General features: G+C 39.3%; 118 protein-coding genes and 1 other annotated feature. Of the genes, 34 read left to right on the top strand and 84 right to left on the bottom strand.

What is annotated here, in order from left to right; genetic code table 11:
* Positions 1–172: 172 nt before the first annotated feature.
* Entirely contained in the window at positions 173–2,257 is a 2,085-nt protein-coding gene (locus J7E32_RS11900) for a peptidoglycan D,D-transpeptidase FtsI family protein (RefSeq protein ID WP_286183052.1), read from the top strand.
* A 97-nt stretch (positions 2,258–2,354) separates the two neighbouring features.
* On the opposite strand, the gene J7E32_RS11905 is transcribed toward J7E32_RS11900, so the two are convergent.
* Together J7E32_RS11905 and J7E32_RS11910 are read right to left on the bottom strand one after the other, a co-directional pair.
* Positions 2,355–2,858, bottom strand: coding sequence for a hypothetical protein (locus tag J7E32_RS11905; RefSeq protein ID WP_214907538.1), 504 nt, complete (start codon positions 2,856–2,858; stop codon positions 2,355–2,357).
* A gap of 157 nt (positions 2,859–3,015) precedes the next feature.
* Complete coding sequence (locus tag J7E32_RS11910) at positions 3,016–3,465, bottom strand: GNAT family N-acetyltransferase (protein WP_214907539.1); 450 nt, start codon at positions 3,463–3,465, stop codon at positions 3,016–3,018.
* Between the two features lie 483 nt (positions 3,466–3,948).
* On the opposite strand from J7E32_RS11910, the gene J7E32_RS11915 reads away from it, so the two are divergent.
* A complete protein-coding gene (locus J7E32_RS11915; RefSeq protein ID WP_214907541.1) occupies positions 3,949–4,512 on the top strand; it encodes a GNAT family N-acetyltransferase in 564 nt (187 codons plus the stop codon).
* 110 nt (positions 4,513–4,622) lie between these two features.
* Here the strand turns inward: J7E32_RS11915 and J7E32_RS11920 are convergent, their stop codons facing one another.
* The 5 genes from J7E32_RS11920 to J7E32_RS11940 form a co-directional block, all read right to left on the bottom strand.
* The gene (locus J7E32_RS11920) at positions 4,623–5,120 is read right to left on the bottom strand and encodes a GNAT family N-acetyltransferase (RefSeq protein ID WP_214907543.1); all 498 of its coding nucleotides are present in this window, start codon (positions 5,118–5,120) and stop codon (positions 4,623–4,625) included.
* A gap of 76 nt (positions 5,121–5,196) precedes the next feature.
* Entirely contained in the window at positions 5,197–6,117 is a 921-nt protein-coding gene (locus J7E32_RS11925) for a DUF1002 domain-containing protein (protein ID WP_214907545.1), read from the bottom strand.
* 199 nt (positions 6,118–6,316) lie between these two features.
* Entirely contained in the window at positions 6,317–7,045 is a 729-nt protein-coding gene (locus tag J7E32_RS11930; protein ID WP_214907547.1) for a hypothetical protein, read from the bottom strand.
* 16 nt (positions 7,046–7,061) lie between these two features.
* Positions 7,062–7,766 carry a hypothetical protein gene (locus tag J7E32_RS11935; protein ID WP_214907548.1) on the bottom strand — a complete coding sequence of 235 codons (705 nt, stop codon included), beginning with the start codon at positions 7,764–7,766 and terminating at the stop codon, positions 7,062–7,064.
* Positions 7,767–7,797: 31 nt separating this feature from the next.
* Positions 7,798–8,382, bottom strand: coding sequence for a YdcF family protein (locus tag J7E32_RS11940; RefSeq protein ID WP_214907550.1), 585 nt, complete (start codon positions 8,380–8,382; stop codon positions 7,798–7,800).
* Between the two features lie 451 nt (positions 8,383–8,833).
* Here J7E32_RS11940 and J7E32_RS11945 point away from each other — a divergent pair, with 451 nt between their 5' ends.
* Positions 8,834–9,355, top strand: coding sequence for a MerR family transcriptional regulator (locus tag J7E32_RS11945; RefSeq protein ID WP_214907732.1), 522 nt, complete (start codon positions 8,834–8,836; stop codon positions 9,353–9,355).
* 122 nt (positions 9,356–9,477) lie between these two features.
* Here J7E32_RS11945 and J7E32_RS11950 read toward each other — a convergent pair whose 3' ends face one another.
* The 7 genes from J7E32_RS11950 to J7E32_RS22895 all read right to left on the bottom strand — a co-directional run bounded on the left by J7E32_RS11950 (position 9,478) and on the right by J7E32_RS22895 (position 13,744).
* A complete protein-coding gene (locus J7E32_RS11950) occupies positions 9,478–9,678 on the bottom strand; it encodes a cold-shock protein (protein ID WP_204545079.1) in 201 nt (66 codons plus the stop codon).
* Between the two features lie 109 nt (positions 9,679–9,787).
* Positions 9,788–10,816 (bottom strand): ion channel, encoded by a 1,029-nt coding sequence (locus tag J7E32_RS11955; RefSeq protein ID WP_214907552.1) that lies wholly within the window; start codon positions 10,814–10,816, stop codon positions 9,788–9,790.
* Positions 10,817–10,834: 18 nt separating this feature from the next.
* A complete protein-coding gene (locus tag J7E32_RS11960; RefSeq protein ID WP_214907554.1) occupies positions 10,835–12,064 on the bottom strand; it encodes a glutathionylspermidine synthase family protein in 1,230 nt (409 codons plus the stop codon).
* Positions 12,065–12,074: 10 nt separating this feature from the next.
* Positions 12,075–12,539 carry an RNA helicase gene (locus J7E32_RS11965; RefSeq protein WP_214907556.1) on the bottom strand — a complete coding sequence of 155 codons (465 nt, stop codon included), beginning with the start codon at positions 12,537–12,539 and terminating at the stop codon, positions 12,075–12,077.
* A gap of 15 nt (positions 12,540–12,554) precedes the next feature.
* Entirely contained in the window at positions 12,555–12,953 is a 399-nt protein-coding gene (locus J7E32_RS11970; RefSeq protein WP_214907558.1) for a DUF350 domain-containing protein, read from the bottom strand.
* Positions 12,954–12,968: 15 nt separating this feature from the next.
* Entirely contained in the window at positions 12,969–13,412 is a 444-nt protein-coding gene (locus tag J7E32_RS11975) for an aminotransferase yhxA (RefSeq protein ID WP_214907560.1), read from the bottom strand.
* Positions 13,413–13,612: 200 nt separating this feature from the next.
* On the bottom strand, positions 13,613–13,744 hold the full coding sequence (locus J7E32_RS22895) for a hypothetical protein (protein ID WP_286183066.1): 132 nt from the start codon (positions 13,742–13,744) through the stop codon (positions 13,613–13,615).
* An 87-nt stretch (positions 13,745–13,831) separates the two neighbouring features.
* Here J7E32_RS22895 and J7E32_RS11980 point away from each other — a divergent pair, with 87 nt between their 5' ends.
* On the top strand, positions 13,832–14,806 hold the full coding sequence (locus tag J7E32_RS11980) for a LacI family DNA-binding transcriptional regulator (protein ID WP_214907562.1): 975 nt from the start codon (positions 13,832–13,834) through the stop codon (positions 14,804–14,806).
* A gap of 114 nt (positions 14,807–14,920) precedes the next feature.
* Complete coding sequence (locus J7E32_RS11985; RefSeq protein ID WP_214907564.1) at positions 14,921–15,088, top strand: hypothetical protein; 168 nt, start codon at positions 14,921–14,923, stop codon at positions 15,086–15,088.
* Positions 15,089–15,216: 128 nt separating this feature from the next.
* On the opposite strand, the gene J7E32_RS11990 is transcribed toward J7E32_RS11985, so the two are convergent.
* The 8 genes from J7E32_RS11990 to J7E32_RS12025 all read right to left on the bottom strand — a co-directional run bounded on the left by J7E32_RS11990 (position 15,217) and on the right by J7E32_RS12025 (position 21,539).
* Positions 15,217–15,786, bottom strand: a complete 570-nt coding sequence (locus J7E32_RS11990) for an MEDS domain-containing protein (protein ID WP_214907566.1) — start codon at positions 15,784–15,786, stop codon at positions 15,217–15,219.
* Between the two features lie 272 nt (positions 15,787–16,058).
* Positions 16,059–17,057 carry an NAD(P)H-dependent flavin oxidoreductase gene (locus tag J7E32_RS11995; protein WP_214907568.1) on the bottom strand — a complete coding sequence of 333 codons (999 nt, stop codon included), beginning with the start codon at positions 17,055–17,057 and terminating at the stop codon, positions 16,059–16,061.
* Between the two features lie 382 nt (positions 17,058–17,439).
* On the bottom strand, positions 17,440–17,706 hold the full coding sequence (locus tag J7E32_RS12000) for a phage holin (RefSeq protein WP_214907569.1): 267 nt from the start codon (positions 17,704–17,706) through the stop codon (positions 17,440–17,442).
* A gap of 83 nt (positions 17,707–17,789) precedes the next feature.
* Positions 17,790–18,365: a glycerol-3-phosphate acyltransferase gene (locus J7E32_RS12005; protein WP_214907571.1), complete on the bottom strand. Its 576-nt coding sequence runs from the start codon at positions 18,363–18,365 to the stop codon at positions 17,790–17,792.
* Between the two features lie 114 nt (positions 18,366–18,479).
* Complete coding sequence (locus tag J7E32_RS12010; protein WP_353654042.1) at positions 18,480–19,829, bottom strand: MFS transporter; 1,350 nt, start codon at positions 19,827–19,829, stop codon at positions 18,480–18,482.
* A 132-nt stretch (positions 19,830–19,961) separates the two neighbouring features.
* Positions 19,962–20,195, bottom strand: coding sequence for a group-specific protein (locus J7E32_RS12015; RefSeq protein WP_214907573.1), 234 nt, complete (start codon positions 20,193–20,195; stop codon positions 19,962–19,964).
* Positions 20,196–20,332: 137 nt separating this feature from the next.
* A complete protein-coding gene (locus J7E32_RS12020) occupies positions 20,333–21,064 on the bottom strand; it encodes a ZIP family metal transporter (RefSeq protein WP_214907575.1) in 732 nt (243 codons plus the stop codon).
* 88 nt (positions 21,065–21,152) lie between these two features.
* Positions 21,153–21,539 (bottom strand): VOC family protein, encoded by a 387-nt coding sequence (locus J7E32_RS12025; RefSeq protein ID WP_214907577.1) that lies wholly within the window; start codon positions 21,537–21,539, stop codon positions 21,153–21,155.
* A 308-nt stretch (positions 21,540–21,847) separates the two neighbouring features.
* Here J7E32_RS12025 and corA point away from each other — a divergent pair, with 308 nt between their 5' ends.
* Together corA and J7E32_RS12035 are read left to right on the top strand one after the other, a co-directional pair.
* Positions 21,848–22,798, top strand: coding sequence for a magnesium/cobalt transporter CorA (corA, locus tag J7E32_RS12030; RefSeq protein ID WP_214907579.1), 951 nt, complete (start codon positions 21,848–21,850; stop codon positions 22,796–22,798).
* A gap of 107 nt (positions 22,799–22,905) precedes the next feature.
* Positions 22,906–23,148: a hypothetical protein gene (locus tag J7E32_RS12035; RefSeq protein ID WP_214907581.1), complete on the top strand. Its 243-nt coding sequence runs from the start codon at positions 22,906–22,908 to the stop codon at positions 23,146–23,148.
* Positions 23,149–23,157: 9 nt separating this feature from the next.
* Here the strand turns inward: J7E32_RS12035 and J7E32_RS12040 are convergent, their stop codons facing one another.
* The 3 genes from J7E32_RS12040 to J7E32_RS12050 form a co-directional block, all read right to left on the bottom strand.
* The gene (locus tag J7E32_RS12040; protein WP_214907583.1) at positions 23,158–23,352 is read right to left on the bottom strand and encodes a hypothetical protein; all 195 of its coding nucleotides are present in this window, start codon (positions 23,350–23,352) and stop codon (positions 23,158–23,160) included.
* Complete coding sequence (gene spoIIP / locus J7E32_RS12045) at positions 23,345–24,475, bottom strand: stage II sporulation protein P (protein ID WP_214907585.1); 1,131 nt, start codon at positions 24,473–24,475, stop codon at positions 23,345–23,347. The genes J7E32_RS12040 and spoIIP overlap by 8 nt, the downstream gene beginning before the upstream one ends.
* A 112-nt stretch (positions 24,476–24,587) precedes the next feature.
* Positions 24,588–25,526 carry a magnesium transporter CorA family protein gene (locus J7E32_RS12050; RefSeq protein ID WP_214907587.1) on the bottom strand — a complete coding sequence of 313 codons (939 nt, stop codon included), beginning with the start codon at positions 25,524–25,526 and terminating at the stop codon, positions 24,588–24,590.
* 508 nt (positions 25,527–26,034) lie between these two features.
* Here J7E32_RS12050 and J7E32_RS12055 point away from each other — a divergent pair.
* Positions 26,035–27,420, top strand: coding sequence for an alkaline phosphatase (locus tag J7E32_RS12055; RefSeq protein ID WP_214907589.1), 1,386 nt, complete (start codon positions 26,035–26,037; stop codon positions 27,418–27,420).
* Positions 27,421–27,507: 87 nt separating this feature from the next.
* Complete coding sequence (locus J7E32_RS12060; protein ID WP_286183076.1) at positions 27,508–28,152, top strand: hypothetical protein; 645 nt, start codon at positions 27,508–27,510, stop codon at positions 28,150–28,152.
* 202 nt (positions 28,153–28,354) lie between these two features.
* On the opposite strand, the gene J7E32_RS12065 is transcribed toward J7E32_RS12060, so the two are convergent.
* A complete protein-coding gene (locus J7E32_RS12065; RefSeq protein WP_214907592.1) occupies positions 28,355–29,077 on the bottom strand; it encodes a DUF421 domain-containing protein in 723 nt (240 codons plus the stop codon).
* Positions 29,078–29,372: 295 nt separating this feature from the next.
* On the opposite strand from J7E32_RS12065, the gene J7E32_RS12070 reads away from it, so the two are divergent.
* A complete protein-coding gene (locus tag J7E32_RS12070; protein WP_214907594.1) occupies positions 29,373–31,490 on the top strand; it encodes a transglycosylase domain-containing protein in 2,118 nt (705 codons plus the stop codon).
* A gap of 902 nt (positions 31,491–32,392) precedes the next feature.
* Here the strand turns inward: J7E32_RS12070 and J7E32_RS12075 are convergent.
* The 3 genes from J7E32_RS12075 to J7E32_RS12085 form a co-directional block, all read right to left on the bottom strand.
* Complete coding sequence (locus J7E32_RS12075; protein WP_214907736.1) at positions 32,393–32,950, bottom strand: GNAT family N-acetyltransferase; 558 nt, start codon at positions 32,948–32,950, stop codon at positions 32,393–32,395.
* A 69-nt stretch (positions 32,951–33,019) separates the two neighbouring features.
* Positions 33,020–33,964, bottom strand: coding sequence for an ABC transporter permease (locus J7E32_RS12080; protein ID WP_214907595.1), 945 nt, complete (start codon positions 33,962–33,964; stop codon positions 33,020–33,022).
* On the bottom strand, positions 33,961–34,902 hold the full coding sequence (locus J7E32_RS12085) for an ABC transporter ATP-binding protein (protein WP_214907598.1): 942 nt from the start codon (positions 34,900–34,902) through the stop codon (positions 33,961–33,963). The genes J7E32_RS12080 and J7E32_RS12085 overlap by 4 nt, the downstream gene beginning before the upstream one ends.
* A gap of 213 nt (positions 34,903–35,115) precedes the next feature.
* Between J7E32_RS12085 and J7E32_RS12090 the strand changes: the two genes are divergently transcribed.
* Positions 35,116–35,268 (top strand): YpzG family protein, encoded by a 153-nt coding sequence (locus J7E32_RS12090; RefSeq protein ID WP_081742094.1) that lies wholly within the window; start codon positions 35,116–35,118, stop codon positions 35,266–35,268.
* A 53-nt stretch (positions 35,269–35,321) separates the two neighbouring features.
* Here the strand turns inward: J7E32_RS12090 and J7E32_RS12095 are convergent, their stop codons facing one another.
* The 5 genes from J7E32_RS12095 to J7E32_RS12115 form a co-directional block, all read right to left on the bottom strand.
* Positions 35,322–36,149 (bottom strand): undecaprenyl-diphosphate phosphatase, encoded by an 828-nt coding sequence (locus tag J7E32_RS12095; RefSeq protein ID WP_214907600.1) that lies wholly within the window; start codon positions 36,147–36,149, stop codon positions 35,322–35,324.
* Positions 36,150–36,284: 135 nt separating this feature from the next.
* A complete protein-coding gene (locus J7E32_RS12100) occupies positions 36,285–36,779 on the bottom strand; it encodes a GtrA family protein (protein ID WP_214907602.1) in 495 nt (164 codons plus the stop codon).
* Positions 36,736–37,770 (bottom strand): glycosyltransferase family 2 protein, encoded by a 1,035-nt coding sequence (locus J7E32_RS12105; RefSeq protein ID WP_214907603.1) that lies wholly within the window; start codon positions 37,768–37,770, stop codon positions 36,736–36,738. Before J7E32_RS12105 ends, J7E32_RS12100 begins: the two co-directional genes overlap by 44 nt.
* Positions 37,771–37,788: 18 nt before the next feature.
* Entirely contained in the window at positions 37,789–39,459 is a 1,671-nt protein-coding gene (locus J7E32_RS12110; protein WP_214907605.1) for a DUF6044 family protein, read from the bottom strand.
* 104 nt (positions 39,460–39,563) lie between these two features.
* Positions 39,564–40,067, bottom strand: coding sequence for a CBO0543 family protein (locus J7E32_RS12115; protein ID WP_214907607.1), 504 nt, complete (start codon positions 40,065–40,067; stop codon positions 39,564–39,566).
* 229 nt (positions 40,068–40,296) lie between these two features.
* Between J7E32_RS12115 and J7E32_RS12120 the strand changes: the two genes are divergently transcribed.
* Complete coding sequence (locus tag J7E32_RS12120; RefSeq protein WP_214907609.1) at positions 40,297–40,518, top strand: hypothetical protein; 222 nt, start codon at positions 40,297–40,299, stop codon at positions 40,516–40,518.
* 62 nt (positions 40,519–40,580) lie between these two features.
* Here J7E32_RS12120 and J7E32_RS12125 read toward each other — a convergent pair whose 3' ends face one another.
* Positions 40,581–41,825, bottom strand: coding sequence for an MFS transporter (locus J7E32_RS12125; protein WP_214907611.1), 1,245 nt, complete (start codon positions 41,823–41,825; stop codon positions 40,581–40,583).
* Positions 41,826–42,153: 328 nt separating this feature from the next.
* Here J7E32_RS12125 and J7E32_RS12130 point away from each other — a divergent pair, with 328 nt between their 5' ends.
* Positions 42,154–43,896, top strand: a complete 1,743-nt coding sequence (locus J7E32_RS12130) for an AAA family ATPase (protein WP_214907613.1) — start codon at positions 42,154–42,156, stop codon at positions 43,894–43,896.
* A gap of 35 nt (positions 43,897–43,931) precedes the next feature.
* On the opposite strand, the gene J7E32_RS12135 is transcribed toward J7E32_RS12130, so the two are convergent.
* The 3 genes from J7E32_RS12135 to J7E32_RS12145 all read right to left on the bottom strand — a co-directional run bounded on the left by J7E32_RS12135 (position 43,932) and on the right by J7E32_RS12145 (position 46,123).
* A complete protein-coding gene (locus J7E32_RS12135) occupies positions 43,932–44,759 on the bottom strand; it encodes an STAS domain-containing protein (protein ID WP_353654043.1) in 828 nt (275 codons plus the stop codon).
* A 148-nt stretch (positions 44,760–44,907) separates the two neighbouring features.
* A complete protein-coding gene (locus J7E32_RS12140) occupies positions 44,908–45,183 on the bottom strand; it encodes a YkvA family protein (RefSeq protein ID WP_214907617.1) in 276 nt (91 codons plus the stop codon).
* 178 nt (positions 45,184–45,361) lie between these two features.
* Positions 45,362–46,123, bottom strand: coding sequence for a MerR family transcriptional regulator (locus J7E32_RS12145; RefSeq protein ID WP_214907619.1), 762 nt, complete (start codon positions 46,121–46,123; stop codon positions 45,362–45,364).
* 121 nt (positions 46,124–46,244) lie between these two features.
* Here J7E32_RS12145 and J7E32_RS12150 point away from each other — a divergent pair, with 121 nt between their 5' ends.
* Both J7E32_RS12150 and J7E32_RS12155 read left to right on the top strand, forming a co-directional pair.
* Complete coding sequence (locus tag J7E32_RS12150) at positions 46,245–46,889, top strand: alpha/beta family hydrolase (RefSeq protein WP_214907621.1); 645 nt, start codon at positions 46,245–46,247, stop codon at positions 46,887–46,889.
* Positions 46,890–46,906: 17 nt separating this feature from the next.
* On the top strand, positions 46,907–47,644 hold the full coding sequence (locus tag J7E32_RS12155; RefSeq protein WP_214907623.1) for a uracil-DNA glycosylase family protein: 738 nt from the start codon (positions 46,907–46,909) through the stop codon (positions 47,642–47,644).
* Positions 47,645–47,671: 27 nt separating this feature from the next.
* Here J7E32_RS12155 and J7E32_RS12160 read toward each other — a convergent pair whose 3' ends face one another.
* The 7 genes from J7E32_RS12160 to J7E32_RS12185 all read right to left on the bottom strand — a co-directional run bounded on the left by J7E32_RS12160 (position 47,672) and on the right by J7E32_RS12185 (position 55,594).
* Positions 47,672–48,307, bottom strand: a complete 636-nt coding sequence (locus J7E32_RS12160) for a hypothetical protein (protein WP_214907625.1) — start codon at positions 48,305–48,307, stop codon at positions 47,672–47,674.
* Positions 48,297–48,830: a sigma-70 family RNA polymerase sigma factor gene (locus J7E32_RS12165; RefSeq protein ID WP_353654046.1), complete on the bottom strand. Its 534-nt coding sequence runs from the start codon at positions 48,828–48,830 to the stop codon at positions 48,297–48,299. The genes J7E32_RS12160 and J7E32_RS12165 overlap by 11 nt, the downstream gene beginning before the upstream one ends.
* Before the next feature lie 109 nt (positions 48,831–48,939).
* Positions 48,940–51,225 (bottom strand): ATP-dependent DNA helicase, encoded by a 2,286-nt coding sequence (locus J7E32_RS12170; RefSeq protein WP_214907629.1) that lies wholly within the window; start codon positions 51,223–51,225, stop codon positions 48,940–48,942.
* 115 nt (positions 51,226–51,340) lie between these two features.
* A complete protein-coding gene (locus J7E32_RS22900; RefSeq protein WP_264190894.1) occupies positions 51,341–51,469 on the bottom strand; it encodes a hypothetical protein in 129 nt (42 codons plus the stop codon).
* A 279-nt stretch (positions 51,470–51,748) separates the two neighbouring features.
* Positions 51,749–52,969: a helix-turn-helix domain-containing protein gene (locus tag J7E32_RS12175; protein ID WP_214907631.1), complete on the bottom strand. Its 1,221-nt coding sequence runs from the start codon at positions 52,967–52,969 to the stop codon at positions 51,749–51,751.
* Between the two features lie 181 nt (positions 52,970–53,150).
* Entirely contained in the window at positions 53,151–54,434 is a 1,284-nt protein-coding gene (locus tag J7E32_RS12180) for a S8 family peptidase (protein WP_214907633.1), read from the bottom strand.
* Between the two features lie 431 nt (positions 54,435–54,865).
* Positions 54,866–55,594 carry an STAS domain-containing protein gene (locus J7E32_RS12185; RefSeq protein WP_214907634.1) on the bottom strand — a complete coding sequence of 243 codons (729 nt, stop codon included), beginning with the start codon at positions 55,592–55,594 and terminating at the stop codon, positions 54,866–54,868.
* Positions 55,595–55,913: 319 nt separating this feature from the next.
* Here J7E32_RS12185 and J7E32_RS12190 point away from each other — a divergent pair, with 319 nt between their 5' ends.
* The gene (locus J7E32_RS12190) at positions 55,914–56,699 is read left to right on the top strand and encodes a GNAT family N-acetyltransferase (RefSeq protein ID WP_214907635.1); all 786 of its coding nucleotides are present in this window, start codon (positions 55,914–55,916) and stop codon (positions 56,697–56,699) included.
* 39 nt (positions 56,700–56,738) lie between these two features.
* Here the strand turns inward: J7E32_RS12190 and ltaE are convergent, their stop codons facing one another.
* A complete protein-coding gene (gene ltaE, locus J7E32_RS12195) occupies positions 56,739–57,764 on the bottom strand; it encodes a low-specificity L-threonine aldolase (protein WP_214907636.1) in 1,026 nt (341 codons plus the stop codon).
* A 135-nt stretch (positions 57,765–57,899) separates the two neighbouring features.
* Here ltaE and J7E32_RS12200 point away from each other — a divergent pair, with 135 nt between their 5' ends.
* Complete coding sequence (locus tag J7E32_RS12200) at positions 57,900–58,325, top strand: CBS domain-containing protein (protein WP_214907637.1); 426 nt, start codon at positions 57,900–57,902, stop codon at positions 58,323–58,325.
* Between the two features lie 44 nt (positions 58,326–58,369).
* Here J7E32_RS12200 and J7E32_RS12205 read toward each other — a convergent pair whose 3' ends face one another.
* Both J7E32_RS12205 and J7E32_RS12210 read right to left on the bottom strand, forming a co-directional pair.
* Entirely contained in the window at positions 58,370–58,834 is a 465-nt protein-coding gene (locus J7E32_RS12205) for an STAS domain-containing protein (protein ID WP_214907638.1), read from the bottom strand.
* A 129-nt stretch (positions 58,835–58,963) separates the two neighbouring features.
* A complete protein-coding gene (locus tag J7E32_RS12210) occupies positions 58,964–59,101 on the bottom strand; it encodes a hypothetical protein (protein ID WP_023614008.1) in 138 nt (45 codons plus the stop codon).
* 976 nt (positions 59,102–60,077) lie between these two features.
* Here J7E32_RS12210 and J7E32_RS12215 point away from each other — a divergent pair.
* Together J7E32_RS12215 and J7E32_RS12220 are read left to right on the top strand one after the other, a co-directional pair.
* A complete protein-coding gene (locus J7E32_RS12215; protein ID WP_214907640.1) occupies positions 60,078–60,965 on the top strand; it encodes an ABC transporter ATP-binding protein in 888 nt (295 codons plus the stop codon).
* Entirely contained in the window at positions 60,962–63,460 is a 2,499-nt protein-coding gene (locus J7E32_RS12220) for an ABC transporter permease subunit (RefSeq protein ID WP_214907642.1), read from the top strand. The genes J7E32_RS12215 and J7E32_RS12220 overlap by 4 nt, the downstream gene beginning before the upstream one ends.
* A 369-nt stretch (positions 63,461–63,829) precedes the next feature.
* Here J7E32_RS12220 and J7E32_RS12225 read toward each other — a convergent pair whose 3' ends face one another.
* The 4 genes from J7E32_RS12225 to J7E32_RS12240 form a co-directional block, all read right to left on the bottom strand.
* Complete coding sequence (locus J7E32_RS12225) at positions 63,830–65,599, bottom strand: insertion element protein (protein ID WP_286183092.1); 1,770 nt, start codon at positions 65,597–65,599, stop codon at positions 63,830–63,832.
* Position 65,600: 1 nt separating this feature from the next.
* Positions 65,601–65,909 (bottom strand): hypothetical protein, encoded by a 309-nt coding sequence (locus tag J7E32_RS12230; RefSeq protein ID WP_353654044.1) that lies wholly within the window; start codon positions 65,907–65,909, stop codon positions 65,601–65,603.
* A 238-nt stretch (positions 65,910–66,147) separates the two neighbouring features.
* Positions 66,148–66,756: a hypothetical protein gene (locus J7E32_RS12235; RefSeq protein WP_214907643.1), complete on the bottom strand. Its 609-nt coding sequence runs from the start codon at positions 66,754–66,756 to the stop codon at positions 66,148–66,150.
* A gap of 142 nt (positions 66,757–66,898) precedes the next feature.
* On the bottom strand, positions 66,899–67,048 hold the full coding sequence (locus tag J7E32_RS12240) for a hypothetical protein (RefSeq protein WP_214907645.1): 150 nt from the start codon (positions 67,046–67,048) through the stop codon (positions 66,899–66,901).
* Positions 67,049–67,349: 301 nt separating this feature from the next.
* Here J7E32_RS12240 and J7E32_RS12245 point away from each other — a divergent pair, with 301 nt between their 5' ends.
* Positions 67,350–67,484 (top strand): BA3454 family stress response protein, encoded by a 135-nt coding sequence (locus J7E32_RS12245; protein WP_214907647.1) that lies wholly within the window; start codon positions 67,350–67,352, stop codon positions 67,482–67,484.
* Positions 67,485–67,847: 363 nt separating this feature from the next.
* On the opposite strand, the gene gloA2 is transcribed toward J7E32_RS12245, so the two are convergent.
* From gloA2 to J7E32_RS12285, 8 genes are all read right to left on the bottom strand, one after another.
* A complete protein-coding gene (gloA2, locus tag J7E32_RS12250) occupies positions 67,848–68,234 on the bottom strand; it encodes an SMU1112c/YaeR family gloxylase I-like metalloprotein (protein ID WP_214907649.1) in 387 nt (128 codons plus the stop codon).
* Between the two features lie 11 nt (positions 68,235–68,245).
* Positions 68,246–68,647 carry an anti-sigma regulatory factor gene (locus tag J7E32_RS12255; RefSeq protein WP_214907651.1) on the bottom strand — a complete coding sequence of 134 codons (402 nt, stop codon included), beginning with the start codon at positions 68,645–68,647 and terminating at the stop codon, positions 68,246–68,248.
* Between the two features lie 4 nt (positions 68,648–68,651).
* Complete coding sequence (locus J7E32_RS12260; RefSeq protein ID WP_214907653.1) at positions 68,652–69,008, bottom strand: STAS domain-containing protein; 357 nt, start codon at positions 69,006–69,008, stop codon at positions 68,652–68,654.
* A 264-nt stretch (positions 69,009–69,272) separates the two neighbouring features.
* The gene (locus J7E32_RS12265; protein ID WP_214907655.1) at positions 69,273–70,298 is read right to left on the bottom strand and encodes a C40 family peptidase; all 1,026 of its coding nucleotides are present in this window, start codon (positions 70,296–70,298) and stop codon (positions 69,273–69,275) included.
* 391 nt (positions 70,299–70,689) lie between these two features.
* Positions 70,690–71,121 (bottom strand): hypothetical protein, encoded by a 432-nt coding sequence (locus tag J7E32_RS12270; RefSeq protein ID WP_214907657.1) that lies wholly within the window; start codon positions 71,119–71,121, stop codon positions 70,690–70,692.
* Positions 71,122–71,229: 108 nt separating this feature from the next.
* Positions 71,230–72,090: a DUF421 domain-containing protein gene (locus J7E32_RS12275; protein WP_214907659.1), complete on the bottom strand. Its 861-nt coding sequence runs from the start codon at positions 72,088–72,090 to the stop codon at positions 71,230–71,232.
* 11 nt (positions 72,091–72,101) lie between these two features.
* On the bottom strand, positions 72,102–72,305 hold the full coding sequence (locus J7E32_RS12280) for a DUF1657 domain-containing protein (RefSeq protein ID WP_214907661.1): 204 nt from the start codon (positions 72,303–72,305) through the stop codon (positions 72,102–72,104).
* 208 nt (positions 72,306–72,513) lie between these two features.
* Positions 72,514–72,987: a hypothetical protein gene (locus J7E32_RS12285; protein ID WP_214907663.1), complete on the bottom strand. Its 474-nt coding sequence runs from the start codon at positions 72,985–72,987 to the stop codon at positions 72,514–72,516.
* A 242-nt stretch (positions 72,988–73,229) separates the two neighbouring features.
* Here J7E32_RS12285 and J7E32_RS12290 point away from each other — a divergent pair, with 242 nt between their 5' ends.
* The gene (locus J7E32_RS12290) at positions 73,230–74,393 is read left to right on the top strand and encodes a TIGR04053 family radical SAM/SPASM domain-containing protein (RefSeq protein WP_214907737.1); all 1,164 of its coding nucleotides are present in this window, start codon (positions 73,230–73,232) and stop codon (positions 74,391–74,393) included.
* Between the two features lie 142 nt (positions 74,394–74,535).
* A complete protein-coding gene (locus J7E32_RS12295; protein ID WP_214907665.1) occupies positions 74,536–74,832 on the top strand; it encodes a HesB/YadR/YfhF family protein in 297 nt (98 codons plus the stop codon).
* Between the two features lie 36 nt (positions 74,833–74,868).
* On the opposite strand, the gene argS is transcribed toward J7E32_RS12295, so the two are convergent.
* From argS to J7E32_RS12325, 6 genes are all read right to left on the bottom strand, one after another.
* On the bottom strand, positions 74,869–76,566 hold the full coding sequence (gene argS, locus J7E32_RS12300; protein ID WP_214907667.1) for an arginine--tRNA ligase: 1,698 nt from the start codon (positions 76,564–76,566) through the stop codon (positions 74,869–74,871).
* 43 nt (positions 76,567–76,609) lie between these two features.
* Positions 76,610–76,823: a binding site (T-box leader), on the bottom strand.
* A 65-nt stretch (positions 76,824–76,888) separates the two neighbouring features.
* Positions 76,889–77,362: a GNAT family N-acetyltransferase gene (locus J7E32_RS12305; RefSeq protein WP_214907669.1), complete on the bottom strand. Its 474-nt coding sequence runs from the start codon at positions 77,360–77,362 to the stop codon at positions 76,889–76,891.
* 77 nt (positions 77,363–77,439) lie between these two features.
* Positions 77,440–78,276, bottom strand: a complete 837-nt coding sequence (locus tag J7E32_RS12310) for a hypothetical protein (RefSeq protein WP_214907671.1) — start codon at positions 78,274–78,276, stop codon at positions 77,440–77,442.
* A 55-nt stretch (positions 78,277–78,331) separates the two neighbouring features.
* Positions 78,332–78,877, bottom strand: a complete 546-nt coding sequence (locus tag J7E32_RS12315; protein WP_353654045.1) for an RNA polymerase sigma factor — start codon at positions 78,875–78,877, stop codon at positions 78,332–78,334.
* 124 nt (positions 78,878–79,001) lie between these two features.
* Entirely contained in the window at positions 79,002–79,271 is a 270-nt protein-coding gene (locus tag J7E32_RS12320) for an OsmC family protein (protein WP_214907739.1), read from the bottom strand.
* Entirely contained in the window at positions 79,272–79,472 is a 201-nt protein-coding gene (locus tag J7E32_RS12325) for a hypothetical protein (RefSeq protein WP_214907675.1), read from the bottom strand.
* A 201-nt stretch (positions 79,473–79,673) separates the two neighbouring features.
* Between J7E32_RS12325 and J7E32_RS12330 the strand changes: the two genes are divergently transcribed.
* A complete protein-coding gene (locus J7E32_RS12330) occupies positions 79,674–79,811 on the top strand; it encodes a hypothetical protein (protein WP_214907677.1) in 138 nt (45 codons plus the stop codon).
* A gap of 100 nt (positions 79,812–79,911) precedes the next feature.
* Positions 79,912–80,340, top strand: coding sequence for a hypothetical protein (locus J7E32_RS12335; protein WP_214907679.1), 429 nt, complete (start codon positions 79,912–79,914; stop codon positions 80,338–80,340).
* A gap of 99 nt (positions 80,341–80,439) precedes the next feature.
* Here the strand turns inward: J7E32_RS12335 and J7E32_RS12340 are convergent, their stop codons facing one another.
* On the bottom strand, positions 80,440–81,054 hold the full coding sequence (locus tag J7E32_RS12340; protein ID WP_214907681.1) for a LysE/ArgO family amino acid transporter: 615 nt from the start codon (positions 81,052–81,054) through the stop codon (positions 80,440–80,442).
* A 167-nt stretch (positions 81,055–81,221) separates the two neighbouring features.
* On the opposite strand from J7E32_RS12340, the gene J7E32_RS12345 reads away from it, so the two are divergent.
* Entirely contained in the window at positions 81,222–81,962 is a 741-nt protein-coding gene (locus tag J7E32_RS12345; RefSeq protein WP_214907683.1) for a class I SAM-dependent methyltransferase, read from the top strand.
* Between the two features lie 38 nt (positions 81,963–82,000).
* On the opposite strand, the gene J7E32_RS12350 is transcribed toward J7E32_RS12345, so the two are convergent.
* From J7E32_RS12350 to J7E32_RS12375, 6 genes are all read right to left on the bottom strand, one after another.
* Positions 82,001–82,174, bottom strand: coding sequence for a hypothetical protein (locus tag J7E32_RS12350; RefSeq protein ID WP_214907684.1), 174 nt, complete (start codon positions 82,172–82,174; stop codon positions 82,001–82,003).
* Positions 82,171–82,641, bottom strand: a complete 471-nt coding sequence (locus J7E32_RS12355; RefSeq protein WP_214907686.1) for an NUDIX domain-containing protein — start codon at positions 82,639–82,641, stop codon at positions 82,171–82,173. Before J7E32_RS12355 ends, J7E32_RS12350 begins: the two co-directional genes overlap by 4 nt.
* A gap of 86 nt (positions 82,642–82,727) precedes the next feature.
* Complete coding sequence (locus tag J7E32_RS12360; RefSeq protein WP_286183105.1) at positions 82,728–83,003, bottom strand: HIT family protein; 276 nt, start codon at positions 83,001–83,003, stop codon at positions 82,728–82,730.
* A 61-nt stretch (positions 83,004–83,064) separates the two neighbouring features.
* Entirely contained in the window at positions 83,065–83,520 is a 456-nt protein-coding gene (locus J7E32_RS12365; protein WP_214907688.1) for an NUDIX hydrolase, read from the bottom strand.
* Between the two features lie 5 nt (positions 83,521–83,525).
* Positions 83,526–84,242, bottom strand: coding sequence for a class I SAM-dependent methyltransferase (locus J7E32_RS12370; protein ID WP_214907690.1), 717 nt, complete (start codon positions 84,240–84,242; stop codon positions 83,526–83,528).
* A 165-nt stretch (positions 84,243–84,407) separates the two neighbouring features.
* Positions 84,408–85,004, bottom strand: coding sequence for a class I SAM-dependent methyltransferase (locus tag J7E32_RS12375; RefSeq protein WP_214907691.1), 597 nt, complete (start codon positions 85,002–85,004; stop codon positions 84,408–84,410).
* Positions 85,005–85,238: 234 nt separating this feature from the next.
* Between J7E32_RS12375 and J7E32_RS12380 the strand changes: the two genes are divergently transcribed.
* A complete protein-coding gene (locus tag J7E32_RS12380) occupies positions 85,239–85,442 on the top strand; it encodes a thioredoxin domain-containing protein (RefSeq protein WP_214907693.1) in 204 nt (67 codons plus the stop codon).
* Between the two features lie 29 nt (positions 85,443–85,471).
* On the opposite strand, the gene J7E32_RS12385 is transcribed toward J7E32_RS12380, so the two are convergent.
* Positions 85,472–86,212: a hypothetical protein gene (locus J7E32_RS12385; protein ID WP_214907695.1), complete on the bottom strand. Its 741-nt coding sequence runs from the start codon at positions 86,210–86,212 to the stop codon at positions 85,472–85,474.
* Between the two features lie 106 nt (positions 86,213–86,318).
* Between J7E32_RS12385 and J7E32_RS12390 the strand changes: the two genes are divergently transcribed.
* Entirely contained in the window at positions 86,319–86,828 is a 510-nt protein-coding gene (locus tag J7E32_RS12390; RefSeq protein ID WP_214907741.1) for a DUF3231 family protein, read from the top strand.
* A gap of 885 nt (positions 86,829–87,713) precedes the next feature.
* Here J7E32_RS12390 and selB read toward each other — a convergent pair.
* A complete protein-coding gene (gene selB / locus J7E32_RS12395; RefSeq protein WP_214907697.1) occupies positions 87,714–89,597 on the bottom strand; it encodes a selenocysteine-specific translation elongation factor in 1,884 nt (627 codons plus the stop codon).
* 195 nt (positions 89,598–89,792) lie between these two features.
* Here selB and J7E32_RS12400 point away from each other — a divergent pair, with 195 nt between their 5' ends.
* The 3 genes from J7E32_RS12400 to J7E32_RS12410 all read left to right on the top strand — a co-directional run bounded on the left by J7E32_RS12400 (position 89,793) and on the right by J7E32_RS12410 (position 91,037).
* Positions 89,793–90,011 (top strand): spore coat protein, encoded by a 219-nt coding sequence (locus J7E32_RS12400; RefSeq protein WP_214907699.1) that lies wholly within the window; start codon positions 89,793–89,795, stop codon positions 90,009–90,011.
* Between the two features lie 134 nt (positions 90,012–90,145).
* Positions 90,146–90,577, top strand: coding sequence for a spore coat protein (locus tag J7E32_RS12405; protein WP_214907701.1), 432 nt, complete (start codon positions 90,146–90,148; stop codon positions 90,575–90,577).
* A gap of 28 nt (positions 90,578–90,605) precedes the next feature.
* Positions 90,606–91,037 carry a spore coat protein gene (locus J7E32_RS12410; RefSeq protein ID WP_214907702.1) on the top strand — a complete coding sequence of 144 codons (432 nt, stop codon included), beginning with the start codon at positions 90,606–90,608 and terminating at the stop codon, positions 91,035–91,037.
* A gap of 69 nt (positions 91,038–91,106) precedes the next feature.
* On the opposite strand, the gene hutG is transcribed toward J7E32_RS12410, so the two are convergent.
* The 6 genes from hutG to J7E32_RS12440 all read right to left on the bottom strand — a co-directional run bounded on the left by hutG (position 91,107) and on the right by J7E32_RS12440 (position 97,891).
* Positions 91,107–92,048, bottom strand: a complete 942-nt coding sequence (hutG, locus tag J7E32_RS12415) for a formimidoylglutamase (RefSeq protein WP_214907704.1) — start codon at positions 92,046–92,048, stop codon at positions 91,107–91,109.
* Positions 92,017–93,297 carry an imidazolonepropionase gene (gene hutI, locus J7E32_RS12420; RefSeq protein WP_286183110.1) on the bottom strand — a complete coding sequence of 427 codons (1,281 nt, stop codon included), beginning with the start codon at positions 93,295–93,297 and terminating at the stop codon, positions 92,017–92,019. The genes hutG and hutI overlap by 32 nt, the downstream gene beginning before the upstream one ends.
* 98 nt (positions 93,298–93,395) lie before the next feature.
* On the bottom strand, positions 93,396–95,057 hold the full coding sequence (hutU, locus tag J7E32_RS12425) for a urocanate hydratase (RefSeq protein WP_214907708.1): 1,662 nt from the start codon (positions 95,055–95,057) through the stop codon (positions 93,396–93,398).
* Between the two features lie 29 nt (positions 95,058–95,086).
* On the bottom strand, positions 95,087–96,607 hold the full coding sequence (gene hutH / locus J7E32_RS12430) for a histidine ammonia-lyase (protein ID WP_214907710.1): 1,521 nt from the start codon (positions 96,605–96,607) through the stop codon (positions 95,087–95,089).
* Between the two features lie 104 nt (positions 96,608–96,711).
* Positions 96,712–97,146 carry a histidine utilization transcription antiterminator HutP gene (gene hutP / locus J7E32_RS12435; protein WP_214907712.1) on the bottom strand — a complete coding sequence of 145 codons (435 nt, stop codon included), beginning with the start codon at positions 97,144–97,146 and terminating at the stop codon, positions 96,712–96,714.
* 160 nt (positions 97,147–97,306) lie between these two features.
* Positions 97,307–97,891 carry a branched-chain amino acid aminotransferase gene (locus tag J7E32_RS12440; protein WP_214907714.1) on the bottom strand — a complete coding sequence of 195 codons (585 nt, stop codon included), beginning with the start codon at positions 97,889–97,891 and terminating at the stop codon, positions 97,307–97,309.
* A 195-nt stretch (positions 97,892–98,086) separates the two neighbouring features.
* Here J7E32_RS12440 and J7E32_RS12445 point away from each other — a divergent pair, with 195 nt between their 5' ends.
* Positions 98,087–98,776, top strand: coding sequence for a CotY/CotZ family spore coat protein (locus tag J7E32_RS12445; protein ID WP_214907716.1), 690 nt, complete (start codon positions 98,087–98,089; stop codon positions 98,774–98,776).
* 234 nt (positions 98,777–99,010) lie between these two features.
* Positions 99,011–99,826 (top strand): CsxC family protein, encoded by an 816-nt coding sequence (locus tag J7E32_RS12450; protein ID WP_214907718.1) that lies wholly within the window; start codon positions 99,011–99,013, stop codon positions 99,824–99,826.
* A gap of 40 nt (positions 99,827–99,866) precedes the next feature.
* On the opposite strand, the gene J7E32_RS12455 is transcribed toward J7E32_RS12450, so the two are convergent.
* The 3 genes from J7E32_RS12455 to J7E32_RS12465 form a co-directional block, all read right to left on the bottom strand.
* Positions 99,867–100,970 carry a hypothetical protein gene (locus J7E32_RS12455; RefSeq protein ID WP_214907720.1) on the bottom strand — a complete coding sequence of 368 codons (1,104 nt, stop codon included), beginning with the start codon at positions 100,968–100,970 and terminating at the stop codon, positions 99,867–99,869.
* Positions 100,971–101,093: 123 nt separating this feature from the next.
* Positions 101,094–101,873, bottom strand: a complete 780-nt coding sequence (locus tag J7E32_RS12460; protein WP_214907722.1) for a CsxC family protein — start codon at positions 101,871–101,873, stop codon at positions 101,094–101,096.
* Positions 101,874–102,201: 328 nt separating this feature from the next.
* Positions 102,202–102,969 (bottom strand): CsxC family protein, encoded by a 768-nt coding sequence (locus J7E32_RS12465; RefSeq protein ID WP_214907724.1) that lies wholly within the window; start codon positions 102,967–102,969, stop codon positions 102,202–102,204.
* Positions 102,970–103,171: 202 nt separating this feature from the next.
* On the opposite strand from J7E32_RS12465, the gene J7E32_RS12470 reads away from it, so the two are divergent.
* Positions 103,172–104,362 carry a ParM/StbA family protein gene (locus tag J7E32_RS12470; protein WP_214907725.1) on the top strand — a complete coding sequence of 397 codons (1,191 nt, stop codon included), beginning with the start codon at positions 103,172–103,174 and terminating at the stop codon, positions 104,360–104,362.
* 5 nt (positions 104,363–104,367) lie between these two features.
* On the top strand, positions 104,368–104,742 hold the full coding sequence (locus J7E32_RS12475; protein ID WP_286183115.1) for a hypothetical protein: 375 nt from the start codon (positions 104,368–104,370) through the stop codon (positions 104,740–104,742).
* Positions 104,743–104,769: the final 27 nt, after the last annotated feature.

A 104,769-nucleotide genomic window follows, 5' to 3' on the forward strand; every position in this document is an offset into this window, starting at 1 on the left:
AGTTATCCACACCTAAATAATTTTTTAATTTCCTGGTAAACATATTAAAAAGGAACCCTTGAATATTCAAGGGTTCCTTTTATTTTACAGGAAAACCTTTACAGAGTAGTAAATCTTTACGTACACTAATGGTAATAGATGGTTTTTATATTTTAATAGGATGTGAGAAAACTTGCCTAAAAAAAAGAATACAACACCAATAAGGGTCAATATTCTATTCTTTTCAGTCTTTATTCTCTTTTCATTGCTGGTCCTTCGCCTCGGTATTGTCCAAATCGTACATGGTGAAGATTATAAACGTGAAATTAATCGCAAGGAAGATGTGACAGTCAATAACCCTGTCCCGCGAGGAAAGATGCTGGATAGAAACCACAAAGTAATCGTCGACAACAAACCACTGAATGCAATTACATATACGAATGAAGGGGCTTCCCAGAAGGAAATGCTCCAAGTAGCTGCAAAGTTAGCCAGAATCATTGAGAAAGATACAGATAAAGTCCGTGAGAGAGATATGAAGGATTTCTGGATGATCAAGCATCCAGAAGAAGCAAAGAAACTTATAAAAGATAAAGAGATGGAGCTTTTCAGAAATAAAAAGCTGAAAAACAAAGATTTATATAAACTACAGCTTGAGAGAGTTACAAAAAAGCATCTTAGTCAACTAACTGAGCAGGATATAGAAGAGCTTGCTATTTTCAGAATCATGAACAGCGGCTATAAATTCGTGCCGCAAATCATCAAAAATGAAGACGTCACACAGGAAGAATATGCGCTAGTCAATGAAAATCTGTCACTGCTTCCTGGTGTTAATGCTACGACTGACTGGGACCGGGAATATACGTATGAAGAAGCCTTTAAACCTGTACTAGGAAGAATCACGACAAGCAGTGAAGGTCTTCCTGCCGAAAGACTTGATTATTTCATGTCACGTGGTTATACACGTAATGACCGTGTTGGGAAAAGCAATCTCGAACTTGAATATGAAGATGTACTTCAGGGTAAAAAAGAAAAAATTGTGAATGTGACCGATAAAGCCGGCGAACTTCTGGAAAAAGAAGTAGTTTCAGAAGGACAGCGCGGAAAAGATCTAGTCCTAAGTATTGATATGGATCTCCAGCTCGCTGTCGAGGAAATTGTCGAGAAGGAATTATGGGCTGCCAAACGGTCTCCAGGCACAGGATTACTTGACAGTGCCTACGTTGTTTTAATGGACCCGAACACTGGTGAGGTACTGACAATGGCAGGAAAAAAAATCGTAAAAGACGAGAAAACAAAAGAAATTTATATGGAAGATGACGCACTTGGCAACATACTTAAAACCTTTAACGTCGGCTCTGTCGTCAAAGGGGCAACGGTTTTTACCGGCTATAAAACAGGCGCAATCAGTTCAACTACCAGATTTGATGATAGAGCACTTGATATAAAAGGTACTCCTATTAAGAAATCCTATAGCTACCTCGGTGTCTTGAATGACATCGATGCCTTGAAGAGATCATCCAACGTCTATATGTTCCATACCGCAATCAGGATCGGGAATGGCGTCTACCGTTATCAGAAGCCGTTGAACCTTGAGCCAGAAGTATGGGATACGATCCGCAATTCCTTTGCCTCATTCGGACTTGGCATCCGTACAGGAATTGATCTGCCAAATGAACAAACAGGTGCTAAAGGAGCAAATTATCCGGTTGGTAAGGTACTTGATTTAGTTATCGGTCAATATGACACGTATTCGAATATGCAGCTTGCCCAGTATATCTCTACGATTGCCAACGGAGGATATCGCATGCAGCCAAAAATTGTAAAGGAAATTCGGGAACCAGCCATGAATGGCGAAGAACTGGGACCTATCTATAAGTCCTTTTCTCCGAATGTACTCAATGATATTGGCGGGAAAGAACAGTGGCTTGAAAGAGTCCATATTGGCTTTAAAAAAGTAATGCAGGAACCTGGTGGTACAGCATATTCCTATTTCAACACAGCAACCTATTCGCCTGCTGGGAAAACCGGTACTGCAGAGGCTTTCTACGATGGTCAATATCGAGTAAAAGGAGATGCCCTAATAGATACAATGAATCTTAGCCTTGTTGGCTATGCACCATCAGACAATCCAGAAATCGCCATGGCTGTGATAGTACCCTGGGCTTACCAGGGCAGTGTTGACCACGGTGCTAACAAAAAGATTGGCCGTGCTGTTATGGATGCATATTTCAACATGAAAAACGGTACTGAACAACCCAACGAAGAAACTGAAGAGTAAGAGACGCGTTCCTGCTCTCGGTTGCTATTAGCTCTGTTGGTAATTTGGAGGATTGATAAGAAAAGCAGTGCCTTTTGGCACTGCTTTTCAGCTTCTTTTACAATTCTTTCGCAAGAGAAGGCTTATTCATTTCAAGGCTTTCAAATGCGGCGCCAATTTTTTCTTCACCCTGTGTGAATTTTTCATCAGCAGCATCAAAAGCTGGAGCATCTTTCTTTAGCTCTTCTGATTTCATTTTATAAGATTCTGCAATATCTTTAAGAGCAGTCTCCAGATCCGCCTTTTGATCCTTCAAATCCGCAGGCACTTCAAGTCCTTCTACCTTAGTTGCAACAGCGGCTGCTGATTCACTCGCAGCTGCCTTTTCTTCAGGTGTCGGCTCCTCTGCTCCCTCATATGCATTTAGATCAGCATCAGCATCGTTGATCGTCCTAACAATGCTCATGTAGAATTTATACATAACACTCTTCGGGTTTGCAGCAGGTTTTGCAGCTTCCTCTGATTTCTTATTTTCAGGTTGTGCTTCTTCTTTTTCTCCTGAGCATGCAGTCAACCCGATTGCGAATGTGATCGCTGAAAGTAAAATCCAAAATTTCTTCATCTTTCTTCTCCCCTTCATACTATATATCGCTAAATGTGAAGCCTAAATTTCACACAGCTTTTTCATTATAAAGGGATTATTTAACAAATACAATTTTTTTATGACAAACTTTATAAAAAAGTCCCCACTTGCTAAAAAGCACTAACGAGTTACTTTTTCACCACTTTAGCATGATAATGAAATCGTTAGTGTCAGTTTTAAACTCATACGTCTTTTTAAACCCCAGGTTTTCATATAGCTTCATTGCCCTCTTATTAAATTCAGCAACAGTCAACCTCAAAATCGGTTCCGAATTTAAAGTTTTCAGTTCGTTTAATACAAACGAAACAAACATTGAGCCATTTCCCTTCCCAGTTAACTCAGGATGCATTCCTACTCCTACATCTATTGCCGGTTCGGAATATGCACCTGACCCTCTTCCAGCTGGAACCTGGGCTGTATGCCCACTGCAATAAAACCCAATTAATGCCCCACTCTCATCCTCTACGGCTATATAACCCTCATTCATTAATTCACTTATAGCATCATCGTTAACATCATTATTATATAAATCATACGGCGGGTCATACTTCCAACTTAAAATATCCATCGCAAGAACCTTCGTCATCTTTCTGCTATATAACCTCACGACTCTTCCCCCCATCTATTTATCAAAATATTATTTAATATTTATTTGACATTCAATACCAAAAAATTCTATTAGTTTTGTATACAGTATAATAAATAAAAACCCTTTTTACTATTTTGTCATTTTTTCGTAATAATTGGTTTAAGAGTTTCTACTGCGGGAATATAAGTAGTAACAAAACAAAAACAATTAATGACAGGAGCGATTACATAATGATTACTACATTCGCATTACTTGGAGGAGCTTTCGCAATCGCCGCTGGTTTAAATTTCTTTGCAGTTAATGAAAATGCCTTTATAGATGACGAAGCAACTAACTAAAGAGACGCTGTCCGCAGCGTCTCTTTTTCTGTGGATTTGAACATTTTTTGTATTTTTGTTTTGGCGCAGGAAATACTAGAATTGAAGAGAATTAGTTAAGCATAAGCGTCTAGCCTCATATCTATTAAGGAGGTACGGAAACATGCAGACACCAGATATATTATCAGGTGAACAAGTTATATTGTGCAAAGTCAAAGAACAGGATCTGGACACATGGTGGGGCCTGATCCACAATGACGAACATCCTGAATGGAAAAAATGGGATGCTCCTTACTATCCTCTAAGGCGAGAAAGCCTTGATAAGTTTAAAGAACAAATGACGAACCTCATCCGTCAGGGATATGACAGAAAGTACCTTATAAAAGTAGATGATGAAATTATCGGAATGGTAACATATTACTGGGAACACGAATCTTCACAATGGCTTGAAATTGGGATTGTTATTTATTTGCCAGAATATTGGAATGGCGGGTATGGGACAGAGGCATTAAAAGTATGGATTGCTCACCTATTTGAAACTTTCCCAATTCCAAGAGTCGGCTTTACTACCTGGTCCGGCAATTCCAGGATGCTTACAGTCGGTAAAAAACTGGGAATGGTCGAAGAGGCTCGAATCAGGAAATGCCGGCTCTATAACGGGAAATACTATGATTCAATAAAAATGGGATTATTAAGAGAAGAATGGGAAGCTCAGCAACACTCCTGAATCTGCGAAAGGCTATGACTACTGTGCTAGGCAATGTACTTTAAGCTGTTAAAAACAGGCTAAAACGGCTCGTTATCCGAGTGTTTTTAGCCTGTTTAATTTGATTAATTTCAAAGTATTCTTGACATATAAAACTCATCTTTATATTCACCATCGACAAGCAACGAATTCTTCTTGGTACCTTCTATTTCAAAACCCATCTTCTTGTACAAGGAGACTCCTGCCAGATTCTCTGTCATCACGGTTAATTCCAATCTGTGAATCCCAACTTGTTTTCCCCAGCTGAAAAGCTCTTCAAAAAGTCTTGTACCAATTCCGAAGCCGCGAAAACCTTCCTTTATCCCAATAACAAGATAAGCTGTATGCTTGGTACGGCATACGCTTCCTCCTTTAGCGATTAAATAGCCTGCGAGTCCACTGTCAGCCTCTGCCAGAAAAATATTAGAGTTTTCTTCAGCCCTAAGAGCCTGAATCATTTTTCTTTGAGCCTCCGGATTGAATTTTCTTTCACCAGGTCCATAAAGCATGAAATTCGTAGTATTTTCTACCTCTTGAATAAGTTTTGAAAAATTCTCTGTATCTCGTTCTTCAGCTTGACGAATTTTCATTGAAGATCTCCTCACTATCACTCATTATGTATTCTCTATTATTCGTTATAAAAAAACAGAGGGAAAAGCCTCTGTTTTAGGAAAAAATACTCTTTATGCTTTCAATTAGTTCTTTAAAAAAGTTCGAGACGGATTCCAGGAAGCCTTTGTCTCCTACTGCTTCCTCGATTCTCTTCTGGATATCAGTAGAAAGGTTTTCTAACTGAGTTTTAACATTGTCAAAATTGATGTTCAAATCGCGCATTTTATTGAATAAGTCAACGAGCAGCTGTCTGTCTTCAGGGCTAAGCTGAATCCCGAGAGACTTTAGCTTTTCATCGATAATTTTCTCGACTTCTTCTTTAGTGGCTGGATTTTGAGAAGCAATCTCTTTTTTAATTTCTGTCAGAAGCTCACTGACTTTATCCTGATCGAGCCCCTCTTTTTTAGCTAGTTTTGTTGCCAGGTTCAATTCTTGATTGGCAACTTCAGTACGATCCTTATCAAGGGCTGTGCCTTCTCCTTCGTCATATGCCTTATAGATTCCCACTAGAGCTGAGTGACCGGTTACTTTGACTGGTGAAACGACATCTACAATGGCATCCTCAATTCCTGCTGTCAACAGCGCGTTGGCGTACATTTCATCCGTTACTTCCGTTATATTTTCTGGAGTGACTTGGTTAATCACAAGCCCTTCTCCGGTATCCTTTCTGGTAATCTTGGCAGATGAATACATATTGGAATGTTCATCGCCGTCGATATAGGTTACTAGATCTTTTCCTGTTACAACAATTTCCTTAACTTTGGAAGGATCTTTGATTCCGAGGAGATTCCTGACTTCATCTTTCTGCTTATCTGAAAGTGCTTCACCATAAACTACAATTGGTGGTCCGTATTTCTCATTTATGACATCCTCATCATTGTCATTGGAAGCAAATGCAGGGACAGTATAAATACCCAAAGCAAAAACAAACAGGCTAAATAAAACTGAGATTTTCATCAAGTGCTTAACTTTCATAAATTGTTTCTCCTTTATCACTTTATTTTACCTACTTACCCTTCATACAACAGTTAGAACCTGGTGAATGATTTCCCATCAGTTGGGCTCTTTTCAAAGGGTCCCTTATTAGTACGAATATTTCTGACAAAAAGTTTCATTGACAAGCTCATGAAAAGGTATCAGGAATTACTTTCCATTAATGTTCCTCACAAGCATATTATCTTATAAAAATTTCATCTTCACTTAAAAATCTAAGATACTCTGTTGATGAACCTCCACTTCCAAAACCATTCGTGTTTGGATAAGAGGGATACTCATTGTTCCCGTCGGTAGATGTTGACTGCCAGCCGAAGTAATATTGAGCTGGCGGAAAAAAGTCAGCAAATAAACCATTTGGCTTCATTTCTTCCATTCGGTTAATTTCTGCTTGTATAAATTCTTGCCAATCTGAAGGAATTGAAGAATAACCATATGACTTTTCTCCAACCTTTTCTCGGTAATCCATTTGAATACCGGGATCATACTGATGCTTTCCATCAGAAACGGAAAATCCACGTTCTTTAATCAAGAAAAACGATAAGTATTTCAAATCATTCTCGGGATGGAAATTCCACAAAATATAATGTGATGAGGGGTCATTAGCATCAATCTTCCAGATTAGCGGCATGCTGCCGGTAGAAAAGCTTGATAATTGCCATTCATGCTTCTGCCACTCCCAAAAGCTTATACCATAACTTTCGTCTTCTGTAATGAAAGGAATATGCACATGCTTTTCATCAAGAAAAATCGTGTCTTGTATTTCCGCTATATCAACTTTGTTATACGAATCACTAAAGACTGCCTTTATTTCTTCCTGGTCTGGAAAGGTTGCTGGAGGAGCAAGAAAATACCAATAAAAAATTCCGCCACCAATTAGAATCAGGATAAGGAAAATAGGCACAAGCACCTTTATCCGCATTAAGTTACTCCCCCTTCTTCAGCAAAGATTTTTCGGCACGAAAGTAAACTTGCTTTTGGCCAGTTGAGATTAGGATCCCTTTTCCATCATGTTCAACAAAAATCATAGGCTCAATACCGCTCCCCCATTTTGCTTCAGTTCCTGCAAGCTGATATGGGAATCTTTCTTCGGCTTTTGAAAGTTCACCCGCGGACTCAAAGGCTTCGTAGTACCATTTCTCACTATATACAGCCTCTTCCTTGAAACTGTCCAATTGAACAAGAAGAGAATCCATGTCCAATATCTTATTTTCTGCAGAGGGATGTGTTTGAATGATCTTTCCTTTGTTGATATCCGAAAGATAGGTTGATATCTCATTGGCAGGGAATATAGCCGAATGGATTAGTGGATTGATTAGTGAAACTGCTAAAAAGATATAATTGGCAAAGAAACCTAACCAGGCATACTTCCGATACTTTTCCCAGCTCTTTCCTTCGTTTTTTCGAGAATAGATTCCATATAAAATCCATACACCAAGCGGAAGGATGGCTAATTTTATCAGTTGATCCATATATGGCAGGTTAATAGAAAAAGAGAATAAGCCGACAAAAATGACAATAGCCAGCTTCCATATGATTGGTTTTACATCCTGCCTACTATAGATACGCCTTGCAAGAATGAAAATAGCACTCCATGCCACTAGATTCAGAACAATCTCAGGAGCGTTCATAGCTTCACCTCATTTTTGTTACTGCTTATTCCTACCTGAAAACATTGATCATGAAATACTTGGTCAGCGCAAGATATTCTCTTATATATGATTTCAACACTGCCTGAATTGGTGTTTTTGCAGCCAATCCATTTATCTTTAGTTCTTCATTGTCTGCTATCATCTTGGCACGGAAGATATGGAAATCATTCGTCACCACTATGCCAATTTCAGCATTTTCAGGTATAACTTTTTTAGAAAATCCAATATTCTCGTACGTGTCAGTGGATTTATCTTCGAGGACAACCCTTGAATCCTCGATACCATGTTGAATTAGTTCCCTTTTAATACATTCGGCTTCAGATATGTCTTCCCCCGGGCCTTGACCACCGGAAGCGATCGCAATAGTATCAGGATTTTCCTTTAAATAATGTGCTGCGTGGTCAATACGGTATTTTAGTGCCAACGAAGGAACTGTTCCTTTGACCCGCGCTCCTAGAATTATCATATAATCAGCATTCTTCGGAACATCCATGTTAGCGTGCTGAATTATTTTGTAATGAAGGTAACCTACATAAACCAAGGAAATGAGAAGTCCTGCTATCACAATTTTTTTGATTATTGGTTTCTTTATCATGATTATTAACCCTCCAAATCGCTACTCTAATATTACCATCCTTTACCAAAGAAGGTTTGTAATTTTCTTTAAAAAAGGCTGTTTTCGTAAATAATGTTGTTAAAATCCTAAAGCCGATTTTAACGAATATATACCTTTTTCGGAGGTCGGTATAAAGTTTACATGCTCTTTCCTCATAAAAAGCGTCTTCTTTACATGGGTAAACAGCTTATTTAATGCAATTTTGTCTTCAATAGCAACAAAGTTTGAGAAAAGAGCCTTAAAAAATGGATAACTTGATAAAAAATAACATAACTCGACTGATTTTTATAATAAAGTCTTGGCAGTTTTAACTAAAAGTGTGTATGGTGGTGTTTCTCCACTTTCTTTGCCGAAAGTCAACTAGTTTTGTCAGCGACAAAGGAAACGAAGAATAAAAAGCGAAGTTTTAGTAAAACAAGGAGGGATTATGATGAATACTAGCGCAGTAGCTAAGCTGCTCGGCGTTTCACCGAGCACCATTCAACGCTGGGTGAAGCAGGCAAACCTTCAAATGGAGCGTACGGAGTTAGGACATTATCAATTTTCCGAGGAAAGTATAGAAATCCTTAAAGACATAAAAGAACAGCTTAATAATGGTGTACTTTTGCAGGATTTAAAAGTTAAAGGAAGAAAGCATAGAAAAGCGACAATTCCTTCTGTTAAACCAGATATGGCAATGGATAAGTTAATGAAACGCATGGAGGATTTTGAAAACAGGCTTAACCGAAAGGCTGATGAAGTTGTATCATATCAAATCCTTCAGCATCGCAGGGAAATTGAGGAACTACAAACTGAGGTAACCAGGCTGAAAGAAGTGATTACAAGCATGGAGGAAGCCGCAGCACAGCAGGATCACCTGGCCAAAGAGGAAAATCAACCTTCTTCAACACCTATATCTTCCTTAAGAAAATTAAGGAAACGAAATATAATCAGTTCCTTTTTTGGATTTTAATTTGGCACATCAAGGATGTGTTCTTTTTTTTGTAAATTTAAATCAAAATCAACAAGATTTACGAAAAAACTAAATCAAAAAAAACAGACCCATTAATCTGAGTCTGTTTTAGGCATCCTTAGTTAGGCTTTCTGTACGTTTGTCGCTTGAGGGCCACGCTGGCCTTGTTCAACATCAAATGTAACTTCTTGTCCTTCGTCTAAAGATTTGTAACCTTCGCCCTGGATTGCTGAGAAGTGTACAAATACATCTTCCCCGCCTTCACGCTCGATGAATCCAAAGCCTTTTTCACTGTTAAACCATTTTACTTTACCACGTTCCACAATTGTTGCCTCCTAGCGATTGAAAAAATTGCAATTTAACCTTGCGTGATTATTATATCCTCCTAAAAGGATTTTAAACCCAAAAGTGAAGAATATTTTTAACGCAAACTCAGCTGCATAACTTTTTATAGGTCGCCTCATCGCATATGACAAACATCTCCGTACCCTCAGGAATTTCTTCAGTATGTTTCCTGGCAATATCAAGGGAGTGTCCATCTGATATGAGTGTTGCGCCCAGATCAAAAAGCTCCATGGCCGCTTGCTTGTAAGTAGTCCAATGCGGCTTCTTTTCAATTTTATAGAGGTTTTCTCCTTCCATATTGCTGAGCAGTTGTTTAAACAATTTGCTCGAACCTGGAAAGATCGCTGCCTGAGCCATGAGTTTAGATACTGATTCATTGGATAAAATAAATTCATCAATGTTTGCATGTTCGAACAAGGCAATATGCTTTTCTTTCATTATTTCGGCAATCGTATATATATTTCTTTTTGACTGTTTCGAGATATGTTCTACCCTTGATGCTATAAGCAAAGTTTTCCCATCAGCATATTCAGGAAACTCAATGCGATCATCCGTAAAGACAGCTACGGATTTGGACTCGAGGATATTCGCTTGCATTAGAATTTCTTCTTCAGCAGGGTTTCCGCTGACAAAATGTACTCGGTCATGATGAACTGGCGATTCATTGCTATGGTCGACAATGACTATATCGCACTTTTTATTGGAGTTCAGGATTTCCTCAACAACATTACTAAGTTTGTCTTTGGAGGAGCCGATCAGAATATAGTGGTCCTTTCCTTTATATGCCAACTTCCCTTCCTCCTTCATTTTTTTATACAAGCTCAAACTATCAAAAATCTTGCCGATGATAATACCCATTGCCCCAATTCCGACTGTATATAACAGCAACATAGTAAAAATTCGCCCTAAATCACTGCTGGGGGAATAATCACCGTAACCAACCGTCACGACCGTGGTCATTGTCCACCAAACTGCATCAAGGTATCTTGGAAAAGTTTCTGGTTCTAGTGTCTTGATAATCAAGCTGCTTAACAGTATCACGCCCAGAACAATCAAGGTAATTTTCAAAAGACTGACTTTTAGCAGTTTTGTAAAAAACCTCTGTAAAATCCACATGTTGGACCTCCTTTCTTTTTAAGACAATCCCACTGGTAAAAAGCAAGAAAGGTTGTTTGTAATTTGTCCTCCGACACGGTAACCGAGCGCTGATGATTTTCCGTTAACAAGAAAACTCCCTGTCAAAATATGTCCTTTTTGCTTACCTTTTTCTGAATTATATAGAACAGTGGGCAGTTCGATATACTCTTGAAATATGGATGGAACATCGTTGTAATTCTTATGTTTTTCTTCCATTATCAGTTTACCAGTGGAACTGTATATCTCGACCGTGTCTCCTTCTCTCCCGAAGATAGGCTTTTTGACAAAAGGAACCTGTTTCGTTAAAAACGGCTCCGCTTCCAAATAAGTAGGAAGAAAATATTCGTTAATCCAGTCATGCTCTTCGGGTGTGAAAAACGGATCATTCTTTTCATGTAATCCCCATATTACTGCCTGCAAGGCTTTATTCTGCAATAAGAAGGCAGACGGAGGATTAATCATTGCCAATTTCTTTGTTTTTACAAGTTCAAGCAGCCACATGCCGATTTTATTTCCTGCTTCGTCTTCATCCATTATGAGGCTTTCTATAGGGAATGTTTGCCTGTAGAGGATGTCAATCTTCCTGCCAGTTTGATCATATAGGCCAGTCCCAGGTATGATCCTAAGTTTATCTAGTGCAATGAACCTGGATGGTAAACCATATAAATCCTGCAAATATAAAACTGTATTTCGATCTTCTATATTGTCTTCATGCGAAGTGAAAACAACATATGGTTCAATTTCTTCCAGCCATTTTGCAGATGCAGCGACAGCAATCCGGACAGCTCTGGCCAGTTGATCCTCCATTCCTTCATTTGGATTTCTGAAGCCAAATTGAGTCGCTACAGATCCATTTACGTTAAATAATTCCTTAACGAAGGTTGGAGTATCAGAATTGATCTCGATGCACTTATATGTATTTTCTGTTTTAATCAGATCCAGCCTTGCGATAACACTTTCCACATTTAATGTCTTGAGCTTTATAAAATCGAGAGTTTCAACCGGATAGCCAAGTTCACTCAAGGTATCCAGTTGAACATTTCTCAAGAGCTCACTAACTTTAAAAAATATTCTGCCGATTCTATTTGTACAAAGCCTGATGGCTTCAACTTCCCCTTCATCAATGGTGGAAATATCAAATAAGGCATATTCCTCCCCATACAAATCGGGCCAGAAATTCTGTATACCACTATAAAATCCTTCTCTATTTGCTTTGTAGTTTTTCATGGAATGCCTCCTATTCCATGTCGTTTTCACCAATATCTTTAAGATACAGGACGTAAACTCCCCGATCTTCATCCACTTCAGTGGAGGTAACAGCCATTTGCCCGAAACCAGGAACATCAATAATATCCTTTAAGAGATAGCGGATTACATCAAGGTGTGTCCGACAAGGAACAGCAGTTAGCAAATTATAATTTTCACTTTCCTTGAATCGCCGGAATTCCACGTGGATCCCCAATCCCCGGTAACTTTTCTCACCAAGTACATAATTGTTCCTGCCTCTGTCCTCAAGAACGAGTATTTCTTCATCCCCGACCATCTCATTGGATATCAATTCATACTGGCTTCCTTTAATAATGAAATAAGTGCAAAGCTGGCGGGCATAAAACTCATCTATTCCAACATTCGGGATCGTATATTCATATAATGGTTCATAGTTTTCATTTCCATCATGAACAAAGTAAGTTAGTTTTTTCATGGATGTTATCTCCTCCTAATAAGAAAGGCTTTTTGCAACAATCCAGCCTACTGAAAGGGAAAGTGAGAAGAGAATGACACCCACAGAACGGTTGTCTTCTTCAATCGCCTTTTGAAGGCTATATCTGACCGTAACAACCTCAGCGACAAAGAATACAATGATTTGCGTAAAAATACCAATGGAGCCCCAGATAGCCATATCAAGAAGAGATACCGAATATTCTGCTGCTGCTCCCAGCACGATTGCAAGTCCCAGCATTTTTCCTCCAAGTGAAAGAGCTGCTGTTGTATTTCTTTTGCCAATCAGTTCAAACTCCTTAATTTTTGGAGTAGCCAGCACGAATAAGCCGACACCTGCCGTAAGCATAAGCAATCCAAGTCCTAAATAAGCGGCAAAATTCAAATATAAATTCATTAATTTCCCTCTCCCTTAACCGCCAGTAGTACTTCTTGACCCGCTGCCGAATCCTGAACTTCCCTTTGGCGAAGTATTTTTATAATTGCTGTCCAGTCTTGCCCCTTTGAATGATGAACTGTTCTTGTACTTGTTATAGTCATTGCTCTTATAGAGTAATGATCGGTTCGCAAAGAACATACCAGCGAAAAAGTAATGTCCAAAATATGGTGAGTTATTATCATCACATTCCCAGACACCATCTTCATTGTCCCATTGCCAGTCTGAGCAATCGGTCCCTTCTGGTACGGGAGGGATATCCTGGTCCTGCTCAGAATTCCAATCCTGCCCTTCATCACCAGATACATCTGGTTCCCAATCCCGGTCCGGAATGGCCTGTGGATTGTTATTGCAACCAGCGAGCCCCATCATTAAAGCTGTAGCAGAAATACTCGCAATCACCTTTTTTGTTTTGCCCATTTATTTCACCTCTTTCTTATTGACGTAAATATTTACGGAAGACCTGAGAAAAAGTTTCAATATTCCTCTTACTTTCCAGATTACAACCTTCCTTTTATTGTAACACTTTCCACTCGCTGTGATGCTGAATTCTACAATTAGTTTGTTACTCCTTCCTGCACTTACATTAAAGCGTAAATAAAAAAGGTTCGTTTTTTCTATTACATTGAATCTTTCCCATAAAAAAATTCCTCGAAATTAAATTCCTCTATTTCCGCGTTTCCTAAAGCGATTTTTGCTAAAATAATTTCAAATAAGCATAGACCTGCTAACATAATAATTCCTGCAACCATAATGACAGCTCCTTTAAAATATGTTTGCATATACAATAGTTTATGGAACGCGTTTCAGGTCAAGAATATTCTTTGCGAGGTTTTTAAATGGCTAATATCCGAGAAATTGCCCGATTGGCAGGAGTGTCTGTTTCCACTGTGTCACGGGTGTTAAATCATCATCCATATGTTAGCCCAGATAAACGGGAATCAGTTCTGAAAACCATAAGAGAACTGAATTACAGCCCTAATATTAATGCTGTTCATTTATCCCGGGGAAAGACCAATATGGTCGGAGTCGTACTGCCAACAATTAATCACCCTTATTTTTCAGAACTCCTGGAAGGTATTGCTGAAGAAGCAATGAAGCATAATACCCAGCTGGTACTCTTCCAGACAGGGTATCACCAAGAAAAGGAATTCGAAGCGTTAGAACAACTTCGTGGCCACTTGATCGATGGGGTTATTTTTGCTTCACGTGCAATTCCGTTTGATTCACTTTTAAAGTATAAAAATGCGGGGCCGATTGTGTTATGTGAGGACTCTGATCAAGATGATTTTCCATCTATATCAATTAAACATGTTGCGGCATTCAACCTGGGGTTGGAATATTTAATATCAAAAGGACATAGACGGATTGGCATTTGTCTTGGAAGACTTGAAGGAACAAATAGCGAAAAACGCCAGAAGGCATACGAGGAAATGATGAAGATGATTGGTCAGAAGGTACAAGAAGAATGGATTCTTGGCAAGTGTTTAATGATTCAGGATGGACAAAGAGTGGTGAATCGGTTTTCCTTAATGAAAGAAAAACCGACAGCCTTTCTGGTGGGTAATGATCAAGTTGCAGCCGGAATTATTACCGAAAGTGTAAAACAAGGACTTGCTGTGCCTGACGATGTAGCCATTTTGAGCTTTGATAACCACCCAATTTCTGAAATACTGGGAATCACAACAATTGACATACCCACTAAACAATTAGGTGCAAACGCTTTTAATTCATTTATTAAGCGGTCTAGCAATAGTAAATATGCAGAGAAGATCGCTCTTCCATTTACCCTAATTCAACGCCAATCTGTTTAAAGAACAAAAAGCGAGAAAAGCGGAGGCGCAGCTAGACAATTGGAAAAGCGGAGGCGACTGCCCAACTCCGACAAGCGTTGGAGGGCCTGACGGTGAAGTCGCTCTTTGACTTCATTGGCAGGACCGAAACGTCTCGAGGAGTTAGGAGCCGCAGCTAGACAAGCACGAAAAGCGGAGGCGACTGCCCAACTCCGACAAGCGTTGGAGGGCCTGACGGTGAAGTCGCTCTTTGACTTCATTGGCAGGACCGAAACGTCTCGAGGAGTTAGGAGCTGCAGCTAGACAAGCGCTTCGAGGGGCTAGCCGCCGGAGCTGGATTAAGAAAACCACAGGCAGTTATCCATACCTAAATAATTTTATCATTTCCTTTAACAAACAAAAAACCTGCCATTCATTTGGCAGGTTCCTTATTATTTTATAATGCCTTTCCGATCTATAAGGTCAATATTATCATCTGTCATGTAATAGTCGTGGGAATCCAACAATATTTCTTTTAAAGATTCAGGGACCCTATTGGCATCATAACCACAAATGCTGATTAATTTTGTGTCCTGGAGAAATACGTCCACTTCTTTTTCGTAATCCCCAAGATTCTGGACGATTTCCTCTTGGTCTCTCCATTCAACATGAGCCCAAGTCTGAACAGGAATATTGTTTTCTATGAAAGGGGAAAGCATATTATCTAAATAACTAAGAATAGTATCCTTATTAAAGTTGCCGCGATAGCAGTAAAATTCATAATTATTGATTGTGTGAATCATTTCCTGTTGTTCCTCATCAAACTCAGCTTTGATTCTCTTTTGGAGTTCAGGCAAAATCCGGTCATTTTCTATTATCATCACGTGGTTGCCGAGTCCAATTGCCGCTGTAACATAGACTATAAGATTATCAACATATTTCTCTTCGTTTTCGAATGAATAAAAAATATGGGCACCATTTTCTTTAACGGTAGAGATCAGGGCCTGGATTTTTTTATGCATTGTATCAGTCTCCTCCTGAATTCAACGGAAACAAACAATGAATTCACATATTCAAAATACAGCCTTTATATTAACATACTTCTATCCATTAATCGATTAAACTTGTTTATGCAATCACTTCAAATATATATACGGATTATGGTTTTAACATCCCTTTATTTTCCCAATAAAGTTCTTTCCTTATAATTTTTTAATTTCTCAAAAAATCACCTTTTTTACAGGGATTATTTTTAAAAAAACACCGATCAATTGCATGATCGGTGAGTTTAGTATTACTCCATAATAAAAGTTTTGAGTTTGCCTGCCTTTGCGTTCACATTTGCTAAAGCTTCATGGTATTCAGATTCTAACTGGTTAATAATCTCCGATGCAGATTGTATATTATTAATAGCTCCAACTCCCTGCCCTGCTGACCAAATGTCTTTCCAAGCCTTGGCATTCGTCTCTCTTTGCATTGAATCAAAATTTACATGATCTTTTTTCTGGAGGGTTTCAGGGTCTAGCCCTGCCTTGACAATGCTTGGCTTTAGCATATTCGCTTTGACACCAGAAAAGGCATCGGTGAGAATAAGGTCTTCTTGAGTTGCATCTACTACCATTTGTCTGTACTCATCATTCGCCATACTTTCCTTTGCCACAATGAATCTTGTCCCCATGTAAGCAAGGTCTGCTCCTGCTGCCTGTGCAGCAAGTACGGCCTTTCCGGTGGTGATTGATCCTGCCAGAACAATGATTCCATCCCAAAAGGTCCTTACAGAATCAACGAAAGCAAAGCTATTCAGTTCCCCAGCATGGCCTCCTGCTCCGTTAGCGACCAAAATGAGACCGTCTACTCCTGTCTCTGCAGCTTTCTTGGCGAACTTTACATCACTGACATCAGAGAAAACAAGGCCACCGTATTCATGGACAATTTCTACCACTTTTTTAGGACTCCCGAGTGACGTGATCACAAGCTGAGGTTTATGCTTTTTTATTAAGGTAAGCTCTTCCTCAAGCCTGCTGTACGTACTATGTACCACCATATTCATAGCCCAGGGTGCTATTTTCCGTTCTGGCTCCTGTTTTTTTGCTTCTGCTAATTCGTCATTCAACCTGCCCATCCATTCATCTAGAACTTCAATTGGTCGGGCGTTTGGAGCTGGAAAGGATCCAATCACTCCATTTTTACAGCAGGAACTTACCAAATCAGGACCTGAGACTAGGAACATTGGGGCTGCTATTGCAGGAACAGATAGCTGTTCCCACCAGCTTTCTGGAACCACTTTACTCATCGTATCATCCCTTCTACATTTCTAAATTTTCTGAATATCTATATCATAGTTTAACTTAGCAGATTTTTCAATCTAGATGGATATATTATTATTTCAAAAAAAGAATCCCCCACCTTAATGTGAAGGATTCTTGCGGTATTTTTGCTGAATCTTTTTTATGCTGTTAAGAGTACGCACTAAAATTGTATCATTTCTTTCTTGTGGGTTTTTTAAATATCTGCGCCATATAAATTGACTTCCTTCTTCTATCAACAGCAAAACAGTGATTGGGAGCAGCAAGAGCCAAATCCAGGTCCACATATTTCAGGCTCCTTTCGAATGGATACATTATCCTATTCATTTCTTTACCTCAAAATGTGCGAATGCTAAACATAAACTTGTATTAGTTTGGGTCCTTGTATTCCATTGCCCTTTTACTGTCTCTGTATCCTTTAGTGGTTGGATCTTGTATGATCCCAAGCATGGCAAGAACCATGAAAACACCGTTTACCAACATCAAAACCTCATTCTGCAGTTCTTCTGTTAATCTGAAAGTGATCCAGCCAAATCGATTCATACCTTCCAGAACAATTTGGGCTACTATCATTAATTGAGATATGAAAGCAATAACCCATGCTTTATTTTTGAACCTAACACTCCAGTTAAACAATTACATCATTCCTTCCACTGCTTCCGTTCTATAAATAATATATTCAGCAGAAGGAATAGGTTGTCTGAATTGTTCCGCCCTTTTTATTTTTCCCCTCTTTTACCTAATCTTTCGGAAATATCCTCACGGTGAATGAATATTATAATCATTACGAGTACGCCTGTAATAAGGTTGACAAAAGGCTGGAACCCAAAGAAATAAAAGCTCAGAGGAATCAAAATAAAGGAACCTAGACCAGCAAAGGTAAAACTTTTCAAAATGGGATAGAGCAAAAGGAAACCAAAAATGATGACAAAAGCTGTTAACGGTTCAAAGGCGAGCATCCCTCCGATAAATGTAGAGATTCCCATACCCCCTTTAAATTTTAAGGTAATCGGCTTAACATGGCCAAGGATTGCAAATCCCAATCCACCTAATAGTAACTCAGGAGACAGTTTAAAATATTCACCGATAAAGATTACAATTGCACCTTTTAGCGCATCACCAAGAAAGGTCAAAATGAATGATCCTCTTCCATGTACCCGGCCGGCATTCCGCGCCCCTACGTTGCCGCTTCCCTCTACTCTTATATCCTTTCTCCCGAGTAACTTAACAACGAAATAGCCAGCCATTAAGCTGCCAAGAAGATATGAAATTAACAAATAACTGAAAATATTCATGTCAACACAACCTGTCTAACAATATTAGTAGAGTTTATTCGATATAAGGACGATAAATTCCTTTATAAGAATTCCCAAGGGTCAGTTGACATATACTTTTTTGTATTTGAGCAGTTATGGTCTTTGGATTTCGACCTTGTTCCTGCTAAAGTACAGTTTTTTCATATAAAAATAGAATAGTAAAAATACAGCTCCTGAGAACAATCGTAAAACAGCTGCAAGATTCATAGCTGTTTCAATTGAACTTAACTGAAGCAAATACACGCCAACCTGTGGTGCAATAAAGCCTATAATTGCTAAAAGTATGTTATATTGCGCGATAAAACTTCCCCGGTTTTCCTCCTTCGTCACTTCAAGAAGCTGATTAAACAACAAAAGAACGGTCCCAGAAACAAAAAGGCCGGAAGTAAAATTGACGAAGGTTAGGTAATACATATTTTTTGAAAGAATTGTCAGGAACGGCGCTGATGCCATCCCGACCGCAGTAACTGCCAGCATTTTTCCATTGCTGTGCTTATCAGCCATCCGTCCCCACCACTTGAAGCTTATAATCTGACCAACCTGATTCGCCACAGTTATAATGCTGATCCAGAAACCAGTCATATGAGCGACTTTGATGTTGTAAATATTGAACAGAGGCCAGGCTAGCTGCCAGGCAAAGTTGAAAAACAAACCGCAAATCAAGAAATAAATAAACGGTTTATGTTTATAAGCGTCCCAACCAAAATTGTACCTTCTCTTATCTGGTAGGATGTCTTTTTTCGGTTCTATATGTCTATTTAAATAAAACACTTCTGCAATACCAAATAGAAATGCTAAAATGAAGAGGATTTGATATGGCAGAGGATTGGTTTTGTCAAACCATTGAAGACCAATTCCAATCAATAATGTCGTAATCATACCAGCAATGGTCAGTATCCTGTTCCTTTCACTGAAGAAACCGCTTCTGCGGCTGTCTGAAATAAGATCACCGATAAATGACTGCCAGCTAAGCATTGCGAATGAACCGGGAAGATTCATGAGACCGATCAGTAATACAAAGGTCCAGGCCCTGTATTCTTCAGGAAGATAAACGACCAAAAACATCCCCAGCAAAAATAAACGAGTGAAAAAAATCGAGAGGCCAGTGAACCTCTTTTTTTCCTGCAGTCTGCTCATGATCACGGTACCAAGAATCATTGCGAACATACCAATTATTTGAGGCAGAGAACTAATTAATCCAACTTGATAATTCGTAGCACCGAGAACACCAATTGCAAATAAGGCAAAATAGTTGTTGCTCATACTCACAACAATAGTAGAAGCGACACCATTTATAATGCTATTCTTTTCATTCCTCTTAGTTATCTGTGAAGGACTTTCCATACATTCCTCTTCTTTCGAATCATTCAAATTATTTTGGATATCGAAATATCCACCTAATTTTACTCCTTCTGGTTTTTGCTGGCAATAAGATTTTTTCACAAGAAATAAACAAAGAATCTTCTGTAAATATCAGTTATTCGAAGGGCCGTTCTTCTTAGTTTCTTGAAGGTTGGCTTATTGAACAAGCTTTCTCGAATAAAAAAAAGGAGCACTTGGCCCCTTTGCATATTATTATACGTTCTTTAAAACTAATTTTAATTTGTTGTCACGTTCGCTTCTTTCTTCTTCTGCAGCAAGGTCATACTTCTTTAGCAAGTGAAATACTTCATTCAATATGTCCTGAGTATGTTCTTCCTCAAAAAAACGGGTGAATAACGGGTGAATGTCCTGCGGAAGAAATTCCTTCTGTGATTGGTATTTCTCCTGAACATCCTTTTTGCTGTGGTCAATATTGCATTCTCCCATACTGATCCCTCCTAACTATGTATACCTTTAGAATACCAGACTCTCTTTGTCTTTACCCAAGACTTTTTAATATATTCGTAACAAAATTAAACCTGAATGACGGCAAGGGAAAAGGCCAATAACCCTGGTCTTTATGTCTAACCGAAATGTATAGTAAGATAAAGCATTGAAATCAAGCCAAGTATAAAGGAGTACGTCGGGAATTTAACTTGATGATCTTCCTGGCTTTCTGGAATAAGTTCCTTATAGATGACAAAAAGCATTGCACCTGCCGCAAAACTCAATCCGTATGGGACAAGCCCTGCTACTTCTGCAGCTAGAAAATATCCAATTGCAGCTGTTATTATTTCTACTGCCCCTGTAAAAGTAGCAATCATTAGTGCCTTCACTTTAGACATTTTCTGATGGATTAAATAAAGCCCAACCAGGAATCCTTCTGGCGCATTCTGCAGGCCAATTGCAAAGGCAATTATAGCTCCAAGGTTTTCTTCATCCGCTCCATAACTCACCCCGACCGAGAGCCCCTCGGGTAAATTATGGAGAGTAATAGCTGTAATGATGACTAATGTTTTTCGATCAACACCTGATAAAAATTTAAAGTCACTTGTGTCGAGGTCCTCAGTCTTTGAATGAATGAAATTCAAGGCAAACGTCCCTAATAACATTCCGATGGATAGTACCCCAATATCTGATGATTTCAATGACTCTGGTATCAAGCTGAAGGTTGTTGCCGCCATCATAATTCCTGAAGCATAACCCAAAAGCAAAGACTTCAACCGGGGTGAGACATTATTTAGAAATAAAACTGGAATTGCTCCTAAACCTGTTGCCATCGCAGAGATGACAATTCCCAAAAAAGCTTCTGTCATAACTTTTTCCAGTGCCTCCTAATTTACAAAAGTAAAATACTTTTCCCCTTAAATCAGGAAGTTACACTTGGAAAAAAATTATCCGCTGTCAATCAGGTGCAACCAATTCAACTTTCAAACGATCCGGACCCTCGAAAAACACCGCATAGTGATGTTCCCCTCCAGCAAAAGGGTGTCTGTCTTGATAGAGGATAGGGATATCTCTTTCTCTTAGTTTCTCTGTCATTTGATCCACATGTTGCCGTGAATCTGCATAAAAAGCAAGATGATTCAAACCAACTTGCGAGCGGTGATATCCTGCTTGAAGGAACCTTTCTTCAGTTTGGACGAATACTATATAAGTCTTTTTAAATTTCCAACTGATGCCGCTGTCCCATTTTTGATATACTTCATATTTTAATTCGCTTAAAAACCAGCCCCAAAATTCTATTGCCTTATTTAAATCGGATACATTGATTTCAACATGATGCAGCATTCCTTCTCATCTCCTGATCAATCCTGTTTTTGTATTCTGAGCATAACTATTGGCAACGCTAGGATGAAATTTTGTGAAAATTGCTATTGAGCCTTATTATAGCAATACTGTTAATCACCCATCATTTTGTTCATTTGAAGCAGCTTTCTGACTCCCAAATACCATTCTCATGGGTTCTGCTTTGATTCCTGTCCATCTTTGCTAATATAATAATAATAGGTTATATAAATCATTGGAGGAATGTATTACTGAGAATACACCAATCGAATTAACTAAAATAGCCTAAAAAACGTTTTTTGGGAGAATTTATGATACGTACAATTTCTGTTAGTCCTTATGGGGATATCCAGACTGGTCGAGGTATAGACTCATTGGTGTCAGACAGTGGTCATTGGCATTGGATTGACTTCAATGAGCCGACAAATGAAGAGATCGAATTATTAAAAACACCCTTGGAATTTCACCCTTTATCTATTGAAGATTGTATCCATACTCTTCAAAGACCCAAACTCGATTATTATGATGATTATCATTTTTTTGTTTTCCAGGCTCTGAATGTAGATTCTATGCAAAAGGAGGAGGTTGACCTATTTCTTGGAGATAACTATATCGTTACCTACCATAGCGTCAGCATGCGTGAAATTGACGATGTGTGGAAGAGATTAGAACTTTCGAAGTCGCCAGGGGAATGGAACCCATCCATCGTCCTCTATCATGTTTTAGATAAGATAGTCGATAATTATTTCCCTCATGTATATCGAATTGAGGACATATTGAATGAAATTGATGAGAATTCAGCCGACCGCTCGATGGATGAACTGCTCGAAGATTTATTCGATACAAGGCATGAATTGCTCTCGTTAAGGCATACCATCACTCCGATGAGGGATTTGGTATACAGGATGATTAATTCCCATCGTCTTTCTGGAGTACTTGAACAAAAAGAATATTTCGCGGACATTCATGACCATTTATTACGGTTAGCTGAAAAGGTGGATGCGAGCCGTGAACTGACCACTGATATGCGTGACAGCTATTTGTCAATCAATTCACATGAAACGAATCGAGTAATGAAAGTACTTACCGTAATCACAACCATTTTCATGCCACTCACCTTCATAGCGGGAATTTACGGAATGAATTTTGAGAATATGCCTGAACTGTCCTGGAAATTTGGTTATTTTGGAGCATTGTTCGCCATGTTTGTCATAGGGATGACCATGTTCTTCTGGTTCAGGAAAAAAGGTTGGTTTAAATAAGAAAAGCGGAAGCGCCTTGGTCAGCCCCGACAAGCGCTGCCCGCCTAAAAACGCCACGTCCTGTGGCTGGCGGGTCTAGCACATCGGGTGCCTCGGAGGGCCGACCGGTGAAGTCGTTCTTTGACTTCATTGGCAGGCCTGAAATCGAAAAGTATAGCCGACTGTTCAGAAACGCAGAAACTGGAGACTCCGACAAAGAAGCGCTTTTTGCTTCTGCCGGCGGAGTTGAAGTTTCGGAGTTTCTAGGAGGCGAAACTGGACAAGCGACTCGAGGGGTTAGGCGCTGGAGCTGGACATTTCTCGAAGTAAAATTAATACTTGCTAATCCTCTGAAGCAAAAAAACCATTGAAGTCATGCATCAATGGTTTTTTTCGTTTTGCTTTTCATCATCTTCCTGATGGTTTATAAAGTCTTCAACCAGGCATTTACTGCTTATGATAATGCCTGACAAGAAAAAGGCAAACGCAAACGTCAACGGGAAATAAAAGTACGATAACATCGTAGTAGCAATTGTCCACATCAGCCAGAAATACTTTTCACGAGTTTCAGCCATTTACCTCTTCTGCCTCCCAATAAATCTGACTGATCGCGTCCGCTAACGCTTCTATTGTATTCTTTAATTCCTTCATATTGTTGTCGACACCGCCAACCTCAACTACCAATGTGTTTGCGTGCAAATCTTGATTATATATCCCATCAACGCCGATTCCTTTTTTAGGCAAAACTCCCTTACTGATCCCTGGATAATTTTTATTCAGGATCTTATGAAGTTCATTTGCAAACTTCAGGTTCTGCTGGAATTTCTTATTCTCCTCCCCAATGACAAAAACCAATCTGGCATAAGGCTCGTTATTAATGGTGGCTGTTGTTGAATCCTTTCTGACTGAATCCCGATGCAGGTCAATAAAGTACTCTAACTTCTTATTTCCTGCCATGGCATTTTTAACCAGTGACCGTGAAATCTCATAAGACTTGTGTGTGAGCCAGCCTTTTCTATCCAGCTCTTGGCCAATATTAGTCTTATCCACGCTTGCTCCAATTCCCCTTTTTTCCAACTCTTGACCTAACAAGTCACCTACAATGGTGATATTTGTTTTGCCATCAACAGCCTCATTTTCATTCTCTGCTCCCTCCAGTCCTAACAAGGGCAAGTACGATTCCCAGCTGTGAGTATGATAGATGAACACTGATTTTTCTGTTGGCGAAGAACCTGAATATACTTTTCCGCTGTTCAGCTCCTTTAGTTCATTCGCTGCCATATTTCTTTCCTGCAACAGAACTTCCATTGGAGGTGCAGATTCAATCGGGATATCCGTGAAATCAACACCTTCCTCTGCAATAAGGAAGTTTGAATCAAAAGCCATGAAACCTGGAATTTCACTTCGGATCAGACTCCTGATATCATTTATCTCAACATTTGTTAACAATTTGAATCCTGCAGAAAGAATCGGCAAATCAGCATTTGACCCTGTCAATGCATGTCCAATCAAGGGATTCTCGTAACTGATGATCCTTAAGAATACCTCTGCACCAATTTCTCCGTTTACTTTGAATTTAAAAAAGCTGATGTTCGAAGATGAAATGAATCCGGCTATCAGAAAAAAACTGAGTGTGCAAATTAATATAATAAAACCTGACAGCACCTTTTTATAAATATTGACCAATATTCCAGCCATTCAATCACCCTTTTGCATACCAATTTGCAAGTACAATCTCTGTTATTCCATAAATATGTATAAATGCAGAATTTAGACTAAAAAACGCCCGGACAGATGTCCAGACGTTCAGTTAGAAATATTTCTTTTTCCAGAAAATGAATGCAGTTAACCCAGCCAATAACACGGCCATACTCATTGCCAGAAAAAACGCAAAAGGATTGTGCTGAAATGGGAGATCCACGTTCATTCCATAGAAGCTTGCCACCATAGTCGGAAATGACAGAATGATTGTAATGGATGTGAGGAATTTCATTACCATATTAAGATTATTGGAAATGATAGAGGCGAAAGCGTCCATCATACCGCTTAAAATCGAACTATACGTCTCGGCCATTTCGATGGCCTGGGTATTTTCGATAATGACATCCTCCAGCAAATCCTTGTCTTCCTCATACATTTTCAAATAATTGAATCGCATGATCTTCGCAAGGACAACTTTATTGGATTTTAAAGAGGTCGTGAAGTAAACCAGGCTTTTCTCCAAAGCGAGAAATGCATATAACTCTTTGTTTTTCATCGATTGATGAAGCTCACGTTCAATCTCATTTGTCTTTTTATTGATTTGTTTCAGGTACCGCAAATAATAGATTGATATAACATAAAGAATTTGCAGGGCAAATCTCGTTTTCTTAAAAGTATAAAATTCCTTGACTCTGTTTGTCTTGAATTCATTCAATACAGGTGTCTCTTTTAGAGAAACCGTTATAATGCAATTCGGTGTCTGGATAATTCCTACTGGTATGGTTTCATAAATCGGAAAGCCAGATTCATCATGGGTGATGTATGGATAGTCAACGATTATATAGACAATACCGTCTTCCTTTTCAATTCTTGGTCTCTCTTCATCATCCAGGGCATCCTTTATGAAATCCAGTGCAATTCCTGTTTCACTTGCAACCTTTATAATTTCCTCTTCAGTAGGATGCACCATATTTACCCAGGTGCCTTTTGAGATTTCTTCTACACGTGTTAAATGTCTTTCTTCACTGCTTTTATAGATTTCCAGCATTTGACCAACCTCCTCTTCATTTATCGAGGAAGCCAACTACCTTTTTTCAGAGTTGATAGTCTTGCAGCATTCAATTGTATCAAATCTAATAGATGATCGACTTCCCCGCACCTATCGGGATCAGGTTCTTTTGAATAACCCAAAGATACCAACTCCTTTCAATCTTCACCTCTTACATCTTACTCCTGACAGGGTAAAACCACAATAGAATGCGAATCTTTTGTCCATCTATTTTTTCTTCCTTATACTTCCTGCCTAAAAACACATCTTTTGGCACGCTTTGTCTATATCTTTAAAGATAGTATGATTTCTTGATTCCTTCTAACTATATTTCCCCTTCTAGATCCTTCGTTATATAACCCAATAGTTATACCAATCCGATTCCTCCTGCTCCGAAGCTCACATTCTCGTTTTACTTGTGGGAATCCCACTATTTCTCAAAAGCAGAAATCTTCCAAAAATATAATTATAATAAGCTTGTATACTAGTAATTGGAGGGAAAATGGACATGAATACTAACTTTAAGAAAAAATTGATTCCATTTGCTGTCGTTTCATCTCTCGCTATTGGAGGTCTTTCGGGAGCTTTTACAGCTGACGCAAAAGAATCACCTAAACAGAATAATGCAAAAATCAAGAACGTCATTTTCATGATTGGAGATGGTATGGGTGTATCTTATACATCTGCTTACCGTTACCTAAAAGACGACCCAAATACTAAACTGGCAGAAGGAACCGAGTTCGATAAGTACCTTGTTGGCCAGCAGTCGACTTATGCGGAAGATCCTGATGAAAACATTACAGATTCTGCATCTTCAGCAACTGCAATGTCCTCAGGTATTAAAACTTATAACGCGGCAATTGGAGTCGATAACGATAAATCCGAAGTGAAAACCGTGTTGGAATCGGCCAAGGAAAAAGGTAAAGCCACCGGACTGGTCGCTACTTCTGAAATTACCCATGCTACTCCTGCTTCTTTTGGTGCGCATGATGAGAGCCGTAAAAACATGAATGCAATTGCAGAGGACTACTACGATGAGTTAATTAACGGTGAACACAAGGTCGACGTACTTTTAGGTGGTGGTACTGAACTATTCCATCGTAACGACCGTAACCTAATTGAAGAATTCCAAAAAGACGGCTATAGCTTCGCTTCTACTAAAGAACAGCTAAAAAGCGATAACAACGAGAAAATCCTGGGATTGTTCGCACCTCGTGGTCTTCCTAAGATGATAGACCGTACAGAAGATATCCCATCTCTTGAAGAAATGACCAAGTCGGCGATTGAAAGATTAAACAAAGATAAAGACGGCTTCTTCTTGATGGTCGAGGGAAGCCAGATTGACTGGGCAGGACACGATAATGATATAGTTGGTGCAATGAGTGAAATGGAAGACTATGAAAAAGCATTCAAGGCTGCGATTGATTTTGCGAAAAAGGATAAGCATACTCTTGTAATTGCGACTGCTGACCATTCTACTGGGGGTTATTCAATTGGGGCTGATGGAATTTATAACTGGTTCCCTGAACCAATTAAAGCAGCTAAGCGCACACCGGATTTCATGGCAGCTGAAATTGCAAACGGTGCTGTTGTCGAAGATACGCTATCTAACTTCATTGATTTAGAATTGACTACTGAAGAAATAAATTCAGTCAAAGCTGCAGCTGAAGGAGGAGATGTCACAGACATCGATAATGCTATTGAAGAAATCTTCAACCAGCGTTCACATACAGGCTGGACTACCAGCGGCCACACCGGTGAAGATGTAAACGTCTATGCGTTTGGTCCAACACGTGAAGCTCTAGCTGGAAAAATTGAAAACACAGACCTTGCGAAACATGTCTTCAGCCTTCTGCAAAATGGGAATAAAGAAATTATAATTGAAGATAAGTAAGAAAATTCACTCCATCCGCTGTCTCTCAGGCAGCGGTAAGTCTGTTTATCAACTGCTGGAAGGTGCAAAATGAGAAACTTAATTTTAATGATAGTACTAATTTCTTCACTAATTGGGTGCAGTGTCGAAGGAAGTTCTAATCCTTCAGCTGTAAAGGAAGAACCGGTCCTGAAAGAGAAAAAGGAAAACTCTCCCCCTCCTCGTAAATCAATGATTGAATATGTACCAAACCCACAGGTTACAGATGATCGAACATTGCTTAATGTTGGTGAAACTTTTAGAGATGAAAAAGGTTCCGCCGAATTAATCAGCTACAAAAAATTGAATCAAAAAGTTGCTGCAGGCCCTATTGAAATGGTTGTAAAGGAAGCCAAACTAATCAAGTATCACCCTGACTACAGCTTGATCGACTTTTTTCACAACTATACACATGAGGAACAATTTACTTTTGTTAAAATCTTTTTAGAATTAGAAAACAAGTCAGATCAAGTATTGAACCTTGCTCCAGTAGCCTTAATTGAGACTGACACTGGAGAAAAGATAACCTGGGAAGCAGATATTTATCTAGAGGAATTGAATGGAATGATTGTTCCGGGAGAAAAGAAAGCTGGAAATATCGGAGTTATTCTTGAGAATCCTGATATAAAGTCTATAAAGATTACGACAAGCAAAGTGTTCAACCAAAATGAAGCTGACGTCTTTAACGAGCAAACATTTAATATCGCGTTTTAAAATACAAAAGGCGCGGATCCACATCCACGTCTTTTGTATTCTAACAACACTATTTTTTATTGCAAATAATCACCAGTCCAGACTTTTTTTACATAGATCCTTTTCATCCCCGTTTCAACAGGTTCCATAGCTATTCGAGCTGACTTCCGATCAGGAATGCAATCTGGATGCTCAAACAAACAAATTAAGAATAGAGCTTGGTTTAATGATAAATTGGCGGTATGTTTCTGGCTGATTGTTTCCTCAAGGTGATTTGCAGGGATTTCCCTTCTGTGATCGAAGCAAAAAATACATCCTTCAAATTATGAACTGACTCCTCTGCTAATCTATCCATCAGCCACTTCTCATCTGTGTTCAGCAGGAAGAGAACTTTTTTGTACAATTTACCGTCAATAATTAATGGCATTGCCAAATCGTCGCCAGTCCTGGTTAAATTCATATCCTCAAGAGTGACTGTCGCTTTTTCTGTTCTTTTCATTACACTTAAATTTCCGTTACCTTCGAGGATTCCTATTCTTACATCCTGAACATTAAAAATATCTTTCTCTCTCAACATTAACAAAATATTATCGATTGAATACTGTGTTTTACGCAAGTTTTCCACAATGAATTTCCCCTCATGAATGACCGTGATTGGTTCGAAGGTGAGTATACGCCCTATTTTTCTGCTTTTTATCTTCAGGTAGGCTACCAGTTTCTGAAGCAGTGCTATTAAAATAATGGCAATTCCGGTATGTATATGAGGAATCTTCGGGTCGGCAATATCCGCCCCAACGACCGCACCAAAAGCCAATAATATTAAAAAGTCAAAAATAGGCAACTCTCCTATTGAGCGTCTCCCCATAAACAAAGTCGCAAACAACATCAACGGCAGAATTGTAACCACCCTGCCTAAGAGAATTAACGTTTCCTCTAAAAGTTTCATTAGTCTCCTCCAATTGTAAGAAATCCTTTAGTTAGTTTTGTTGTATTTATTTCATTTATACCAAGAGCATCAATTTATAGACGCACCACACTTGAACTCTCTAACCCTGTTAGCTAGAAAATTATCTCATCGACTTTTCAAGCTTAATCCAATCATATGCCGTCGGGCGCCAGGTGAATGGCTTCAACTTTCCTGAAATACAGCAAATCATATATAATGGAAGGTAAATTAGTGAAGACCTAATTTTAACAGCTTGGATATACACTGAAAAGATTCAATTAAAAGGAGAAATCATATGCAATTACTGCAACGATTTTGGGAGGCTGTTGTTCGATTTTGGAAACGGCGCCACCTGACTCAAATTCTGTTATTAATCTTATTGGTTTTCATATTGCTGTCAATTCTTTGGTTCGCTTTTATCGCCAGTAGGGCAAATGTCCAGACCCTGAAGGATGGATTGAGTCAGGCAACCACGATTTATGATCGCAACGGAGACGAAGCAAGCAAACTTGCTACCAACCGTACCGGTGGAGTATCAATAAAAGATATGCCAGAGCATGTCCCAAATGCCGTTATTGCGATTGAGGATGAACGATTTTATGAACATAACGGATTCGATATTAAAGGTATCGCGCGTGCTTTCTTTGGAAACCTTTTAGCTGGAGGCATTACCGGAGGCGGCAGTACCCTTACCCAGCAGCTGACTAAAAATGCTCTGTTATCTTCAGAACGGACTTACAAACGTAAAGCAGAAGAATTATTTTTAGCAGTCGAGCTTGAAAAGGTGTATGAAAAGGACGAAATCATAGAAATGTACCTGAATCAAGTGTATTTCGGCAGTGGTGCATTTGGTATAAACAACGCAAGTAAAAAGTATTTCGCAAAGGATATTCAGAATGTAACAATCAGTGAAGCTGCAATGCTTGCCGGTCTGCTGAAAGCACCTTCTGCCCTGGATCCTTATAATAATTACGATGCTGCCATCAAACGCAGAAATGTTGTTTTATCTAAAATGAACGAACTAGGGATGATATCGGATATTGAATATAAACAAGCAAAATCTCAAAAGATTGTATTGGAAGATGGAGGCGGATCTCTCGCCGATCGCAAATATCCTTCTTATGTCGATGCTGTTTTGGATGAAGCGACAAGTAAATACGGGCTTACCCAGGATGAAATCATGACAAGAGGCTATCGCATCTATACTGAACTGGACCAGGACATACAATCCGGCCTGGAAAAAGTGTACCGACAGGATTATCTATTCCCAGATCGAGCCAGTGATGTTTTAGTACAGAGTGGATCTGTACTGCTTGATCCGGAAAATGGTGGCGTCCGTGCATTGTCTGGTGGACGTGGCGAAAAAGTGTTCAGAGGATTCAACCGGGCAACCCACCTCAGGGCTCAGCCAGGATCAACCATGAAACCTCTGGCCGTTTACACACCGGCATTAGAAGAAGGCTATAAGTATGATTCCATGCTTGTTGATAAGAAGATTTCTTTTAAAAATTATAGTCCGAAAAACTTCTCTGATACTTATCAGGGAGAAGTTCCAATGTATGAGGCCGTTGAAAAATCAATTAATATTCCTGCAGTTTGGCTCTTAAATGAAATAGGCTTGAATAAAGGAATTGATGCTGTAAGAAGATTTGGAATCAAAGTAGAAAAAGAAGACCAGAATCTGGCACTTGCCCTGGGAGGAATGTACAACGGAATTTCTCCACTCAAGATGGCTGAAGCATATTCTGTATTCCCAAATGGCGGGAAGCGTCATGACGCCCATGTAATCACGAAAATTGTCGGTCCCACTGGCAAGGTGATTGCAGAGCATGACGGCTCAACAACACGCGTTACTTCCAAATCAGTGGCAAATGAAATGACGTCAATGTTATTGAATGTTGTTGAAACGGGTACAGGTAAAGGGACAAATATTGAGGGTGTCGAGATTGCAGGAAAGACTGGGTCCACTCAGCTGCCATTCGCAGATATCAATGGAACAAAAGACCAATGGTTTGTAGGATATACACCTAACATCGTCGGGGCAGTATGGCTTGGTTATGATAAAACTGACCGCAAACATTATTTATCCAGCAGCAGTTCAAAGGATGTAGTGCCGCTGTTCAGGGCGATCATGGAAGAAACAGTGCCCCACATCGAGCAGGAAGAATTCAAGGTCCAGTCAATCAACGAAAGGCAGTCTGGTGCCATTGTGGATTATGAAGAAACAGAAAAAGCAATCAGGGAAAAAGCAAATGAACTGGAGGTAGAATTAAAAGAGCGCGCTGGCCAGGTTGAGGAAAAACTGAAAGAAGAAGCGCCAAAATGGAAAAAAGTATTTGAACAAATGCAGGAAGACGCCGGTAAGGTCGGCGACAAAGTAATCGATAAACTTAGAGAGTGGCAAGGAGAATAAAAGTAGTGTGAGCAGCCTAATTGGCTGCTCACTTTTTGCTTGGAAAACAAAGGAGGCATGACTTCGGACAAATTCACAAAAGCACATTGCCACTTTGTCCGAACACGACAGGACTTCGGACAAATTCTCTAAAGCACACCGTCATTTTGTCCGAACACAGGATGACTTCGGACAAATTCTCTATAGCACATCGCCATTTTGTCCCAACAGACTTGACTTCGGACAAATTCACAAAAGCACACCGTCACTTTGTCCGAACTTAGCATGACTTCGGACAAATTCTCTATAGCACATCGCCATTTTGTCCGAACACGGCTTGACTTCGGACAAATTCACAGAAGCACACCGTCATTTTGTCCGAACACGGCATGACTTCGGACAAATTCTCTAAAGCACAAGGTCACTTTGTCCGAACACGGCAGGACTTCGGACAAATTCTCTAAATCACACCGTCACTTTGTCCGAACACAGCATGACTTCGGACAAATTCACAGAAGCACACCGTCACTTTGTCCGAACACGGCATGACTTCGGACAAATTCTCTAAAGCACACCGTCATTTTGTCCGAACACGGCATGACTTCGGACAAATTCACAGAAGCACATCGTCATTTTGTCCGAACACGGCAGGACTTCGGACAAATTCTCTAAATCACACCGTCACTTTGTCCGAACACAGCATGACTTCGGACAAATTCTCTAAATCACATCGCCATTTTGTCCGAACACGGCATAACTTCGGACAAATTCACAGAAGCACACCGTCATTTTGTCCGAACACGGCAGGACTTCGGACAAATTCTCTAAAGCACAAGGCCACTTTGTCCGAACACGGCAGGACTTGTTGTAATGCCCTTTGTAATCAACTACCAAAAGATATTGCCTATTAACAAATTGCATCTTTAGAATACTTTAGAATAAATACAAGTATCCCTTAGGTTACCGTCAACTGAAACTGAATCATTCTTTAGTATGCCATCGAGTGCAAAACCTAATTTTTCGGGAATCGCCTTGCTTTTAATATTTAGTGAATCACAGCGAATTTCAATCCTTCGGGCTTTGAGCTCCCTAACGGCAAAGTCCGTTATTCCCTGTACAGCTTCTGTCATATATCCCTGGCCACTGTATCGAGTGTCGATCCAATAACCGATTTCGAACTTGGGGACGTCCCAATTAATTCTATGTAAACCAGATGAGGCGACAAATTCCCCTGTGTCTTTCTTAAATACAAGTAATCTCAGGTCTGAACGATTTAAAAAATTTACATACCCCTGTCTGATCACAATTTCCGTTTCTTCAACAGATTGTTCTTTTTGAGCAAATGGCATCCACGGCTGAAGCTCCTTTAAAGATGCATTGATTGATTCACAGGTGACAGCGCCATCACCTGGCAGAGGCATCCTAATCAAAAGGCGGTCCGTTTCAAACTCAGTTGGAAACTCCAATAATAGAGGATTCACCATACCTTTCCCCTTCCTTTATTCAAATAAAATAGAACGGCCCGAGGACCGTTCTTACATTTATTCTGCTTAAATACTGATATCCCTCTTTTGGAAAAAGAAAAACGTGAGCATCATGAATATTGCGTAATATACGGCAAGTATTGAAAGTGATACTGGCAATGTTATATTTTCAAGAATCCTATCTTGAAGAGCATAGACTGTCAAATCTAAATGTGGGAATATCAAAAATTTCGCCCAAGTATATTTGTCAGCAAGCATCAGGATAATCCCACCTAGTGTCGACGAAAAGAAAAGGACAAAGATACCTATTCCGACTGCAAGAGCCTGGCTTTTAAACAATGTTGACAGCATAAAAGCAATCGTCATGATGATGAGAAGGCTTGGAATGAAATAAAGCATTTTCAAAAAGAATTGTGTTCCAACAATCGCGACTTTTCTTCCTTCCAGCGTGATTTCAAACATCTTCATATTGAAATCACCACTGCCAAATAGGAGCAATCCAATTATATAGCCAGATACAATCAATGTCAGTACCAGTAATAATGCATAAATTATGACAGCTATGTACTTTGACAGCAGGATTCGCCATCTTTGGTGCGGACGGATCAATAGCTGCTTGATCGTTCCGTCTGAGAATTCTGCTGCCACATTGGCACTGCCGACAACCACTACAAACAAGGTGACAAGTGAGCTTACACCTACAACGACATCATTCATAAAATGCCAGTTTGTTTTTGCATGAGGATTAATGTTTTGATCCAAAAACTCTTGTGTCTGCTCGATTTGGTTTTGAATCATTTTCTTTTCATCACCGGAAGCAGATGCCATCTGGTTTTCAAGCATGGTAATTTCATTTTGTGTATCCTGTTTCCAATTAGGGTTAGGATCTGCACTGAATTTGGAATAAATAATACCTGCGATTAAAACTGCCAGTACGATAACGACCATATATATCCAGCTGGCCATTTTGCCAAAAATTTTCATTAATTCATTTTGTATTAAAGGAATCATACCATTTGCTCCTTTTTATCTTTATTTGTGATTTCCAAGAAGCGGTCTTCCAGCGTTGCCTTTACATTTAATATTTCAAAAACATCTATTTCATGTTCAACGAATAGTTTATTGATTATTGGAATTTGTTCTTTTCTAACGGATAAGGTAAGACGCGTGCCTTTACTCGAAGTCACTTTCACATCCGTCAGGTGTTCTGTTAGAAGCTTGGAAGCGAGTGCGGGATTGGAAACTTCCACTTCTATCGTCTTAACCTGTTTAGCCTCTGATGTTTCATTATCATGCATGGAGGATATATGGATAAGTTTCCCTTTTTCAATAATCGCAAATCGATCGCACATAAGCTGCATTTCTGATAATAAGTGTGATGAGACTAACACAGATGTTCCCTGGCTTGCCAGCAAGCGTAAATAATCACGGAATTCACGAATTCCTTGAGGATCAAGTCCATTTGTTGGTTCATCAAGTATAAGAATAGAAGGCTTATGTAAGATAGCTTGTGCAACCCCCAGACGTTGGCGCATCCCTAACGAATATGTACGAACTTTATCATTGATTGCATTTTCAAGACCTACCAGCTCGGTCACTTCGTTAATCCGTTCTTCAGTAATATCGCTTAATGCCATACGAGCGTAATGTCTGAGATTTTTATATCCACTTAGGTATTTATAGAATTCCGGGTTTTCCACAATTGCTCCCAATTCATTCATTGCTTCTGTAAAGGACTCATCCAAATCATGTCCATTTATTAGCACAGTTCCTCCTGTACGATTAATCAGACTAACAATCATTCGGATAATTGTTGTTTTCCCTGCACCATTAGGGCCCAAGAGTCCGAATATTTCACCCCGTTCAACTTGAAAACTCACATCATCCACAATTGTTTTTTTGCCAATTGTCTTTGTTAACGCCTTTACCTCAAGGGCAAATTGCGACATAGAATCTCCTCATTTCATCAAAAAGTTTATATATCATTCCTTCACAAAGATTAATACGATGAAAATTGTAAAAAGTTACAAAAAAAGCAAAAAAAAGATTTAATTGTTTCATTCAATTTCTCTGATGTATATTGCTATTTGATAATACAAACGCTATTAGTGATGTTCTTACGAATATCAGACGTTTCAAAAATCCACTCCTGAGGTGATAGTATGAGTTACAAAGATCATTTGGATCCGCACTCAGAACTTTTCCACCACACTTGGACAAGGCGCAAGCGATTAAATTCTCAAGTGAATGGCCAGACGCAGGTCACGAAGAATACCATTCTCGCGAGAGGGAACGCGAAGGCCCACCGCTGGTAAAGGATATTTGTAAACGTAAAAAAGGAAAAGGCTCGGGCCTTTTCCTTTTCAAATTAAAGAAAAATAAAATAAATCACAGCTGCCAATATGATTCGATAAATCGCAAAAGGCACCAATTTAATTTTGTTGATTAACCTCAAAAAGAACTTAATGAATATCAAAGCAAAGACAAACGCGCTAATAAAGCCCACAGTGAAAAATGGCAAAACATCAACCGTGAAATAATCCCAATTTTTCAAGAGGGAAATGCTGCTGGCGCCAAGCATGATTGGAACCGACATAATGAACGTGAAATCGGCAGCTGCTCGGTGGCTCATTCCAAGTAGAACACCTCCGGCAATTGTGGAGCCGGATCTGGAAAATCCGGGCCATAAACCAAGACACTGGAACAAACCTACTCCTAATGCTTGTTTATAACTGATTTGATCAACATCTTCAGTCTTAAGTTGTTTTGGTTGTAAGCGGTCTGCGAGAATTAATAGAAATGCACCGACTACTAATCCGATTATGACTGTTTCTACCGAAAATAGATATTCGTCAATATAGTCCTCAAATAACACACCTGTCAACCCGGCGGGAATTAAGCCAACAATCACCTTAGGCAGACTTAGCCTCCCTTTGGAATCTTCGATCGAAACACCTTTTTTCAGACCTAATAGGTTAATGAATCTTTCCTTAAAAACAATGACCACTGCTAATATAGATCCTAATTGAATGACTACTTTGAAGGTGTTGGCAACAGGTTCTGTAAATAATTGTTTAGAGTGCAGTAACAAATCATCGACAATAATCATATGACCAGTAGACGAAACAGGCGCAAATTCAGTCAATCCCTCTACTAACCCTAGTATAAATGCAACAAATAATTCCCAAATGTTCATGAAGTGTTCTTGCTCCTTTTGAAGTTAAATTAATATGTTGGGTACTTGCCATGTTTCGAACGCCCTACTAAAAAAATAATCACACTCATTCATTTTTATCTTTAATTAGACATTTAGTCAATAAAAAAAGCAGCCTCAAGAGCTGCTTTGAATCTGATCCTTAAAAACAAAGGATTTTTGTCCTATATAGTTCATAATCGTGTATATGATGGACCCTAGAAGGATTGCAATATTCTCCGAATTCACATAGAAATGTAAAACTGTATTAGAATGCATTGTCCTGGTTATCACTCGGCTGACCGAGAAGGAAAGGAAATAACATGCCAAAACCACTAAAATAAATTTTGGTCCACCAACCTGAATGGGAACCCTGCTATTAAATGTAAGAGTTCGATTCAATAGATAGCTAACAGCAGCCCCTATAGCATTGCCGGTGAACGTCGCATACCAAAATGGCCAGTCCAGTCCATTTTTCAGTAACAGCATAAGTCCCATTCCTATAAAGGTATTCAGTACGCCGACAAGGAGAAATTTCAAGAAAGGAGGAAAGTTTGCAAAAACCACGACAATTCTTTGAGCCAGCTGGTTAGTTATTCTCAGATAGCTTCCGACTTTTAACGATTGACTCATAATCTGCCCCTTCCATGTTCATCAATTTCCTAGATACCGGCAGGTTAAAGAGGTCGACATCGATAATATACTTAGGCCTCCGCTTAGTTTCTTTATAGATCTTGCCAATATACTCACCGACTAAACCCAGGGCAATTAGCTGCAGTCCCCCTATCAGCCATATCGATGTGATCAACGAAGTCCATCCAAGTTCTGTGTTACCGAACAGCTTCAATGTAAGAAAGTATAGACCGAAAACAAGGCTTACAAAAAATGAGATACACCCTAAAAGCAAGACGAATCTTATCGGTGTAACAGAAAATGAAGTGATTCCATCAAAGGCAAAGGCCAGCATTTTTCTTAATGGATACTTCGTTTCCCCCGCAAGCCTTTCCTTTCTTTCATAGTAAACAGAGGTTGAATTAAAACCGATTAGTGGGACAATCCCACGGAGGAACATGTTGCTTTCAGCAAAATGCACCAACTCTTCAACCGCCCTCTTGCCCATCAAACGAAAATCGGCATGGTTGAAGACTAGTTTGACTCCAAGCTTGTCCATTAGCTTGTAAAAACCTTCTGCAGTATAACGTTTGAATAATGTGTCACACTCCCTGCTGCTTCGCACTCCATAAACAACTTCATAACCCTCATTGAACTTCATGACCATGTCGTTAATGGCATGAATATCATCCTGCAGATCAGCATCAATGGTAACCATGCAATCAGAAGCTTCTTTTGCTGAAAAAAGTCCGGCAAGCAGAGCATTTTGATGCCCTGCATTTCTTGATAACTTTAGTCCTTTTACCATTTCGCTATTCAAACTGGCCTTATAAATCAAGTGCCAAGTCCTATCCTTGCTGCCATCATCGACGAATAAGATTTTGCTTTTTTCTGATACCATTTTATCGGTGACCAGTTCTCTAAGCTTTGTTGTTAACTGATTAATAGTCTCTTCCAAAACTTCTTCCTCATTAAAACAAGGAACAATAATTGTTAAGATCGGCATATTCATTGATTAGCCTCCTTGGTGTTATAACGCTTCATAGAGGTAAATTTTCCAGGCGCTTTCCTTTGAGGTAAAGACTTTATCGAGCTTCAGGTTATTTTCCAATGCATTATCAATCGGAACAGCAGAAAAGATAAATTGCCCCCCCATTTGTTTAAATGGCTCTAGATTTAAATCAATATTTTCGATTCTTCTTTTGGATGTTTTTTTAAATAAATAATGCTTTCCCAATTCATCAGTAAAAAGATAACATCGTCCGCCCCACTCATCAAAATAAATTCGGATCCGCTTATTTTTCACTAGTTCTTTTTCGATAATTTTCCTGAATTGATACTTATAACTCAAAGGATAAAAATTATTGTAGGTATCCAGTGTGTAAAAACCATTAAATTGTGCTACCGCTGGATGTAAGCCTATACTAGCAATACGATAGCTATTTTGAGGTTTTCCTATGTGATTTTTAATTGCGTTAAATTGTTCCTCTGCATAAAACTCCCTAACACTTGGCTTTTTGCGATGCACAATCTCTTCATTTGTAAACAGCAGTAATAAAATTTGCGCAGCTACCAACCAGGGGACTGCTTTTCTCAATATTTTTTCATCCCATAGAATTTTCAGACCGATCGCAAACAACAGATACAGGATTAATGGACGCAAAAAGTGATACCTGGCAAAATTAAATGTATCAAGAAAATGGAATTTCCCCGTTAAAGGTAGCCACCCTTTATAAAACCAAAAGGCATACCAGGCAGATAAAATGAAATTCAGCACAAATAAGAAAACAAAGATGCGCTCTTTCCCCCATTTCCTATGCTTCCAAATAAGAAACAGCGCTGCAAATATGACCGGCAAAATAACAAGTGTATGTACAGTCATTACATGGGTATGTCCAAGCAAGAAATTTTTAAAGGTAAGTCTGACAGAATGCCAGAAAGACAGTCGGGCATGAAAATATTCATCCCTGCTATTCGGTTCACCATCAAATAGAAAGGAGTATACCAGTCTGTAATCAGTGATTAAGTAAACAGCGGTCATATAAGCTATTGCTATGAAGAATCTCCAGTTCCATCCTTTACCGCGAATAACATCACTAAGCCAGAGTAAACCCATTGCACTGAGGAAAAAGAAAAAACCCAGAACAATGCTTGAGTAAAATGGCAAGAGCGTTAGAACAATATAATGCAACCATTTACCTCTTCCATTCCTTATATGCAATAAAGCCCAAAGTGCCAGAGGCATACCCAATGTGCTAAGCATCCCTGAAGGCCAAAAAGGGGTTAGGGCAAATGCAAGTGCAGTCCCGATCCGAATCAGGCTTTTATCTTTTCCCTTAATAAAGTGATCCTTCAAAACCAGGTACATTCCAATGAAGGCAAAAAATCTGGTGATTGCCTGACTTATTCCATAAGCAATCATCGTCGGGAACCATACATATAACCACACAATCAGGCTGTACTCAGTTCCAAGTGCATTTCTTGGCAGTCCATTAATGATTTGAGGAATCCTGGATTGTAATGACCCGTCAATCTGGCCACTCTCAGCAAGTACCTTATACCATGCCAAATTCGAATCAAGATTGTCATGTACCCGGATATGGGCATCGTCTCCTAAAATGAAATAGGGGGATAGGAAGAGTGATATCACAATCAGAGAAAACACGATGAATATTCGCTCTTTATCCTGAAAGTAAGACAAATCACATTACACCTCAAATTTCATATTTGCTTTAATTAAGGTTTACACATTTTTAGAAAGTATTCCCTTAACTGCCAAACAATCAGCAAGTGATCTATATTCCTTTAAACAAGTTGATAGTTAAAGATCATTAAATAAAACAAGACAAAGAATATAGAAAGAATAAGCGCAATCAAAGGATTCCTATAGTGAAGCCTGAGCATGGGGTACATCGTGCTGTAGAAAAATAATTCCCAGCCCATAGACCAGCCGTGTGCGAATTTGATGGCTCCTATTTTGAGTGCAATTGCCTCTATAATGACCGACAAAGAAATCCACTTGAAGTAATACCAGAACCTTCTAGTTCTTTCTTCTGGAAAACTGCCTAGGAACAAAACAATCATGCTTGGGTAAAAAATAAACGTATATAGGGTTTCCGTGACGAATAGACTGATAAAGTTCTTGTCAAATTCCCACAAGTGTTTATTTCCGATGTAGGAAATATACTCATAGAAACAACTAAACAAGGCCCAGTAATAAAAAGTAGGTAAAAACTCTCTCCACTTTTGCCACTTCCCTCTTCCGACCGCCAATGCGACCCCACCTGCGATCAATACAGCATGGAACAAGCTCTTCCCTCCCTCTATTACACCTGGCCAAAAATCGTTTGTTAATCCTGTTTATTCAATCAAATCTATTTTCTGCCAATCACCTTGTTTTATGTATCATCATGTCAGATGAGGTGATATCCAAAGTTTTTCCTAAAAAAAGAGGGGTTTTCTTGTATTTTTTTTGCGCAAAAAATGAATATAGAATCCTGAGTTGATTGGAGTGGAAGGCGCGAAGTCTCCACCGAAAATGCTAACGCATTTCCCTCGTGCGTGGGAAGTTTCGAGGAAGCTCAATCAATGTCCTGCGGGATCAGCCGGCCAGGTGAGACCCCGCAAGAGCAAAGCGATGAGGAGGCTCAACGCCGGCCCCAAGGAAGAATTGCTTATGAAAAAGACGGCAACTGGTCTTTTTCATATTCTTCCCGCGGAAAGCGAAGCGCCTGGAACGGAAATCAACGGACCAAATTAAAAAACTAGCCTACAAATAAAGAGGGTGCCCAAAAGTTTATAACTTTTGGGACACCCTCCTTACTAACCCTCTTCTGTTAAATTGTTTTCTGCCTCAAGGATGAATAGATCTTCCTTTGACTGCAGGAATATGATTGAAGTCAGGGCAACAGCCAACAGCAGCCCGAGTGCCGAGAATGCGATAGTAATTGTTTGTAGTTTCACTAATTCTGCTAAATAACCTAAAAGTAACGTTAGAACGATTTGCACCATTGCCTGAAAGAAGGCAAACGCACTGCTGAATCTGCCCATCAAGTCAACAGGTACATTGTTTTGGAAAAATGTTGTGTAACCGGTAAACGAAAATGGAGAAAAGAACCCAATAATTATAAAGCCAATTACTGCTAGAGGTACCGTGTCTGGAGAAGCAAGATAAAACATTAAGTATCCTGTTACAGACAAAAACGACCCCAATCCCAAGAGCATTTTTATGGAAAGACGATTCGCCAGAGCTGACACTGCCAATGAACCAACCACATACCCCGCTCCTGTAAGACTTACCAACAGTCCGTAATTCTTTTCTGATAAGCCGACAACCTGCTGAATGAAGGTTACCTCCTGAGAATCAAGTGCAAATGAGATTAAAGTAATGAGCTGAAATATCAGGAAAACCACCATAAAACCTGCTGCTGTTTTCCCAAAATTGAGCACAGCCTTCCAATCCGCTGCGATCATTTTCATCGTAATTCGATCTCTGTATTGTTCATTAGTTAACCTTTCATCAACATCTGGCAGGAAGAAAATTGCTATAGCACATAGAAAGAAAGTTACTGCATTAATATAGATACTTGTACTTATGCTCCCATACATGATCAGCAGTCCAGACACACTCGGTCCAACCAGCATAGCCCCTGATGTTGCAAAGGAAAAAATTGAATTGAAGCGTTTTCTCTTTTCAGGAGGAACAAGCTTCGTTATGTAAGTTTCTGAAGTGGGACCAAAAAATGCCCCAGCTATATTAGTTAAAAACATAATTATATAAATCGGAACTAGCGAAGTAAATAATGGAATGATCGCTATTAAGATACCACGAACGATATCGATGAAAATCATTAACCTTCTCTTATTGACCCGATCTATGACGCTGCCAGCCCATGTATTTGTTAAGAGGATTGCCAAAGGCCTGATGATGAATAATCCTGCAATCGCTGCAGCAGAGCCTGTTAATTTCAATACTAATAAATTAATAGCCACAAAATAAATCCAATTACCAATGTTTGAAATCCCAATTCCCAGAACCAATAGCATGGGATTCTTCCAGCCCTTCAAACAGACCCCTCCTGAGCGCACAAAATAAATGTCAGAATATTACTTAAGTATTTCTCTTTACATCCTATCTTTACCTTCCAAAAGTTTCAAGTAGCTATTCAGTTTAAACTTGTATTTTTTTCCATTTACGATTAATGTCACAATTTGTCCACATAAATTTTCCCAACACCATATACAAAAAACCTCCTTTATACCCGTCTTATCAACATTTCTAAACATCAAGCCTATTAATTTCATTTATTTACCACTGCGAGTCATACAATTTACCCATTCATAACGTTGTTATATTACTTATAATGGTATTTAGAATTAATAAGGAGCTGAAACTATGAATTCAAATCCGAAGTTTGTTTCTAAGATCCTTCCGCTTTTTGCGGCGTTTATGGTTATAATTACGTTAGCAGCGACATATGTCGTTCAAAATACTGATGATAAAGTATCGGTACCATTTTCTTCGCTTGTCAAGTCTATTGAGGGCCTAAATGGTGGCGAAGCAACATTAATTGAAAAAATGGATGGAACTCTTGTACTTGAAACAAAAGATTCAACATTTGTTTCCCAAGTTCCTCCCGGCAGCCAGATGGTTGAGAAATTAGTAGAGAAATATAATATAAACTATGAATATATGAACAACAGCAAGTATGGCGCTTGGATCCTTGGTGGAGTATTATTGCTGTTGATGGGTACTGCCTTCGTGATCCAAAAGAAAACAGGAGGTATAGGCTCAGGCAATAGAATGAAAAACAGTTTATCAAAGCCTACCCCCCTGCCTTCCCTTACCTTAGCAGATGTAGGTGGATTGCAAGAAGAAATGAAAGAGGAAATCGTCCAGACTCTAACAATCTTGAAAAATCCAGATAAATCATCAAAGATGGGCATCAAGCCTCCAAAGGGGATTTTGTTATATGGACCTCCTGGCACAGGTAAAACCTTACTTGCACAAGCAATTGCCCGTGAATTGAATGCCAATTTCTTCTCAGCCAGTGGATCTGCATTTAATGAAATGTTCATCGGTGTAGGTGCATCGCGTGTCCGCAGCTTATTCCAAAGTGCCCGCAAACAAGGTCCTGCTGTAATTTTCATCGATGAAGTCGATGCTCTTGCAGGCAAGCGTAAACCCCATGGCGGTGAAGAAGGTGAAAAGACATTAACAGAGCTTCTTGTCCAGCTTGACGGAGGACATTCTAACGATGGCATCCTATTCATTGCTGCAACAAACAGAAAAGACATGCTTGATGATGCCTTTCTGCGCCCTGGCCGTATCGATTTCTCATTTAACGTTCCACTTCCTGATACGAAAGGGAGAAGAGAAATCATCGATATCCATATTAAAGGGAAAAACCTTGCTGCCGATGTCACAGCATCATTGGATGACCTGGCAGAAAGTACTTCTGGTTTCTCAGGCGCAGAGTTAAATTCATTGTTTGAGACTGCAAGTAGACGGGCGTTAAGGAATGGACAGGATTTCATTTCGAAGAGTGATATAGATTATGCTCTTGACCGCACGATACTAGGCAGCACGTCCCGCACTCTTCAGGATGCTGACACAAAGCGCAGGGTAGCAATCCATGAGGCTGGGCACGCTCTGGTATCAGCTGTCACTAAACCTGGTTCAGTCCGGAAAGCAACGATCATTCCTCGGGGACAGGCACTTGGTTATGTGGCTCCAATTCCGAAAGAGCTTCAATTGTCCACACACAGCGACTTGATCGACCGGATTGCCATGATTCTTGCTGGCGGTGTCGCTGAAAGGATGATTCTAGGTGAGCACAGTATCGGGGTAAGCGGTGATGTCCAACAGGCTAAACAGATCATTGAGCAAATGGTAGACACCGGATTGCTTCAGGAAGGTTTCTCACTTACATTTAGCAAAGGCTTAAAAGAAACAAAAATGCAGGAGCTTTTCGATGACGCTTTAGAAAAATCCGAAATGATCATAAATGCCCATCAGAATCAATTTGAACGACTAGTAGATGAATTGCTGAAGAAAGAAACACTTGATGGTTCCGAAGTAGATGAGATCGTTCAAGATAAAACTGGATTTCGTGAAGATCAATATATAATGGCATAACAAAAGTAAAAGGCTTTCCGCAGTGGAAAGCCTTTTTATTTTTGCTCAAGAGCCTGGGACAGACTTGTACGAACTTCTGTTTCTTTAAATGAAAGCCCGAGCTGAACGGCTGTCTGGGCTATTTCAGGCCTGATACCAGAAAGAGTTGTCTTCACGCCTATTAGTTTCAATGCATTTAAAAGCTGGAATAACTGGTGGGCAACCATTGTGTCTATCATCGCCACACCGGATAGATCGACAAACAAATGGTGTATATCTCTTTGACTGCAATGTTTCAATGTGTTTTCAAGAATCATTTTCGCCCTGTATGTATCAATATCTCCAATAAGAGGCAGCAAGCCTTGATGGTTGCTTAACGAGATGACAGGTGCACTTAATTCGTTGATAGTGTCCTGCTGGGCTTTCAAAACGGTTTGCGAGTATTTATATGTAGCTTCAACAAATCGTAAAATGACTTCATCCATTTCTTTCAGGATGACGTCATACCAATCATCCACTTCTTTTCTCGTTATCTCTGGATGTGCCTCCGCAAATTTTCGGACATAGTCAAAATACTGATTCCTTACGTTTTTAAATTCCCTGATCACATAATGGATTGGCGTATTAATATGTTCAATATCACTGGCAATTTTGATAATCCATGGTTCAAAATCCTGGAAAAATTCTTTTTCACCTTTTTTGAATAATTCAATAAAATGAAGATGGAAATCATGATTTTGCTCTTTTAAGGCTTTTATGACATCAGGTTCTTTTGACGCATAAACACCTGCTGTCTTAGTCTTATCAATATTTTGATACCATTCTTCCGTTAAATTGCGGGTGTTTTCTTTTAGATATATATATAAGTTTTGATTTCTGTGCACTAAGCTTCCCCCCATCTGCACCACTGTGACTATAATAAAAGTGCAAGATAGTCTTTTTCTGAATTATATCAAATATCTTCCCTATTAAGAAATTATTAACATGGTGGTCCAATGACTCCATGTATTATTAGATTTATCTATCTGCCTTTTAATCTAGATTATGTTTTTCCTTTAACTCAGGGGGAGCCATTTTTATTATTTGCTGGAAAATGATAAGCAGCACGCCTACATCATCTACAATCCCAATCAGGGTTAAGAAGTCTGGGATGATATCGAACGGCAGCAGAAAATATCCGATGATCAAACCAACTGAAATTACTTTTTGCTTTACTGGGACCATTTTAGAAGTAAAGAACTCTATTAAAAAAGGGAAAAACCTTTTCACTTTAAATATAAGCCTAATTCTTTTGAAAAACTTTTTCATAATAAAACCTCCTTCATACTAGTAATACCCTCATTCACTTTTATGGAATCTTTAAACATCTAAGCAGACAAAGAACTGCAACGCTATATCTTTATACGTAGGAGGTAGAGAATTGTTTCAATCAGAAACAAATAAACAGCCAATATAAATTGGCTGCTTCCGAGCTTAATAAATTGATTTACTTTTCTTGCTGATCGCAATAGTAATGTATTGCTTCTTTAAAGAACGCTGCTAGTCCTTGTTGGTATTTGTCTATATTTTTTGTGAACCGTGGGTCATCGACATATAAATCCCCAAGACCGCGAAATATATCCAGGGTGCAATCATAATAATGATCAGTGATAAACTGGCGCCAATCCGCTACTGCCCGCTGCACTCCCGGGTCTTCTGGACCGTAGTCCATTCCGGCCATGATTCGCTTATAAATTTCATCTGTCTTATTCTGGATTTCCCCCCAGTCTTCAGAAGAATATCCAGCGGTCCTCTTCTCTACTTTTTCGACAGTCTCCTTACCGTATCTTTCCTTCGCTTCCTCACTATATTTCTTCTGATGTTCTTCGATTTCCTTCATATCAAAACCTTTGAACATATCCTTATTCTCCATTTGATAACCTCCTTCTATTGAATCAATTGTCATTTCCACTGTCCGGATGATCTCTTCAAGCCGCTTTTTTTTCGCTAAAAGCAATTCTTTATGCTTTTTGAGATTTTCTTTGCGGTTGAACTCTGGCCGGTCAATAAACTCCTTGATTTCATGAAGAGAAAAATCCATTTCCTTGAAAACTAAAATTTGCTGAAGACGCTCAAGATTTTCATCTGAATAAAGTCTGTACCCAGAAGAGGACACCTCCTCCGGTTTGAGTAAACCAATACGATCATAATGATGCAGAGTACGCACACTTACTCCAGTCGTCTCCGCAACTTCTTTTACTTTGTACATATCTCGATCACCTCCACATTAAGATCGTAAACTATGACGCAGCGTCAGAGTCAATATGTTTTTGCAATTCCATTTTCTGAAAATTCATGTATAATAGAGAAAACTTTTAGGAGCTATGAAAATGTACACTTTTACCAAAGTTTCTGTCTCCGGTTACAAGAACCAGCCAGTTCCATTTCAACTTATCAAACAGAATAAGCAAGCAAGTTCCCTCGTCGTCTTGCTACCTGGAAGAGGATATACTGTCCAAGGACCTTTATTTCATTATTCTACTGGAGTCTTTTTAAATAAAGGTTTCGATGTTCTTCATGTTAACTATGATTACAATACTGTTCAATCAGAATCTTTAACCTTGGAAGAGGAAATACAGCAAATAACGGAGGATGTCAATTCAGTACTAGATCATACCCTTAAGTACCAGTCATACGCAGATTATACTTTAATCGGTAAATCACTGGGAACCATTGCCCTATCTTCAATAGTAGACCGAATCTCATTAAAAAACGCGAAGATTGTCTGGCTTACTCCGCTTCTGCAATTGGATTATGTTTTGGATAAGATGCTTTCATCATCACAAAATGGTCTTTGCATCATTGGTGATGAAGATCCATGTTTTATATCTGAAAAATTTGAGAAACTTAATGAAAAGGAAAATATGCAGACACTTTTGATACCAGGTACAGAGCACAGTCTCAACTATGCGGACCGGCCAGTTGATTCGATTGATGTATTGAAAAAGGTAATAACTGAAATTAGCAACTTTTAATGTAATGGGGGATAAGCATGAACAAGCTGGAGAAATACTACAAGAAAATTGCAAATCTCCCTTTAAAAGAAAGTTATAGTCGAAGTGAACTATTAACTTCGGATTTTATGATGGCCAAGGAAAATAACACTGAAATTTACTATTGCACTCATAACGAATATATCAATAAAAAGGCCAAAGTGTTTATTGTAGGAATTACACCCGGGTTTCAACAAATGAGTAAGTCGATTGCGGTTGCCCGAAAATGTTTAGAGGAAAACCTTTCTCTTGATGAGGTAGCTTATATTTGTAAGCGTGAGGCAAGGTTTTATGGGGTACTTCGCAGTAACATCATCCAAATGCTCAATGATTTAGACCTGAATAACTTTTTGGATTTAAAAAGCTGCGAGGAGCTTTTTAACGATAAAGATTACCTGCTTCATACCACTTCTCTCATTCCTTATGCAGTCTTTATCAATGGAAAGAACTATACCGGCCATAGCCCGAAAATCAAGAAGAATGAATTATTGACTTCTTTTCTGGCAGAATTCTTCGAGCCCCAGGCTGCCTTACTTAGGAATGCACTGGTCATCCCGCTTGGTAAAGGAGTCGAGGAAATAATATCCGAATATAAGCGATCCGGCATAATCAACGAAAATAATATCTTGTTCGGGTTCCCACATCCGTCAGGTGCGAATGGCCATCGCCTTCACCAATTTAATAGTAATAAAGAAAAAATGAAGAGAAAGATTAATGATTTTTTCCAAGAAAGATAAAAGACCAAGAATCTTGGTCTTTTAAACTTACTCAAATGGAATTTCTTCCTGATATGCCTTTTTGTATTTGTTCAGCATTTCTTCTTTATGTGCTTCACTTTCGATTATAATGTCTCCGTAAACAGGAACAACTGTATGCCAGTCCTGTTCTTCATTCTTCCTGGATACAAATAAATAGCTTTCTCCTTCTTTTAGCAGCTGGTCATTCTCCACCAGTATCAGGTTCTGCCCTTCATAGCCCCCCTGCTGATTGACTGTTACCTCATCTTGTAATTCACCCTTGATATTCTCAGCCACCTCCACTTTGAACTGTGTTTCAATCATCCCTCTTTCTTCAGAAGTTCCAGACATCTTTATGACTTTTCCAACGAACACATTATCAGCCCATCCGACAAGCCTTTGAGGGTCAGTAACATCAAAAGCATGACTGGTTTGTACCGTTTGAATCACAGGATTTTCAGGAGGTTTATTTGAAAGCAATCCAGGACCGGCGATTCCCAAGGCAATGATCGCAGCAATGCCGGGTGTTGCAAAGGCGAGCCATTTCATTTTATTGCTTTTTCCTATCTCCGTTTTTGCCTTTTCAATCCCTATTCTGCTCCGGTCACTCAATTCTTTCGGTATTTCAATTTTATTCATTTCTGATTGAATTTTATTGCTCATTTGCCTCATCTCCCTCCAAATCTTTGCGAAGCTTCCCCAATCCCCGGTACAATATTGTCTTTGCTGTACCTAGTGGAATATTCAATGTTTCTGAAACTTCTCTTAAAGTCATTCCTTGATAAAATCTAAGAAGGATTACACTTTTTTCTTCCTCCCTCAGCTCATCAATCAATCCCTTTAATGTAATTTCGGATGTTAAATCTTCATCGACTGTTCCGGAAATAAATTCATCAAAATCGGGCTTCAGCGGCACAACCTTTTTTCTTTTTCTAAGAATGTCGAGAGAACAGCTGATGGCTATTCTGATTAGCCATGACTTAAAATATTTAGGCTCTTTCAGTTCTTTAATGGATTTAAAAGACTTGTAAGCTGTTTCCTGTACAACATCCAATGCGTCATTCTGGTTTTTCACATATATAAACGCCATCTTGTATAGATCTTGCTCATATTGCTGGAAAAGCTCGAGAAATGCTTTGTCATTTCCCTTCTGTGCCTTTTTAATCAACTTCAGCAATAGGTGCACCCCCTTGTAACCGTTCTTACTCATTAGACGGAAGATTCGCCGGTATGGCTTTAAATCCTCTAAAAAAGTTCTAAAAAACAAAAAACATCCTGTACATCAGGATGCTTTCCTATAAGACCGTATAGCTTTTCCATACATCGGGCAAAAGAGACTGATATTTGCGCTGTAAATATCGATCATCTATTAATAAAATCGAACCTGTATCTTTTTCTGACCGAATGAGTCTCCCGCCAGCCTGCAGCACTTTGTTCATGCCAGGATAAACATAGGCGTAATCATAGCCATTTTTACCTGTTGAGGAAAAATACTTCTTGATTAAATCCCGTTCAAAATCTATCTGGGGCAGACCAACACCCACGACAATTACTCCATTCAGTCGGTCACCCTTTAAATCCACTCCTTCTGAAAAAATACCTCCCAGGACGGCAAACCCCACTAATGAACCTGATCCATCTGCTTTAAAGGATTCCAGAAACGCTTCACGTTCGACATCTGCCATTCCTGTACCCTGTACAATTGTAGGAATGCCATGATTGCCAAGATTCCATTCTTCCAATACCGAACTAAGATATAGATAGGAAGGTAAGAAGACTAAGTAGTTGCCTGGCTTGCTTTGAATGGTTTCAGTCAGTGTTTTAACTATTGGTTGGATCGAGTTTTCTCTATCCTTATATCTTGTTGATAAAGGATGGATCATTACCTGGTTTTGTTCTTGTGAAAATGGAGAAGGAATACGGAGAACATAATCATTTTCGTCTCCACCCAACATATCCATGTAATAACCAATTGGACTCAAAGTCGCCGAAAAGTAGACACGGGATTTAAAGTTTTTACCTGCATCTTTGATTAAATAGGAGGGATCAAGGCAAAATTGTTTTATTTTAACTTCATTCCTTTGAACCTCTGCATATAAAATGAACCTTTGGTCAAATAGCTTGCTGATTCTTTGCCAGTTCAGCGCCGCGAAATAGGTTTCTAGCAAAAGCTCAGAATCCCCTGGACTCTCTTTTAGCAATTCTTTTTCAGCATGGTCAATAAATTCCAGCACTAACTGATTAAACTCCTCAAGTGGCTCGTTGAACTTAATCGTTTTAGACTGTTCAGCCTGCTTCCTGATGTTGATAAAGAAGTCGTTTAACTGCTTGGAAATATCATGGATATCCTTATTTCTCCCTTTAAACTCTCTTTTAAGCTGCAAAAATGGCGCCTTTTCCAAAGTTGAGGAAAACATATCCCTGCCTCTGTCAACAAGGTTGTGGGCCTCGTCAACAAGAAGCACAGTTTCCTTTTTATGATCATCAAATAAACGCTTTAAAGAAACCTTTGGGTCAAATATATAATTATAATCACAAATGACTGTATCAGCCGCATATGCAAGATCCAGAGAAAATTCGAATGGACAAACTCTATGTTTGAGGGCGTATTTTTCAATACAAAGCCTGTCTAACGAGTTTTCATTATGCAAAATATCGAGTATTGCTTCGTTTATTCTGTCATAATAGCCGTCCGCAAACTCACAATGCTCCTTGTTGCATATCCCTTGTTCTGTAAAACAAACCTTATCCTTTGCCGTTATGGTTACAACCTTAATATGCAGACCTTTGGCGAACAGCTGACTGAAAGCTTCAGCTGCTGTTTTCCTCGTCGTTGTTTTGGCAGTCAAGTAAAAAAGCTTTTTCAGGTGGTTCTCTCCGATCGCTTTGACGGACGGAAAGATTGTGGATATTGTTTTACCGATGCCGGTAGGAGCACTAGCGAAAATAGTCTTCTCATCCTGGATTGTTTTATACACCGAACCAGCAAGCTGCCGCTGTCCCTTACGGTATTGAGCAAAAGGGAAATCCAGATCTTTTATGCTCTGGTTTCTTTTCAATTCATGCTCTAAACGCAATTTAGCATAAGGAGCAAATACAGAAACCATATTCAATATAACTTCTTTTAGCTCATTATATGTCCGGGTTCTTATGAATCTTTTCATCTCACCAGAGGATTTCTGAACATAAGTAAGCTGGATATCAATACAATCAAGTTCATGTTCCTGCATGTACATATAGGCATAGCATTCTGCCTGGGCCCAGTGAGCAAGATTAGTATCCATATCGATAAGGTCAAGGCTTAAAGAAGTTGACTTTATTTCATCAATGATAGTATGTCCGCCATTTATAAGAACCCCGTCACATCGTCCTTCTATAATAAAATAAAGGTCTTCATACTCTATTTCTGTCTTTAAAAAAACTTCACTTTGATCATGCTCGTTATAGGTATTTTGGACTTCACGATGGATTCGTGAGCCTTCGGTAAAAGATGAAGCAGTCCTGAAGCCAGATACGATACTCCCACTTCTATGTACATACTCAGCCAAAGTTCTTACCGGTATCTTGATTTGATTCTTCATCCACTCACCTGGCCCATAAGTTAAATTCTTATTTTAATTATAGTACATACGTTCTGATACATCCAATAAAATTAAAAAATCCGTCCCAGTGAATCCTGGAACGGATTAATATCTTTTACCAATGGCGTGTATTTTCAAGTAAACGATCAATTTCAATTTGGTTCAGTGTAAAACTCAGATCAGTTTCAGCAATTTCCGTTGTCTCATCCAAGAGCTCGTCAATATCCATGCTAATTGTTCCCATACCGAACCTCCTCATAGTTTTCAGCTGGACAGATAATGTACGTCCGGCTTCGTGAAAATAGTTCGTATATTATATGAGGGTTCTGGGGGTAATTTAACGCTATTAAAATTTTCCCAAGTTTTCCGGGTAAAAAAACAAAAAGGCCTAAAGTCGGCCTTTTTGCTGCAATTTTTATACTGGAGGTTGGATTGGTGGCATGCCTGCTGCTAAAACACCTAAAGCAAATGCACTTGTTGAAAGTAAAGCAAATAACTTCCTTTTCATTTTACATTCCTCCATTTAATTAATTTTTTCAATATATTTTACTGCTTGATCAAACCTGCCTATCTTTTGATAGTGATTTGATAGCATTTTGTAAAATCCAATTAACTCTTCACTTTTCCCATCACTTTCTTCTAAATACGGAATTACTTTTGATTCAGAGTAAGCAAGTGATTTTTCGGGTGACTCAAGGTTCATAAGGTAATAATGTGATAGTATCTTATACTTGCGATTATCTAACCTCTTGGAGACTTCATGTACCTCTTCAAAAGCATCTCTTGCCTGATTATTATTGCCAAGTTCAAAGTTAATTTCACCTATCGAATAGGTGGTAATAATATAGTTTAGATTAACCTGGGTTTGCATTTCCTTACTTTTTTCAAAGAATACGAGGGCATCTTGATAATTATTCAATTTCTTCTGCAAGTAACCCATATTATGATAAATATCAGGTAATAGATTGGTTTCTTTCAATAATTCTGCATTGCGGATCAAGTGTTTAAAACAATCTTGAGCTTCTTCATAAATTTTCGAATGTGTGTAGTTGATCCCTAATAAAATCATTACGTGCAATATTCTTTTGAAGTTATGGTCCTCCATAAATTCTTCTAGTGCTAGCTTGCCATAATATATAGCATAGCCTGGTTCATCAAGGGAACTTTTAGCTAATGCGCGATGGTATAGTAATTCCCCGCTAGAAATTTCAATTTTGGATGCTTTTCCTATCGAATTTAAAATGCCATCCGCTTTTTTACAATTTCCCTTCTTTAATAACCATACAGCACGCAGATAGGAAAATAAAGCCATTTGAGGTTGGGAAAATATATTCTTTTGCTTATTCAACAGTTCAAATTGCTTACTTGCTTCAGAAATCTTACCTTTAAATATTAAATACCTATATTTAGCAAGTTCATATGTATGTAAATTTGTAGAAAAAGGGATGATTCCTTCAAACTCTTGCAGCTTCTTCATTACACCATCAGCGTCATCGTTTAAGTAATAATCAATTTTCTCATTCAGTTCACCGACCAGCTGCTTAATCTGTCCTTCATTTTCAGTAATAGATGAAAGGTTGACGCCAAGTCTCTCGAGCAATAGACCCATTGTTTCTTCATTGGCTTCCTTCGAGTTGCTTTCAATCTTGCTTAGATGGGGAACTGAACATATGCCATTAGCCAGTTCCTTTTGTGTCAAACCTTGTTGGATCCTATAAAATTTAATGAGTGGTCCGAATTGCATACATTCACCTACCGTTTTACTTTTAATCTACCATCTTTTCAAACTTTTTAAACAGATCAAAAGTACTATTTTTTAAAAATTCTATATTTTATAAATTATTTCTTCATATATTACTACAAATTATTAAATAAAGCCACCCGGATCAATCAACCCGGATGGCTGGCATAGTTGTCAGCTTTTATTATTTTACACGTGGGAAACCGAAACCAGATGCATAATCGTCTCCAGTTGCTGCTCCTGTTCCACCTTTGATATCATAAAGCTTAGCACGTCTCTGGATTTCAGAACGAAGCTGTGAGTTGCTCCAGTACTTGTTAGAAGACCAAAGCTTCGCTGCAAGACCCGCAATATGAGGAGTTGCCATTGAAGTGCCACTCATTGTCGTGTAGTTTCCATCTACTGCAGTTGAGTAAATCCCTCCGCCAGGAGCAGAAACTTCAACATCTTTTTCCTGGATATAGTAGTCGCCGTCAGTATTAGGGTTTCCGCGAGAAGAGAAGTTGGATACTCTATGAGTTCCGTTGACGAATGCGTTGTCAAGTGATGCAACTGCGATGGCATTTGTCATTGCGCCAGGGTAGCCAATAGTGTTCGCATATGGACCGCTGTTCCCAGCAGCTGCTACTACAAGCGCACCTTTGCTGTATGCATAGTCAACAGCGCTCGCAATCATTGAATCTTTTCCACTTGAACCAAGTGACATATTGATGACTACTTTCGTTCCTGTTCGTACTCCTTCATCAGCAGCATGGCGAATCGCTCCTGCGATGTCATCTGAGTAACCTGAACCGTTATCGCCAAGAACTTTATAGCCCCAAAGTTCAGATTGTGGTGCTACACCATAGATACCTGCTCCGTCATAACCACCATTGGCGACAGCTGTTCCAGCAACATGTGTTCCGTGTCCCTGACGGTCGGTACATGTTCCGTTAACCAAAGGTGAACTTTGTGTAAAGTCTTTACATTGTTCGACATTATCAGTTAAGTCGATGTGGTTGCGATTAATACCAGTATCCAGGACAGCTACCTTGATTCCATCGCCGCCGCTTGTAGATTGGATGTAGTTATCATTATAGATTGCTTGAATGCCCCAAGGAGTTTGGTCAGATGGATAAGATGCCTGAACAGTGTAATCACCCTTGTCTTTTCCTTTACCATTGCCATTTCCTTCAACACGAGCGTCAATTGTGTGTATCCCAACCTGAGAAACATCGATATTTTTGTTCTTTAACAATGCCTGATATTGCTTGCTGTTTACTTCTGCTGTAAATCCTTGATTACCAAAGTCCCATCGCTTGCCATATTGTTCTTGTACTTTAGCTTTTTCTGCACTCGGACCCTGAATCAAAACTCGATAAGTATCCTGGCTTTCTGGTGTTGTAGCACCAAAAGCCCCTGTCGCAAACATGGAAACACCCATTGCCAAACTAAGTACTGCGGATCCGAATATTCTTTTCTTTTTCATTCTTTTGCTCCTCTCGCCTTCAAAAAATTTTACAGCTTGCCGGCTGCAGAAATAAGTATATTTTAAATTTTCAGCCAATATCAACTGTTAACCGAGCCTTTCTGTTTGGGAAAAATGAAACACAAAAATACAGTATTGACGCTGTTTTGGAAGTGTATTACCATTTGCATTTCCAATTTAAACACACGTTTCCAACATGATAGTCAATTTCTGATTAACATGTTTCTTCCTTATATACATTTAAATTTAGAGCGGTATGCGATAACAAAATGGCAAAAAAGAACTGGTAAATCATGATCCAAACATATTGGGAAACCGCTTGCTTTAGAAAGCATTTATAGAAAAAAAAGACCCATAAAACATGCTCCAATTCACCTCATTTCTCGATACTAAATAAAAAAACACTCCGATAATTTATCGAAGTGTTCATTCTATATTGATTTGTTAAATGCTTTGCTGAGAGTATTTAAAAAAGGCACATCAGGGATAGTTTTTGAGTTATTAAGGTAAAAGGCATGATTCGGTTTAATGCCAATTATACAGGGCTGAAGCCCCATCAACTGGAGTTCATTAACAAGTGAAACGAAGGCTTCTACTCCTTCGATTGTTAAATTTCCGACTCCATTAAAATCGAACAGAACCTCTTGATAGTCCCCTTCTTGTGATTTTTCCAATACCCTCTTTTCATTTTGGCCAATCAATTCAACATCCAGGTTTCCAAAAAGAGGCACCAATGCCGTGCTTTTAGTTAAATTTTTGAATGGGCAAGAAAGACCTTTAATTTCGAAAAGTGTTTTTTCAACCAACTCTTTTTTTTCAAGCAGTTCTAGATTTGTGTCCGCCAGCCGTTTACGGTGTTTATCAACAATACTTTCTAATTCCATCAGACGATGGTCTTTTCCAATACAAATGATATGACCCCTATCTCCACTCCAATTTACACTTATGTCAAACAGGGCATATGGGGATTCTTTGGTTTTCATGGTCAATTCGCCTTCTGCCTTGCTTTCCTTATTTCCCAATATATTTTTTGTTTTGCCATGGCTTTCCCTATCCACCAGGTCAAGAAACTTATCACCTATTGTAAAAGTCTCTGAGCCTATTTGGGAAAATCCAAGGATATTATAGTCGTCACGATCTAAATAAAAAATGAGCATCATATTAAATATCTCCAAACAGCTGCTGCCATGGACGAAGAAAAATACTTTGTTGATTGTGCTCATTGGCTAAATGGAACCCTGACTTCCAGAGGAATGAAGACAGAACACCTTATTGATAATTTTCAAAGATTGAAGAATGCTTATCCTCCTTGCATTTCTGTCTTCCACGTTCCCCATATTTTTCAAGAAGGATTGGATTATCTTTGTAGATTCCGTCGGTAACCTCTTCTATAATAGCGTTTTCACTATAAAAAAAAGACTTGTATTTTTCTAAGATTTAAAATAATATACTTAAAAGCTTTGAAAGGGAGAAAATGGTATGATTAGAAAACTAAAAGCAAGTGATAACGAAATGGTTATGGACTTTTTAAAAGATGAAGCTGCATTGAACCTCTTCATAATTGGTGATATTGAGGCGTTTGGTTATGATTCTGATTTCCAGGAGCTGTGGGGTTTTTTTGGAGAAGATCATGATTTATCAGCGATTTTACTTCGGTTCCACAACTCTTTCATACCTTATGCTAAAACTGGTACAGTACCCGTGAAAGAATTTTCCAAGTTTATAAAGTCTTTTCCTGATAAAATTTTCTTATCTGGAAAAAGTGATTTGGTTGAAAAATTCGAGAATATACCGGGGATCGAACTTGGCAAAAAGCAAGTGACATATTTCGCTGAATGTAATACTGATGAGTTTATTGGACAAACAGAGTGTGAAATTAAAAAAGCAAATACTGAAGATGTGGATCGAATAATCGAATTAAGAGCTGGGATTGAAGAATTTCATCCTAATCCAAATGCGCGCAAAATATTAATGCAATCTATGGAAACAGGTACCGGGAGAACTTATTACCTTGAGCAAGATAGAAAGATGGTTGCTTCAGCTTCCACAGCTGCGGAAAATTCAATGTCTGCTATGATCGTTGGGGTATGTACTCACATCGATTATCGACGAAAAGGACTTGCAACTGCTGTGATGCAAAAACTTTTCAAAGACGTTATGAATGAAGGAAAGTTATTATGCCTCTTTTATGACAACCCTGACGCAGGCCGAATATATAAGCGGTTGGGCTTCGTGGATATCGGGATGTGGACCATGTATCGGTGATAAAAAAGAAAGCTGGATGTGAGCCATCCAGCTTTCGTCTTATTGTCTGGCTACCTTGGCGATTGCATCGATTGCCTTCTGGATTTGATCTTCTGTTACATCATAATGGGTTACGAACCTAACAAAAGTGGGGCCAAATGTACCCGAGATGACTCCTTCAGAACGCAGTCTCTCGACAAAAACATCAGAAGTGATGTTCAAGCCTTCTACATCTGCAACGACTATATTTGTTTCGGGCTGCCTGGCAAGCTTCATTCCAGGGATCGCTTCGATTGCTTCAGCCAAAATCCTCGCATTCCATTGGTCTTCTCCAAGTCTATCTTTCATCTTTGTCAGGGCAATCAAACCAGGTGCAGCAATGACACCTGCCTGCCTCATACCGCCACCAAGGCGCTTCCTCCATTTGCGTGCTGTTGTAATAAATTCAGGATTACCAGCTATGATTGAGCCAACTGGAGCTCCTAGTCCCTTTGAAAGACATATTTGAACAGTATCTGTGTATTTAGCGAATTCCTTCACATCGACACCTGCAGCTGCTGCGGCGTTAAACAATCTTGCACCATCAAGATGAACAGGCACTTTATTGGCTTGCGCAATACTATAGATTGCTTCCATATTTTCGACCGGAATGACTGCTCCTCCTGCGCGGTTGTGAGTATTCTCTAAACAAATCAGCCCTGTTTCAGGATAATGGATATCCTCAGTTCGAATTGCATTTAAAACATCTTCTGGCTCCATTGCTCCTCTGAGACCTGGAATGGTCCTGGTCTGGACTCCGGCAAGGGCAGCTACAGCACCTGATTCATAATAAAAAATATGGGATTCTTCCTCCAATAGCAATTCCTGTCCTGGTCGACAATGCGTTAGAACCGCTATTTGATTCCCTTGTGTACCACTTGTAACAAACAGGGCTGCTTCCTTGCCTAATATTTCAGCTGCAGTTTCTTCCAACTCCCTGACTGTTGGATCCTCTTTATAGACATCATCACCCACCTCAGCAGAGTACATAGCTTTACGCATTTCTTCAGTAGGTTTCGTGACAGTATCACTTCTTAAATCAATCATTACTTTCCCCTCGTTCCTATGTAAATTTCTTATTTATTCATATTTTAACAACTCAACCTGCAAAAAACTAACAGTTTCTCCTTTATAGCATCCGGGTATTTCTTATATATACAAAAAATAAAGGAGGAATACAGTATGAATATCGAAAAAGTAATGACTAGAGACGTAGAATATTGCAGTCCTGATACACCAATTCACGAGGTAGCAGCAAAAATGAGAGACCTGGATGTTGGTGTCATGCCAATTTGTGAGGGTGAGCAACTGACAGGACTTGCTATCGACAGAGATATTATTCTGAAGGCTGTTGCTGATAACACTTCAATGGAATCACCCATATCTGAGGTAATGACAACTGATCCAGTGAGGGGTACTGTCAATATGACTGCCGAGGAAGCTGCAGACTTGATGGCAGATGTACAAATTCGCAGGCTCCCAATCGTTGAAGACGGAAAGATGATTGGAATTGTTTCACTGGGAGATCTTGCCGTAACTCATAAGTTGGATGATGAGGCAGGACAAGCTTTAGAAGAGATCTCCACTCCTTCTGAACCCGAGAAGTAAAGTATTGTAAAATAACCCGCCAGGAAAAACCTGGCGGGTTATTTTTATTCTGAGATTTTTCTGAATTCCATGCCCTTTTGCTTCATCAAATGTTTTAAGGCTGCTTGAAAGGTTGAAAAAGATTGTGCTTCTAATTTTATTCCATCAAGGACCATCCGCTTGACCAATTCTGGATTCATTCCTACAAATAACGTTTTGACACCCATCAACGAGATAGCGGAAGCCATCTCATGAAGCTCCCTGCCTATTTCTTCAAGGCATACATCCTCAATTCTTTCTCCACTTATATCAGTTAAGTCAATAATTGCCGTTTCAATGTCTTTATTATGGATAAAGTTAAGAACTTTTTCACGTATTTTATCAAAACGCTCTGCTCGAATTAACCCTGTAATAGGTATAAGTATTGTCTGAGGAACAATAGAAGGTATGATTGGCGCGGACATTTCAGAAATAATCGTCTCATATTCTTGAATTTTTCTCTCTAACTCCTCGAGCCTATTTGTTTCCAAAATTCCAAAACCCCCCGGTGACGTAGAATTCTCCTTGCTTTTACTATGATACCTTTTCAGGAATTTTTTGTATAGAAAAAAACTGCTTCAATTAAAGAAGCAGTGAGTAAAAGGTCACCCTATTGATTCTTAATTTATAACATTAATTAAATGCATGATATCTTCATAAATCTGCTCTTGATATTCGTCATCACAACATCTTTTATAATCATCAATCAAACGTCCGAGTTCTTTTAAAAAGATTAACTTTTCTTCTTCATTGATCATGGCAAAATTCTCCTTAACAGGACAAAAGTCATGTGTGTGGTCTAACTTATCATAGTTAACTGATTAAAACAATAATAATTTATCCATACTACATTATTATATTTTGTATATGTGGAGAAACTATGCATAGTGCAATTAAAAGTTTAGATTTATTTAAGAAAGGAGCAACCATGTTACATAATATCTTCAGGCTGTGTATGCTGCTAATATCTTGGTCCACATTATTGTTATACCCCAAACGTGCATTCAAGCGGTTTCTTCCTGTCACGATATTTGTTACCGCTTTAGTTTCGATTTTATTGGTATTATCACACCCATATAAACTATGGAAAGTCTCCGGTGGTATTGGAACTCGAATTTTCAATGATCTTAGTTTTACTCTTGGCCCCTTTTTTGTTACAAACCTTTGGGTGTTCCGCCTGGCCTATGGGAATCTTTGGCAGTATTTAGGGATTAATCTGGTGATTGACTATTTATTAGCATTTCCCATCACAAAGCTTTTTAAGAAAATAAGCATATATCAATTAGAGCGACTGAAATCACTGCATTTTTTCAGTATCATTTATTCATTTGCTATTTTCGCTTACGGGTTCCAGTATTTTTTTCAAAAGTATAAAAGATAAATGCTGCTAATTTTATTTCGCCTGAATGATTGAATTCAAAAAACCCTTCCGACTAATTGATTAACCCGTTCGGTTGCCAGGGAGAAAATAGTAATTAACAACACTAATCGCGTAGTATTTAACATATTAATTAGCAGGCCTAATTCTAAGGCCTGCTTTTCTTTGTGAATATTGGGAATATTTAACTTAATGGTGTTATAATAAAGGGAGAGTATAAAGAAGTTCTAATAAGGACGTTATTCAACTATAGATGCAGGAATGGTGAAAAAGAAGTATTTGGTTTAGATACAAGTACGCCTGGAAACAGTTGCAATATTTGAAAGAGAGAAGAAAATTACTTACGGGGGATAAACATGATTTTATCTGTTGAAGAAATACAAAAATCATATGGAAAAGAAAAAGTGTTACATGGAGTGAGCATCCGGATTCATCAGCCTGAAATCGTTGCTTTGGTTGGACCGAATGGATCGGGAAAGTCTACCCTTCTTGGAATCGTCACCAACTTGATCAGCCCGGACCATGGCAAGGTGAAAATTTTAAATCGTACCAATAAAGATCCGGAAATTTTCCGCTATGTTTCTTTTATGCAGGATAACTCTGTCCTCTATGATTATTTGACAGGCTATGACCATCTTCAATTTATCGGGGATGTCCAGGGCATTTCGAAAGGACAAATCCTATCTGCAGCTGAACGGGTTGGAATGGAAAGCTATTTGCATAAAAAAGTATGCAAGTATTCTTTAGGGATGAAGCAGCATCTTTTGCTTACCATGGCAATTGTCAACGAGCCAAAGCTTTTGATTCTGGACGAGCCTTTAAACGGACTTGATCCAACAAGTGCCATCCGGGTAAGGAATTTGCTGCTGGAGTTGAACAGGGAAGGTACAGCCATTATTCTTTCCTCCCATAATCTGTCCGAGATTGATAGAGTGACATCCCATATTCTCTTTTTAAAAAATGGCCAGCTCATTGAGGAAGATTTATCTCTCCATGAAAAAGTTGCCTATGAGCTTACAGTCCAGCAACCAGAAAAAGTGATCGGGGTATTGAGTGCCGCAGGTATAGAAGTTGAACATGGAAAAGAAAATAAACTGATTGTAAGTTTGGGAGATGCTTCTTTAAGTCAGTTGTTCAAACAGTTAAGCACCCATGGGGTGCAGGTATTGAACATCGAGAAAAAAGTCATCGGTTCCGAGGAACGGTATCAGATGATTTTTGGAAAAAAGGAAGAAATCTTATGAATCTTTTAACCTTTGAACTGAAGAAAATTTGGAGACAAAAAAAGATATGGTGGCTTTTCCTAATCATTCTTATCAGCGCAGCATACCTTTTTCATTACAACGCTTCCCGGCAGAATGAATGGGTTATCAAGTTAACGGAAGAAATTGTAGAATACGGAAATGCGGCTGAACAGATCCAGACAGACCTAGAAGGAAAACGGAAAGAAGATCTCCTTGATGAACCTGGATTACTGCAGCATGAATATATCGTGGAAGCAAGGTACGCCTTGTATAATTGGCAAATCGCTGTTGAGCGCAAAAAGTGGGACGAGATTCCTAAACTGCAAGGAGAATTCCTTGACAGTTTGGGCCGATTTGAAACGGCTGGAGGAGTATTTCCTCCTTTGCATGGCATGGAAAAAGTAATAGCTGTGAAGAAAAATGACTATATGCGTGACAACAACCTTCCATATGAAAATGAAGAACACCCGACTTCTGCCCACTTGATATTAAAGCAGTTAAGCAGCCTGTTTATCGGACTTGCTGGGCTTGTGATCCTGCTATTTTTCTTTGGGACCACGTTGACACAGGAGAAGGACCAAAAGACAATCTTAATGTTAAGAACACAACCGATTACAAAGAGGGATCTGCTAACTTCGAAGTATGTAAGTATCTTGCTAGTGTCACTGGTCTATATTTTATTCGTCATCTGTCTTGGTTTGTTGATTCCAATGGCATTTGGAGAACAGCCGTTGCGATTGGAATATCCGCAAGTTGTCTTTAAAGGAGCAGAAGTCGAAATTGTTTCAACCGTCATATATATTTTAAAAAGTATTGCTTTATTCATAGGTGCGTTGATATTTTCAATAAGTTTGGCCTTATTCATTGGCACCCGAATGCAAAACACCTTTAATGCCCTGGTCATTACGTTTTCCATTTTATTTGCTGGATATTTGTTGACGAGCATGGCAGGATTTTTAAAGAATCCGCTCAATCCCTTTTACTTGCTTCATTTAGAGCCGTTATTGAATGCGGTGCCTGATTCTAAAGACGGTCTATATGTCATTAGCGCATTTGTTTGGAGTTTGTTCTTGATTTTCCTTTCCGTCTATCTGCCTGAACGAGAATATAGCCTTTTAGATTTCAGGATAATCAAGAAGCCCTTTCGAAAGGGAGCGACAAGTGCTAGAAGGAACTCTTTATGGAAGATCGTCGTTTTTGAATGGAGGAAATTGATAAGGAAAGGGAATTATCGGTTTGTTTTAGCGATTTCGATTATTTTTATCGCTTGCGGCTATGCTTTTATTTCTCAAGAAGCAAAAGAAAAGGAGCAGGAATTCTTAGCTAATTTGGAGAGGGCCAGAAGCGGCTTGATTGAAGTTGCTATTCCGTTCCAAGAACAATTCATAAATGATATAAAGAATGACCTGCAGACAGCCTTGGAGAAGGAAGAGGAAACCTCTTATTTAATGGAGCAACTAAACGAACAAGAAATTGCCTTAAACGCTCATAGAGAATTAGCGGATCTTATCAGTCTGGCAATAGCTGACTATAAGAAAGGGAATTATATTCATTTAATTGAATATCAATTGTTTGATAATCGTTTAATAAACGGGGAATTTGATTCATCCTACAGTGTCGTTGATGATATTGGACAATTTACAATGGATGCCAGCATCGCAGAAAAGCAGTGGCTTTTAAAGCATAAGATACGTCCTCTTTCGTCCGGGGGACTTCTCTTAAATATCCATACTAATACGAAAAAACTGTCAAGGGAATGGATAGTAAACAATGAAAGAATAGATGATAATGGGCTATTTTCTCTTTATTTATTCTTCCAGCAACACGCCCATTTCCTGCCGCTAGTTTTCCTGTTGTTTTTAGTGGGTGGAGGGCTGGCTTATGAGAGGGGGAAACGCCCGACAATCTTCTTTTTGCGGACACAGCCAGTTTCAGAACAATCGATTTTTTATGGGAAAATCCTTCATTCAGCTATTGTATCAATTATCACATGCTTAATTTTATTCGGAACTGTCATCCTAATGGGGACTGTGTTTGACCGGTTTGGTGATTGGAATTACCCTATCCTTCATTATGATGGATTGAGTGAGTCTAGTACAGCCGACTATAAAGGCATGAAATCCATTTATTATGGATTTCAATTCATTCCCTTAGGATTGTACCTCATGCAAATTATATCTTTATTCTTGATGGTATTGCTCTTTATTCTTATACTAAGCCAATTCTTATCTATCTTTATCAAAAGTCAATTCGTTGTTTTTGTGTCTACAGTATTCATCGTAATCGGGGGATTTATGGCAAGTAAACATTACCTTGCCACTGCTGCACATCTATCACCTTTCACGTACTTGGACATAAATAGGATTGTCAATGGAGAAGCTTCCACTTTGCTCGACAACCCTGCATTGAATGTTTATACTGGCCTTTTTGTTTTAGTTGTATCGATGCTATTTCTTGTAATCATTGCAACACTTTTATTAAAACGTAGGATTTAACTATACCAAGAGTATTCGATTGTTAAAGAGAAAGAAAATATTTTAAGATATTTTTGTATTACTTTTTGTTTCTCTGTTTTTGCAATCCTTTCTGAATTAGTACTTTATGTCTGTCTTTATGAAGATAGAAAATATCACATGAAAAGGAGCTTGTTCATTCAAGCTCCTTTCATATTTTTGATATAATTCATCACCGTATATATAAGATATCCTTAAGTTCAAATACCTTATCTGCAATACCCAAACGCTGTGCTGGTGTCTTTTTGGTCTTACCTGATTCGAAAGGCAAACAGAAGTTATAATATGTCCTCAAAATTGTTATTGCCATCTGTGCATATTTAGGATTGAAGTTAGCATAAATATAGCTCTTTACATCTCCTCGAGCTGTCGATAATGGCCTTTCCAGTATCGATAGTCTTCTCCTAATAAGCGAATAAAAGCATTGGCTGCATTGTCATTCACATTTAGTACCAGGTTTGCGACATCTCTTGCTTCTAGCGATGATATGTTGGTGGTGCAATCAACCGAACGATACCCTCGATCAATAGTAGCTAATGGATGCTCTATAGGGTTATCAGCGTACTCCAAATGAGAACCTGCAGAAGTTTTAACTTCCTTATGAAAATAGTGAGTCCTAAGAAGTTGCTCTAGTTTAAGGAGAGCTAACTCTTTTGGTGAATTTGTTTTATATCCATTAAACTCTCCCCACTCCAAAAGTTCACTTACTGCCTCAAAATGCTCCCTTTGACATTGTGGCCTTGATTTAGTCTTGTCGGTGTGGCAAAGGAAATGGTGTGCATCACTTAATCGGATTTCTTTTGCAAACACTCGAAATATAGCTGTTATAAGTGAACTATCTTCATCCGTTACAAAACGCCACTCAGATGCATTAACAAGTTCCTTTATTAGCCAATGGTGTGCAACCGTTGTATAGGTCGAATTAACGTGTAATCCATCTGTGTATTTCGCCCTGTTCTCTATTTTAGAAAGTTCAGTTTTATATTCAGATTTAGTCTGAGTATCATTATCTGATGGTGGCTGCGGATAATAAGTGTGTTTAGAAAACCTTGCATTTTTCCTAGCATATATCGATAAGTGATCACATTTATATTGAATTGTATCCTTATTAATTTCTTCGAGTATAATATCCCAATCATAAGACACGTCGCTTCTAAAAACATATCTTGAGAAAACATCCGCACTAACAACCACATGAGTAGGGAAAACAGAATCTTCAAGATCTCTGTATTTACTTTTACTCATTCCTTTCTTGCGAACATTGTTAAGGTAATAGGTCATTTTATCTGTGTTGACCCACATTTCTTTAAATTGCTTATTCAGCAACGGTTTGGTTTCATGTCTTTCCAAGAATTCTAGACACTTTCGGTAAACGAATTTCAACTTCTCATAGTATGTTCCCTTGGAGATTTCTAAAATCTCACAAGTTCTATTAATAGGGTTTTTGTTTAACAATAATTTTGTAAACATAAGGTTAATTTCACTGCGTTTTTGTTTATATATAACCGATTGCTTGCTATTTGGTCTTAGAGAAGTCTTTTTCTTGCATGTTTTGCATTGCCACTGTTGACTTCCGGTACTACTTTTTCCTTGTTTGTAGAAATAGGAAGGCATTTCAAAATGATCGCTTTCTCCTTGAAGACACCCTTCTTTATGGAAGTCATAATTAGGTTCTTCGTCTTTAATGTTGTTAATACGGATCAATCTCTCGATTTCTTCAGTAATAGACCAGTTGGATAACGCGACTGTCTTGCAACCAAAGGCAACACCTACATTTGGATGTATAGGGTCAGGATTACATTCAATCATTTTCCTTGCATCGCCCGACGAATTTAATTTATATCTACTAGGATTCCCTTTCGCGTCCTTAAATTTTTCTTGTTGGAGCCCTTGCCACTTGCAGTATGGATTCACACAAACGTTTAGTTGAAGTGAGTGACTATTATGTAAATGATTAAACTCAATCGGCATAAATAATAATTCTCTATATTTTGTTCCAAATTGTCTAGGAGTTAAGACATCATAATCTTTGCTTCTTTTATCTAATTCCTTCTGCAATACAGGGGAAGTGACTTCTAATACAACATCCGCTTTTGGAATGAATGTCTTGAGGTTAGCCAACTTAGTCTTCCTCCATTAACTGCTCGATTTTTAGTTGTTTGATAACACGTTTGTTGTTTCGTTTATTTTTAATCCATTCAATGAAGTTTTCATCTTCCAGAAGATGAATGAGTAGTTTATCTACAACATCACTTTCTGTGTACTCGGTGTATTCAGCATAGTAAGAGACAACGGCTCTTGCGCGTTCTGAAATAAGCCAATCCACCTTATCTGCATTGATATTTCTAGGTTCAATAAATTTCATTACTATAAATGCTCCTTCATATCCTTGTTGTGAACCAGTATAACCATAACTCTGAATTTTTAACACCCCAATTAACACCCCAATTAACAGAAGTACAAAAATTATTGTACACTTACTAATTGTAGTGTTAATTAGCATGCTGATTTTAATGTTAAAAGTAAAGATTTGCCCAATAATCTCTGTAATATCAACGAAAAAAAGAGGTGCAAATTAGCATGCTAATTACACCTCTAAAATATATGTTATTTGCTGTTTTCTCCCTCTCAACCGAACGGCTTACTAATTGATGGAAGGGTTTTTTCGTCTATTCTTCATCTATAGTGATATTCTCCATGACCAGTTCGACCCCTTTTGCATTCTCGATATAATTGATTACAGGGTCAATTTCGTTTCTAAGTTTAGGAGTCAGCGGCAATTCAATTCTTTTGTCATCATAAGTGAATATCACTTTATCAGGTGTTAAGGTACCACCCTCTTTTTTGTTGATTTGTTTCATCGCCGTAATTTCATCCCATGAATATTCGGTTTGTTCTAATTTCCAGAGCTCATCATAATACAAGCCATTTTTGTTCATATAATAATAATTGTCAATACTTAAGTAACCACCTGCAGCCAAGATCACCAGGGTGAAAACAGCTGCAATAAAAACATTGAAACTTCTTTTTCTGGATTCATCAGTTTTGAAAAGATAAATAGCCATGATGATCAGTAACACAGGTATAATCAGTAACACCGCTATCATTGTTATGTATGATGACATCGGACTGTCAAAAAACCAGTGCGAACGGTCAAGGTAAACTGAATTGTGAATAAAAGATACGATAAAAATCCCAATTGGTACAGATGCGAAGAGCAGGATAACAGCGACTGTTATCAGCAAACTCCCGGCACGGTCAGCATTATGTGCACTCAAAATATTGTTCCCCTTTTCTAAATCTCTATATTTCCATAATATATATTCAACTACAAGCAAAAAATTTCCTGCTTAAATTGGAAACTTTTTTCCTAGCAGATACGAAAAAACAAGCCGGAATGATCTCCGGCTTGTTTTGTTCTTATTTCCTCAAGTTTTCCTGATCCTTTAATCTATTTTGCTGGTCGGGAACTCTTCCTTGATCCTTGAATTCATCTATCTTTTTATCTTCACCAAGTTTTTCTCGTTCGTATTCAACCAAGCTTTGCGGGTCTTTTTTTGAATGATCCATGAAGCTTTTCCCTCCTTAGCCTTAGTATTTATGCTATTCCCTTTAAGGAATTTAGCCAAACCCGTAGGCGAGATGTATGTATGATGGTTAAGGATTATTTTCTCTAATGACTTTGTATTAAAGCGATTTTCAACACACATTTAATTGACTTTTCATGTGGCTATTTAGCATCCAGACACAAATCATCAACTAAAATATAAACTTCTGCCAGTCCACTAGGTTTACATAAACCATTTAGATGGTAATTAGAATAACAAAGAGGTTTAACATCAAGTAAAACAAGAAGAAAGGAAAATGTATAATGAGAGAAATCACAGTAAGCGTAGACCTAAAAGGAAAAAATTATTTAACCAACGTCATTGCTGACCGTGAAACATCTGAGGAAGAAATCCAAGAGATGGCACGTAAGCAAGTTCAAGAGCAATGGCTCTTATAAAATGGCTGTTTTCGTTAAGATTATTGTTAAAATCCTAAAGCCGATTTTAACGTAATATAAGGCCATTTTGCAGTTCGGAATTAAGTTTGCATGCTCTTTTCTCCTAAAAGAGTCAACTTTACGAAGAAAAATGGTTTTAAAATTCTATTTTGCAGTCAAAAAGCAACAAAGTTTGAGAAAAGAGCCTTTAAAATAACGAAAAGGATGTTCAGCTGCTGTCGCTGAACATCCTTTTTTATTATCTTGGGTGGATTTGACACGAGTATTGCACTTTACTTTTTTGGGACATTTAAGTCTGCTCAAACCAATTGTCTAGAGCAACATGCGGTACAAATTTAAGCGTGGAAATCGAGACAGAGGATTTTACTTTTCATATAATTCAATTGGTAATCCATCGGGATCGGAAAAGAATGTAAATTGCTTATGAGTTAGTGGATCAATTCTGATCGGTTCCACTTCCACTCCTTGCGTTTCAAGATAATTTGCATATGAGGATAGATTTTCCACAGTGAAAGCGAGATGCCTTAGACCAGCAGCCTCAGGGTAACTCGGGCGTGCCGGAACTTCCGGGAAAGAGAACAATTCAATTTGATAGTGACTTCCAACACTTAAATCCAATTTATAGGACCTTCGTTCTTCTCTATAGGTCTCTGAGATGACCTTCAAGCCAAGAACTTTTGTATAAAACTCTTTTGACTTTTCATAATTTGAACAGATAATGGCGACGTGATGTATTTTGTCTAGCTCCATGCCAATCCCCTTTATCTCGCCCATTTGGTAATTGTAATTTTTGTGCCAGTTCCCGGCATAGAATCAATATCAAAACTGTCCATTAACCTTTTAACTCCTGGAAGTCCTGCACCAAGACCGCCTGAAGTAGAAAAACCATCCTGCAAGACCATTCTTATATCATTTATCCCTGGTCCATTATCAGCAGCAGAAATCTGAATCCCTTTTCTTCCATTCTCTTCTAAAACGTCAATAGTAATCTGGCCGCTGCCCGCATATAAATAAATATTTCTTGCGAGCTCAGAAATCGCTGTCGTTATTCTTGCCTGGTCAACGCCACCAAATTGGAGATTTTTTGAAACCTCTCTCCCTTTCTGACGAGCAAGCACTATATCAAATTCATTATTAATATTAATAATAATCGGTTCTGTCATTTGGCTAACCCTCTAACAATTGGCTTAATATCGTAATTCCTTGCTCAAGATCCAGTGCAGTATGGACATTTTCCAATGTTATGCCAAGCTCTATTAAAGTAATGGCGACTGCAGGCTGGATACCTGTAAGGACTGCTTTCGTGCCCATCAGGCTTGTCATTACTATTACGTCGCCCAATACTTTTGCAATGAATGAATCAATCATATCGACTGAAGTTAAATCGATTACAACACCTTTTGCTCCCGTATCTTTAATTTTATTCAACAAGTCCTCTTGAAAAGTCAATACCGTCTGGTCATCAAGTTCTACTTGAATTGAAACTAATAAATAATCTTTTAACTTTAATATAGGAATTCTCACTTTTTATGCCTCCAAATCATTAAACTCACCAGAATTCACTATGTACAAATAATTTTAATCCAAAGTGGTCTACATCCAAACACTTGCACGTTAGCAAATAAGATTTTAATTGGATTATACGCTATATATAAAGTGGTTTACAAATTAAAAGCTGTGCTTTATAAATGAAATGCTAAAAAGTTACGAATAAGATAAAAAGATAAAAAAACCTCCATTTAGGAGGTTTAATTATTTCTGAAGCTGGGTAAAGGTTTAAAAAGCAGATTAAAATGTCGTTCTTGCTCCCAGGTAACGTGGCTTCCAATAGGAGTTATTCATATCACTGATTTCTACTCCCCTTGATGAACCGGCATGAATAAATTTGCCATCGCCTAGATAAATACCTGCATGCGATGGACCTGGCTTATATGTCTCAAAGAACACAAGGTCTCCTACACGTGGTGAAGAAACAGGTTTTGTAGCATCCCAAATGGACGATACTGTTCTCGGGATTGAAATTCCTACTTTGCTATATACATAGTTTAAGTATCCTGAACAATCAAACCCTGCCGGCGTGCTCCCTGCCCAAACATAAGGTACACCTATATACTTTTTGGATTCCGCAACTAATGAGTTTACCTTAGTGGTAGAACCATATGTCGCCATTACAGGAGTACTTGCTGTCGATACATTAGTAGCAATTGTTGTTGAAGTTGAACCTGATAGCTTCAACACCTGACCAGGGAAAATAAGATGAGATTTCAGATTATTGATAGACATCAATTGTGATAGCGATAAATTATGGCGAGCAGCAATCGTTGACAAATTGTCACCACTACGGACTGTATATGTGCTGGATGAGCTGGCTGGTGCTGTTGTTGCTGTTGTTGCCGTTGTAGCGGCAGCCCCAGATACATTTAATTTTTGTCCAGGATAGATTACATCAGATTTAAGCCCGTTCAATGCTTTAAGTCCGCTAATGGACATTCCATATGATTTTGATATTCCCCATAACGTATCGCCTGTCTTTACGACATACGTAGAACCAGATGTGCTTACGGCAGTACTAGCATCAGTTGAATGACTGTGCGGCGCTAGAACTGATAGTTTTTGATTTACATAGATGGTAGAGCTTGATAGATTATTCCACTTTTGAATATCATTTACAGCAACATTATATATATTTGAAAGTTTCCATAAAGAATCTCCCGATTGTACTGTGTGAAGTTTATCATGAGCACTTGCTGAGCCATTGAATGAAGTAAATAAAATCCCGGCTGTTGCAGCCACCGTCAAAAGCTGTTTTTTCATGTTAGAGCAACTCCTTTGATTTCGATTACAGCTTAATAGTAGAGTTTCCCAAACTAGTTTTGAATCTATAAATATTGGTTTGTGAGGAATTGTTTTCCTCTGGTAAAAATACCGTTTACATGCCAAAAAAGAGCCAAAACCTATTATTTACAGGGTTTACAGGCTCTTTTTTCCTTTTAATAACTCATTTTGTTACACGAATGAAATATAAGCTTAATCTTGTTGTAACTTTAACAATCTATGCCAGTTTACCCAGCCTTTTTTATTAGCAAGGTAAAAAGGACCTAATTGATTGAACAAACAGTGATATTTCCTTTATAAAAAACTTTTTTAAGTGAAATAAAAAAAATCCCGCTGTAACAACGGGATTTTTTTTTGTTCTTTCAAATTATTAAAGGTTGCGCTTAATCAATTGATTTGCCAGTTGATCGACCTGTTGGCTGTTTCCAGTTTCTTTGGCAGCTGAAGCAATTTGGTTAATCATCTGACTGCTTTCAGGGTTTGTTGACGTTGTCGAATGGAATCCAGAAGATGGACTTGACTCTCCAGTATTCAATCCAGATGTGATTTCTTTCGCGAATTCAGTAATACCTGCAGGAACTGGCTTATTAAAATCTGTTCCCACATTTGAATTTTGGAAAAGCTGCCTCATCCCATCTCCCATACGATTTCGAAAAACAAACGCTGCAGCAGCACTTGCCACAACTCCCATAATCGAAAACGTCATGGAACGATTTCTCTTACGTCTGTATCCGAACATTTTCATCATGTTTTGAGGAATATTCGATCTCATCAACGAAGAAATCCATGCAGATCTATTCATCCGGCAGCACCCCTTTATAAATTAGAGGAGTTCTGATAATCCCCTCGTGCTTAGTATTCGATATCTTCAAATTGATATTCCGGAAAAAGATTACATAATATAAGCTGTCTATTCCTTCAAAAACGGCCTTACTTTATTGATCGCTTCTTGCAATCTTTCAGCGTTCTTATTGTACATTTCCTTAGTGCTTGTCGATTCTGTCCCTAAAGCGAATAATTCTAAGTCTGCCTGGCATTTATTAAGCATGGCCAACAATAGTTTTCTCGGTTGAGGTGATGGAATCTGGAATTGGTCATCGTAAATATCAATGCTTAATTTGCCATAAGAATCAACTTGACCTAAAAAAACATTTTCAATAGTCACTCCTAGATTGTCTAGTTCAGTATCCAGCCATCCTTTGTTTTTACCAACAGATGCTAATTGGTCATGCAATACTTTTCCATCCATGATAACAGTATAAGTCTCCTTTTCAGGAGCGACAGGCATGTTTAAATCCTTTGGTGTAAGAGGAAGCAATTCTTTTTTTAGCAATACACTTAAATCCCCTTTTGGCTCAAGGACAGCAAACTCAACATCTGATGTTTTGAAAACATTTTTCTGTCTTAACAATGAATTCAATTCATCGATTGTGTATTTTTCCTTTTTCAAATTCTCTTCCATCACTTTTCCATCTTTTATTATTACGGTTGCCTTTCCTTCAAAAAAATCACTGAACTTCTTGCTTTTGATTCCTAAAAGATCATGTAAATATGTAAAAGTCCCGAATATTACAATAGCCAATACTCCATGAAATAAATTCCCATCAAGACCCATTATTACTTCCCCAGCGATACTTCCTATCGTGATACCCGAGACATATTCAAAAAATGACAGCTCGGACAGTTGCTTTTTCCCGCCAATTTTCGTAATTGCAAACAATGTCACCACAAATAACACAGACGAAACAATAATGTGCAGCCATTCATTCATTTTCTCACCTTCTAGCTTTTATATTGCGGCTCTGCTATCTCAAGTTCAGTTTTTCTTTTTTGCAGGTCTGTTTTTATTTCTCCGATGACTAGCATCGTTTCGTGAAAAACTTTGCTAGCTTCCGGGCTAGTTGTATTCATTGCCATGGACGATAACTGTGCTTCAATTCCTTTTATCGTGGAAAGGACCTGGTTCACATCTGATCCAATTGTCAAATTTATCTCACTCCTATATAAAAGAAAAAGGCAGGTTCTCCCTACCCTCCCTTACTTTTTACTGTTTGTATTGTGGTTCTTCTTGTTCAATCTAATGCAGCCGAGGTACTTTTTTAGTATGGCAAGAGTGCAAAGAAATATGCCTTCCTAAATATCTCCAAAAAAGCAAAAAGCCATTAGCATGCTTTCTTAGCAAACCAATGGCAGATTAATCGGTATCATCATATACAATAATTCTTGTGTTATATAAAACGTAGCCATTACCCCATTTAGCACGAATTTCCATTGCATAATCCCCACCAGCAACTTTCGAATCCTCTAGGTTTAGGGGATACCCATTAAGTAATTTATATGCGAGCTTTCCTGTATCCATTTCCCATAAATAACATTTAACAGAATCAGGTGATTGTTCAAATAATAGCCTGATTCTGTCATCAGTCTCAACAATAATTGGACTTGATTCTTTTACGAAGACGGCGGGGTCGGTATTAGTATCTGCTGATGCTGTCCGTCCCCATTTTTGGAGCGAATAAGTTACAGGCTTAACCTCTACAGCATGTTTGGCGACAACCATTTCTAAGTTCGGAGGGGTAGGTTTATACCGGCTATAAGTACTCCAACTTATTACACAGAATAAAATCAATAAAGACATGGTTACCCAAAGGATAGACTTCTTGACCACTGATATCCCCCATTTCCAGAACACCAAATGCTCCCATTAAATAGACGGAATGGTCAGTGAGAAGGTTTCAAATATTTCAGTTAATTTAATTAAAATTACTTTAATTCCCTCCAATATTTGTTATCTGGATGGTTACTTTTCCTGCTAATCCCGTTTTCGATATAATGTAACATTCATTACATGCGTAAACAATCTCTTATTTTATAATGAGTAAATAAATGATAAAAAAGTTGGTGATGAAAATGCATGGATATGGACATTCACAACCTTCGGGTCATCTTGCTGGTATTGATTTTAATGAAAATCCATATATCGTTATTTGGGAAGTTACGAGGGCGTGCCAGCTTAAATGCTTGCATTGCAGAGCAGATGCTCAGAATAAGCCTGACCCATTGGAATTAACACCTGAAGAAGGCAAAAATCTGATCGATCAGATATACTACATGGGCAATCCTATGCTTGTATTTACTGGTGGGGACTGTATGATGCGAGAAGATCTCTTTGACCTCGCGGAATATGCAATTAATAAAGGTATGCGCGTTTCAATGACACCTAGCGCCACAGATAATGTGACGAAAGAAAAAATGCAAAGAGCTAAGGAAGTCGGACTTTCAAGATGGGCTTTCAGCCTTGATGGTCCTACTCCTGAAATTCATGACCATTTCCGCGGCACTCCTGGGTCGTTTGACCTTACAATTGAAAAGGTAAAATACCTGAACGATTTAAATATGCCCTTGCAGCTTAATACGGTTATTTCCCGCTACAATTATGAACATCTTGAACAGATAGCCGAATTGATGAAAGAACTCAAGGTAGTAATGTGGTACATTTTTCTGCTTGTACCTACAGGCCGAGGACAGCTGGATGCCTGCCTTACTCCGGCAGAACACGAAAAAGTTTTCAGATGGCTTTACGAATTAAGCAAAACCGCTCCCTACGATATTAAAACCACTGCAGCTCAACATTACAGACGAGTAGTTTTTCAGCAAAAAGCACGAGAAAATCGGGTAAGTAATACAGACGAGGGAATCCGTTATGAAGACACCTTAACTAAAGATATGGCCTCTGTGATTGATGGGTTGAAGCGAGCGCCTAAAGGAGTAAATGACGGAAACGGATTTTTGTTTGTTTCCCATACCGGTGATGTCATGCCTTCAGGGCTGCTGCCTCTGGTTGGCGGGAACCTCCGCGAAAAACCATTGGCTGAAATATACCGAAACTCCCCTCTTTTTAAAGATTTACGAAGCCCTGACAAATATAAGGGCAAATGCGGGGTATGTGAATTCCGCTTTGTCTGCGGGGGATCACGCTCCAGAACATACGCAGTGACGGGTGACTATATGGAAAGCGAGCCATTTTGTGTCTACATCCCTGAAGCAATGCGTAAAAAAGAATCAAGTGTTTAAAATCTTCAGCTTCCGATTTGGGAGCTGATTTTATTTTAAGCATATTTGACACTTTCATGACAACGCAAAAACTGTGACATAAAGCACGGCGACCAGCACCATTCAGGTTTTAAAATAAAACTAACGAAAGGATGGTGCAAAGATGACAATCAAGATTGATCAAAACGCATATAAATGGTTTGAACAGGAATTTGATACACCTAAACCGTTTCACATCCGCCTTTACCCTCAATATGCCGGGTTTGGCGACAAGAACAAAGGCTATAGCCTGGCATTTTCCCTTGAAGCACCTGCCATTGCCGCTGAACAGCAACAGATTGACGGGATTACCTTTTTTGTTGAAGCAAACGATACCTGGTTTTTTGACGAGACAGATGTAGAGTTGAAGTTAAGCGACACCTCTGGGGAAATTTTCGCTAATTATATAGAACATAAATGAACATAAGGAGTCCCTGGAATGATCCAGGGACTCTTTTTACATTTCCTTGAGTGATTTAATGCCAAGCAATCTAAGTCCTTCTTCAAGAACAACGCTAACAGAATGGACCAATAAGAGTCGGGCCTCTTTTTCTGCATCATCTCCGAGAATCCTGACTTCTCCGTAATATTTATTAAAAGCCTGAGACAGGTTTAGAACATATTTAGCAATTAGGGATGGATCATTTTTCTCGAACGCTCTCTTGATTGTATCCGGAAATGCTTGAAGCTCAGTTATTACGGGCCATTCACTATCTGCAGCCAAATTGACTTCTCCATTGCCATCTGCAAATGCCCCTTTTCTCAATATTGACTGTGCACGGGCATTTGTATATTGAACATATGGCCCTGTTTCGCCTTCGACTTTTAGCATCTCTTCTAGGGAAAACTCAATATCATTCATGCGAAAATTTTTCAGGTCATGAAAAACAACAGCGCCAGTACCCACCATTGCGGCAATATCTTTCTTATTGGCCAGAGAAGGATTTTTATCTTCTATATTCTTTTCCGCCAACTGAATGGAATCTTGGAGAACGTGTTCAAGCAAAACAACCTTGCCTTTTCTTGTGGACATTTTTTTACCATTCTTCAGCATCATCCCAAACGGAATATGAACAATACCATCTGCCCAAGGAAAGTCCATTCTTGCAAGTACTGCTTTCAGTTGTTTAAAATGAAGACTTTGCTCATTGCCAACAACATATAACGATTTTACAAAGGAATATTTATCGAATCTGTACTTTGCTGCAGCTAAATCCCGGGTTGCGTACAAAGTGGCGCCATCCGATTTTTTTATTAAACATGGAGGAAGTTCAGATTCATCCAGCTTGACTACTTGTGCCCCATCTGAATTTTCAAGCAAACCCTTTTCCCTTAACATTTTTACAATGGGTTCCATTTTATCATTATAAAAAGCTTCTCCAGCATATGAATCAAACTCAATTCCCATAAGGTCGTATATCTTTTTAAACTCCTTTAATGATTCATCCTTGAACCATTTCCAAAGCTCGAGTGCTTCATCGTCGCCATTTTCCAGACGTCTGAACCAATCACGCCCCTCTTGTTCAAGCTGCGGCTGACTTTCTGCTTCTTCATGAAACTTTATATACAGTGCAAGCAGTTCTTGAATCGGTTCAGCCTTTACTTTTTCCTCATTGCCCCAAAGCTTATATGCCGTGATGAGTTTGCCAAATTGAGTTCCCCAGTCTCCTAAATGGTTGATTTTCACTGTTTTGTATCCGCATTTTTCATAAATAAGTGAAAGCGAATTCCCAATAACGGTGGACCGCAGATGGCCCATCGAAAAAGGTTTGGCGATATTTGGCGAGGAAAGGTCAATTGTTACAGTCTGACTTTCACCCTGGTTAAGATCACCATAATGATTCTTTTTTTGCTGAATTACGTTCAAAAGTTCTTTGGCGACGTTGGCCTTATTTAAATAAGCATTTATATAACCGCCAACTGATTCAAAACGATTGAATGGCCCATCAACATGACTTGGCAATCGTGAACTTAGATCTTCGGCAATTTCTGCTGGTGGCTTTCGCATCGTTTTCGCCAGTTGGAAACATGGAAAAGCCAAATCCCCCTGGTGCAAAAATTTTGGTTTCTCAATTAACCTCTCTATTTCATTACAAGTAAGCAGCCCATCGATCTCGGCAGCAAGCAATTCTGAATACAGTTTTACATATTCCATTAGAAATCCCCCTTTTAAAAATACAAAAAACTCCCGTCTCTATATTAGAGACGAGAGTTTATCCCGCGGTACCACTCAAATTGTTCCCACACTAAGGAACCTGCTTTCATTGATAACGGGTAAAACCCGGCCGGCCATACTCCATTCAGGCAGGCATCTCAAAAGTGCGCTTCATTATTCTGATGCACCAGGCTTCCACCGTCCCTGGCTCGCTGAAGCAAACAAAGAATAATTACTCTCTTCATCATCGATTAGATATTTTTACCATTATAAACAACTGCTATGTCATTTTGCAATCATTATTTTAATTCTTTAGATAAAACTATTTAACTTTTAATCCTGTATTGAATTCTTGGATGGATCGATTGAAATCATCAAACTTCTCAACATAGTTGCCGCTGGTATAATCCTCTATCACGTTCCGCCAGAAGTTCCTTGCTGGTTCATTTTTCTCTACCTGGGTGATACTCCACTTTCCAGGGAATTGATCAAACAGCTTACATGCAGCGATTTTGCCGAATCCTCTACGGTAAAATTTCCTCATGATAAAAAACTCTAAGATGACATTTGGTTCTCCGCTTTCGACCATTGCAAAACCTGCCAGCTCCCCATTGTGGATAATAAAATAAGCGTGTAAATCGGCTTCGGACCAATACGGCTTCAAATCAAATGGAGCAAAGCTGCCATTCACTTCAAGCTTGATATCCTGAAAGACAGTAAATTCGTAAATATAAAATTGAATTAAATTTTGAAGAGTTTGTTCCTCTTCTTGTTTCACACGAACTAAATCAATCACATGGATTCCCCTTTTTTCAAGATATATATAAATTCGGCCAGTTTATCAAAAAACCTTTTTCTTCTACAAAAGTCTATTTACTCCTCTCTGTCCGGATATGAATACTGGTAGGTTATTTCTTTACCTTTTAATGAGATTTCAACTACTTCTGAACCATCGGCAGATTCGAATGTGTATGATGAAACGCCATCGTTGATCTGTTTCCATATCCCCGTTGATTTAATTTGATCAATATATTCTTTGAACTGTTCTGGTAACCCTTGCTCCCATACATATTTTTCAATATCACCTATTGACTCTACTGGACTTAACCCAACAGGATATGGGAGATTTCCGTAGCCATGGGTAACATATAGCTGCTCTTTATGCCGATAGGGCTTAGGTTCGATGAAATCTAATGATGAAATGACCTGGAAGATTTCAGCGTATTCAAGCTTTGGGTAATCGAAGCTAAAGTGGATTGTTTCTTTTCCGGCTTCGACGAAGAAATGGTACCGGAGGCTGACATCCATCATTTTAACGTGTTCAATATATAATGAGGTTGGATAAGGAAAGTTCACCATCTCTTTTGCCATATTCATAGCACTCGTATTGATGATTTTATTCTTCTCTTCATCAGTTACAAATTCAGCCATTCCTACTTGTTCAGGGTTGCCTTTTTCATAAAAGGCATAACCTTCCTTGTTCTTTTCGCTATATATGCTTTCTAAATCCCAATTAAGACTGAATTCATTAACTGTCTGAGATTGTCCAGACCCCTCAGGTGATTGATAATACTGTTGCAACTGAATCAGCAGACCTGAGGAGATGATAACAAATAGTGCTGTTAATACTACATTTTTGACGCCGTAGATTCTTTGTTTTACTTTTAATCCTGCTTGGTCACGAATCGATGACCTGATTCTACTTCTCATCCTGTCTTTTTCATCTTCTCCTGGGGTAACTGATCTTATGACAGTCCAATTTCTTTCAGAAGGTTTTCTCAAAGTATTCGCTCCCTTCCAATACATCCATTTTCTTTAATGCAGCTAATCCCCTAGACAAAGTCTTTCTGATTTTTGATTCCGACCAACCCAGGATTTCAGAGATTTCCCTAGTGGAACACTCTTCAACCTTTTTCAAAGTAATCACAAGCCGGTAGTCCGGTTTAAGCTGCTGGATTGCTTCCAGTGTTCTCTCTATTGTTTCTCTGTGTTCAATATACTGTTCAATGTTAAAAGGTGACTGGATCTCTGGGTCATTAGCAAATAATGAAAATACCCTTTTTCTTTTTCTCCTGCGTATTTCATCTATTACGAGATGCTTTGCTATACTAAAAAGCCAGGTTTTAACGCTCGTTTTGTTTTCGAATTTCTCAAAGGACGTAAAGGCGCGCACAAAGGTATCATGAACCAAGTCTTCGCAGCATTGACGGTCTCCAATCATGTAAAAAATAAACCGGTAAACATCTTTATAATATATCTCATACCATTCCATGATCTGTTGTTCCTTAAATTGATCGTTTATTTCCCCCACCTCATTTCCGCCATCTATACGATAAGTCGAAACAGAACGAAAAGTGTGACACATTTTTGTTCATTATTTATCCATTATAAAGCAAAAAATGAGTCCTTACGTTTTAAGATAAGGACTCATTTTACTAGTATTCTTCAATCTCCCAGGTGTGTGTGAACTGGATACAACCCTTTAATGTTTGTGCAACTGGACATCCTTGCTCAAAAACATTTAAAGCTCTTTCAGCAGCTTCGCTTTTTCCGGCCGGAACCTTCAGCTCATAGTGGCAGTTGATTTTCGTGATTTTCAATACTCCTTCAGGTGCTTCAATTGTACCCTGAACCTTTGCTTTGACTTTATCGGGATAAGTAGGGATTTTACGCGCCTCCAGCGCGCCAGATAGGGTTCCTACCAGTCAGCCTCCCGCTGCTGAAACAATATGATCAAGGGTTGACGGATACTCGACATCTGGATTAACACCATAGAACTGCTTCACTCCACCATGGACACCAAATAGTAAAGGCTCATTAAAACCATCAATATAAGCCTCTCTTATTTTGTTGGCAGTATCTTTTTGAATCACTGTTATCTTAGTTAATGCGACTGGCTCAGACATATTACGATCCCTCCTTGATTTACTAATTCCAACATATAAGAAACCTTGTTATTTTACAAATAATTGCCTACTGATTTTACAAATAGGCAGCCCGAATTCACTAATCTATGATACAAGCTGATGCTCGTCCAATATTTTTACATATGATGTTGTTGTAAGGTTCGGATCTTACCTATCTTCTTTATGGAAGGGGGTGAAGAGATGTTGATCACTGCGATTGTCGTTCTTTTGCTGGCTCTTGCTTTAGTCGTTGCGATTTTGTTGGGTCAGGATGCTTTAGCTAATGTCCTTTACACTTGCATCGGTGAAGTAATTGCTGTCGAAAATGGTGCTGCTTAATCTCTTTGAAAGATTTTAGACCTGAAGCCCCTTACAGTCTCTCCGGCTATACCGGTATATGCCGGGGAGTTCTTACTAAAAGATAGAAAGGATGAATTAAATGAATGAAAATGAAGTAAAGCCATATATTGACCGTTTAAAAAAAGATCCGTCATTAAATGAAATACTTAATTTTACAGAGGCAATCCTAAAGAAATTACCAGAAAACGCGAATGCAACCGATAGGATTGAAGCACCAAAGGATAAACAATTGAGTGCAGCAACGCTAAACTCCCTGGTGACTACAGCACAAAGTTTTATAAATCCAACTACTTTATCATTACTTTCAAGGACTTTAAATCAGTCAGAAATTAAAGAAGAGAATTCTGACACTACTAGCTTAAAACTCAAGGTTGAACAGCTTTCAGCTGAATTGAGCGAAGTAAAAGAGGAATTCAACCAAACCAAACTTCAGTTAATAGAAAAAAATCAACGTTTGGAAGAACTAGAAGCCACTGTCCAATCTCTTAAACGCCGGAGGAGGCGGTAATAAAAATAGAGTCCTTCATTTTCAATATGAAGAACTCTATTTTTCTCGCTTTTTCTTCATTGATTGCATAAGATGCTTATGTAACCTTCTCGACTCCTCTTAACGGCTAAAAAGAAGTTCTGCCAAATAAATGGCTGTTCCCCACATAATCAAAGCGGATATTTTATTTAAAACAGCGCGAAAACCATTTGACTTCCCTAATCTCCCCAATTGGCGGCCAATGAAGGCAAGTGCAAAAAACCAAATCCAGGATGTAAAGATACAGGCGAGCGCAAATGCAATTTTCGCCGGACCTGCATAATTGAGCGAACTTGTTCCTATCACTCCAATTGTATCCATAATCGCATGAGGATTTAGCAGGGAAACCGAGGCTGCAAAAATTATTTGCTTTTTTGGAGAAAAAGCCTCCTGTTGAGCCGATATTTCAGTGATTGTACTTTTCCAGGTTAAATAACCCATATAGATTAAAAATAGTATTCCGGCTGATATAATCATTGTTTTGAGCCAGGCAACCTGCAGTACGATAACCGATATTCCCAGCACAGCCAAAGTGATCAAGAGTGTGTCACTTATTGAAGCAGTAAGGATAACCGGCAATACTCTCCTATATTTTTTGTGCATCGATCCCTGATTGAATATAAATATATTTTGGACTCCTAATGGCAGGATCAAACCGAATGCGAGGATGAATCCATGAATACCTGCGGCTAGCATAAAGCCTTCCCCCCATCTAACCTCCTAGCTTTTCCAGAATAAGCCTTCTTCAAATTCAACTGGCAAGTGAATTCTCAAACCTTTAATGCTTACAACTTCAATTATTTTTAAAGGAAATTTCTAGATATTAGAGAAATATAACATATTAAGTTTTGGAGGTATTAAGTTTGAACAATGACACACTATTAATCAATAAAAAGAGCTGGGACGAGGTCGCTCCTCGCTTTTATGGACGAACAGCATTGCCGGAGTACGGTCCGTTCGCTCCTGAGGAAACTGAGCTTAACATGTTTGGCAACATAAGCGGCAAAAAAGTTTTCGATATTGGTTGCGGAAGCGGCCACTCTTTAATGTATATGAACGATAATGGCGCTGCTGAACTGTGGGGGTTGGACCTTTCACACTCACAAATTTCAGCGGCAAAGGAATTACTAAAAGATACAAAGGTTCAATTATTCCAATCACCTATGGAACTGGACCCTGGCTTACCCCATTCCTATTTTGATATCGTCTACTCGATTTTCGCTCTTGGTTGGACGACGAATCTGGAACAGACACTTAAGAATGTCCATCTTTATTTAAAGCCAGGCGGAACATTCATTTTCAGCTGGGAACATCCCTTATACAGCCGGATCCAAAATACAGAGGATGGCCTATCATTTAATAAATCGTACCACGAAGAAGGCCCCTATGATCATCAGGCTTGGAACCACCCTGCTATCATGCAGCAGTACAAAGTAAGTACATACATTAATTCACTTGTCGCTACAGGTTTTAAGATTGTGAAAATGGTGGAAGAAGTACGAATCACTGACGAATTGATAAGCCGGGATCATAACAGATGGTATAACAAGGCTAAAGTTGAGTCAGTACCGACGACGATTATTTTCAAATGCACAAAATTATAGCAGTACAAAAAAGGACTTAGGCATAAGTCCTTTTTTGATTAGTCTTTAATCAGTTTCTGTGAGATAAAGGCAACAGCTAAAGTAACAATGAAAGCAAAAATACCGTAGTAGATTCCATTTTCCCAATCAAACATATTACGCACAAACGTCATGATTGTAGCGACCAAAAAACCTGTGAATAGTGCCTGACGAAAGTTAATTTTATTTTTCACTTTTTATCCCTCAACTTTAATAGACTAACATAGTCTAATATTGCCAAATCTACTTGATCGATGTGTATAGTTTCTATTAAATCCCAAAGTCTTATTTCGGTCATTTCTTCGTTCTCTTGGAAAGGGAGTAAAGAATCAACTGACGAGTAATATATCGGATTAAACTTTTCAGTTTCATTTTGGAGATTCCTCACCCTTGCCAATCCAATAAATTCAAGGTCTTCAACAAACTGTCCAGTTTCTTCAAGCAGTTTTCTTTGAGCGTACTCCAAAGGTGTTTCATCTTTCTCCCTTTTGCCAGCCGGTACTTCCCATTGTTGCCTCAAGCTATTAAAACCTAGGAGATAACCGCCCTTTATCTCGATTATCGCATGAGAGCCTGCCAGCGGGTGATACTTGTTCATTTCCATTTCATTCATTTCGATGAAATCTATTAATTCAAATCCATTATTTTGCCTGGTGATCATGAAGCAACCGCCCTTGTTCGTCACGTATTCTCGCACCGAAATGAACATGCCAGTGCATATGTTTATTGCTCTGATAGTTTCCAATGTTAGTCGAAATCGTGCAGGCCCCAATCCTTTTCAAGCTTAGAGGCAATCTGCTTCACAACTTGAAGCACATCAATCAAAATATCATTTTCCTCACTGGATACTGTTAAAAAGGATAAAATATGTTTTTTGGGAATGACAATAATATGTACCTCATAATATGGCCGAGTGTGATAAAACGCGAGAGTCTGCTCCGTTTCAAATAACTTTTCAACCGGGGTTTTACCTGATAATACTTCATCACAATAGAAATCTTCCCATTTTTGTTCAGCGATCATTTGAACACCTCTTTTAATTGCCTTTCTCCACTTCGGGACAATGAGCCACAAATCTTCTTCACTATTCTATGGCGTTATTTTGAAGATAATGTTTTATATAATCCATGTAACTTTTTTGCAAGTCTTCAGGCAATTGATCCAAGCTAAAGAATTGAAGATCGATTGATTCTAGTTCATCTATCTCTAGTTCCCCGACATATTCATTTGTGGAATAGACTGTAGTCACTGAGTACAGTTCGTCGCCATTGGCTACTTTTAAATAATATTCTGCACCTGATATTACACCCTCAAGCTTCAGTTCTCCAATGTCGAGTCCCGTTTCTTCTTTTACTTCTCTTCTTGCAGTTTCTTCGAGGCTCTCTCCTAGTTCCATCAATCCTCCTGGAAGACCCCATCCTCCGTCACTTCTTTGCTGAAGAAGTAATTGACCTTTATTGTTAAAAACAAGAACAACAGCTCCTGGCAAAATAAGCGGCCTGTGGCCCACTAGTTTTCTTAACTCGCTAATATATCCCAACTCACTCACTCCATTATTTCTTTTTTGAATATTGCAGCTAATAATGCAGAGGTTCCAAATTGAGAAGATTTAGGCTCCATGTCTCTCATTTTCCGGATTTCGACTGCTTTAAAGTCGTGAAAAATCTCCTTAAGTTTTTCATCCGTAAAACCTAAACCGCCTCTCATGCTTCTGCCTCTATAGACCTCCCAATCGGAAATAGCGCACCCGCCAAGCTCTCCTCCCAGAACAAAACAGGTTAGCGCGAAGAAACCACCAGGCTTTAAAGCTCTCTTTACCAAATCAATATAACTCATTCTCCTATGAGGAGGGATATGATGAAAGCAGCCAGAATCATAAACAAGATCGTATGTACCTTCTTCAATATCCAAATCAAAAATATTGCGTTGAATAAAATTCACGTGGACCCCTTGTTCTTTTGCCCTCTCTTCAGCCCATCCCAATCCTTCTTCTGATTTGTCGACAGCATCCACATGAAAGTCATTCCTGGACAGATAAATTGCATTCCTTCCGGGTCCACAGCCTAATTCCAACGCTTTTCCCGCCTTAATTCTCTCCGTTTCAACATATTCCACTAAGTTCTCATCGGGATGATTTTCAAAAAAAGGAACTTTCTTTTCTCGATCAGAGTAAAAATAGTCCCAATTAAATTCACTCTCTTCTTTCAGAAGATGATCTAACATGGTTAATAAATCCTCATAACTATGGATTGTTTCTTTCATAAACGCCCTCCAAAAACTGTCTGTTTTACCCTCTCTGTTTTAAATTTCATCGCCTTTGTCCTCTCAATTTATCTCTGATATTAATTCGACAAACACTTGGAAAATCCTTGCAAAAACAGAAAAAAGCGACCTTCTTTTCAGAAGAATCGCTGAATATACAATGCTTTACTTTTCCAAAATAACCTGGATCACATGACCGGTCCCGGTATGCAATTGACCTTCAATTCGTTCCTGTTCTCCGTAGAAGAAATGCAATACTTTATATCCCTTCAGCCATTGTAACAGGTCTGCTGGATCGTAAAGCATTTCTACTGTTTTTGGCCCACCTGTTCCATATTGGACCTGGTCCTCTGAATATACTTCAAGCATCACTATGCCACCTGGTTTTACAGCCGATACTAATTTATCAAACACAGTCTTTTGGTCATGTTTAGCAAAATGGCCAAAAACCATGATCGCTGCGTCGAATTCAGCACTTGGGACTGAATCTTGAATTAAATCCTTCTGTTCAGTCTTGATTTTCACTCCATTGTTTTCAGCCAAGGCTTCAGTTTTCTTTAATCCATTCAGCGCATAGTCATAAGCTGTGACATCTAGACCTTGTTTCGCAAGGTAGACAGCATTCCTGCCTTCTCCTTCCGCGAAACATACAACCTTCCACCCCTTATCCAGCCTGTTTGCCTGATTCTTTATAAATAGGTTTGGTTCCTCACCATACACATATAGTTCAGACCCAAAACGTTCATTCCATGGATTGCCCATTCTATCACCCCTCCTTATTATACCCATTACCCTTTTTATAGTATGATTACTATGCATAAGGCTATTCTATTTTTAAATGGGTATCAATAAGATAAGGAGGTATATTTAATGAGAGAACTAACAACAATGGATGAAGTTAAAAGCTTGATCAGTGACAATGAATTAAGCTTTATTTATGTATTGACCGACAGTTGAAGCGTCTGCCATGGTCTGCTTCCTCAGGTTGAGGAAGTGATGAAAGATTTCCCTAAAATCGAAACCGGCTTAGTAAATGCTGGCAAGGTCGAAGAAATAGCCGGATTCCTGATGGCCTTCACAGTTCCCGTCCTTGTCCTCTATGCAGATGGACGTGAATATTTAAGAGAAGCCCGGATTGTACAGGTTGAGAAGTTAAGAGATGATATTACTAAAATATACGAAGGTTTTTACGGGGAATGATTTGGAGCTTGGAATAACCAAGCTCTTTCTCATTCAGGTAAGTTAAGATAATTTTCATAAATTAATTTCCCGTCAGATGAATATCCTGAGATCTTTGAAATAACGCTTTGGGCATCTTCAACATCTGATAAATGAGTCCAGAACTTCCTATTATCGTTAGTTAAAATTTTTGCATTATACTTTCCATGATTGACTTCTAAAATGACCTTAGAAATTTCCGCTTCATGAATTTCTCCGATGAATACTGTCTTGTATGTATTATCTCCTTTTGAAGAGTAGTCCCCCATTAACCATGTTGCAGTTCCAAAGGTTACAGGCTCGGGTTTTCCGGATGCTGACTGTTTAAAACCAGATGCCCCTCTGTATTGCCACCCTTTATTTGTATTTGCATAATTAATGATGCCATACCCATTTGTTATTTGGTAAATAGAAAAAGCATCCTCACCCTTTATTTTTTCAGTATAGATGATGTTGTCAGTATCGATTCCACTGTCCAACATTGCCTCTTCAATCGTCTTTTGGTCTTGTTCGATGTCATTTGCCTGATCATCAGTGCATCCAGCAATAAACAAGCCTGTTGCTAAAATAATTGCAAAAACTAATTTATTCAAAGAATCACCCTTTACTTTTACTGTAACATAACCATTTAAAAATAGAGCTTGATTCACTAAACATTCGAACTCTTTAATACACCAAACAAGGGTCCCAGAACTAGATTTCCTCTGATTATGTAATTCGTCCTTAAAATTATCCTTTCCTTTATATTCCATAAAGTTATAAGTATGAATGCATCAGAACTATGTAAAATAATCAATGGACCAACTTCCTTTCATAAGGAGAAAATACATGAATATAGAAACGATAAGGAGTGCGATCATGGGAATTTTAAGCGGGAATCCTAAAGATGAACCAATGCATTATGGTGAAGTATATGGTACGTGGAGCCATCTATCGGTCAATCATGGACTGATTGCAGGATATCAGACATTCATCAATCATATAGGTGATGAGGACCTTAAAAAACTAGTTCAAGAAGCTATTGAAGCAATGCAGGAAGAAAACAAGCAGGTTGAGGAATTGCTTAAATCTAACGGAATCGGTCTTCCTCCTGCACCTCCAGAACGCCCAGTTGCTCACCTGGAAGATATTCCACCAGGAGCAAGATTCAGTGACCCTGAGATTGCTGCTGCTGTTTCAAAGGATGTTGCTGAAGGATTGGTAGCTGCGAGCGCAATGATTGGCCAATCCATCAGGGAAGATATTGCTTTAATGTATGGCCAGTTCCATATGGCTAAAGCACAATTCGGGGCTAAGATGCTTAAATTGAATAAAACTAAAGGATGGCTGGTTCCACCTCCATTGCAAGTTAAATCTACAGAGAGTTAAATAATAATATTATGTAAACAGTTTTGAGAAGAAAAACAGCAGATTCCCCTGGAAACTGCTGTTTTTGATTGATTATGGAATCTGTACGAAGGATACTCTCGGTTTTCGGACAATATCCTGTTGCATTCCTTCTAATTTGTCCGAAGGCTACTCATGTTCAGACAAAATCCTGTTGGTTTCCTCTTAATTTGTCCGAAGTCTACCCCTGTTCAGACAATATCCCGTGTGTTTTCTTCTAATTTGTCCGAAGTATACTTGGGTTCGGACAATATCCCTTTGGTTTTCTTCTAATTTGTCCGAAGTACACTCCTGTTCGGACAATATCCCGTTGGTTTTCTTCTAATTTGTCCGAAGTACACCCTTGTTCAGACAATATCCCGTTGGTTTTCTTCTAATTTGTCCGAAGTCTACCCCTGTTCAGACAATATCCCGTGTGTTTTCTTCTAATTTGTCCGAAGTATACTTGGGTTCGGACAATATCCCGTTTGTTTCCTTCTAATTTGTCCGAAGTACACCCTTGTTCAGACAAAATCCTCTTGGTTTTCTTCTAATTTGTCCGAAGCACACTCATGTTCGGACAATATCCCGTTGCATTCCTTCTAATTTGTCCGAAGTCTACCCCTGTTCGGACAAAACCCCGTTGCATTCCTTCTCATTTGTCCCAAGTTCACCGGTGTTCGGACAAAACCCCGTTGATTTTCTTCCAATTTGTCCGAAGTTCACCCTTGTTCGGACAAAACCCCGTTGCATTCCTTCTAATTTGTCCGAAGTTCACCCTTGTTCGGACAAAACCCCGTTGACATTTCTTCTAATTTGCCAGAAGCCTATAACTATGTTTTGGAATATGTGCAAGAACTGCACCTTTCAATAATCCATTTGATAGGGTTATTTCCTCCAAACCCTCTTGTTCTCGACTCTTCTTGTGTACCCGAGTGTATCGAGACGCTCCAGGAAAGGAATCATGTATTTCCGCGATAACTCCACTGCTTCCTTAGCCTGGGGTACTTCAAATTCATCTCCTGTACGTTTTCTTAGCTTATCAACCGCATCAGCAAAATGAGTGCCGTACCAGGCATATTGATCATCTAGGGGGACAATTTCACCCTGGTCTTCAAGGAAGCGTTTCAACTCAACTGCTATGGAGTCCGGGATGCCGGCATTTTTTATATAATCATTCAGATAAGCAACCTTCAGTCCATCTGCCTTAAGTTCATTAAGCATATTCTCTGTCCGCTTCACCCAGTTTTTAGGGACATGAGGCACGAAGCTTGCCAGGTAAATATACTGTTCCTTCCTGACAAATAAGCCCTTGTTGATGCCATTTTCAATAATGAATTCAAGCAAAGTTTTAGAAAATGATTTTTGCAGTGACTGAAGCAGCTCTGCTTTATTAATCCCTGTTCTCATTGGGTTTTCCTGATGGTAATCTTCCAGCCGGTCCTTGATATCCTCTTCAATGAGTTCAACAACTGAGATAAGGGCATATTCCTTATTCGAAATCTGAACAAACTGATCATCGTTCAGATTGGCCAAAATCGATCCTTCATCCAGAGCAGTTCGCTTTATCAGTTCTTCAACAGATAAACTCTTCGCTTCATATAAAGCAGCATTTATACGTTCAATCGGTGTGCCTGCCTTCTTTTTCTCCAGCTCTTCTATTGTCTGCTGACCAAATCGATATTTATTTCCGCGCGGGTCAATTACCCAACCGCCGCCAATCGTTTCCTGCGGACTTGGCCTGCGGACGATGAACCGGTCCCCACGCTTCGTGACGATTTTTTCATCCAGACGGAGCTGACAAAGTATCTCCCCGTTGTCCTCTTTTAGCTCATTCCGGTCAAAAAAGACAATCCGGCCCATTACTTCGGCGGTACCGATATGGCACTTAATTGGCGTCCTTTGTTTTACTAAATGCTCGAGGTCCTCGACAACCCTGATTGCGACATCAATCGTATTCGTTACGATAAAATTTTCAGAGGAAACAAGGACCTCGCCCCGTTCGAGATCATCCTTCGAAACGCCCGTTAGATTGATGGCTGCTCTCTGCCCTGCGTAAGCTGACTTTGCTGGCTGATGATGCACCTGCAGCTGACGTGCTCTCACTTCAACTCCGGACGGCATGACTTTTAAAAGCTGTCCCTCTTCAACTGTCCCCTCATAAACAGTGCCTCTGACTACGGTGCCTTGTCCTTTAACCGTAAATACCTGGTCAATTGGCAGGCGGAAGGCTCCCTTGGCATCACGCATTTCTTGCTCTTTCAGCGTTTCTATGATCAACTCTTTTAATTCTTGTATTCCTTTTTTAGATAGACTATCGACCATCATAAAAGGCGCATTCTCAAAGACTGAGCCTTCAAGCTCACTTAAAATATCATCTTTCACAAGTTCTATGAACTCTTCTTCCACCCTGTCAATCTTTGTGATTGCAATAATACCAGAACGAATTCCGAGGAAGCCTAGTATATCCAGATGTTCCTTTGTTTGTGGCATGACACCTTCATCCGCAGCAACCACCAGTACTACAAGGTCAATTCCCGCAACGCCGGCAATCATCTGGCGGATGAACCGCTCATGTCCAGGCACATCAACAACAGAAATTTGCAGCTCCTCATCTTCATATAATGGCGCAAAGCCAAGTTCAATTGAAATTTGCCGCTCTTTTTCTTCTTTCAGGCGATCCGTATCCACGTTTGTCAACGCCTTGGTCAGCGACGTCTTCCCGTGGTCAATATGACCTGCCATTCCAATGGTAAAATACCTCTTGCTCAAATGCCGACACCCTCTTTTAATATGTATAAAATAACTCTAACTTTAAAAACAAAATAGTTCAAGCAACGAAAATTGGACAATTGCTTTTCTGCCTATTCATGTCTAAATGTCGCAAAGTTTAGATATCCGCCCTGTCCATTATTCCTTTGAAATCATATCTTAATAAGACGAAATAATGTATAGGGAGTGAAGAACGTGAGTGAACATCCGAAAAAATCAAATCCCATCCCCAATAGCCTTGTTGATTTATTTGTAACGGACATTCTGCAGAAAAACGGAATCAGCAAAAAGGATATTAAAGATAAGATCACTGATGATAAAAAACAGGCTATCAAAGAATTAGTTGAAGATCTAAGCAAGCAAGTGGAGTCATTCGTTAACAGCAATTCTAACAAAGAACCGGGCCAGAATTAATAGACTAACCCCCAGACACCCTATAGATGGGTGTCTATTTTTTTAAAAATGGACTCTATTTAGGTTATATACACAAGCTATTGAGAGGCTTCAGTAATAAGATATTCCATACTAGATTAAAAGGAGTGAAAGCAATGTCAAACTATTACCATAATCACAACCCGCACCATTCTGGTAAAAGCTGCAAGAAAAAAGCAGATGTTGAGCAGGAGGCAGTCCAGTTAGAGTATACGGAGCAGGACTCTGATGAATTAATTTGGATTAAAGACTCTTGTAACATCAAGGTTCATACTACTGACACACAAGCAGCGGTATCATTGCAGGTTGCCCTGCAATTAGCCATCGCGTTAGTCATCAGCATTACAATTGGAGACTCTGACCAAGGACAATACGTCTCCCAGCAGCTAATTCAGGAAATGGGAACTGAACAATCGAACACGCAAAAAATCATTATCAACAATTCCAAAGATGTCAACGTTACAACAACTGATACAGATGTAGCAGTAAATGTTCAAGCATTACTGCAGGTTCTTGTTGCCCTCGTTGCTGAATTGGACATTCTGTAACCTACTAATCTTGAAAGAGGTGAAAAAGATGAGCAATGAAAAAAAATGGAGAGCGTTGGACCATTGTGATACTGGAAAAGGAAAAGAAGCAGATGTGGCTCAGGAGGCTGATCAAAAGCTAATCACAAAGCAACAGTCTTTCGAATGGATCATTATCAAGGATTCAGAATGCATCGATGTTCATACAACTGATACTCAGGCAGCTATCTCCTTGCAACTGGGCCTCCAGGCTGCAATTGCTGCTGTCATCAGCATCGCGATTGGGGATTCTGATAAAAGCAAAGCCGTTGTCAATGAAATCAAACAAGTAATCAAGACTAAACAGAGAAATACACAAAAAACAATTATTGAAGGTTCCAAACATGTTGAAGTCAAGACAACTGATACAGATATCGCTGTGAACATTCAGGCGCTCCTTCAGATCCTGGTTACCTTGGTAGCAAAGCTAGATATCCTTTAAACCAAGATGTTTGACCTAGATAAAGTTCAGCCTGCAGACAAGAATTCTGCAGGCTGTTCGATTTGCATGTCAGTTATACATAAAACGAATCATAGCGGCGGCTGCCAGCCGGCTTGTCATATCCCGGAAGTCTTTCGAAGGATCTATCTCTACTATATCCATCGCCTTCACTTTTTCATTTGAAGCAGCAGCTGTAATACTTGCAAGTAATTCCCTGCTAGTAATCCCGCCTGGACCGATAGCCGGGCAACCTGGCGCGAAAGCCTGGTCAACGACGTCCATATCAACAGATAAGTAAATTATATCTACTAATTCAGATAATCTTTTCAATTCTTTTTTTAAAATAGGGATGATACCTGTCATCTCTACATCCTCCATCGTATAGACGGAAATCCCTTTTTCTTTTGTAAATTCATGATATTCCTCAGCATTCGCATAGTCACGGATCCCAATTTGGACAAGGTTCTCACCTTTTAAGTGACCGCCATCAATAAGACTTCGGAATGGTGTGCCATTTGTCCGTCCGCCATCATCAAGGTTCCTTACATCATGATGGGCATCCCATTGAATAACCCCTACTTCGCCGTAATGTTCCTTGAAAGCGCGTATGGAAGGATAGCTGACCCCATGGTCTCCGCCAAGCATGATATATCGTTGACAGGCGTTCTTTTCAAGCATTTCCCTGACACTGACATGCAGTCTCTCGATGGATTCCTCCAAATCAGTTGGATGGGTCTGCACATCGCCAAAGTCAATGATTCTAACACCCTTGTAATCTTTCTCTTTTTCACCTGAAAAAGTGGAGAATGAACTCATGCTTGCCCTGATTGTTTTCGGTGCATCTGAAGCCTGTGATAAAGAAATGGATGTTTTAGAGAATGGAAGACCGATTAAGCCGATCTCCCCTTTTTCCCCTTCAGAATAAGGTATAAGACACTCATTGACCTTTGTGACAAACCGGTCCTTGAAAACCGCAGGCTTACCTGGCTGGAGATAACTGAATTTCACCATAAGCTGTCCTTTCCCAAAGTTTTTTACCCGAATGGTAAACACTTTGTGCGTGGTTCACACCAAAGTGGTACGGGATATATTTATAGTTAGGCACATCCCAGATGACGAAATCAGCAGAGCGGCCTTCTTCTAATGTCCCTGCCTCGGAGGCTTTTCCGATTGCATGGGCAGCATTGACTGTGACCGCATTCCAGATTTCTTCCGCTGACATTTTAAGCTTTAAGGCAGCCAGTGACATAATCATCTGCAGGTTCTCTGTAACACAGCTACCCGGGTTGAAATCTGTAGCCAAAGCGACTGCCGCCCCCTCATCAATCATCTTTCTTGCACGGGCGTAATGGTCCTTCCCCAGGTAAAATGTCGTTCCAGGCAGAAGAACAGCTACTGTATTTCCTTCGCTTAGCTGTCTAATCCCTTCATCAGAGGCTGCAACCAGATGGTCTGCACTTGCTGCCCCTAATGAAACGGCAAGTTCAGTACCGCCTAGCGGGTCAATTTCATCAGCGTGGATTTTCAAGCCAAATCCTTTTTCCTTTGCCTGTTGTAAAAATACCCTTGATTGTTCGATGGTAAATACACCTGTCTCGCAAAATATATCCACGAATTCAGCAAGTTGGCCTTCCTTAATATCATCAAAAAGCCGGGACATTTCTTCCAGGAATTCGTCCTCTTTCCCTTTAAAACCGGGAGGAACAGCGTGGGCGCCAAGGAATGTCGAAACAACAGATACAGGGTATTTTTCTTTTAATTTTTGAACCACCCTAAGCTGCTTGAGCTCTGTATCAGCATCCAGGCCATATCCGCTTTTAGCTTCCAGGGTCGTAACTCCGTAGGAAATCATTCTCTCCAGATGGAAGGATGCTTTTTCAAACAATTCTTCCTCTGTGGCTTTTTTAGTGGATCCTACAGTCGATAAAATCCCGCCTCCCTGTGCAAGAATCTCTAAGTAAGGTACTCCAGCTTGCTTCAACGAAAGTTCATGCTCACGAGATCCCCCAAACACCAGATGAGTATGAGGATCAACAAGACCTGGGGATACAACCTTTCCCTTGGCGTCAATCCTTTCGGAAACCTTTAGTGATTCTGCTTCAGCATTCGATCCAAGCCAGGCTAATTTCCGATCCTTGATTCCCATTGCTGCGTTTTCAATGATGTTCAACTCTTTCATATCTTGCCCCTTCAATGGCTTATCAGAGCTTTTGGGTAAAATAAGCTGGCCGATATTGTGTACTAATAAATCGTATGTCAATCGTCTCCACCCTTTCTTTCTATATTCCAGTTCCATAGTTTAAGTGATATCAAAACGGGCCATGTTTGATTTCTATCCAAACACCGTCTCTTTACATTTTAAGGGAGCATCGGGATGTCGACGCCTTTTTCTTTCGCTGTTTCAATGGCTTTATCATAGCCTGCATCTGCGTGGCGGGCTACTCCCATGCCTGGGTCTGAAGTCAGTACTCTTCTAAGTCTCTCTTCAGCAAGATCTGTGCCATCTGCCACTACGACCATTCCTGCGTGAAGGGAATATCCCATCCCTACTCCGCCGCCATGATGGACAGAGATCCAGGAGCCCCCAGCCGCGACATTGACTAGTGCATTGAGAATTGCCCAGTCGCCGACAGCGTCGCTTCCGTCTTTCATTGCTTCTGTTTCACGATTGGGAGAAGCAACGGATCCACTATCTAAATGGTCGCGTCCAATTACGATCGGCGCTTTCAGTTCACCTTTTCGAACGAGTTCATTGATGGCCAATCCCATTTTCACTCGCTCACCATAGCCAAGCCAGCAAATCCTTGAAGGCAGACCCTGGAATTCCACTTTTTCCTGGGCCATGTCAATCCAGCGCTGAAGGGCTTCATTTTCCGGAAAAAGCTCCTTGATCAGTTGATCTGTCCGGTGGATATCAGCCGGGTCTCCTGATAAAGCTGCCCAGCGGAATGGTCCTTTTCCTTCACAGAACAGTGGCCTGATATATGCAGGAACAAAACCAGGGAAATCGAAAGCATGCTCCTCCCCATGATCCTTGGCAACCTGACGGATATTATTGCCGTAATCAAAGGTCACTGCACCTCTCCGCTGGAATTCCAGCATGGATGCGACGTGCTTAGCCATTGAGAAAGATGATTGCTTTACATACTCTTCAGGATTTTCCACACGAAGTTTAGCTGCTTCTTCCAAAGTAAGACCAACCGGAATATATCCATTTAGCGGGTCATGTGCAGAAGTCTGGTCTGTTACGATATCAACTTTAAAATTCCTGGACAATAATTCAAGATGTATTTCGGCCGCATTTCCGACCAGACCGATTGATAGGGCTTCGCCTTTATGCTTGGCTTCTTTTGCCCACTCAATGGCTTCATCGATTGAATGTGTCATCCGGTCGCAATATCGGGTATCAATTCGCTTTTTGATCCGTTCTGGGTCGACTTCAACTGCTATACACACCCCATCGTTCATCGTGACCGCGAGAGGCTGTGCTCCACCCATGCCTCCCAATCCAGCTGTCAATGTAATAGTATTTTTCAATGTTCCTCCAAAGTGCTGTCTCGCAACCTCGGCAAATGTTTCATATGTTCCCTGCAGGATTCCCTGAGATCCAATGTAAATCCAGCTCCCTGCAGTCATTTGCCCGTACATCATCAAGCCTTTTTTATCGAGTTCGTGAAAATGGTCCCAATTCGCCCATTTAGGAACTAATACGGAGTTCGATATCAACACTCTTGGTGCAGCCTTGTGCGTTTTGAATACAGCAACCGGTTTGCCTGACTGGACGAGCATTGTCTCATCATTTTCCAGCCTGCGCAGCGTATCAACAATTGCATCGAATGCCTCCCAGTTCCGCGCTGCTTTGCCAATCCCGCCGTATACAACTAATTCCTCCGGCTTTTCTGCGACCTCTGGATCAAGATTGTTATAAAGCATCCTCAATGCCGCTTCTTGCTCCCATCCTTTACATTCCAGTTCAAGACCCTTTTTTGCTTTAATATTTCGCTTTGCTTCGATTGCCATTGTTTCCACACTCCTTAATTTTTAAGTTTTTAAACCAGGCTTTCCTGACTTTTTATAGCTGTCCACTGGCGTCTATTTTTTTTTAGCCATTCTGCAAGTCTTTCGATATCTTCAGAGAAAATTCGGTCCTCAGTAATAGAAGGAACTATTTTTCTTGCTTCCTCATAGAAGCTCCTTGTTTTAGGTGCCATTTTTTCTACACCACGATATTGGACTGCCTGCAGGGCACAAATACATTCAATTGCCAAAACACGTCTGACGTTCTGTATGATACTGTGTGCATGTCGGGCAGCAATCGTTCCCATGCTCACATGATCCTCCTGATTGGCAGAGGATGGGATGGAATCCACACTTGCAGGATGAGCAAGGGTCTTATTTTCAGAAACTAGTGACGCAGCACTGTATTGCATGATCATCGCACCAGATTGGAGTCCCGGTTGTGGACTTAAGAAAGGGGGCAGATCATTTAATTGTGGGTTTACCAGTCTTTCAATCCTTCTTTCAGAGATACTGGCAAATTCAGCAACAGCTATTTTCATAAAATCCATCGCGATTGCAATAGGCTGTCCGTGGAAATTGCCTCCCGAAATGACGGTTTCTCCCCCGTCAAAAATAAGCGGATTATCCGTAGCTGCATTCATTTCGATCTCTAGCTTTTCTTTTACATAATCAAGAGCTTGCCATGAAGCTCCATGTACCTGAGGAATACATCTTAATGAATAAGCGTCCTGGACCCTTTTTTCGCCCTGGCGAGTCGTAAGGTTGCTGCCAGCCAGTAAATTTCTCATGCGCTCCGCTACATCCATTTGCTGCTGGTAGCCGCGCACTTCATGAATCGCGGGATGGAATGCATCAATGACACCTTCTAGACCTTCCATTGTAAGAGCGGCAATCCATTCTGATTGATTTGCCAGATCATTTGCTTCAATCCAGTTGACAACACCCATTGCCGTCATTGCCTGGGTCCCATTAATGAGGGCAAGACCTTCTTTTGCCTGTAATACAATGGGCTCAAGACCCTCTTTGTTATATGCCTCTTCTGTTGCACAAACCCTTCCCTCATAAAACACTTTGCCCTCACCTAACAGTACCAGCGCCAGATGCGACAGTGGCGCTAAATCACCCGAAGCGCCAAGTGAGCCTTGCTGCGGGACAACCGGATGGATCTGCAGGTTAAGCAATTCCTTCAGCCTCTCAGCGATTACCGGCCTGATCCCGGAAAACCCTTTAATCAACGCATTAAGCCTGAGTAGGACCATGGCACGTGAAACGACTTCGGGAAATGGTTCTCCTACACCGCATGCATGTGACCTGATCAGGTTTAGCTGCAATGCATTGACATCCTGTTCATTAATGATGACATCACTGAATTTGCCGAATCCTGTATTGATGCCATAAATCGTACGCTTGTCGGCAACGATTTTCTCTACTGCTTCCCTGCTTTCAACAACCTTCTTCATACTATCAGGACTGATAGCGACTACCTCGTCAAGATAGCAAACCTGCCTGATTTGCTCCAAAGTTAACGTTGCACCAGTTAAAACAACCATTCTCGCAACCTCCAAATATGTGGATAAAATAAAAAGGAGACGACAATGGCATACTTAAACCATCATCGCCTCCTACTGACTAGTGGACTATAGGCAATGTAACTTTATATATGATTGATTCCTAAACCAACCGTTTCGTGTTCAGATCCTTTTACAGGAGCGCCAATCGTTCCATAAAATGCGACTGCAATCCATTCTCCTTCATCTTCAGCTGTAAAAGGTGTTCCACGGACAACGGCAAAGCGAAGACCTACAGTGCGGCTCATTTCTCCAATGGATAAATGACCTCGCGTGACCCCCTCCATCCCTTCCATGATCGCATGGTATAGTGCATGGGTTTCACGGTATAATTTGGGATGTATGAGGCCATGGCGTTTGGCAGCTGTTTCCACTGCGGAAATAACTTTTTGCATGTTCATCGATCCTACTTTGCCAAGGCAATAGCTTACATCTTTTAAACTATCCTGAAAGAAAGCCATTTCTTCCTCTGTAAAAGACGCAAGCAGGACCGCTGTTTTCCCAATCGCAATTTTGCTCATGACTAACCCCGTTTTCTGAATTTTAACTATTGACTAATAACTTATATTAATTTTATGTTTCCTTAATGCCATTGTCAACACATATGGTAAATTTTACTATTCTAATATAGTAGTATGATACCATGCTAAAGTATTAAAAAAGCGCCAAATAGGCGCCAGATTATTGCTTGTTTTCAACTGACTCTGCCAGCCCGAACAGGAAACCGTAAATGAGGGTATAAGCCTCGCCAACAGATAAATCCTCATTGTATCCATCCAGTCCATTCAACGGGAAATTCAGGCTCCATACACCTTCATTGGCATCAAACATCAAATTATACCTAGACCCTTCACCATGGAGGTTCTCCTCCAGGTATTTCTTGATGCCAGAACCATATTTCTTCTGAAGCTTAAGTCCCAGCATGACATCATATGTTCCGAACACATCATCTTTTTCCAGGCTCACGGCATCAACACCGATCAGGTCGAACCATTTGGATTCCAAATACATAAATTCATTTTTTCGCTCTTTAAAATAACCAATTGGCTGATTCAGGAACTCAAATGATTCCTCACCCAGGAACTCCTCGGTTTCTTTGTTGCCTCTTTCAACATAAGCATCCGCAAAACGAACATCTGAATCTAATTCTTTTACTTCAACTTCTTGAAGCAGTCCATGACGTTGTGCATATTCTTTTTCTTCAGTATGTAATTCAACTGGATCCTTCAGAGTTGTTATATACTTCTCCACCTGTTTTTTCAACATATTTGTTGCCTCCATATTTATTTCGCTGCTATTTATATTGAATGGTAAATAGGCAAATAGCAAATATTCTTTATCAGTTTTCCCAAAATTTAATGAAGAATTTCGTCTGTATAGTCACATCCCCATACAAACCACTGCTTTTCCCCATATCCTGTTAATACATCACCACTCTATAAGAAAGGAGAGGCGCTTTTTATGAATTATTATTACAAAGATGACCATCGACCTGATGATGATTACGATCACAAAAAGAAACAGTCTAATCGCGGTATGGAGAAACGGACGCATAAAGATAAGCACAAGGATTGGGACGATCATAAAGATTGGGATCATCGCAAGGATAGAGATAATCATAAAGACATGGATCACGATTTTCATGACTGTGGCTGCAAAAAAGATCATGATGATCATCATTCCCACAGCTGCGTTTGCAAAAAGGTTAGGGATATTAATGAAGCACAGCATGAAGTTACCCGCAAAAAACACGGCTGTGATGTAAGCTGTGATCGGTCAATCAAAGAACTCCTTAATCAATGTAAACAGTCAAACTTCGATACCATACCTTTCAAATTATTATGCGGATGCAGTAAAGGTGACTGCGAGACCTTCGTCGGTACTGGAGTTGTTAAAATTAATGGCTGCTTTTATGACATTAAGTCTACTTTCTTCCGTGTAGTTGATTTTACGAAAGGTTCCAATTGCTGTGCGATCCTAGAATTGCTCTGTCCAGAACGATGCGAAGGAAAACATAATGGAATTGAGGGATTCGTCAGGACTGGAGCGTGCTTTGAAGTCGATTTAAAAGACTTTGTCGGAATTACATGCTTCCCACCTGTAAAAGCAAAAAAGATGGACCCTAAGAAGCTATTATGCTCTGGACGCTAATTCCCCGCATAGCTCAACAGCCCCGCTATATGTGGGGTTTTTTAATGTAAAATAATCCGCTCTTGTCCCGAAAACTCTCAACTTTTTCTTCCAAAGAAAAAAATATGTGATTGCCCTCTATCATTCGTCTATTCATTTAGATGTGTACTGGCATATAAAATAGTAAGTCAAAAGAAAGGAGCAGACTTTTACTGTTTCTTACTGCTTTTGATTAAAAAAAAAGGAGTGAAAGATATGAAGAGAAATACAGGTTGCAACTCAAACCATGGCTGCCCGCCACAGCTTTCATGTGATGAAGCAAAAACGCTTCGGGTTGATTGCGATAATGATTCTTACTATCCTTATGGCAACTACCTTCAGTACCCAGTCGCTGACATTGATGTTGCATTGGCAGAAGTTGAGCTACAGGTAGAAGTTGAAAGTGACATTGAACTGCCAACTGCAGCGCGTGAGATCAAACAAATGCGCAGGAATGTTTCCTTGACACAATGCAAGGCGATTCGTTCTGCAATGGACTATGACAAGGTAAAACTCTATATATCCGGTGTTGTTCATAAGAATATCCAATATGTAGAACAATGCAGCGGAGTATTGAAGGACTACAGCGTAGATGTGCCATTTACTTGCAGCCAGGCTGTCAAAGTTTACAATTACCCAGATTACGAACATTTGAGCCAAAAGAACACCGTTTACGAAAGAAGATTCATTGACAAGAAAGGCCACGGTGCTGATAACTGTACTTCTGGTGCGTATACGTATGAGTACTATAATGAGCCGATTGACTGCAAACTTCTTGCATCCTTTGTCAACGATCTGGATCTTTACAAGGATTTTGACAACTGGGGAAGATTCAACCGCATCACTGAAAAGATGGAAGTTGGCTTATTCTTCAAATTGCTTCAAAAGCAGCAGGTTAACTTGGGCTATTGCTACGGCGGCAAAGAAGAAGAGTCCTCATCTTCTTCCTGTGACACAGGTTATAAGATGGCTCATCAGCCAAAAAGCATGAAGGACAGGATGAAAGAGTTAATGAAACGCCATGAAGGTTAACATGCATCAAGGGTGTCTCACACGAGGCACCCTGTTTTCCTTACAGTGAAAGTAACTTTTGTAAATCCAAGCATTGTTTTTGATATAAATCAATTTTCATCCTTGCCGTCCCCTGAATCATCACTCGGTCGTTTTGAACGAATTGTTCATTCCATACGCAATGCAAACTTGATAGACTATAATTCACTTTTTCTACTAAGTTCTCCCTATATTCGCGTGTATACCCTTCTTCTATACCAAGACTTGAAGTGAATAAGTATTCCTTGCTGTCTTTGGAAGATAGTTCTGGCCTATGAATCCATTTTACCGGAATGATTTTTTTCCAAGGGATGTGAATCTTAAGTGAATGCATTGTCCCTGTATTGTCAGCACTTACATAATCTATGTTTATCAAAAGTATTCCTTTAGTGAATAAATTGGCTGACGGGAGTAAAACCTCAGCATCAATCGATTGAAGCGAGCACTCTACATTAGAAACAGATGAAATCTGCCTTGAGAGGCTGAATGTATCAAAGATATCTATCTCAAGGTCAACATCTGCCAGGTGTAAAGGAAGTCTCACCTTCGTCATTTCTGTCCTATTATTTTTTCCGCTGTATGCCGCCGTAGCCAATTTCATAGGTTCCGAAGATGATTCAGATGATTCATATTGAAAATCAACTGATTCCTCTTGGTTTTCGTAATAATGAGGTTCATCACCTGACTCTTCTATAGGTGATAACTGATCGTCAGATTCCTCTTCATAAACGAAACTGCTGGACTCTTCATATATTTTTTCATCAGAGGATTCATCAAATCCTCCCTGAATTTCTTCCTTAAAATGTTCCTCCACTTCATCAACTATTTTCATCGAATCACTTGATTCTTCCTCTTCCTCATCTATTGTAAATCGTCTTTTTAATGCGGAAGGCTTTTCTTCAACGCTTTTAATAACAGGAGGAGCGAGGATCAATGGCATGCCTGAACTCTTTGCTTTGGGACGCACTCTGTTTTCATTGACATTCTCGGCAAGATTTTTATCGATTTCATCAAAAACTTTTTCAAGCTCTGATTCACTTTGTAATCCCCTGGGATCCACAGAATTTTTTCCCCAATTGCCCTGGAACAGATTCATTTCATGGAACGTTCTATTTCTGTTTTCCATCTTCAATGGGAGGGTCTGCTTTTATTGCAACCTATCCCTACCCTCCTTTCTCTCTAGAGATAAAAACATAAAGGGGCATATACTATTGTTGCCTAGTATAATACCCCGCCATTTATCTAATATTTATTCTGATTCGTCATAGCAATCTGGATCATTTGTTGCTGATGAAACGCGGATTTGTTGATTTTGAAGTACTCGTACTGTAAAATCAATGACCATTTTTTCTTCGATTGTCTGGAAATATCCTTCATCAATCGGTGAAGTTGTTGGAAGCGGCTGACGGTCAATCGCTTCATCCCATTCAATGATTTGGCTGGAGACTAATTCGCAGAAAGGCAATTCATTATAATGCTGCGAGCTTTCCTGGTGGAACTGGCTCAAATCGCTGGTCAGCAATTCATCTTTTTCCGGGAATCCCGTTGACAATGGTTTTGAGACAAAGAAATCAAATTCCTTCCGGTTGTTAACTTGAGGCATTACCGGCTTCGAAAGGAAGTTCTTTACCTCTGTTACTACCTGGAACGGAATATCTACTGTATAAGAATGCAAGTCGGAAGCTACTGAAGATGATGATGAAGCTTCGATTTCCTGACTCGGACTTGCATATTGTATATTCTTTCTGACAAACCCTTTGATAAATAATTTATTTGTCGGCAATAGCAGTCTGCATTGGGTCAGCTTTATTCTCTTTTTAATATCCTTGATCTCAAGCACTGGTTCTGGAAAATTAATCATCGTATCCAGATTCACATGCAGGGTCAATTCAGCAAGAACGACAGGAACTTTGGTAACCACCTTTCCAAGACTTACATGCGGATGATGGTGTTGAGGTGAGCACTCAAAATGATCAGTTGAAGGCTTACACTCAAAATCAGGCTTTTTATTTTTATCTAATTCAAACATACATGGCTCCTCCTTAAAACTCCTTAGAGTGAAGATGCTTTATCCTATGCACTTTGATTTTCTGGGTCTAGGCATTTGCCCTTATTCAATTACAAAATTCGGGCCAGTACCCAATGACATCCCTTTATATTGCTGGGAATGTACATGCCAAAGCCAATGGCAAAATTTTTTTAAATCTTTTTTTTACTTCTATTGGTAATTAGCAAAAAGTGATAATCGTGAATATGTATGATGCATAAAGAAAAAACATGGCGGCTCCAGATTTTTCTGGACTTCGCCATGCTTTTATCATCTTGCATACTACTGGATAATGGAATTCTGCTATTTCTTAATCCTCATCGAATAAATCAGAGATATCGATTTGCTGGTTTTGATAAACTCTTACACGGAATTGCAGGAATGTTTTTTCGATGATCGTTTTGAATGTTCCTTCTTCGAATGGTCCATTATGAGGCAAAGGATAACGGTCGATTGCTTCATCCCATTGAACAATGCTGCTTTCCACTAATTCACAATATGTGATTGGATTATAGTTCTGAGTGCTTACCTGATGGAATTGAGACAAGTCGCTTGATAATAATTCGTCCTTTTCAGGGAATCCATGCCCTAGCTTCTGAGCTCTGAAGAAATCAAATTCATCACGAGTATTCGCTACAGGCAAAATCGGTCCTCTAATGAAGCGATCGCGTGTCAGAACAGTTACACACTCAAAAGGAACATCAACAGTCAAAGAGCGCATTTCTGATGATACACAATCACTCTTAGCGTGATGGCAAGGTGTAGCATACTGGATATTCTTCCGGATGTAGCCTTTGATGAACAACGGGACGCCTGCCGTAGGGAATGTAGTCCCTAGAAGCAATCTGCATTGGACAATTTTCACCCGCTTTTTAATATCCTTAATTTCAAGTACTGGGTCAGGGAAGTGGATTTCCGCAACAAGGTGATCTGTTACTCTGACATCAGCCAGGGTTATTGGTAGGTTGGCAAGAGGTCCTACTCCAGCCGGAACCGCCCTAACATTTTCGCATTCTGGCATTGAAGCAGATTTATTCACATTCACGCATCCATGCTTACCTTTATGGTCACTAGTCATTATATTTCCTCCTTTAATTTTCTTATACAATTTATCCTATTCCTCCTAGATTTTTTGGACTAGATGAATGAATCAGCACAAATGCGGATTTTTTACAGATATTGAATTTTTTCTTATTTTTTAAATTCTTTACTACATAAAAACTAGGTACTTGCACAATTGAACTTGCCTTTTGCATAGGATTCAAAAGGAGGAGGATAAAATGAACAATTATAATTATTTCGCAGTCGACATAGGCAACAGCTGGTATAAGGTTCTGGCCTCTGATCACGGAGAGCTGAGGGAATACCAAATGCCAAACGCCATTGCATTGTATGACGATGAATTTTATGAAAAGCCCTATGACGAGGAAGATATTGAACTCGAGGAAAATTTGATCGTAGAGATAAAAAGCCCGGCGATCACAAACAAAAGAGAAATCTTTTACGCTGGAAAGGCGGCTGCCAAGCAAAGAAACGTCAGCCTGACAGCAAGCAATAATCAAAAAGCTGACGAAGACCGCACATATATCCTTCTGTTTGCCGCTGCAGCCTACCATGCTTCTATCATTAATCCAACCGACATTGAACTAAGCTATTGTATAGACCAACTAGCTGTATCTCTTCCAACTACTCAATACAAAGAGAAGAAAGAGTTATTGAAGCAGCGATTGATTGGAAACCATACCATTACACTCCATAAGGTGCCAGGAATTCCTGAGCCTAAAGAATTGATTGTCAAGTTAGAAATCAAGGATGTGATTGTGGGTGCTGAAGGAGCCTGTGCATATTTAGGTTTAATCCGGGACGTCGATACACTGACAATTAAAGACAATAATCTGGTGAAGGATTCCAAGAAAGGAATTATCATTGGAGACCTGGGCGGTGACTCAGTAGATTTCGTTGGGATTAAGAATAGTAAACCTGTTGCTTCGGTTGAAGGAGACCACTTTGGAATCAATTTGTTTTTGGATACAATCATTAAAAAAGTCAGCAAAAATGAATTATACACCTTCGACTCGAGGTCTGAGCTAGAAGAAAAGCTATCCGCCGGCCAATCAGAATGGTATGTCGAACCTTTTGCAGGTGTTAGGAAAGATATTAGCAAGTATGTGATCCCTCAATTGAGGATCATGGCTATAAAGTACCTTGAGCATTTTGACCGCGCCAGGAGCAGTTCGAGTGAAATCAAAGGGGCATCCCGCTATATCGCTGTTGGCGGTGCAGCAAAACTCGCCCAAACGCAAATACAGGAAGCCGCAGTAAGATGGGCTGATAAGGGGCGCCCGATTGAGCTGACTTTTCCAGAAAACCTGGAAAAATTGAACGTCCTCGGACTCATGATTTTAGCCAAAATGAATCAACTCAAGAAACAACATGAGAATACCGAGGAACTAATTTCCATTGAAGGATGATCGGTATGTCAAACACCTATACGGATTATGCAAATAAGATCGCGATAACTGTCCCTGAACGATATATTGATGTTAAGACTGGTGAGTCATACTCGGTTTCACCAAAAATAGTGGACCAAATCGAATATCATGCCGACAACAGTTCACTGAGCCATCTTGTTCTATCCGCTCTCCATCATTACCTAAATCCCAAGCCCGTATTGAATGGTGGCTCTGCTGAAATCCTTCAGCAGCTCGCTGACATTCGAGCGATGCTTGAAAATGGAACCTACCTCATCCAGCCACCTATTAAGGAAAGAACCATGAAAGAACAAACAGAGGCTGCAAAATTACTCAATATGAAGGAAGTTGAGGATATCCTTGAAGCTTTCGGGGGCTAAGCATATGAATCGAGTAGGAGGGGGTGA

The sequence above is a fragment of the Bacillus sp. ISL-55 genome (assembly GCF_018613155.1).
Taxonomy (GTDB): domain Bacteria; phylum Bacillota; class Bacilli; order Bacillales; family Cytobacillaceae; genus Mesobacillus.

What these genes read in the sequence shown, in the direction of transcription:
- J7E32_RS12215 (WP_214907640.1), top strand. Translation starts at nt 60,078, where the DNA reads ATGATTTTATCTGTTGAAGAAATACAAAAATCATATGGAAAAGAAAAA.
- J7E32_RS12335 (WP_214907679.1), top strand. Translation starts at nt 79,912, where the DNA reads ATGAATGAAAATGAAGTAAAGCCATATATTGACCGTTTAAAAAAAGAT.
- J7E32_RS12200 (WP_214907637.1), top strand. Translation starts at nt 57,900, where the DNA reads ATGAATATCGAAAAAGTAATGACTAGAGACGTAGAATATTGCAGTCCT.
- J7E32_RS12155 (WP_214907623.1), top strand. Translation starts at nt 46,907, where the DNA reads ATGAACAAGCTGGAGAAATACTACAAGAAAATTGCAAATCTCCCTTTA.
- J7E32_RS12455 (WP_214907720.1), bottom strand. Translation starts at nt 100,970, where the DNA reads ATGGAAAACAGAAATAGAACGTTCCATGAAATGAATCTGTTCCAGGGC.
- J7E32_RS12410 (WP_214907702.1), top strand. Translation starts at nt 90,606, where the DNA reads ATGAGCAATGAAAAAAAATGGAGAGCGTTGGACCATTGTGATACTGGA.
- J7E32_RS12330 (WP_214907677.1), top strand. Translation starts at nt 79,674, where the DNA reads ATGTTGATCACTGCGATTGTCGTTCTTTTGCTGGCTCTTGCTTTAGTC.
- J7E32_RS12050 (WP_214907587.1), bottom strand. Translation starts at nt 25,526, where the DNA reads ATGCTGGAAATCTATAAAAGCAGTGAAGAAAGACATTTAACACGTGTA.
- J7E32_RS12245 (WP_214907647.1), top strand. Translation starts at nt 67,350, where the DNA reads ATGAGAGAAATCACAGTAAGCGTAGACCTAAAAGGAAAAAATTATTTA.
- J7E32_RS11915 (WP_214907541.1), top strand. Translation starts at nt 3,949, where the DNA reads ATGCAGACACCAGATATATTATCAGGTGAACAAGTTATATTGTGCAAA.
- J7E32_RS12450 (WP_214907718.1), top strand. Translation starts at nt 99,011, where the DNA reads ATGAAGAGAAATACAGGTTGCAACTCAAACCATGGCTGCCCGCCACAG.
- J7E32_RS11920 (WP_214907543.1), bottom strand. Translation starts at nt 5,120, where the DNA reads ATGAAAATTCGTCAAGCTGAAGAACGAGATACAGAGAATTTTTCAAAA.
- J7E32_RS12405 (WP_214907701.1), top strand. Translation starts at nt 90,146, where the DNA reads ATGTCAAACTATTACCATAATCACAACCCGCACCATTCTGGTAAAAGC.
- J7E32_RS12270 (WP_214907657.1), bottom strand. Translation starts at nt 71,121, where the DNA reads ATGAATAGATCTGCATGGATTTCTTCGTTGATGAGATCGAATATTCCT.
- J7E32_RS12145 (WP_214907619.1), bottom strand. Translation starts at nt 46,123, where the DNA reads ATGTACAAAGTAAAAGAAGTTGCGGAGACGACTGGAGTAAGTGTGCGT.
- J7E32_RS12475 (WP_286183115.1), top strand. Translation starts at nt 104,368, where the DNA reads ATGTCAAACACCTATACGGATTATGCAAATAAGATCGCGATAACTGTC.
- J7E32_RS12020 (WP_214907575.1), bottom strand. Translation starts at nt 21,064, where the DNA reads ATGACAGAAGCTTTTTTGGGAATTGTCATCTCTGCGATGGCAACAGGT.
- J7E32_RS12465 (WP_214907724.1), bottom strand. Translation starts at nt 102,969, where the DNA reads ATGACTAGTGACCATAAAGGTAAGCATGGATGCGTGAATGTGAATAAA.
- argS (WP_214907667.1), bottom strand. Translation starts at nt 76,566, where the DNA reads ATGGAATATGTAAAACTGTATTCAGAATTGCTTGCTGCCGAGATCGAT.
- J7E32_RS12290 (WP_214907737.1), top strand. Translation starts at nt 73,230, where the DNA reads ATGCATGGATATGGACATTCACAACCTTCGGGTCATCTTGCTGGTATT.
- J7E32_RS12090 (WP_081742094.1), top strand. Translation starts at nt 35,116, where the DNA reads ATGAGTTACAAAGATCATTTGGATCCGCACTCAGAACTTTTCCACCAC.
- J7E32_RS12185 (WP_214907634.1), bottom strand. Translation starts at nt 55,594, where the DNA reads ATGATGCTCATTTTTTATTTAGATCGTGACGACTATAATATCCTTGGA.
- J7E32_RS12150 (WP_214907621.1), top strand. Translation starts at nt 46,245, where the DNA reads ATGTACACTTTTACCAAAGTTTCTGTCTCCGGTTACAAGAACCAGCCA.
- J7E32_RS12095 (WP_214907600.1), bottom strand. Translation starts at nt 36,149, where the DNA reads ATGAACATTTGGGAATTATTTGTTGCATTTATACTAGGGTTAGTAGAG.
- J7E32_RS12065 (WP_214907592.1), bottom strand. Translation starts at nt 29,077, where the DNA reads ATGAAACTTTTAGAGGAAACGTTAATTCTCTTAGGCAGGGTGGTTACA.
- J7E32_RS12025 (WP_214907577.1), bottom strand. Translation starts at nt 21,539, where the DNA reads ATGCTGCATCATGTTGAAATCAATGTATCCGATTTAAATAAGGCAATA.
- J7E32_RS12470 (WP_214907725.1), top strand. Translation starts at nt 103,172, where the DNA reads ATGAACAATTATAATTATTTCGCAGTCGACATAGGCAACAGCTGGTAT.
- J7E32_RS12255 (WP_214907651.1), bottom strand. Translation starts at nt 68,647, where the DNA reads ATGACAGAACCGATTATTATTAATATTAATAATGAATTTGATATAGTG.
- J7E32_RS12380 (WP_214907693.1), top strand. Translation starts at nt 85,239, where the DNA reads ATGAAAGATTTCCCTAAAATCGAAACCGGCTTAGTAAATGCTGGCAAG.
- J7E32_RS12325 (WP_214907675.1), bottom strand. Translation starts at nt 79,472, where the DNA reads ATGTCTGAGCCAGTCGCATTAACTAAGATAACAGTGATTCAAAAAGAT.
- spoIIP (WP_214907585.1), bottom strand. Translation starts at nt 24,475, where the DNA reads ATGGCTGGAATATTGGTCAATATTTATAAAAAGGTGCTGTCAGGTTTT.
- J7E32_RS12005 (WP_214907571.1), bottom strand. Translation starts at nt 18,365, where the DNA reads ATGAATATTTTCAGTTATTTGTTAATTTCATATCTTCTTGGCAGCTTA.
- J7E32_RS12295 (WP_214907665.1), top strand. Translation starts at nt 74,536, where the DNA reads ATGACAATCAAGATTGATCAAAACGCATATAAATGGTTTGAACAGGAA.
- hutU (WP_214907708.1), bottom strand. Translation starts at nt 95,057, where the DNA reads ATGGCAATCGAAGCAAAGCGAAATATTAAAGCAAAAAAGGGTCTTGAA.
- J7E32_RS12100 (WP_214907602.1), bottom strand. Translation starts at nt 36,779, where the DNA reads ATGAGTCAATCGTTAAAAGTCGGAAGCTATCTGAGAATAACTAACCAG.
- J7E32_RS12445 (WP_214907716.1), top strand. Translation starts at nt 98,087, where the DNA reads ATGAATTATTATTACAAAGATGACCATCGACCTGATGATGATTACGAT.
- ltaE (WP_214907636.1), bottom strand. Translation starts at nt 57,764, where the DNA reads ATGATTGATTTAAGAAGTGATACTGTCACGAAACCTACTGAAGAAATG.
- J7E32_RS12055 (WP_214907589.1), top strand. Translation starts at nt 26,035, where the DNA reads ATGAATACTAACTTTAAGAAAAAATTGATTCCATTTGCTGTCGTTTCA.
- J7E32_RS11970 (WP_214907558.1), bottom strand. Translation starts at nt 12,953, where the DNA reads ATGAATTTATATTTGAATTTTGCCGCTTATTTAGGACTTGGATTGCTT.
- J7E32_RS22900 (WP_264190894.1), bottom strand. Translation starts at nt 51,469, where the DNA reads ATGGGAACAATTAGCATGGATATTGACGAGCTCTTGGATGAGACAACG.
- J7E32_RS12440 (WP_214907714.1), bottom strand. Translation starts at nt 97,891, where the DNA reads ATGTTGAAAAAACAGGTGGAGAAGTATATAACAACTCTGAAGGATCCA.
- J7E32_RS11965 (WP_214907556.1), bottom strand. Translation starts at nt 12,539, where the DNA reads ATGAAAAAACTAACTTACTTTGTTCATGATGGAAATGAAAACTATGAA.
- J7E32_RS12265 (WP_214907655.1), bottom strand. Translation starts at nt 70,298, where the DNA reads ATGAAAAAACAGCTTTTGACGGTGGCTGCAACAGCCGGGATTTTATTT.
- J7E32_RS11995 (WP_214907568.1), bottom strand. Translation starts at nt 17,057, where the DNA reads ATGAGTAAAGTGGTTCCAGAAAGCTGGTGGGAACAGCTATCTGTTCCT.
- J7E32_RS12060 (WP_286183076.1), top strand. Translation starts at nt 27,508, where the DNA reads ATGATAGTACTAATTTCTTCACTAATTGGGTGCAGTGTCGAAGGAAGT.
- J7E32_RS11935 (WP_214907548.1), bottom strand. Translation starts at nt 7,766, where the DNA reads ATGAACGCTCCTGAGATTGTTCTGAATCTAGTGGCATGGAGTGCTATT.
- J7E32_RS12085 (WP_214907598.1), bottom strand. Translation starts at nt 34,902, where the DNA reads ATGTCGCAATTTGCCCTTGAGGTAAAGGCGTTAACAAAGACAATTGGC.
- J7E32_RS12310 (WP_214907671.1), bottom strand. Translation starts at nt 78,276, where the DNA reads ATGAGAAGTAGAATCAGGTCATCGATTCGTGACCAAGCAGGATTAAAA.
- J7E32_RS12360 (WP_286183105.1), bottom strand. Translation starts at nt 83,003, where the DNA reads ATGATCGCTGAACAAAAATGGGAAGATTTCTATTGTGATGAAGTATTA.
- J7E32_RS12355 (WP_214907686.1), bottom strand. Translation starts at nt 82,641, where the DNA reads ATGATCACCAGGCAAAATAATGGATTTGAATTAATAGATTTCATCGAA.
- J7E32_RS12105 (WP_214907603.1), bottom strand. Translation starts at nt 37,770, where the DNA reads ATGAATATGCCGATCTTAACAATTATTGTTCCTTGTTTTAATGAGGAA.
- J7E32_RS12160 (WP_214907625.1), bottom strand. Translation starts at nt 48,307, where the DNA reads ATGAGCAATAAAATTCAATCAGAAATGAATAAAATTGAAATACCGAAA.
- J7E32_RS12460 (WP_214907722.1), bottom strand. Translation starts at nt 101,873, where the DNA reads ATGTTTGAATTAGATAAAAATAAAAAGCCTGATTTTGAGTGTAAGCCT.
- J7E32_RS12120 (WP_214907609.1), top strand. Translation starts at nt 40,297, where the DNA reads ATGCTAACGCATTTCCCTCGTGCGTGGGAAGTTTCGAGGAAGCTCAAT.
- J7E32_RS11955 (WP_214907552.1), bottom strand. Translation starts at nt 10,816, where the DNA reads ATGTGGATTTTACAGAGGTTTTTTACAAAACTGCTAAAAGTCAGTCTT.
- J7E32_RS12180 (WP_214907633.1), bottom strand. Translation starts at nt 54,434, where the DNA reads ATGAAAAAGAAAAGAATATTCGGATCCGCAGTACTTAGTTTGGCAATG.
- J7E32_RS12070 (WP_214907594.1), top strand. Translation starts at nt 29,373, where the DNA reads ATGCAATTACTGCAACGATTTTGGGAGGCTGTTGTTCGATTTTGGAAA.
- gloA2 (WP_214907649.1), bottom strand. Translation starts at nt 68,234, where the DNA reads ATGGAGCTAGACAAAATACATCACGTCGCCATTATCTGTTCAAATTAT.
- J7E32_RS11945 (WP_214907732.1), top strand. Translation starts at nt 8,834, where the DNA reads ATGAATACTAGCGCAGTAGCTAAGCTGCTCGGCGTTTCACCGAGCACC.
- J7E32_RS12040 (WP_214907583.1), bottom strand. Translation starts at nt 23,352, where the DNA reads ATGGCTGAAACTCGTGAAAAGTATTTCTGGCTGATGTGGACAATTGCT.
- J7E32_RS12170 (WP_214907629.1), bottom strand. Translation starts at nt 51,225, where the DNA reads ATGAAGAATCAAATCAAGATACCGGTAAGAACTTTGGCTGAGTATGTA.
- J7E32_RS12210 (WP_023614008.1), bottom strand. Translation starts at nt 59,101, where the DNA reads ATGATCAATGAAGAAGAAAAGTTAATCTTTTTAAAAGAACTCGGACGT.
- J7E32_RS12220 (WP_214907642.1), top strand. Translation starts at nt 60,962, where the DNA reads ATGAATCTTTTAACCTTTGAACTGAAGAAAATTTGGAGACAAAAAAAG.
- J7E32_RS12015 (WP_214907573.1), bottom strand. Translation starts at nt 20,195, where the DNA reads ATGGGAGAATGCAATATTGACCACAGCAAAAAGGATGTTCAGGAGAAA.
- J7E32_RS11975 (WP_214907560.1), bottom strand. Translation starts at nt 13,412, where the DNA reads ATGGGCAAAACAAAAAAGGTGATTGCGAGTATTTCTGCTACAGCTTTA.
- J7E32_RS12375 (WP_214907691.1), bottom strand. Translation starts at nt 85,004, where the DNA reads ATGGGCAATCCATGGAATGAACGTTTTGGGTCTGAACTATATGTGTAT.
- J7E32_RS11940 (WP_214907550.1), bottom strand. Translation starts at nt 8,382, where the DNA reads ATGATAAAGAAACCAATAATCAAAAAAATTGTGATAGCAGGACTTCTC.
- J7E32_RS12385 (WP_214907695.1), bottom strand. Translation starts at nt 86,212, where the DNA reads ATGGAATATAAAGGAAAGGATAATTTTAAGGACGAATTACATAATCAG.
- J7E32_RS11990 (WP_214907566.1), bottom strand. Translation starts at nt 15,786, where the DNA reads ATGCATAAAAAAATCCAGGCCCTGATCTCTACCGTTAAAGAAAATGGT.
- hutH (WP_214907710.1), bottom strand. Translation starts at nt 96,607, where the DNA reads ATGGTTGTTTTAACTGGTGCAACGTTAACTTTGGAGCAAATCAGGCAG.
- J7E32_RS12130 (WP_214907613.1), top strand. Translation starts at nt 42,154, where the DNA reads ATGAATTCAAATCCGAAGTTTGTTTCTAAGATCCTTCCGCTTTTTGCG.
- hutG (WP_214907704.1), bottom strand. Translation starts at nt 92,048, where the DNA reads ATGGTGAAATTCAGTTATCTCCAGCCAGGTAAGCCTGCGGTTTTCAAG.
- J7E32_RS11925 (WP_214907545.1), bottom strand. Translation starts at nt 6,117, where the DNA reads ATGAAAGTTAAGCACTTGATGAAAATCTCAGTTTTATTTAGCCTGTTT.
- J7E32_RS12140 (WP_214907617.1), bottom strand. Translation starts at nt 45,183, where the DNA reads ATGAAAAAGTTTTTCAAAAGAATTAGGCTTATATTTAAAGTGAAAAGG.
- hutP (WP_214907712.1), bottom strand. Translation starts at nt 97,146, where the DNA reads ATGAGCAAAATTGCGATTGGGAAAACAGCGGTCCTGCTTGCGTCTTTT.
- J7E32_RS22895 (WP_286183066.1), bottom strand. Translation starts at nt 13,744, where the DNA reads ATGGTTGCAGGAATTATTATGTTAGCAGGTCTATGCTTATTTGAAATT.
- J7E32_RS12175 (WP_214907631.1), bottom strand. Translation starts at nt 52,969, where the DNA reads ATGCAATTCGGACCACTCATTAAATTTTATAGGATCCAACAAGGTTTG.
- J7E32_RS12190 (WP_214907635.1), top strand. Translation starts at nt 55,914, where the DNA reads ATGATTAGAAAACTAAAAGCAAGTGATAACGAAATGGTTATGGACTTT.
- J7E32_RS11905 (WP_214907538.1), bottom strand. Translation starts at nt 2,858, where the DNA reads ATGAAGAAATTTTGGATTTTACTTTCAGCGATCACATTCGCAATCGGG.
- J7E32_RS11910 (WP_214907539.1), bottom strand. Translation starts at nt 3,465, where the DNA reads ATGACGAAGGTTCTTGCGATGGATATTTTAAGTTGGAAGTATGACCCG.
- J7E32_RS12275 (WP_214907659.1), bottom strand. Translation starts at nt 72,090, where the DNA reads ATGAATGAATGGCTGCACATTATTGTTTCGTCTGTGTTATTTGTGGTG.
- J7E32_RS12240 (WP_214907645.1), bottom strand. Translation starts at nt 67,048, where the DNA reads ATGGATCATTCAAAAAAAGACCCGCAAAGCTTGGTTGAATACGAACGA.
- J7E32_RS12340 (WP_214907681.1), bottom strand. Translation starts at nt 81,054, where the DNA reads ATGCTAGCCGCAGGTATTCATGGATTCATCCTCGCATTCGGTTTGATC.
- J7E32_RS11980 (WP_214907562.1), top strand. Translation starts at nt 13,832, where the DNA reads ATGGCTAATATCCGAGAAATTGCCCGATTGGCAGGAGTGTCTGTTTCC.
- corA (WP_214907579.1), top strand. Translation starts at nt 21,848, where the DNA reads ATGATACGTACAATTTCTGTTAGTCCTTATGGGGATATCCAGACTGGT.
- J7E32_RS12370 (WP_214907690.1), bottom strand. Translation starts at nt 84,242, where the DNA reads ATGAAAGAAACAATCCATAGTTATGAGGATTTATTAACCATGTTAGAT.
- J7E32_RS12080 (WP_214907595.1), bottom strand. Translation starts at nt 33,964, where the DNA reads ATGATTCCTTTAATACAAAATGAATTAATGAAAATTTTTGGCAAAATG.
- J7E32_RS12390 (WP_214907741.1), top strand. Translation starts at nt 86,319, where the DNA reads ATGGGAATTTTAAGCGGGAATCCTAAAGATGAACCAATGCATTATGGT.
- J7E32_RS11960 (WP_214907554.1), bottom strand. Translation starts at nt 12,064, where the DNA reads ATGAAAAACTACAAAGCAAATAGAGAAGGATTTTATAGTGGTATACAG.